General features: G+C 72.0%; 108 protein-coding genes and 3 pseudogenes (2 of these 111 cut by a window edge). 45 read left to right on the top strand and 66 right to left on the bottom strand.

From position 1 onward, the window contains the following. From A6035_RS03595 to A6035_RS03560, 8 genes are all read left to right on the top strand, one after another. On the top strand, positions 1-403 hold the 3' portion of the coding sequence (locus A6035_RS03595; RefSeq protein WP_108846650.1) for a mycofactocin-coupled SDR family oxidoreductase. 449 nt of this gene lie to the left of the window's left edge; 403 of the gene's 852 nt are visible here — the last part of the coding sequence; its start codon lies off the left edge, out of view; its stop codon occupies positions 401-403. Positions 404-499: 96 nt separating this feature from the next. Continuing rightward, a complete protein-coding gene (locus A6035_RS03590; protein WP_108846649.1) occupies positions 500-2,137 on the top strand; it encodes a FadD3 family acyl-CoA ligase in 1,638 nt (545 codons plus the stop codon). Then, positions 2,134-2,931 carry an SDR family NAD(P)-dependent oxidoreductase gene (locus A6035_RS03585; RefSeq protein ID WP_108846648.1) on the top strand — a complete coding sequence of 266 codons (798 nt, stop codon included), beginning with the start codon at positions 2,134-2,136 and terminating at the stop codon, positions 2,929-2,931. The genes A6035_RS03590 and A6035_RS03585 overlap by 4 nt, the downstream gene beginning before the upstream one ends. Positions 2,932-3,033: 102 nt before the next feature. Beyond that, positions 3,034-3,984 carry an enoyl-CoA hydratase gene (locus A6035_RS03580; protein ID WP_108846647.1) on the top strand — a complete coding sequence of 317 codons (951 nt, stop codon included), beginning with the start codon at positions 3,034-3,036 and terminating at the stop codon, positions 3,982-3,984. Positions 3,985-3,988: 4 nt separating this feature from the next. Then, on the top strand, positions 3,989-5,158 hold the full coding sequence (locus tag A6035_RS03575; protein ID WP_108846646.1) for an acyl-CoA dehydrogenase family protein: 1,170 nt from the start codon (positions 3,989-3,991) through the stop codon (positions 5,156-5,158). Positions 5,159-5,177: 19 nt separating this feature from the next. Beyond that, positions 5,178-6,203 carry an acyl-CoA dehydrogenase family protein gene (locus tag A6035_RS03570; protein ID WP_108846645.1) on the top strand — a complete coding sequence of 342 codons (1,026 nt, stop codon included), beginning with the start codon at positions 5,178-5,180 and terminating at the stop codon, positions 6,201-6,203. Next, the gene (locus A6035_RS03565) at positions 6,200-7,366 is read left to right on the top strand and encodes an acyl-CoA dehydrogenase family protein (protein WP_108846644.1); all 1,167 of its coding nucleotides are present in this window, start codon (positions 6,200-6,202) and stop codon (positions 7,364-7,366) included. The genes A6035_RS03570 and A6035_RS03565 overlap by 4 nt, the downstream gene beginning before the upstream one ends. A 23-nt stretch (positions 7,367-7,389) precedes the next feature. After that, positions 7,390-8,211: an inositol monophosphatase family protein gene (locus A6035_RS03560; protein WP_108846643.1), complete on the top strand. Its 822-nt coding sequence runs from the start codon at positions 7,390-7,392 to the stop codon at positions 8,209-8,211. Between the two features lie 94 nt (positions 8,212-8,305). Here the strand turns inward: A6035_RS03560 and A6035_RS03555 are convergent, their stop codons facing one another. The 5 genes from A6035_RS03555 to hsaA all read right to left on the bottom strand — a co-directional run bounded on the left by A6035_RS03555 (position 8,306) and on the right by hsaA (position 13,467). After that, positions 8,306-9,487 (bottom strand): sulfotransferase family protein, encoded by a 1,182-nt coding sequence (locus A6035_RS03555; RefSeq protein WP_108846642.1) that lies wholly within the window; start codon positions 9,485-9,487, stop codon positions 8,306-8,308. A 13-nt stretch (positions 9,488-9,500) separates the two neighbouring features. After that, positions 9,501-10,685: a hypothetical protein gene (locus A6035_RS03550; protein ID WP_108846641.1), complete on the bottom strand. Its 1,185-nt coding sequence runs from the start codon at positions 10,683-10,685 to the stop codon at positions 9,501-9,503. After that, positions 10,682-11,266, bottom strand: coding sequence for a 3-hydroxy-9,10-secoandrosta-1,3,5(10)-triene-9,17-dione monooxygenase reductase subunit (gene hsaB, locus A6035_RS03545; protein WP_108846640.1), 585 nt, complete (start codon positions 11,264-11,266; stop codon positions 10,682-10,684). Before hsaB ends, A6035_RS03550 begins: the two co-directional genes overlap by 4 nt. A gap of 89 nt (positions 11,267-11,355) precedes the next feature. Beyond that, entirely contained in the window at positions 11,356-12,258 is a 903-nt protein-coding gene (gene hsaC / locus A6035_RS03540; RefSeq protein ID WP_108846639.1) for an iron-dependent extradiol dioxygenase HsaC, read from the bottom strand. 33 nt (positions 12,259-12,291) lie between these two features. After that, a complete protein-coding gene (hsaA, locus tag A6035_RS03535; protein WP_108846638.1) occupies positions 12,292-13,467 on the bottom strand; it encodes a 3-hydroxy-9,10-secoandrosta-1,3,5(10)-triene-9,17-dione monooxygenase oxygenase subunit in 1,176 nt (391 codons plus the stop codon). A 188-nt stretch (positions 13,468-13,655) separates the two neighbouring features. On the opposite strand from hsaA, the gene A6035_RS03530 reads away from it, so the two are divergent. The 4 genes from A6035_RS03530 to A6035_RS03515 all read left to right on the top strand — a co-directional run bounded on the left by A6035_RS03530 (position 13,656) and on the right by A6035_RS03515 (position 16,992). After that, positions 13,656-14,879 carry a 3-ketosteroid-9-alpha-monooxygenase, oxygenase component gene (locus tag A6035_RS03530; protein ID WP_108846637.1) on the top strand — a complete coding sequence of 408 codons (1,224 nt, stop codon included), beginning with the start codon at positions 13,656-13,658 and terminating at the stop codon, positions 14,877-14,879. Then, entirely contained in the window at positions 14,879-15,274 is a 396-nt protein-coding gene (locus A6035_RS03525) for a hypothetical protein (protein WP_108846636.1), read from the top strand. Before A6035_RS03530 ends, A6035_RS03525 begins: the two co-directional genes overlap by 1 nt. 118 nt (positions 15,275-15,392) lie before the next feature. Next, positions 15,393-16,454, top strand: a complete 1,062-nt coding sequence (locus A6035_RS03520) for a ferredoxin--NADP reductase (RefSeq protein ID WP_108846635.1) — start codon at positions 15,393-15,395, stop codon at positions 16,452-16,454. 22 nt (positions 16,455-16,476) lie between these two features. Beyond that, positions 16,477-16,992 carry a flavodoxin domain-containing protein gene (locus A6035_RS03515; RefSeq protein WP_108846634.1) on the top strand — a complete coding sequence of 172 codons (516 nt, stop codon included), beginning with the start codon at positions 16,477-16,479 and terminating at the stop codon, positions 16,990-16,992. Between the two features lie 70 nt (positions 16,993-17,062). On the opposite strand, the gene dmpG is transcribed toward A6035_RS03515, so the two are convergent. From dmpG to A6035_RS03500, 3 genes are all read right to left on the bottom strand, one after another. Next, positions 17,063-18,127, bottom strand: a complete 1,065-nt coding sequence (gene dmpG / locus A6035_RS03510; RefSeq protein WP_108846633.1) for a 4-hydroxy-2-oxovalerate aldolase — start codon at positions 18,125-18,127, stop codon at positions 17,063-17,065. A gap of 5 nt (positions 18,128-18,132) precedes the next feature. Beyond that, complete coding sequence (locus tag A6035_RS03505; RefSeq protein WP_108846632.1) at positions 18,133-19,050, bottom strand: acetaldehyde dehydrogenase (acetylating); 918 nt, start codon at positions 19,048-19,050, stop codon at positions 18,133-18,135. Between the two features lie 83 nt (positions 19,051-19,133). Then, the gene (locus A6035_RS03500; RefSeq protein WP_235026816.1) at positions 19,134-20,435 is read right to left on the bottom strand and encodes an HNH endonuclease signature motif containing protein; all 1,302 of its coding nucleotides are present in this window, start codon (positions 20,433-20,435) and stop codon (positions 19,134-19,136) included. 121 nt (positions 20,436-20,556) lie between these two features. On the opposite strand from A6035_RS03500, the gene A6035_RS03495 reads away from it, so the two are divergent. Continuing rightward, positions 20,557-21,318, top strand: a complete 762-nt coding sequence (locus tag A6035_RS03495) for an IclR family transcriptional regulator (RefSeq protein ID WP_108846630.1) — start codon at positions 20,557-20,559, stop codon at positions 21,316-21,318. Here the strand turns inward: A6035_RS03495 and A6035_RS03490 are convergent. Beyond that, a complete protein-coding gene (locus A6035_RS03490) occupies positions 21,315-22,100 on the bottom strand; it encodes a 2-keto-4-pentenoate hydratase (RefSeq protein WP_200836456.1) in 786 nt (261 codons plus the stop codon). The two genes, A6035_RS03495 and A6035_RS03490, sit on opposite strands and share 4 nt — an antisense overlap. A gap of 60 nt (positions 22,101-22,160) precedes the next feature. On the opposite strand from A6035_RS03490, the gene kstD reads away from it, so the two are divergent. Then, positions 22,161-23,867 (top strand): 3-oxosteroid 1-dehydrogenase, encoded by a 1,707-nt coding sequence (kstD, locus tag A6035_RS03485; protein ID WP_235026817.1) that lies wholly within the window; start codon positions 22,161-22,163, stop codon positions 23,865-23,867. A 1-nt stretch (position 23,868) separates the two neighbouring features. After that, positions 23,869-24,729 (top strand): MaoC/PaaZ C-terminal domain-containing protein, encoded by an 861-nt coding sequence (locus A6035_RS03480; RefSeq protein ID WP_108846627.1) that lies wholly within the window; start codon positions 23,869-23,871, stop codon positions 24,727-24,729. A 133-nt stretch (positions 24,730-24,862) separates the two neighbouring features. On the opposite strand, the gene A6035_RS03475 is transcribed toward A6035_RS03480, so the two are convergent. From A6035_RS03475 to A6035_RS03465, 3 genes are read right to left on the bottom strand one after another with little or no spacing between them, the layout of a single operon-like run. Next, on the bottom strand, positions 24,863-25,906 hold the full coding sequence (locus tag A6035_RS03475) for an LLM class F420-dependent oxidoreductase (RefSeq protein WP_108846626.1): 1,044 nt from the start codon (positions 25,904-25,906) through the stop codon (positions 24,863-24,865). A 10-nt stretch (positions 25,907-25,916) separates the two neighbouring features. After that, positions 25,917-26,261 carry a hypothetical protein gene (locus A6035_RS03470; RefSeq protein ID WP_108846625.1) on the bottom strand — a complete coding sequence of 115 codons (345 nt, stop codon included), beginning with the start codon at positions 26,259-26,261 and terminating at the stop codon, positions 25,917-25,919. After that, positions 26,258-26,515: a hypothetical protein gene (locus A6035_RS03465; protein ID WP_108846624.1), complete on the bottom strand. Its 258-nt coding sequence runs from the start codon at positions 26,513-26,515 to the stop codon at positions 26,258-26,260. The genes A6035_RS03470 and A6035_RS03465 overlap by 4 nt, the downstream gene beginning before the upstream one ends. A gap of 34 nt (positions 26,516-26,549) precedes the next feature. Here A6035_RS03465 and treS point away from each other — a divergent pair, with 34 nt between their 5' ends. Both treS and A6035_RS03455 read left to right on the top strand, forming a co-directional pair. After that, on the top strand, positions 26,550-28,361 hold the full coding sequence (gene treS / locus A6035_RS03460) for a maltose alpha-D-glucosyltransferase (protein ID WP_200836457.1): 1,812 nt from the start codon (positions 26,550-26,552) through the stop codon (positions 28,359-28,361). Continuing rightward, entirely contained in the window at positions 28,358-29,737 is a 1,380-nt protein-coding gene (locus A6035_RS03455) for a maltokinase N-terminal cap-like domain-containing protein (protein ID WP_108846623.1), read from the top strand. The genes treS and A6035_RS03455 overlap by 4 nt, the downstream gene beginning before the upstream one ends. A 120-nt stretch (positions 29,738-29,857) precedes the next feature. On the opposite strand, the gene A6035_RS03450 is transcribed toward A6035_RS03455, so the two are convergent. Continuing rightward, positions 29,858-31,510: an AMP-binding protein gene (locus A6035_RS03450; RefSeq protein ID WP_108846622.1), complete on the bottom strand. Its 1,653-nt coding sequence runs from the start codon at positions 31,508-31,510 to the stop codon at positions 29,858-29,860. 186 nt (positions 31,511-31,696) lie between these two features. Here A6035_RS03450 and A6035_RS03445 point away from each other — a divergent pair, with 186 nt between their 5' ends. Beyond that, positions 31,697-32,776: an alpha/beta hydrolase gene (locus A6035_RS03445; protein WP_108846621.1), complete on the top strand. Its 1,080-nt coding sequence runs from the start codon at positions 31,697-31,699 to the stop codon at positions 32,774-32,776. Positions 32,777-32,796: 20 nt separating this feature from the next. Here the strand turns inward: A6035_RS03445 and A6035_RS03440 are convergent. From A6035_RS03440 to A6035_RS03415, 8 genes and pseudogenes are all read right to left on the bottom strand, one after another. After that, positions 32,797-33,451, bottom strand: a pseudogene (locus A6035_RS03440) (oxygenase MpaB family protein). Positions 33,452-33,499: 48 nt separating this feature from the next. Beyond that, the gene (locus A6035_RS19130) at positions 33,500-33,622 is read right to left on the bottom strand and encodes a hypothetical protein (protein WP_268817644.1); all 123 of its coding nucleotides are present in this window, start codon (positions 33,620-33,622) and stop codon (positions 33,500-33,502) included. A gap of 54 nt (positions 33,623-33,676) precedes the next feature. After that, the gene (locus A6035_RS03435) at positions 33,677-34,849 is read right to left on the bottom strand and encodes a lipid-transfer protein (protein ID WP_108846620.1); all 1,173 of its coding nucleotides are present in this window, start codon (positions 34,847-34,849) and stop codon (positions 33,677-33,679) included. Further along, positions 34,846-35,277: a MaoC family dehydratase gene (locus A6035_RS03430; RefSeq protein ID WP_108846619.1), complete on the bottom strand. Its 432-nt coding sequence runs from the start codon at positions 35,275-35,277 to the stop codon at positions 34,846-34,848. Before A6035_RS03430 ends, A6035_RS03435 begins: the two co-directional genes overlap by 4 nt. Positions 35,278-35,309: 32 nt before the next feature. Next, positions 35,310-36,398 carry a bifunctional MaoC family dehydratase N-terminal/OB-fold nucleic acid binding domain-containing protein gene (locus tag A6035_RS03425; RefSeq protein ID WP_108846618.1) on the bottom strand — a complete coding sequence of 363 codons (1,089 nt, stop codon included), beginning with the start codon at positions 36,396-36,398 and terminating at the stop codon, positions 35,310-35,312. A gap of 59 nt (positions 36,399-36,457) precedes the next feature. Beyond that, positions 36,458-37,672 carry an acyl-CoA dehydrogenase family protein gene (locus A6035_RS19320; protein ID WP_327511651.1) on the bottom strand — a complete coding sequence of 405 codons (1,215 nt, stop codon included), beginning with the start codon at positions 37,670-37,672 and terminating at the stop codon, positions 36,458-36,460. Between the two features lie 93 nt (positions 37,673-37,765). After that, positions 37,766-38,761, bottom strand: a pseudogene (locus tag A6035_RS19315) (acyl-CoA dehydrogenase family protein); the annotation flags it as partial. Positions 38,762-38,862: 101 nt separating this feature from the next. Further along, positions 38,863-41,034, bottom strand: a complete 2,172-nt coding sequence (locus tag A6035_RS03415; protein ID WP_108846616.1) for an acyl-CoA dehydrogenase family protein — start codon at positions 41,032-41,034, stop codon at positions 38,863-38,865. Positions 41,035-41,249: 215 nt separating this feature from the next. Between A6035_RS03415 and kstR the strand changes: the two genes are divergently transcribed. After that, the gene (kstR, locus tag A6035_RS03410) at positions 41,250-41,969 is read left to right on the top strand and encodes a cholesterol catabolism transcriptional regulator KstR (protein WP_108846615.1); all 720 of its coding nucleotides are present in this window, start codon (positions 41,250-41,252) and stop codon (positions 41,967-41,969) included. A gap of 414 nt (positions 41,970-42,383) precedes the next feature. Here the strand turns inward: kstR and A6035_RS03405 are convergent, their stop codons facing one another. Next, the gene (locus A6035_RS03405) at positions 42,384-43,673 is read right to left on the bottom strand and encodes a Glu/Leu/Phe/Val dehydrogenase (protein ID WP_208635573.1); all 1,290 of its coding nucleotides are present in this window, start codon (positions 43,671-43,673) and stop codon (positions 42,384-42,386) included. A 154-nt stretch (positions 43,674-43,827) separates the two neighbouring features. Between A6035_RS03405 and A6035_RS03400 the strand changes: the two genes are divergently transcribed. Further along, positions 43,828-44,748 (top strand): LysR family transcriptional regulator, encoded by a 921-nt coding sequence (locus A6035_RS03400; protein ID WP_108846614.1) that lies wholly within the window; start codon positions 43,828-43,830, stop codon positions 44,746-44,748. Positions 44,749-44,795: 47 nt separating this feature from the next. Here the strand turns inward: A6035_RS03400 and thpD are convergent, their stop codons facing one another. Further along, a complete protein-coding gene (gene thpD, locus A6035_RS03395) occupies positions 44,796-45,659 on the bottom strand; it encodes an ectoine hydroxylase (protein ID WP_108846613.1) in 864 nt (287 codons plus the stop codon). A gap of 108 nt (positions 45,660-45,767) precedes the next feature. Next, complete coding sequence (locus A6035_RS03390; protein ID WP_108846612.1) at positions 45,768-46,766, bottom strand: D-2-hydroxyacid dehydrogenase; 999 nt, start codon at positions 46,764-46,766, stop codon at positions 45,768-45,770. An 85-nt stretch (positions 46,767-46,851) separates the two neighbouring features. Here A6035_RS03390 and A6035_RS03385 point away from each other — a divergent pair, with 85 nt between their 5' ends. The 3 genes from A6035_RS03385 to A6035_RS03375 are packed head-to-tail and all read left to right on the top strand — an operon-like array spanning position 46,852 to position 52,702. Beyond that, complete coding sequence (locus tag A6035_RS03385; RefSeq protein WP_108846611.1) at positions 46,852-48,141, top strand: aspartate aminotransferase family protein; 1,290 nt, start codon at positions 46,852-46,854, stop codon at positions 48,139-48,141. Continuing rightward, positions 48,123-51,242 (top strand): FAD-binding and (Fe-S)-binding domain-containing protein, encoded by a 3,120-nt coding sequence (locus tag A6035_RS03380; protein WP_425267517.1) that lies wholly within the window; start codon positions 48,123-48,125, stop codon positions 51,240-51,242. Before A6035_RS03385 ends, A6035_RS03380 begins: the two co-directional genes overlap by 19 nt. Further along, positions 51,239-52,702 (top strand): NAD-dependent succinate-semialdehyde dehydrogenase, encoded by a 1,464-nt coding sequence (locus tag A6035_RS03375; protein WP_108846610.1) that lies wholly within the window; start codon positions 51,239-51,241, stop codon positions 52,700-52,702. Before A6035_RS03380 ends, A6035_RS03375 begins: the two co-directional genes overlap by 4 nt. A 98-nt stretch (positions 52,703-52,800) precedes the next feature. Here A6035_RS03375 and A6035_RS03370 read toward each other — a convergent pair whose 3' ends face one another. Beyond that, positions 52,801-53,076 carry a WhiB family transcriptional regulator gene (locus tag A6035_RS03370; RefSeq protein WP_108846609.1) on the bottom strand — a complete coding sequence of 92 codons (276 nt, stop codon included), beginning with the start codon at positions 53,074-53,076 and terminating at the stop codon, positions 52,801-52,803. 95 nt (positions 53,077-53,171) lie between these two features. Between A6035_RS03370 and A6035_RS03365 the strand changes: the two genes are divergently transcribed. After that, positions 53,172-53,789 carry a response regulator transcription factor gene (locus A6035_RS03365; RefSeq protein WP_167400699.1) on the top strand — a complete coding sequence of 206 codons (618 nt, stop codon included), beginning with the start codon at positions 53,172-53,174 and terminating at the stop codon, positions 53,787-53,789. 60 nt (positions 53,790-53,849) lie between these two features. On the opposite strand, the gene A6035_RS03360 is transcribed toward A6035_RS03365, so the two are convergent. The 6 genes from A6035_RS03360 to ehuB all read right to left on the bottom strand — a co-directional run bounded on the left by A6035_RS03360 (position 53,850) and on the right by ehuB (position 59,213). Continuing rightward, positions 53,850-54,587 (bottom strand): GntR family transcriptional regulator, encoded by a 738-nt coding sequence (locus A6035_RS03360; protein ID WP_108846607.1) that lies wholly within the window; start codon positions 54,585-54,587, stop codon positions 53,850-53,852. Next, entirely contained in the window at positions 54,584-56,056 is a 1,473-nt protein-coding gene (locus A6035_RS03355) for an amidase (protein WP_108846606.1), read from the bottom strand. The genes A6035_RS03360 and A6035_RS03355 overlap by 4 nt, the downstream gene beginning before the upstream one ends. 85 nt (positions 56,057-56,141) lie before the next feature. Then, the gene (gene ehuA / locus A6035_RS03350) at positions 56,142-56,903 is read right to left on the bottom strand and encodes an ectoine/hydroxyectoine ABC transporter ATP-binding protein EhuA (RefSeq protein ID WP_108846605.1); all 762 of its coding nucleotides are present in this window, start codon (positions 56,901-56,903) and stop codon (positions 56,142-56,144) included. Positions 56,904-56,985: 82 nt separating this feature from the next. Beyond that, complete coding sequence (ehuD, locus tag A6035_RS03345) at positions 56,986-57,630, bottom strand: ectoine/hydroxyectoine ABC transporter permease subunit EhuD (RefSeq protein ID WP_007628425.1); 645 nt, start codon at positions 57,628-57,630, stop codon at positions 56,986-56,988. Continuing rightward, positions 57,627-58,358 carry an ectoine/hydroxyectoine ABC transporter permease subunit EhuC gene (gene ehuC / locus A6035_RS03340; RefSeq protein ID WP_108846604.1) on the bottom strand — a complete coding sequence of 244 codons (732 nt, stop codon included), beginning with the start codon at positions 58,356-58,358 and terminating at the stop codon, positions 57,627-57,629. Before ehuC ends, ehuD begins: the two co-directional genes overlap by 4 nt. 6 nt (positions 58,359-58,364) lie before the next feature. Continuing rightward, the gene (gene ehuB, locus A6035_RS03335) at positions 58,365-59,213 is read right to left on the bottom strand and encodes an ectoine/hydroxyectoine ABC transporter substrate-binding protein EhuB (RefSeq protein WP_108846603.1); all 849 of its coding nucleotides are present in this window, start codon (positions 59,211-59,213) and stop codon (positions 58,365-58,367) included. 228 nt (positions 59,214-59,441) lie between these two features. On the opposite strand from ehuB, the gene otsB reads away from it, so the two are divergent. The 6 genes and pseudogenes from otsB (at position 59,442) to A6035_RS03310 (ending at position 64,156) form a co-directional block, all read left to right on the top strand. Continuing rightward, a complete protein-coding gene (otsB, locus tag A6035_RS03330) occupies positions 59,442-60,200 on the top strand; it encodes a trehalose-phosphatase (protein ID WP_108846602.1) in 759 nt (252 codons plus the stop codon). Positions 60,201-60,355: 155 nt separating this feature from the next. Next, complete coding sequence (locus A6035_RS03325) at positions 60,356-61,438, top strand: metal ABC transporter solute-binding protein, Zn/Mn family (RefSeq protein WP_244192528.1); 1,083 nt, start codon at positions 60,356-60,358, stop codon at positions 61,436-61,438. Between the two features lie 145 nt (positions 61,439-61,583). Then, positions 61,584-62,345 (top strand): annotated as a pseudogene (locus A6035_RS03320) (metal ABC transporter ATP-binding protein); the annotation flags it as partial. Next, on the top strand, positions 62,345-63,193 hold the full coding sequence (locus A6035_RS03315) for a metal ABC transporter permease (protein WP_108846600.1): 849 nt from the start codon (positions 62,345-62,347) through the stop codon (positions 63,191-63,193). The pseudogene A6035_RS03320 and the gene A6035_RS03315, both read left to right, overlap by 1 nt. Before the next feature lie 24 nt (positions 63,194-63,217). Then, positions 63,218-63,427: a hypothetical protein gene (locus A6035_RS18595; RefSeq protein WP_235026734.1), complete on the top strand. Its 210-nt coding sequence runs from the start codon at positions 63,218-63,220 to the stop codon at positions 63,425-63,427. Next, positions 63,428-64,156, top strand: coding sequence for an aminoglycoside phosphotransferase family protein (locus A6035_RS03310; protein WP_341867171.1), 729 nt, complete (start codon positions 63,428-63,430; stop codon positions 64,154-64,156). A 507-nt stretch (positions 64,157-64,663) separates the two neighbouring features. On the opposite strand, the gene rlmB is transcribed toward A6035_RS03310, so the two are convergent. From rlmB to A6035_RS03285, 5 genes are all read right to left on the bottom strand, one after another. Next, a complete protein-coding gene (gene rlmB, locus A6035_RS03305; protein ID WP_108846599.1) occupies positions 64,664-65,632 on the bottom strand; it encodes a 23S rRNA (guanosine(2251)-2'-O)-methyltransferase RlmB in 969 nt (322 codons plus the stop codon). Position 65,633: 1 nt separating this feature from the next. Continuing rightward, positions 65,634-67,082, bottom strand: a complete 1,449-nt coding sequence (cysS, locus tag A6035_RS03300) for a cysteine--tRNA ligase (protein WP_108846598.1) — start codon at positions 67,080-67,082, stop codon at positions 65,634-65,636. A gap of 126 nt (positions 67,083-67,208) precedes the next feature. Then, complete coding sequence (gene ispF, locus A6035_RS03295) at positions 67,209-67,691, bottom strand: 2-C-methyl-D-erythritol 2,4-cyclodiphosphate synthase (protein ID WP_108846597.1); 483 nt, start codon at positions 67,689-67,691, stop codon at positions 67,209-67,211. Continuing rightward, on the bottom strand, positions 67,688-68,521 hold the full coding sequence (ispD, locus tag A6035_RS03290) for a 2-C-methyl-D-erythritol 4-phosphate cytidylyltransferase (protein WP_244192526.1): 834 nt from the start codon (positions 68,519-68,521) through the stop codon (positions 67,688-67,690). Before ispD ends, ispF begins: the two co-directional genes overlap by 4 nt. Positions 68,522-68,543: 22 nt before the next feature. After that, complete coding sequence (locus A6035_RS03285; protein ID WP_061916532.1) at positions 68,544-69,038, bottom strand: CarD family transcriptional regulator; 495 nt, start codon at positions 69,036-69,038, stop codon at positions 68,544-68,546. A 196-nt stretch (positions 69,039-69,234) separates the two neighbouring features. On the opposite strand from A6035_RS03285, the gene A6035_RS03280 reads away from it, so the two are divergent. Together A6035_RS03280 and disA are read left to right on the top strand one after the other, a co-directional pair. After that, the gene (locus A6035_RS03280; protein WP_108846595.1) at positions 69,235-69,804 is read left to right on the top strand and encodes a hypothetical protein; all 570 of its coding nucleotides are present in this window, start codon (positions 69,235-69,237) and stop codon (positions 69,802-69,804) included. Between the two features lie 52 nt (positions 69,805-69,856). Then, complete coding sequence (gene disA, locus A6035_RS03275; RefSeq protein ID WP_108846594.1) at positions 69,857-70,915, top strand: DNA integrity scanning diadenylate cyclase DisA; 1,059 nt, start codon at positions 69,857-69,859, stop codon at positions 70,913-70,915. A 79-nt stretch (positions 70,916-70,994) separates the two neighbouring features. Here disA and A6035_RS03270 read toward each other — a convergent pair whose 3' ends face one another. Both A6035_RS03270 and A6035_RS03265 read right to left on the bottom strand, forming a co-directional pair. After that, on the bottom strand, positions 70,995-71,654 hold the full coding sequence (locus A6035_RS03270; RefSeq protein ID WP_108846593.1) for a hypothetical protein: 660 nt from the start codon (positions 71,652-71,654) through the stop codon (positions 70,995-70,997). An 84-nt stretch (positions 71,655-71,738) separates the two neighbouring features. After that, positions 71,739-72,392, bottom strand: a complete 654-nt coding sequence (locus A6035_RS03265; RefSeq protein WP_108846592.1) for a carbonic anhydrase — start codon at positions 72,390-72,392, stop codon at positions 71,739-71,741. Positions 72,393-72,430: 38 nt separating this feature from the next. On the opposite strand from A6035_RS03265, the gene A6035_RS03260 reads away from it, so the two are divergent. The 3 genes from A6035_RS03260 to A6035_RS03250 are packed head-to-tail and all read left to right on the top strand — an operon-like array spanning position 72,431 to position 74,074. Further along, on the top strand, positions 72,431-73,300 hold the full coding sequence (locus A6035_RS03260; RefSeq protein ID WP_108846591.1) for an HhH-GPD family protein: 870 nt from the start codon (positions 72,431-72,433) through the stop codon (positions 73,298-73,300). A gap of 24 nt (positions 73,301-73,324) precedes the next feature. Further along, complete coding sequence (locus tag A6035_RS03255; protein WP_108846590.1) at positions 73,325-73,639, top strand: antibiotic biosynthesis monooxygenase family protein; 315 nt, start codon at positions 73,325-73,327, stop codon at positions 73,637-73,639. A gap of 42 nt (positions 73,640-73,681) precedes the next feature. Further along, a complete protein-coding gene (locus A6035_RS03250; RefSeq protein WP_108846589.1) occupies positions 73,682-74,074 on the top strand; it encodes a DedA family protein in 393 nt (130 codons plus the stop codon). A 21-nt stretch (positions 74,075-74,095) separates the two neighbouring features. Here A6035_RS03250 and A6035_RS03245 read toward each other — a convergent pair whose 3' ends face one another. Together A6035_RS03245 and A6035_RS03240 are read right to left on the bottom strand one after the other, a co-directional pair. Continuing rightward, positions 74,096-74,611 carry a hypothetical protein gene (locus A6035_RS03245; RefSeq protein WP_162533982.1) on the bottom strand — a complete coding sequence of 172 codons (516 nt, stop codon included), beginning with the start codon at positions 74,609-74,611 and terminating at the stop codon, positions 74,096-74,098. Between the two features lie 301 nt (positions 74,612-74,912). After that, positions 74,913-77,567, bottom strand: a complete 2,655-nt coding sequence (locus A6035_RS03240) for an ATP-dependent Clp protease ATP-binding subunit (RefSeq protein ID WP_108846587.1) — start codon at positions 77,565-77,567, stop codon at positions 74,913-74,915. Between the two features lie 337 nt (positions 77,568-77,904). On the opposite strand from A6035_RS03240, the gene hrpB reads away from it, so the two are divergent. Genes hrpB through A6035_RS18185 form a run of 3 tightly spaced genes read left to right on the top strand, consistent with a single transcriptional unit; the run spans position 77,905 to position 81,556 of the window. Further along, a complete protein-coding gene (gene hrpB / locus A6035_RS03235; protein WP_108846586.1) occupies positions 77,905-80,460 on the top strand; it encodes an ATP-dependent helicase HrpB in 2,556 nt (851 codons plus the stop codon). A 44-nt stretch (positions 80,461-80,504) separates the two neighbouring features. Further along, entirely contained in the window at positions 80,505-81,110 is a 606-nt protein-coding gene (locus A6035_RS03230) for a hypothetical protein (protein ID WP_244192525.1), read from the top strand. Then, on the top strand, positions 81,107-81,556 hold the full coding sequence (locus tag A6035_RS18185; RefSeq protein WP_162533981.1) for a hypothetical protein: 450 nt from the start codon (positions 81,107-81,109) through the stop codon (positions 81,554-81,556). The genes A6035_RS03230 and A6035_RS18185 overlap by 4 nt, the downstream gene beginning before the upstream one ends. A 32-nt stretch (positions 81,557-81,588) precedes the next feature. Here the strand turns inward: A6035_RS18185 and lysS are convergent, their stop codons facing one another. From lysS to A6035_RS03215, 3 genes are read right to left on the bottom strand one after another with little or no spacing between them, the layout of a single operon-like run. Further along, complete coding sequence (lysS, locus tag A6035_RS03225; RefSeq protein ID WP_108846584.1) at positions 81,589-83,223, bottom strand: lysine--tRNA ligase; 1,635 nt, start codon at positions 83,221-83,223, stop codon at positions 81,589-81,591. Between the two features lie 21 nt (positions 83,224-83,244). Next, entirely contained in the window at positions 83,245-84,204 is a 960-nt protein-coding gene (gene glsA / locus A6035_RS03220; protein ID WP_108846583.1) for a glutaminase A, read from the bottom strand. Positions 84,205-84,243: 39 nt separating this feature from the next. Further along, positions 84,244-84,678, bottom strand: a complete 435-nt coding sequence (locus tag A6035_RS03215; protein ID WP_108846582.1) for a rhodanese-like domain-containing protein — start codon at positions 84,676-84,678, stop codon at positions 84,244-84,246. Positions 84,679-84,916: 238 nt separating this feature from the next. On the opposite strand from A6035_RS03215, the gene ygiD reads away from it, so the two are divergent. Next, positions 84,917-85,708, top strand: a complete 792-nt coding sequence (gene ygiD, locus A6035_RS03210; protein WP_108846581.1) for a 4,5-DOPA-extradiol-dioxygenase — start codon at positions 84,917-84,919, stop codon at positions 85,706-85,708. 26 nt (positions 85,709-85,734) lie between these two features. On the opposite strand, the gene A6035_RS03205 is transcribed toward ygiD, so the two are convergent. The 12 genes from A6035_RS03205 to ftsH form a co-directional block, all read right to left on the bottom strand. Continuing rightward, on the bottom strand, positions 85,735-86,397 hold the full coding sequence (locus A6035_RS03205) for a TMEM175 family protein (protein WP_108846580.1): 663 nt from the start codon (positions 86,395-86,397) through the stop codon (positions 85,735-85,737). 56 nt (positions 86,398-86,453) lie between these two features. Continuing rightward, complete coding sequence (locus A6035_RS03200) at positions 86,454-87,224, bottom strand: type III pantothenate kinase (protein WP_108846579.1); 771 nt, start codon at positions 87,222-87,224, stop codon at positions 86,454-86,456. 16 nt (positions 87,225-87,240) lie between these two features. Continuing rightward, the gene (gene panD, locus A6035_RS03195; RefSeq protein WP_108846578.1) at positions 87,241-87,666 is read right to left on the bottom strand and encodes an aspartate 1-decarboxylase; all 426 of its coding nucleotides are present in this window, start codon (positions 87,664-87,666) and stop codon (positions 87,241-87,243) included. Further along, complete coding sequence (gene panC / locus A6035_RS03190) at positions 87,667-88,653, bottom strand: pantoate--beta-alanine ligase (RefSeq protein ID WP_108846577.1); 987 nt, start codon at positions 88,651-88,653, stop codon at positions 87,667-87,669. After that, positions 88,650-89,603: a Rossmann-like and DUF2520 domain-containing protein gene (locus A6035_RS03185; RefSeq protein WP_108846576.1), complete on the bottom strand. Its 954-nt coding sequence runs from the start codon at positions 89,601-89,603 to the stop codon at positions 88,650-88,652. The genes panC and A6035_RS03185 overlap by 4 nt, the downstream gene beginning before the upstream one ends. Positions 89,604-89,749: 146 nt before the next feature. Then, positions 89,750-90,898: a DUF6779 domain-containing protein gene (locus A6035_RS03180; RefSeq protein ID WP_108846575.1), complete on the bottom strand. Its 1,149-nt coding sequence runs from the start codon at positions 90,896-90,898 to the stop codon at positions 89,750-89,752. Positions 90,899-91,020: 122 nt separating this feature from the next. Beyond that, the gene (locus tag A6035_RS03175; RefSeq protein WP_108846574.1) at positions 91,021-91,497 is read right to left on the bottom strand and encodes a DUF3180 domain-containing protein; all 477 of its coding nucleotides are present in this window, start codon (positions 91,495-91,497) and stop codon (positions 91,021-91,023) included. Further along, on the bottom strand, positions 91,494-92,024 hold the full coding sequence (gene folK / locus A6035_RS03170) for a 2-amino-4-hydroxy-6-hydroxymethyldihydropteridine diphosphokinase (RefSeq protein WP_167400698.1): 531 nt from the start codon (positions 92,022-92,024) through the stop codon (positions 91,494-91,496). The genes A6035_RS03175 and folK overlap by 4 nt, the downstream gene beginning before the upstream one ends. After that, positions 92,021-92,416: a dihydroneopterin aldolase gene (folB, locus tag A6035_RS03165; RefSeq protein WP_108849051.1), complete on the bottom strand. Its 396-nt coding sequence runs from the start codon at positions 92,414-92,416 to the stop codon at positions 92,021-92,023. The genes folK and folB overlap by 4 nt, the downstream gene beginning before the upstream one ends. After that, on the bottom strand, positions 92,416-93,279 hold the full coding sequence (gene folP / locus A6035_RS03160; protein WP_482764226.1) for a dihydropteroate synthase: 864 nt from the start codon (positions 93,277-93,279) through the stop codon (positions 92,416-92,418). The genes folB and folP overlap by 1 nt, the downstream gene beginning before the upstream one ends. Next, complete coding sequence (gene folE / locus A6035_RS03155) at positions 93,276-93,899, bottom strand: GTP cyclohydrolase I FolE (RefSeq protein WP_108846572.1); 624 nt, start codon at positions 93,897-93,899, stop codon at positions 93,276-93,278. The genes folP and folE overlap by 4 nt, the downstream gene beginning before the upstream one ends. A 33-nt stretch (positions 93,900-93,932) precedes the next feature. Then, positions 93,933-96,407: an ATP-dependent zinc metalloprotease FtsH gene (gene ftsH / locus A6035_RS03150; RefSeq protein ID WP_108846571.1), complete on the bottom strand. Its 2,475-nt coding sequence runs from the start codon at positions 96,405-96,407 to the stop codon at positions 93,933-93,935. Positions 96,408-96,559: 152 nt separating this feature from the next. Between ftsH and A6035_RS03145 the strand changes: the two genes are divergently transcribed. Beyond that, positions 96,560-97,921: an amidase gene (locus A6035_RS03145; protein WP_244192524.1), complete on the top strand. Its 1,362-nt coding sequence runs from the start codon at positions 96,560-96,562 to the stop codon at positions 97,919-97,921. An 18-nt stretch (positions 97,922-97,939) separates the two neighbouring features. Here the strand turns inward: A6035_RS03145 and A6035_RS03140 are convergent, their stop codons facing one another. Both A6035_RS03140 and A6035_RS03135 read right to left on the bottom strand, forming a co-directional pair. After that, positions 97,940-98,176: a DUF1059 domain-containing protein gene (locus A6035_RS03140; RefSeq protein ID WP_108849050.1), complete on the bottom strand. Its 237-nt coding sequence runs from the start codon at positions 98,174-98,176 to the stop codon at positions 97,940-97,942. A gap of 114 nt (positions 98,177-98,290) precedes the next feature. Then, on the bottom strand, positions 98,291-99,187 hold the full coding sequence (locus A6035_RS03135; RefSeq protein WP_108846569.1) for a sigma-70 family RNA polymerase sigma factor: 897 nt from the start codon (positions 99,185-99,187) through the stop codon (positions 98,291-98,293). A 205-nt stretch (positions 99,188-99,392) separates the two neighbouring features. Here A6035_RS03135 and A6035_RS18180 point away from each other — a divergent pair, with 205 nt between their 5' ends. Both A6035_RS18180 and A6035_RS03130 read left to right on the top strand, forming a co-directional pair. After that, positions 99,393-99,557 carry a hypothetical protein gene (locus A6035_RS18180; protein WP_159149477.1) on the top strand — a complete coding sequence of 55 codons (165 nt, stop codon included), beginning with the start codon at positions 99,393-99,395 and terminating at the stop codon, positions 99,555-99,557. 151 nt (positions 99,558-99,708) lie between these two features. Then, positions 99,709-99,891, top strand: a complete 183-nt coding sequence (locus tag A6035_RS03130; protein WP_108846568.1) for a hypothetical protein — start codon at positions 99,709-99,711, stop codon at positions 99,889-99,891. A gap of 303 nt (positions 99,892-100,194) precedes the next feature. Here A6035_RS03130 and A6035_RS03125 read toward each other — a convergent pair whose 3' ends face one another. The 4 genes from A6035_RS03125 to dacB form a co-directional block, all read right to left on the bottom strand. After that, a complete protein-coding gene (locus A6035_RS03125; RefSeq protein ID WP_108846567.1) occupies positions 100,195-101,730 on the bottom strand; it encodes an acyl-CoA synthetase in 1,536 nt (511 codons plus the stop codon). Positions 101,731-101,818: 88 nt separating this feature from the next. Next, positions 101,819-102,376: a hypoxanthine phosphoribosyltransferase gene (gene hpt, locus A6035_RS03120; protein WP_108846566.1), complete on the bottom strand. Its 558-nt coding sequence runs from the start codon at positions 102,374-102,376 to the stop codon at positions 101,819-101,821. Beyond that, entirely contained in the window at positions 102,377-103,381 is a 1,005-nt protein-coding gene (gene tilS, locus A6035_RS03115) for a tRNA lysidine(34) synthetase TilS (RefSeq protein WP_108846565.1), read from the bottom strand. 4 nt (positions 103,382-103,385) lie between these two features. Further along, complete coding sequence (dacB, locus tag A6035_RS03110; RefSeq protein ID WP_244192523.1) at positions 103,386-104,780, bottom strand: D-alanyl-D-alanine carboxypeptidase/D-alanyl-D-alanine endopeptidase; 1,395 nt, start codon at positions 104,778-104,780, stop codon at positions 103,386-103,388. 183 nt (positions 104,781-104,963) lie between these two features. Between dacB and A6035_RS03105 the strand changes: the two genes are divergently transcribed. Next, the gene (locus A6035_RS03105; RefSeq protein ID WP_108846564.1) at positions 104,964-105,476 is read left to right on the top strand and encodes an inorganic diphosphatase; all 513 of its coding nucleotides are present in this window, start codon (positions 104,964-104,966) and stop codon (positions 105,474-105,476) included. 188 nt (positions 105,477-105,664) lie between these two features. Here the strand turns inward: A6035_RS03105 and A6035_RS03100 are convergent, their stop codons facing one another. From A6035_RS03100 to A6035_RS03090, 3 genes are all read right to left on the bottom strand, one after another. Further along, the gene (locus tag A6035_RS03100) at positions 105,665-106,540 is read right to left on the bottom strand and encodes a crotonase/enoyl-CoA hydratase family protein (protein WP_108846563.1); all 876 of its coding nucleotides are present in this window, start codon (positions 106,538-106,540) and stop codon (positions 105,665-105,667) included. 58 nt (positions 106,541-106,598) lie between these two features. Further along, complete coding sequence (locus A6035_RS03095) at positions 106,599-106,805, bottom strand: PspC domain-containing protein (RefSeq protein ID WP_108846562.1); 207 nt, start codon at positions 106,803-106,805, stop codon at positions 106,599-106,601. Positions 106,806-106,998: 193 nt separating this feature from the next. Continuing rightward, positions 106,999-107,853 (bottom strand): SDR family oxidoreductase, encoded by an 855-nt coding sequence (locus tag A6035_RS03090; protein WP_108846561.1) that lies wholly within the window; start codon positions 107,851-107,853, stop codon positions 106,999-107,001. A gap of 68 nt (positions 107,854-107,921) precedes the next feature. Here A6035_RS03090 and A6035_RS03085 point away from each other — a divergent pair, with 68 nt between their 5' ends. After that, the gene (locus tag A6035_RS03085; protein ID WP_244192522.1) at positions 107,922-111,773 is read left to right on the top strand and encodes a Pls/PosA family non-ribosomal peptide synthetase; all 3,852 of its coding nucleotides are present in this window, start codon (positions 107,922-107,924) and stop codon (positions 111,771-111,773) included. A gap of 33 nt (positions 111,774-111,806) precedes the next feature. On the opposite strand, the gene A6035_RS03080 is transcribed toward A6035_RS03085, so the two are convergent. Further along, entirely contained in the window at positions 111,807-112,181 is a 375-nt protein-coding gene (locus tag A6035_RS03080) for a winged helix-turn-helix domain-containing protein (protein ID WP_244192521.1), read from the bottom strand. A gap of 11 nt (positions 112,182-112,192) precedes the next feature. Continuing rightward, positions 112,193-112,642: a hypothetical protein gene (locus tag A6035_RS03075; protein ID WP_108846558.1), complete on the bottom strand. Its 450-nt coding sequence runs from the start codon at positions 112,640-112,642 to the stop codon at positions 112,193-112,195. 161 nt (positions 112,643-112,803) lie between these two features. On the opposite strand from A6035_RS03075, the gene A6035_RS03070 reads away from it, so the two are divergent. Continuing rightward, positions 112,804-112,984 carry the 5' end (the start) of a M1 family metallopeptidase gene (locus tag A6035_RS03070; protein ID WP_412523625.1) on the top strand. 1,214 nt of this gene lie beyond the right edge of the window, so 181 of the gene's 1,395 nt are visible here — the first part of the coding sequence; the start codon lies at positions 112,804-112,806; its stop codon lies beyond the right edge, outside the window.

The following is a 112,984-nucleotide window of genomic DNA, read 5'->3' as shown; positions in this document are numbered from 1 at the left end:
CGGGGGCTCGATCATCGTCGTCAGCTCGTCCGCGGGACTCAAGGCCACGCCCGGCAACGGGCACTACTCGGCCTCCAAGGCGGGGCTGGTGGCACTGACGAACGCCCTCGCTCTCGAGGTGGGCGAGTACGGCATCCGCGTGAACTCGATCCACCCCTACTCGGTCGACACCCCGATGATCGACCCCGAGGCGATGGGCGAGCTCTTCGGCCGGTTCCCCTCGTTCCTCCACAGCTTCTCGCCCATGCCGCTGAAGAACGCACGAAGAGACGGCGCGAGCACCCTCTCCGACTTCATGCCGCCCGAGGAGGTCTCCGAGGTGGTCTCGTATCTCGCCGGCGACGGTTCGCGGTCGGTCTCCGGCGTCCAACTCACCGTCGACCGCGGGGCCCTGAAGTACTAGCGACCGGCCCTCACGGCCCGCGCCGAGCGCCCTCACCAAGCACTTGCTTGGTAGGGTTGCCCGCGCCACACCCGCAGCCCCACCGAGGAGTCCGCGATGACCACCACCGTCGAGACCACGCCAGTCGAGACCTCTCCTGTCGAGAGCACTCCCGCCGCTCTGCGCCGGGCCGCCCAGACGTGGCCGGAGCGGGAGGCGATCGCCGACGTCCAGCCCGGCCAGGACACCCGGTGGACGTGGTCGCAGCTTCTCTACGAGGTGCGCCGGTTCGCCGCGGGGCTCGTCGCGCGTGGGGTCGAGCCGGGCGACCGGGTCGTCATCTGGGCGCCGAACACGCGGCACTGGGTGGTCGCGGCGCTGGGCGTCCAGTTCGCGGGCGCGACGATGGTGCCGGCCAACACCCGCTACATCGGTAGCGAGACCCTCGAGATCGTCCAGCGCACCAACGCGGTCGCGGCCGTCGTCGCGGGGACGTTCCTCGGCTCCGAGCGGATCGCCGACCTCGTCGACGCAGCCGGAGGCACCGGGGCCGCCGAGGGTCCGCTCGCCGGCGCCACCACCCTGCGGACGATCGTGCGCGTCCCCCTCGACGGCGGGGACACGGTCGCCGCGGGCGCCGGCGCCGCCGGGGGCGTCGACGTCCTCGACTTCGACGCCCTCCGCGCCCTCGCCACCGACGACCTGCTCGCCCGGGCCGACGCACGCGCGGACGCGGTGACGGGCGACGACGTCGCCGACATCCTGTTCACCTCCGGCACCACCGGCAAGAGCAAGGGCGTCGTGGCCCTGCACCGTCAGACCGTCGCGGGCTCGCGCGCGTGGGGCTCCAACAACGGGCTGACGGACCGGGACGGCTACCTCATCGTCAACCCGTTCTTCCACAGCTTCGGCTACAAGGCGGGCTTCCTGGCGTGTGTCCTGTTCGGCGTGACGATCGTCCCGCTCTCGGTCTACTCGACCACGGAGACCATGCGGCTGATCCACGACGAACGGGTCACGATCCTCACCGGCGCGCCGACGATCTTTCAGACGCTGCTCGACGATCCCACCCGCGGCGACTACGACCTGTCCTCGCTGCGCGTGGCGGTGACCGGCGCGTCGGTCGTGCCGGTTGTGCTCATCGAGCGCATGCAGTCCGACCTGGGCCTGGAGACGGTCATCACGGCGTACGGGCAGACCGAGACGATGGGCTTCATCACCACCACCCGGACCGGCGACGACGATGTCACGGTCTCCACCACGTGCGGCCGCCCCTACCCCGGCATGGAGATCCGCATCGGCGAGCACGGCGAAATCCTCACCCGCGGCGAGATGGTCATGCAGGGCTACCTCGACGACCCGGAGAACACCGCCAAGACGATTGACCCGGACGGGTGGCTGCACACCGGCGACGTGGGCGAGATCGACGCCGACGGCAACCTGCGCATCACCGACCGGCTCAAGGACATGTACATCAACGGCGGCTTCAACGTCTATCCGGCGGAGATCGAGCAGACCCTCGCCCGCCTGGACGGCGTGGTGGAGTCGGCCGTGATCGGCGTGCCGGACGACCGGATGGGCGAGGTCGGCAAGGCGTTCATCGTCCGCCGCGAGGGCTCGACCCTCACCGAACAGGACGTGCTGGACTTCTGTAGAGAGCACCTGGCCAACTTCAAGCGGCCGCGGACGGTCGAGTTCGTCGAGTCCCTGCCGCGCAACGCCTCGGGCAAGGTCCTCAAGACCGAGCTGCGATGAGCGCCCCGGTGGGCCGGCGCGGCGCCGTGGTGGTCACCGGCGCGTCGGGCGGGATCGGCGCGGCCGTCGCCCGCCGCCTGGCCGCCGAGTTCCCTGACCCGCCGGTGGTGCTCGGGTACCGCTCGACCGAACCGGCCGACCTGGCCGCCGAGCTGGCGGACGGGTCGCCGCGGGCCGTGGAGTGCGTCCGCATCGCCCCCGGTGGCGGGACGAGCGACGACCGTGACGACGACGACGAGGTCGCCGCCGCCATCGACGGGATCGCCTCCCGGCATGGCGGGATCCGCGTGCTCGCCCACTGCGCCGGTCCGCACGTGCCCATGGTGCATCTGTCCCGGATCGCGCCGGCCGAGTTCCGCCGGCAGCTCGACGAGGACGCCGGGGCGTTCTTCGCCCTCGCGCGACCCGCGCTTCCGCACCTGCGCGCGGTGGCGGGCAACGTCGTCGTCGTCACCACCGCCGCCACCACCCGCTACCCGGTGCGCGACGGCATGTCGGCGGCCCCCAAGGGCGCGGTCGAGCAGCTCGTGCGCGGGCTCGCCGCCGAGGAGGGGCGCTTCGGGGTGCGCGTGAACTGCGTGGGCCCGGGGATGCTCACCGACGGCATGGCGTCCCGGCTCATCGCCTCGGGCGACCTCGACGACCGTGCGCTGGAGGTCACACGCTCCAACATCCCGCTGCGCCGGTTCGGCACGGCCGACGACATCGCCGAGGCGGTGGCGTTCCTGGCCTCGGACCGCGCGGGGTTCATCTCGGGCCAGAAGCTCGACGTGGACGGTGGATACGGCGTCTGAACGACGGCGGATACGGCGTCCGAGCGACGGCGGCCGCGGCGTGCGACGCCGGTCCGGTACAGTACCAACCAAGCACTTGCTAGGTGAGGAGAGTTGCAGGTCATGACCGATGCACCCATCCCTCCGGTCCTCGGGGTCGACGACCTCGGGCCGGACACGCAGCCGGTGGCCTACGAGGTCTCCGACGGCACCGCGTACGTCACGCTCAACCGCCCCGACTTCCGCAACGCGCAGAACTCGGTGATGACGTACTCGCTGGACAACGCGTTCATCAAGGCCGTCGACGACGACGCCGTCAAGGTGATCGTCCTGCGCGCGGCCGGCAAGCACTTCTCGGCCGGCCACGACATAGGCACGCCCGAGCGCGACCACCACGTCGAGTACACCAACCGCGCCGCGATCTGGTGGGACCACACCACCCGCGGCGGCGGCGACCGGCGCCTGGCGCGTGAGACCGAGGTCTACGTGCAGATGTGCCGCCGCTGGCGGGAGATACCCAAGCCGATGATCGCCCAGGTGCACGGCGCCTGCATCGCCGGCGGGCTCATGCTCGCGTGGGTCTGCGACTTCATCGTGGCCGCCGACGACGCCTTCTTCTCCGACCCCGTCGTGAAGATGGGCATCCCCGGCGTCGAGTACTTCGCCCACGCCTTCGTGCTGGGCCCGCGCCGCGCGAAGGAGATCCTCTACACCGGTCGCAGGTTCGGCGCGGCCGAGGCGCTCGAGTGGGGGATGCTCAACCACGTCGTACCCCGCGACGAGCTGCAGGCCAAGGTCGACTCGATCGCCGAGGAGATCAAGGCCATGCCCACGTTCGGGCTGACGCTGGCCAAGAAGGTCATCAATGGATGCGAGGACCAGATGGGGCTGCAGACCTCGCTGGACACGGCGTTCGGGTGGCACATGTTCGCCCACTCCGCCAACGCCGAGCCCGACGACACGGACTCGTTCTCCGCCTCGCTGGGCGGGATGGACGCCCGCTCCATGCGCGACAGCGCCAACACCGGTTCGACGGGCGGCCCCGCGCCGTCCGGCGAGAAGAAGGAAGGCTGACACCGTGGATCTGGATCTGGACGCATCGACGCAGGAGTTCCGCCTCGAGGTCCGGCAGTGGCTGGCCGAGAACGTGCCGTCCGAGCCGCTGCCGCACATGGACACCCGCGAGGGCTTCGAGGCGCACCGCGAGTGGGAACGGAAGATGGCCGACGCACGCATGTCGGTCGTGTCGTGGCCCGAGGAGTTCGGCGGGCGCGACTGCGGCCTGGTCAACTGGGTGGTCTTCGAGGAGGAGTACTTCCGCGCCGGCGCGCCGCTGCGGGTGAGCCAGAACGGCATCTTCCTGCTGGCCCCGACCTTGTTCGACCACGCCTCCCTCGAGCAGCTCGCGCACATCATGCCGCGTATGGCCCGCGCCGACGACATCTGGGCGCAGGCGTGGTCCGAGCCCGAGGCCGGCTCCGACCTGGCGTCGCTGCGCTCCACCGCGAAGAAGGTCGACGGTGGCTGGATCCTCAACGGGCAGAAGGTGTGGTCGACCCGCGCCTCGTTCGCCGACAAGGGCTTCGGCCTGTTCCGCACCGACCCGGACGAGCCCCGCCACAAGGGCCTGACCTACTTCATGTTCGACCTCCGGGCCGAGGGCGTCACCGTGCGCCCGATCGACCAGCTGGACGGACTGCCCGGGTTCGCCGAGCTGTTCCTCGAGGACGTCTTCGTGCCCGACGACCCGGCGAACCCCGCCGAGTCGGGCGTGATCGGCGAGGTCAACCAGGGCTGGAAGGTGGCCATGTCCACCGCCAACAACGAGCGCGGCCTGTCCCTGCGCTCCCCCGGCCGCTTCCTCGCCACCACGGACCGCCTGCTCGAGCTGTGGGACTCCCGCGAGGGCGACCTCGACGACCGCACCCGCGGCGCCCTGGCCGACCGCGTGGCGGACGCGTGGATCGGCTCCCGCGCCTACGAGCTGAGCACGTGGAACACCGTCACCAAACTCACGGGCGGCGCCAACCTCGGCTTCGAGTCCTCGATCAACAAGGTCTTCTGGTCGAACTGGGACATCGCGACCCACGAGACCGCCCTGGACGTCCTGGACACGGCCGGCGAGCTCGCCGGCGAGCAGTGGATGGACGGCTACCTGTTCGCCCTCGCCGGCCCCATCTACGCGGGCACCAACGAGGTCCAGAAGAACATCATCGCCGAGCGACTCCTCGGCCTCCCGCGCGGCTGAGAAGGCGGTTTCACACATCATGCAGTTCGCACTCGATCCCGAGATCATCGACTTCGCCGGCAGCATCGACTCCCTGCTGGCCAAGTCCGACATGCCCGCGGTGATCCGCGCGTGGGCCGCCGGTGACACCGCCCCCGGCACCGCCGCGTGGGGACGCGTCGCCGAGACGGGCGCCGCCGCCCTGCTCGTCGACGAGGCCTCCGGCGGCGCCGGCGCCACCGCGGTGGAGGCCGTGGCCGCGCTCGAGGTCCTGGGCCGCCACGCGGTGCCGGGTCCCGTCGTGGAGACCGTGATGGTGGCGCCGCGCATCGCCGCCGCGCTCGGTGGCGACTCCGACGCCGGAGACGTCGCCGGCGAGATCGCCGGCGGCGCGCTGGCGTCCGTCGCCGCGCCCGGTGTGTCGCCGTTCGCGCCGGACCCCCACGTCACGCGGTACCTGTGGGCGGTGTCCGACGACGAGGTGTTCGCGGCCGAGGCCGGCGAGACCCGTCGCTCGGTCGACCGGGCCCGCACGGTGACCGCGCCGACCGCCGGGGCCCGCGCCGCGGCGGTGAGCACGACGGACCTGATCAACCACGGGGCCCTCGGCACCGCAGCTCAGCTCCAGGGGCTCGGCCAGGCGATGCTCACGATGAGCGTCGACTACGCCAAGCAGCGTAAGCAGTACGGCAAACTCATCGGCGAGTACCAGGCGCTCAAGCACCAGCTCGCCGAGGTCGCGATCGCGCTCGAGATGGCCCGCCCGCTCCTGTGGGCCGGCGCCCTGGCGATCGCCGAGAACCCCGGCGACCCCGACGCCGCGGTCCGCGACGTCTCCGCCGCCCGCGTGGCCGTGGCCGACGCCGCCTACCTGTCCGCCCGCACCGCGCTGCAGATCCACGGCGCGATCGGCTACACGCTCGAGCACGACCTCGGCCTGTGGCTGACCAAGACCCGCGCCCTGCAGACGGCGTGGGGCACCCAGAGCTACCACCGCGGCCGGGTCCTGGACTCGCTGCGCGTCGGCTCCGCGGCCTCCGCCGACGCCGCGGGGGCGGCCCGATGAGCGCCCCCGCCGCGCCGGCGACCGCCTCCCCCGGCGTCGACACCGAGGAACAGGCCGCGCTGCGGCAGTCGGTGGCCGCGCTGCTGGAGAAGAAGTCCGACTCCGCGGCGGTGCGCGCGGCGTTCGCCTCCGCCGACGGCTACGACCCCGCCCTGTGGTCGACGCTCGTGGATGAGATCGGCGCCGCCGCGCTGTCGGTGCCCGAGGACTACGACGGGGCCGGGGCGACCTGGGTCGAGACGCACCTGGTGTGCGAGGAGCTGGGCCGCCGCCTCACGCCGTCGCCGATGCTCGGCTCCGCGGTCCTCGCCGCCCAGGCCGTCCAGGCCTCCGGCGACGAGGCCGCGTGCGCCCGCCTGCTGCCCGGCATCGCCGCCGGCGAGCTCGCCGCCCTGTGCTGGGCCGACCGCGACGGCTGGGCGACCCCGGGCGTCCGCGCGGACGGTGGCCCCGACGTGTCGAGTGCGACGCTGTCCGGCACCGCCCACCACGTGCTCGGCGCCGACACCGCCGCCACGCTGCTGGTCGTGGCGGTCACCGGCGACACGGTGGGCCTGTTCGAGCTGCCTGCCGACGCCGACGGGGTCACCATCACCCGCGTGCCGGTGATGGACCCCACCCGCACGCTGAGCCGCGTGGAGTTCGACGGCGCCCGCGCGACCGCGATCGCCACCCGGCCGAGCTTCCTGTCGCGCCTGCGCGCGGCGGCCTGGGCGGCGACCTCCGCCGAGCAGGTCGGCGCCGCGCGCGCCGTCCTGGACGCGACCGTGCAGTACACGCAGGAGCGCAAGCAGTTCGGCCGGGTCATCGGCTCGTTCCAGGCGCTCAAGCACCGGATGGCCGACATGTACGTCAAGGTCGAGACCGCCAGGTCGCTGTCCTATTCCGCCGCCGCACTGGTGGCCGAGGCCCAGTCCCTCGGGGACGGGCCCGAGGCCGACGAGGCCGCCTACGCCGCGGAGATCGAGGCGGCCGCCGCCAAGGTCTACTGCTCGGAGGCACTGCAGTGGATCTCCGGGGAGTCGATCCAGCTCCACGGCGGCGTCGGCATCACGTGGGAGTACGACGCGCACCTGTACTTCAAGCGGGCGCACGGCACGGCGCAGCTGCTCGGGCAGCCCCACGAGCTCCTCTCCGCGCTCGAGGTGGCGGCGGGCCTGTAGGCGGGGCCTCTAGAATCGGCCGCATGACCCCCTTCCCCGCGCATGGACGGACCAATGACCAGCGGTCGGCCGAGGACCTCGCGGCCCAGGCCGGACGCCTGCTCACCGACCTCCGGGTCTCCCGGGTGGCGCCCGAGGATCTGGGCGAGTTCGCCGAGGGCGAGGCCCGGTCGGTCATCCTCGACCGCCTCGCGGTGGCGCGGCCCGACGACCTCGTGTTCGGCGAGTGGGACCCCGATTCCCGCGCGCGGCTGGAGGCCGACCGGGTGTGGTTCGTCGACCCCCTCGACGGGGTGCGCTCCTACGTGACCGAGGGGCGTCCCGACTGGGCCGTCCACGTCGCGCTGTGGGAGTCCGGTCCCGAGGGCGTCGGCGGGATCACCGCCTGCGCGATCGCCATGCCCGCCTACGGTCGGGTCCTCACCGGACGCGGCGCCACCACGTACCAGCCGATGTCGATCATCCGCGGCCCGCGGCCCGGGCCTCTCGTGCCGCCCCGTGAGGACGACCGTCTGCGAATCGCCGTCTCCGAGGCCGAGCCGCCCGCGTTCGCCGAGGACCTCGCGGCGAAGCTCGGCGCGTCCCTGGTGCACCTCGGGTCCGGCGGCGGCAAGACCGCCACCGTGCTCGAGGGCGAGTGCGACGCGTACATCCACACCAGCGGTCACCACCAGTGGGACTCCGCCGCGACCGTCGGCGTGGTGCAGCAGCGCGGCCTGCACGCCAGCGCCCTGGACGGCAGCGAGCTGGTCTACAACGTCGAGGAGATCGAGTATCCCGATCTTCTCGTCTGCACCCGCGAGGTCGCGGACCGCGTCATCGAGGCGGTCGCCGAGTACCTCTGACCCCCCACTGAGATCCGCTACTCACCCTCGACATCCGCCACCCCTGTGGGCATAGCGGATCCGGGATCGGAGTAGCGGATTCCGGAGGCGCCGGTCAGGCGTCGAGGCCCCGGTAGCCGGCGAAGCGCTCGGCGATCCGCTCCTCGCTGAGCCCGTAATCGGCGAGAGTGTAGCGGTGCGCGGGCGCCCGGTCCCCGGAGAGGCTGCGCTCGTTCTCCGCGACCACGGCCGCGCGGACCTCGTCTGACAGCTCCGTGCCCGCGGCGGCATACACGCGCTCGACCACGCCAGCGGGATCGTCCAGCAGCTCGTGGTGGTCGACGTCGACGAACGTCGCCCGCGACGCCGGGTCCGCCTCGTGACGGGCGCGCGCGGCGTCGAATGTCTCGACCCCCCGCGCCCACAGGTCCAGCTGCGAGGAGCCGATGTACTCCGGGGTGAACCGCGTGGACCAGTCGGCGGCCGTGCGGTGCGCGAGCGAGCACATCGACGCCATCGACTTCCGCGGGTCGCGGTGTGTCTGCACCACCACCGCGTCGGGGTACACCTCGAGCAGCGCGTCGAGCGCGAACAGGTGGCTGGGGTTCTTGAGCACCCAGCGCCGGTCGGGATCGCCTCCGCCGATGAGCTGCAGGTTGCGCTTGTGCTGGCGGTACGCGGGCACCCAGTCAACGCCGGCGAGCCACCGCGAGTAGCCGTCGAGCCGCGTGAGGCACTCGTAGGACACCGAGGTCAGCGACTGGCGCAGCAGTTGCCAGCACTCCTCGAGGTCGTCTGCGGAGATGTAGTGCACACCGCCGTAGTCGGGGTTCTCGGCCATGAAGCCGGAGTACAGGTCGCGCAGGCCGACGTAGGCGGGGTCGTCCTCCCACGTCTCGCGCGGGGGCCGGGGCTGCGGGACCTCGGTCAACCACAGTTCGAGCCCCTGGTTGGCCGGGTCGGCGCCCAGGAGCCGGTGCAGCGCCGTGGTGCCGGTGCGGGGCAACCCGGTGACGACGACGGGCCGCTCGATCGCCACCTCCGCCCGCGCGGGGTCGGACGCGAGGGCAGACGTCGACAGGAGCCTCGCGGTCAGCGCGCCCTTGAGCACCGAGCGCCAGTACTTGCTCCCGGCGGGGGTCAGTCCCGCGTCGGTGTGCAGGGAGTCGAGCAGGACGCCCAGTGCCTCGCGGTGGCGGTCCTCGCCGTCGCCGAAGTCCTCGAGCCCCACGGTGCGCGAGGCGCTGGCGTGGAGATCGTCGACGGTCCCGACGTGGACCCGGTCTTCATCGCTCACGGCAATCCCCTTCTCACGACAATCCGCGCCGGGCGAAGGCGTCCTGGCGCGCGGCGATCCGTTCCCGCCACTGCTCTCCGGTCACGCGCAGCTCGTCGTGGCACGGGACCTCGTCGGGCACCCGGTCGAACGGCACGACCTTCACCGTCGGGCCGAGTTCCGGGCCGATGGGCCCGTCGGTCCGCTGCCACCGGAACTGCATGATGCCCTCGCGGCGGCCGAGGGTCTCGACCCAGTTGGCCAGGCCCGGGTCGCGCTCGGACACCACCAGGTGGATGAGCCCGTCGGAGGTGACGTGCGCCTGGTCGGCGGTGAGACTCGTCTGGTGGTGCACGTACTCCAGCGACGCGTACCACATGCTGCCCAGCTGGAAGCCCTGGTAGGGCACGCCGGCGACGGGCACCGAGATCACGATGGCCTCGTCCGGGCCGAGCTCGAAGATCCCCGCCGACGAGAACTGGGTCGTGAGCCCGCCCGGGGTCTGCCTGGGCACGTTGAGCGTGTTGTGCGGCTGCTCGCCGAAGAACCAGCCGGGGAACGCCAGCCACGTCCGCAGTCGCCCGACGAGCGCCTCGGCGAGCTTGGCGTAGAACTTCTCCTGCCCCGCGAGCGTCACCGGCTCCGGCGCGGTGCCCACCGTGTCGAGTCTGCGGATGATCGCCGACCCGGCCTCCTCCCGGCTCCAGTCGGAGAACACCTCGCGGACGGCGATCATCGACGAACCGGGGTGCAGCACCACGTAGCCGGGGTCGCCCTCGTCGTCGTCGTACCTCGCCGGTCCCAGGCGGAAGCGATACCGTCCCCGCTCGTCGATATCCACGCGACGGTCGTCGAACGCCGCGTGCGACGCGGCGCGCTCGTCCGCCGAGTACGTCCCCGCCATGACCTGAAACGATAGATCCGCCGTGGTCCCGCGGCGGCCCTCGATGACGTACTCCGCGCCGTCGGCGAGGTTGGCGTAGAAGTACAGCGTGTCCGGGTTGTCCAGGCCCATCTTGGTGTACGGGCCCGTCGCCTCGAACAGCTGCGGGTGCGTGCGTCCGCGGTGCTGGCCCGTCTCGATCGCGCCGCGGATCGTCCCGAGCAGATACTCGAGCCCCTCGGCCACGTCCTCGTCGGTGCGCACGTGCGGCGCCGACCGGATGATCTCCTCCGCCTCCGCCAGCGCCTTCGCCAGCGGCCCCGTCGCCCCGCTCACAGCCAGGTGTAGCTGTCGGCGGAGGTGATGAAGTTGGCCAACTCCTCCTGCTCGGGCGTCGGATCCACCACGTCCTCCTCGATGCTGAGGTAGGCGCCGCGGTAGAACAGCAGCGGGCGGATGTCCCGCTTGGTCGGGCCGAGGTTGTCGACCCGACCCAGCACGATCCAGTGGTCCCCGCCGTCGAGGACCTGGTCGATCTCGCAGTCCAGCCACGCCATCACGCCGTCGATCACCGGCGAGCCCAGCGGGCTGGGCGACCAGTCGATCTCGGCGAACTTGTCGTCCCCGCGGCGGCCGAACGTCGAGGAGACGTCCTCCTGCTCCTCGGAGAGGATGTTCACCGCGAACCGGCCCGCCTTCTCTATGCCCTCCCACGAACCCGACGTCTTCATGGGGCAGAACAACACGAGGGGCGGTTCCAGCGACAACGCCGAGAACGACTGGCAGGCGAAGCCCACCGGCTTGTCGTCCTCGACCGCGGTGATGACGGTGATGCCCGTGCAGAACTGGCCCAGCGCGTCGCGCAGTTCACGGCTGCTGAAGGGCTGCCCCTCCGGGCGTTCGTCGGTGCTGCTCATGGGGGTCGGTCCTTCCTGGACTGAAGATCGTCGGGAATGGGCGCGGCGGCGGCCGGGCCCCGCGGGGGTACGGGGCCCAGCCTAGGTGGCTACTTGAGGCCGACGGAGAAGTCGTGACCCCACAGGCTCACGGCCGTGGACTCGCGGGCGACCCACTTCTCGTCGTCCTCCACCTGCTGGCCCTCGCAGCCGTACTCGCAGTCGAAGCCGCCGGGCGTCTTCATGTAGAAGCTCAGCATCTTGTCGTTGACGTGCCGACCGAGCGAGGCCGACAGCCGGACCTTCTTGCGCATGGCCCGGTCGAGCGCCAGCCCGACGTCGTCCGCCGTGCCGACCTCCACCATGAGGTGAATGATCCCGGTCGGGTTGGGGAACGGCGTGAACGCGAGCGAGTGGTGCCGCGGGTTGCACCCGAGGAACCGGAGCCACGCCGGCTCACCGTCGGCCGGCCGGCCCACGATCTCCGGCGGCAGACTCATCGAGTCGCGCAGCCAGAAGCCCAGCACGTCGCGGTAGAACTCGAGCGCGGCGGCCTCGTCCGGCGTGGACAGCACGATGTGGCCCGCGCCCTGGTCGCCGGTCACGAACTCGTGGCCGTACGGCGTCGGGATGCGGCGGTGCTGCAGCGCGACGGTGTGGTAGATCTCCAGCGTGAACCCGGCCGGGTCCTGGCAGGTGATCAGCCCGCGCACCTTGCGGTCACGCCTGACCTCGGCCGGCGCCTCCTCCCACGGCACCCCGGCCGCGTCGAGGCGCCGCTTGACGTCCTCGAACTCGCCCTCGTTGGCGCATTCCCAGCCCACCGATGAGAGCTTGTCCTCCTCGCCGGGGACGATGATCCACCGGTGGGGATGGTCGTCCATGCGGAAGTAGAGGGCGTCGGGGTCCTCCCCCGAGCCCACGACGAAGCCCAGCACCTTGGTGCCGTACTCCCGCCAGGCGTCCATGTCCGTGGCGAAGACCCGTACGTACCCGAAATTGCTGATCGCCATAATTACCAGTCCTTTCGATCCGCCGACGACGGATCAGACCATGGAGTCGGTGATCTTCTCGCCGAACTCGTTCTGTCCATACATGATGTACGCCTTCGTCGCCTCGTTGGCGGCGTGGACCCTACCCGCGTTGGCGTCGCGCCAGAACCGCTGGATCGGCGAGCTCACCTCGAGCGCGCGGGCACCGGAGTTCTGGAACAGCAGCCCGATCGCGTCGATCGAGCGCTGCGTGGCGCGGACCTGGTCGCGGCGGGCGCGCGTGCGGATGTCCATGCCCGGGAAGTCCCCGGCCTTGATGAGGTCCTGCTCCTCGCGCACGTTGCGCATGAGCTGGAGCCACGCGGCGTCGATGTCGCCGGCGGCCTCGGCCAGGCGGACCTTGGCGAACGGGTCGTCCTTGACCTTGGTCCCGAACGCGGCGCGGACGCGGTCCTGCTGGTGCGAGCGGTGCACGTCGTAGCAGCCGAACGCCATGCCGACGATGGGCGTGGAGATGGTGGTGGGGTGGATGGTGCCCCACGGCATCTTGTAGATCGGGTTGGTGTTGACCTCGAGCCCCGGCGCCTTGGTGGCGGCCATGAGACCGAAGGACAGGACGCGGTGCTCGGGGATCAGCGCGTCCTTGACCACGATGTCGTTGGACCCGGTGCCCTTGAGGCCGACGACGTGCCACACGTCGACGATCTCGTACTGCGACTTCTCGACCAGGAAAGTGCAGAAGTCCACCATCTTGTCGTTCTCGTCGAGGACCGGACCGCCCACGAAAACCCAGTCGGCGTGGTCGCTACCCGAGGACCACGACCACTTGCCGTTGAGCACCAGCCCGTCGGCGGTCTTCTTGGCCGCGCCCATCGGGGCGTACGACGACGAGATCCGCACCGTCGGGTCCTCGCCCCAGACGTCCTCCTGCGCCTGCTGCGGGAACAGGGCCAGGTGCCAGTTGTGGATGCCGAGGATGCTCGCGCACCAACCGGTGGACGGGCACGCGGTCGCGATCGTCATGGCGGCGGTGTAGAAGGTCTCCATGTCCGCCTCGTACCCGCCCCACTGGGCCGGCTGGCAGAGCTTGAAGAAGCCGGCCTCGTCGAGCTCCGCGATGTTCTGCGGGTGGACCTTGCGCAGGTCCTCGGTCTCCTGGGCGCGCTCGGCGAAACCGGGCAGCAGGGCCTTGATGCGGTCGATGACCTCGTGGGAGGCGTACTCGCTCATGTGTACCTCTCTGGCAGTGCGTGGGGTGATGCGGTCTAGACTAGAACACGTTACAGTTTTGCACCAGGCGGTCCCTCTCGGGCGGAACACCCTGGCACGCCGTGCCAGCACGAACGCTCCCTGGTTGTGGCCTGCCACCTCATTCTATAACCTGTTCTCATACGGCTCGCGCCCTCAGGAGGATCATCATGACCGCACCCGGTTCGGCCCCCGGAGCCGTCCGCGAAATCGACACCGGCGAGGTCCGGGATCGGTACGCGCGCGGATGGCACTGCATCGGCACCGTCAAGGAGTTCACCGACGGCAAGCCCCACTCCATCCAGGCCTTCGGCACCAAACTCGTGGTGTGGGCGAACGACGAGGGCGAGATCAACGTCCTCGACGCCTACTGCCGCCACCTGGGCGGGGACCTGTCCGACGGCTCCATCAAGGACGGCAACATCGCCTGCCCGTTCCACGACTGGCGCTGGGGCGGCGACGGCAAGTGCAAGGGCATCCCGTACGCCAAGCGCGTGCCCCTGCGTGCCAAGACCCGCTCCTGGACCACCAACGTCCAGTCCGGCCAGGTCTTCGTGTGGCACGACCACGAGGGCAAGCCGCCGCAGCCGGAGGACGCCATCCCGGCGATCGCCGAGTACGAGACCGGCGAGTGGACAGACTGGCAGTGGAACCGCCTCGTGATCGAGGGCTCCAACTGCATGGAGATCGTCGACAACGTGGTCGACATGGCGCACTTCTACTACATCCACTTCGCCTTCCCGACGTACTTCAAGAACGTCTTCGAGGGCCAGAAGGCGACGCAGTACCTCAACACGAAGGGCCGTCCCGACCACGATCCGTCCGGCGGCAAGTACGGCGACACGCTGCTCGAGTCCGAGGCCTCCTACTTCGGCCCGGCGTACATGATCAACCCGCTCAAGCAGATGTACGGCGGCTTCGAGACCGAGGCCATCCTCATCAACTGCCACTACCCGATCGACCAGAATTCGTTCGTGCTGATGTACGGACTGTCGGTCAAGAAGCCTCAGGGCTTCGACGACGCCACCTCCGAGAAGATGGCCGCGAAGATCGCCACCTTCTTCGGCGAGGGCTTCCTCCAGGACGTCCGTATCTGGCAGCGCAAGTCCCAGATCGCCAACCCGCTCCTCTGCGAGGAGGACGGTCCCGTCTACCAGCTCCGCCGCTGGTACGAGCAGTTCTACGTGGACCGCGACAAGGTGACGCCGGAGATGACCGAGCGCTTCGAGTTCGAGGTCGACACCACCGCCGCCAACCAGTACTGGGAGAAGGAGGTCGCCGAGAACATGCGCAAGCAGGAGGCCGGTGAGGCCGAGATCTCCGACGAGCAGACCCAGTACACCGGCATGGCAGAGGTCGCCGGCGAGGCCAACGCCACCCGGTCGCAGCACTGATGTTCAAGAAGAACGACTCGCGGCGCGCGCCGACCTGGGACGACACCGACCCGGCGCGCGCCGCGCGACTCCACTCGTACACCGACCTCGACCGCGAGACCTACACACGGGCGGGCTTCCAGCCCGTCGAGTGTCGTAGCTGCGGAACGTGCGTCTCGGTTCGCAAGAACAGCGAGAAGCACACGTCCATCCAGTGGACCGAGGGCAGCGACCGCATGTGCCCCGTGCTCACCGACTGGCGCGCGGGTGGCGAACGGCCGGAGGGCGAGGACACCTGCCCCCGGATGCTGGCGAGCATCCGCTACGCCTACGCGGAGGGTCTGCTGACCATCTCCGAGGGCGTGGACCCGGCCGACGACGAACACATGGTCAACCCGCTGTTCGTCCCCGAGTAAGACCGCGACGGCAGGCGACTTCCACTGAGTGAGAAACACTCGGTGGAGGTCGCCGCCGTCTGCGACAGTGCCCTGCGACCCCCGTCCCCCGCGTATCAAAGCGATAGGCTCCGCATCCATGACCGACACCCCACAGCTCGGCTCCTTCGTCCGCGAACTCACGATCGCGGACGTGATCGAGGAGACCGCCGACGCCAAGTCGATCGTCTTCGACGTCCCCGCAGGCGGCGAGGACGACTTCAGGTACACCCCGGGGCAGTTCCTCACCCTGCGGATCCCGAGCGACCGGACGGGCTCCGTCGCACGCTGCTACTCCCTGTCGAGCTCTCCCACCGAGGACGCCCGGCTCAAGGTGACCGTCAAGCGCACGATCGACGGCTACGGCTCCAACTGGCTGTGCGACAACGCCGAGGCCGGCATGAGCATGCACGTACTCGCACCGTCCGGCATCTTCACCCCCAAGAACCTTGACCAGGACTTCATCCTCCTGGCCGCCGGATCCGGCATCACCCCGGTGATGTCGATCCTCAAGTCCGCGCTCGCGCAGGGCACCGGCCACATCGTCATGGTGTACGCCAACCGTGACGAGAAGTCGGTCATCTTCAAGGACGAGCTGCAGGACCTGCAGCGCAACAATCCCGACCGCCTCACGGTCGTCCACTGGCTCGAGTCCGTCTCCGGCATCCCCACCGCCGAGATGATCGGCAACCTCCTCCAGCCGGTCGCCACCAAGCGCCACTCCTACATCTGTGGCCCCGCGCCGTTCATGGAGACCGTGAAGAACGGCCTGCGCCGCTCCGGCGCCGACATGCACCTCATCCACACCGAAGTGTTCTCCTCCATCGAGGGCGACCCGTTCGCGGAGATCGTCATCGACGACTCCCCCGGTGAGGACGGGGCCGGCCCCGCCACCGCGATCGTCGAGCTCGACGACGAGGTCCACGAGGTGTCCTGGCCGCGCCAGACCCCGCTCCTCGACGTCCTGCTCTCCAAGGGCATCAAGGCGCCGTTCTCCTGCCGCAAGGGCGAGTGCTCGGCATGCGCCTGCATCCTGAAGTCCGGCGAGGTCGAAATGATCCACAACGGGATCCTCGACCCCGAGGAGGTCGAGGAGGGCTACGTCCTGAGCTGCCAGCTCCTGCCCAAGACCGACCGCGTCGAGGTCTCCTACTCCGAGTGATCAGGTGACACACTCGTAAGGCGTGACCCACCCCGTCGTCGCCTTCACCTCCCGGTACGGCTCCACCCGGCGCTACGCCACCGCACTCGGCGAACGGCTCGGCACCACCGCAGTCGAGCTCGCCGACCTCGGCACCGCCCCCGACGCCGACCCGGTGATCGTGCTCGCACCTCTCTACGCGACACGGATCCTCGGGCGGCGCCGGATCATCCGGGCCGTCCGCTCATCCTCCGGGCGGGCGGCCCTCGTCGTCGTCGGCCTCTCCCCCGCCGACGACCCCGCCCGCGGTGACCTCACCGCCCGGCTAGTCGCCGCGACCGGCCGCCCGGTCGCCACCTTCCACCTCCGGGGCGACCTCGAGCCCGCGGGCCTCGGGTGGTCCGACCGCGCCCTCCTCGCCGTACTGCGCCGCCGGCTCCGCGCGGCGCCGGACGAGCCCATGTCCCGCTTGCTCCTCCCCGGCGGGCGCGTCGGCCTCACCGACCCGGCCGGTCTCGACCCGATCGTCGCCTGGGCGCTCGATACACCCGGCCCCTGATGCACCGCAGCCGCGCGCCCGGGACTCCCCGGACGCGCGGCTGCGGTGCGCGCCTCACCCGTTCACGGCGTCAGGCGTCGGCGAGCTCCTTCTGGATCTCCAGCGCGATGTCGATCAGCTGGTCCTCCTGGCCGCCGACCAGGCGCCGCTCACCGGCACGGATGAGGATCTCGGACGCGGGCACGTCGTACCGCTGCGCGTGGCCCTCGGCGTGCTTGAGGAACGACGAGTAGCAGCCCGCGTAGCCGAGCATCATGGCCTGGCGGTCGACGATGCACTCGTTGGGCATGAGCGGGCGGACGACGTCCTCGGCCGCGTCGGCGATCTTGAAGAAGTCGATGCCGGTGCGGATGTCGAGCTTGTCGCAGCAGCCGACGAGCGCCTCGACGGGCGTATTGCCCGCGCCCGCGCCGAAGCGGCGGGTCGAGCCGTCGATCTGCTGGGCGCCCGCGCGGATGGCCATGATCGAGTTGCCCACGCCGATGTCGAGGTTCTCGTGGCCGTGGAAGCCCACCTGGGCGTCGCCGCCGAGCTCCGCGACGAGCGCGGAGACGCGGTCGGAGACCTGGTCCATGACCAGCGCGCCGGCCGAGTCTACGATGTAGACGCACTGGCAGCCGGCGTCGGCCATGATGCGCGCCTGCTTGGCGAGCACCTCTGGCGGCTGGGTGTGGCTCATCATGAGGAAGCCGACGGTTTCGAGCCCGAGCTCGCGGGCGTAGCCGAAGTGCTGAATCGAGACGTCGGCCTCGGTGCAGTGGGTGGCGACGCGGCAGATCGAGCCGCCGTTGTCGCGCGCCTTGAGGATGTCGTCCTTGATGCCCAGGCCGGGAAGCGTGAGGAACGCGATCTTGGCCTGCTTGGCGGTCCCGGCCGCGGCCTTGATGAGCTCCTGGTCGTAGGACTTGGCGAAGCCGTAGTTGAACGACGCGCCGCCGAGCCCGTCGCCGTGGGTGACCTCGATGACCGGCACGCCGGCATCGTCGAGCGCGGCGACGACGTTGCGGACGTCCTCGACCGAGAACTGGTGGCGCTTGTGGTGCGAGCCGTCGCGGAGCGAGGAGTCGGTGATGCGGATGTCGAGCTCGTCACTGTAGGCGCGGGCCTGGGCGTTGAGGGGGTTGGTCTTGTCCATGTCTGTCACACTCCGAGCTTGCTCTTGGCGATCTCCTCGCCGACCTTTGCGGCGGCGGCGGTCATGATGTCGAGGTTGCCCGCGTACGGCGGCAGGAAGTCTCCGGCGCCCTCGACCTCGGCGAAGATCGCCACGCGGGCCATGCCGCCGGTGATCTCGGTGGGCGGGTCGAACTGCGGCTCCTGGAGCAGCCGGTAGCCCGGAACGTACTCCTGGATCTCCTTCTCCCGCTTTCGGATGGCGGTGGTGATGAGGTCGTGGTCCGCGTCCTCGGGGATCGAGCAGAAGATCGTGTCGCGCATGATCATGGGCGGCTCGGCCGGGTTGAGGATGATGATCGCCTTGCCCTGCTCAGCGCCGCCGACCTTCTCGATGGCCATCTTGGTGGTCTGCGTGAACTCGTCGATGTTCGCGCGGGTGCCGGGGCCGGCGGACTCGCTGGACACCGAGGCGACGATCTCCGCGTAGTCGACCGGGACGACCGAGGAGACGGCGTGGACCATCGGGATGGTGGCCTGGCCGCCGCAGGTGACCATGTTGGTGTTGGGGGCGTCGAGGTGCTCCCGGAGGTTGGCGGGCGGGATGACCATGGGGCCGACGGCCGCGGGCGTCAGGTCGATGGCGACGATGCCGGCGGCCTCGTACTTGGGCGCATACTCCTTGTGCACGTACGCGCTGGTGGCCTCGAAGAGGAGGTCGGGCTTCTCGCCGCCGGCCTCGATGGAGGCGAGCAGTTCGTCGGCGCCGCCGGCCATGCAGGTGAGGCCGTGTTCGGCGGCGCGCTTCATACCCTCGGATTCGGAGTCGATGCCGATCATCCACTTGGGCTCGATGTACTCACTGCGCTCGAGCTTGTACATGAGGTCGGTGCCGATGTTGCCGGACCCCACGATCGCTGCTGTGAGCTTGGTCTTCTCTGTCATGAGAGCAGTGTCGCGCGCGGAAAACGCACGCCACAAACAGCTGTGCCACTCAACGGCACAACTGCATGAGCCGACGGTGTCCGCTAGGCGGGTCGCCCGCGCGACCGGTCCGTACCGGGCGGATTCATGATGTACCCGTCCGCGGAGATCAGCCGGTCGGCGTAGTCCTCCCACGCCCTTTCCCGGATTCCGTCGCGGGCACGGGCCAACGGCCCCCGTGGTCTGGTGCGGTGCCGGTGGCCGGTCTCTGTGAGGATGATCAGCTCACCGAGCGGGCCGGGCCGGTAGGCGTTGGTCCCGAAGGTCTTCTCGCGGTGGTGCTTGCGGCAGAGGCACACGAGGTTCCACTCGAGGGTCGGGCCACCGAGTTCCGGGTCACGCTTGTTGAACGCGATGACATGATCCACGTCGCAGTCCCTCGCCGGTACCGAGCACCCCGGGTGCCGACACGTGCCGTCGCGGAGGCGGATCCGTTCCGCCATGGCCGGGCTGATCAGGTATCGCAGGGCGTGGTCCGGCGAGTCGACGGCGCCGGGCGCGGGATCGATCAGCTCGAAGCGCACGCTCGCGTCGTCGCCCTCCAGGAGCTGCTGGCAGAGCCAGTTGTAGCTGCTGTACGCACCGTGGACGAACTCGACCCGGTTGGGGAGCCCCTGCGCGACCGCGGCGACGCCGTCCTCCGACGCGGCGCGGGCCTCGGCCTCGGCCTCGATGCGCCCGCGCAACAATTCGGCCTCCGCCAGGGGCAGTTTCGCCAAGAGGTCGGCCATACCGTTGCGGCCGGTCCGGAACCGCACCATACGGGAAGCGGCGGCCTCGGCCTCCGCCTCCTCCGCCCCGGCGGGATCGAACCGAGCGACGAGCTCGTCGATCCGCGAGTCAACCTCGGCGCGGCTCGGCCGGTCCCCGCCCTCCGGGTCTCCGGCGAGCCCGGCCATCAACTCGCCCTCCACGTCAGAGACGATCGAGTCCGGCACTGCGGCCAACTTGCAGGCGATATCGATGGCCAGTTGCTCGGGCACCAACCCCCGGTCGACCGAGGACCTCAGGCGAGACAGCCGGGAGTAAATCTGCACTCCGGCCGTGACCAGCCGCTCGGTGTGCCAGCACGTGAGCTGACACGCCGCCGCCAGATGGTCCCGGGCCCGGGACTCCGGAGCCAGCCGCGCATAGGCCGGCCGAGACGGAGCCTCGCGGCGCTCCGCGTCGGTTGCCTCCGCCTCCGCCGCGCGGGAGAACTGCTGGACGAGCATGTTCGCGGCCTCCAACCGCGTGGCCCCGGCCCGGTTCTGTGCCAGTGTCGCCGCCCGCGCCGCGCTGACCGCCTTCATGTCGGCAGCGCCGAGCGGATCGGAGACGGCGAACAACGGCTTCGCTTCCGACATCTCCATCACCCCCGCGCCGCCCCAGTAGAACCTACATACGACCCCGGTAGATCCGCATGAATAGCGCAAGTGTTCGATCTAGCCGCCCAGGGATGTCCGACCCGCGCGCTACACTCACCGCATGACCGAGCCGCCCACCTCCCCCGTCGATCGCGCCTTCGAGATACTGCGCGTGACGGCGGCGGCCACGGGGATGACGCTGAGTGAGATCGCGCGGGAGACGGGGCTGGCCAAGTCCACGGCGCTGCGATTGCTCACCGCTCTAGAGCGCAACGACGCGGTGACGCGGATCGGCCAGCACTACCGGCTCGGGCCGCTGGTCCACGAACTGGACCCGATTCCCGTCTCGCCCGCGTACGAGCGGATTCGGCGGGTCCTCACGCCGTTCCTCGCGCACCTCTTCGAGGCCACGCGCGCGACCGTCCACCTGGCCACCCTGCACGGGGACGAGGTGGTCTATCTCAACAAGCTGCACGGGCCACGGCCGATCCCGTCGCCGTCACGGATCGGGGGCGGGCTGCCCGCGTACTGCACGGGTGTGGGCAAGGCGATGCTGGCGTTCGACGAGGACGCCGCCGGCCGCGTCGCCCAGGGGCCTATGGTCGCGTGGACCGAGACCACACTGACCTCGCCCGACGCTCTGGCGGTTGAGCTCGGCGAGATCCGCCGGAAGAAGCGCGCGGTGGACCGCGCCGAGCTCACGCCCGGGCTGTACTGCGTGGCGGCGCCGGTGTTCGACGGCGACGAGGAGGGCGCCGGCGGCACGCGGGCTGTCGCGGCCCTGTCCGCGAGCGCGGCGGACGAGAGTGCTCTGGCCCGGCTCGAACCGCTGGTCACCCGCGTCGCCGCAGCAGCCGGACGCGCCCTGGGCTCGGATCGTTAGCGGAACGCCATCGTCACGTCGCCCAGGCCGGCGAACTCCGCGCGGAAGGTGTCACCCGGCGTCGCGTCCATCGCGCGGATGGCGGTACCCGGGAGGATGACGTCGCCCTTGCGCAGGCGAACGCCGAACTTGGCGACCGTCGAGGCCAGCCAGCCCACCGAGTTCAGAGGGTTGCCCAGCACCGCGTCGGAGCGGCCCGAGGCGAGGAACTCACCGTTCTTGTAGAGGGTCGCATCGATCGCGGCCACGTCGATGTCCGCCAGACGCACGCGCTGCTGGCCGATGACGTAACCGCACGACGAGGCGTTGTCCGCGATCGTGTCCGGCAGCTTGATCTTCCAGTCCCGGATCCGGGAATCGATGAGCTCGATCGACGGGACGACCCACTCGATCGCCGCCGCGGCCTCCTCCTGCGAGCACCCCTCCGGCGGGATGTCGGCACCCAGGACGAAACCGACCTCCACCTCGACGCGCGGGAAACAGAAGCGCGCCGCCTCGATCGGCGTGCCCTCCGGGTACTCCATGGTGTCGAGCAGATGGCCGTAGTCGGGCTCGTCGACCCCCATCATCTCCTGCATGGCCTTGGACGCCAGGCCCACCTTGTGGCCGGTGACGACGGCTCCGGCATCGAGCTTGCGGCGGATGTTGACGAGCTGGATTTCGAACGCGTCGTCCGCGTTCATGTCAGGATGGGCGTCGGTCAGCGGGGCGATCGGCGAGACGTCGGTCTCGGCGCCCCAGAGTCGCTGGGCAAGAGTGGCGCGGGTCTCCTCAGTGAGCATGACGGGCATGCTACCTGGGGCGTCTGGCGCGACGGCGATCAGTTCTATAACGTGTTCTACATGGCAGACCAGGAATTCGACGTCGTCGTCGTAGGCAGCGGTGGAGCAGGCATGACGGCCGCCCTCGCGGCAGCAAAAAAGGGCCTCAGCGTGGTCCTCGTGGAGAAGGCCCCGCACTACGGAGGCTCCACCGCCCGCTCCGGCGGCGGCGTGTGGATCCCCAACAACTCGGTGCTCCAGCGCGACGGTGTCCTCGACACCCCCGAGGCCGCGCGGACCTACCTCCGATCGATCGTCGGTGACGTCGTCCCGGCCGAGCGGATCGACACCTACGTCGACCGCGGGCCCGAGGTCCTCGACTTCGTCCTCGCCAACTCCCCGCTCCAGCTTGAGTGGGTCAAGGACTACTCCGACTACTACCCCGAGGCTCCCGGCGGTCGTCTCGGAGGCCGGTCCGTCGAGCCGAAGCCGTTCGACCTGCGGCAGCTCGGTTCCGAGGCCGACAAGCTCGAGCCCGGTTACGCCAAGGCCCCGGCGAACATGGTGGTCATGCAGTCCGACTACCGGTGGCTCAACCTGCTGCAGCGGCCGACCACCAAGGGCATCCGCCGCTCGATCAAGGTGTCGCTGCGGATGTTCCTCGCGAAGGCCCGTGGGCAGAACTCGGTGGGCATGGGCCGCGCGCTCATCGCCGGCCTGCGCAAGGGCCTGCTCGACGCGGGCGTGCCGGTGTGGCTCGAGACGCCCATGACCGGCCTGGTCACCGAGGGCTCCGGCAACGAGGAGCGGGTCGTCGGCATCACCGCCACGCGTAACGGCGAGGAGGTCACCCTGCGGGCGCGCCTCGGCGTGGTGGTGGGCTCCGGCGGATTCGAGCACAACCAGGACATGCGGGACAAGTACCAGCGTCAGCCCATCCCCACCGACTGGACCGTGGGCGCGGCCGCCAACACCGGCGAGGGCATCGAGGCCATGGAGAAGGTCGGCGCCGAGCTGTCCTTCATGGAGGACGCATGGTGGGGCCCCACCATCATGCTCCCGCGCGGGCCCTGGTTCGCGCTGGCCGAGCGGTCCCTGCCCTGCTCGTTCATGGTCAACCCGCGCGGTGAGCGCTTCATGAACGAGTCGCTGCCCTACGTCGAGGCCGGCCACAAGATGTACGGCGGCGAGTACGGCCAGGGCGAGGGGCCGGCCGAGAACCTGCCGGCCTGGATCATCTTCGACCAGGAGTACAAGAACCGGTACCTGTTCGCCGGTCTGCAGGCCAAGCAGCCGCTGCCCAAGAAGTGGCTGGCGACCGAGAACTTCCACAAGGCCGACACCCTCGCCGAGCTCGCCGACCTCATCGGCGTGCCGGCCGACGCCCTCGAGCGCACCGCGGAGCGGTTCAACGGCTTCGCCGCAAAGGGCAGGGACGAGGACTTCCAGCGCGGAGAGTCGGGCTACGACCACTACTACGGCGACCCCACCAACAAGCCCAACCCGAGCCTCGGCCCGGTCCGCAAGGCCCCGTTCTACGCGGTGAAGATGGTGCCGGGCGACCTCGGCACCAAGGGCGGCGCGAACACCGACGTCCACGGCCGCGTGCTGCGCGAGGACGGGTCCGTGATCGAGGGCCTCTACGCCGCGGGCAACGCGTCCTCGCCGGTCATGGGCCACACCTACGCCGGACCGGGCGCCACCATCGGACCCGCCATGGTCTTCGGCTACCTCGCCGTGGAGCACATGCTCGCCTCCACCCCCACGACCCAGAAGACAGGAGTCTGACGTGCCGATCGATCTCGACATCGCCCTCGGGGCGCAGCTGCCCTCCCAGGAGTTCTCCTGGACCGCCTCCGACGTGGCGCTCTACGCGCTGTCCGTCGGCGCGGCCGCCGACCCCATGGACACCACCGGGCTCGAGTACGTCCACGACGTCGAGCCGAAGGTCCTCCCGTCGTTCGCCACGGTCGCCGCGACGATGAACGTCACCGAGGCGCCGAAGGTGTCCTTCCCCGGAGTGGAGATCAATCTGGCGAAGGTCGTCCACGGCAGCCAGTCCGTCACGCTGCACCGCCCCATCCCGGCCTCCGGCACCGCCGTGACCACGACGAAGATCGCCGAGATCCAGGACAAGGGCTCGGCCGCGGTGATCATCCAGGAGTCCGAGACGGTCTCCGCCCAGGGCGAGAAACTGTGGACCTCGCGGTCCGGCATCTTCGCGAAGGGTGAGGGCAACTTCGGCGGCGAGCGCGGTACCTCGGAGAAGGTGGAGTACCCCGAGCGGGACGCCGACCACACCATCGAGGTGGCCACGCTCCCCCAGCAGGCGCTGTTGTACCGCCTGTGCGGCGATCGCAATCCGCTGCACTCCGACCCCGCGTTCGCCGAGGCCGCCGGCTTCCAGCGTCCGATCCTGCACGGCCTGTGCTCCTACGGGCTGGTCCTGCGTGCGGTGGTCGACGAGGTGCTCGGCGGCGACGTCTCCCGCGTCAGCGGGTACGGCGTCACCTTCGGCGGCATCTTCTTCCCCGGCGAGACCATGCGCATCCGCGTGTGGGAGGAGGGCTCGCGACTGCTCGTGGCGGCCACCGTCACGGAGCGCGACGACGCGCCCGTCCTCAAGAACGTGGTGGTCGAGCTCGCCTGACCGGCGGCACCCACGCCTGAAGAACGCCCCGACGAACACCCCGCGGTCGATCACCGCGGGGTGTCGTCGTATCCGCGCCCGGCGCGGCCGCCCTGTGTGCCCGCCCGGCGCGGCCGCACGCGCCGGCCGCTGCTCAGCACATCTCGCGGAACTGCTCCACCAGGCGCAGGCGGCCGGGCGCATCGAGGGCCATGGGGACCACGGTGAGAGTGGTGGCGCCGGCCTCGCGGAACGCCTCGACCCGCTCGGCGACGTATCCGGCGGACCCGATGAGGGACACCGAGCGCACCAGCTCGTCCGGCACGGCCGCGGCGGCCTCCTCCTTTTTGCCGTCCAGGTAGAGATCCTGGATGCGGGCGGCCTCGTCCTCGTAGCCGTAGCGGCACGCGAGCTCGTTGTAGAAGTTCTTGCCGCGCGCACCCATGCCACCGATGTAGAGGGCGAGGTGCGGGCGCACGAGGTCCAGGTAGAAGGGAACCTCGGACTCGTCGCAGATCGCCAGGGCGGGGCCGGCGTAGACGTCGAGATCACCGAGCGACGGATCGCGCTTCGCCCTGCCCGCGGCCAGCGCGTCACCCCACGCCAGATGCGCCTTCTCAGGATGGAAGAACAGCGGCTGCCACCCATCCGCGACCTCGGCGGCCAGCTCGACGTTCTTCGGCCCCAGCGCGGCGAGGATGATGGGGATGGTCGAACGCACCGGGTGGTTGATGAGCTTGAGCGGCTTGCCCAGCCCGGTGCCCTGGTCGGCGGGCAGCGGGATCTGGTACTTCTTGCCGTCGTGGACGACCTTCTCGCGGCGCCACACCTTCCGGCAGATCTCGATGATCTCGCGCGTGCGGGCGAGCGGCGCGTCGTACTTCACGCCGTGGAAGCCCTCCACGACCTGCGGGCCGGAGGCGCCCAAGCCCAGGGTGAATCGGCCGTCGGAGACGAAGTCCAGCCCGGCGGCGGTCATGGCGGTGAGCGTGGGCGTACGGGTGTAGATCTGCAGGATGCCCGACGCCAGCTCCATCGTGGAGGTCTTGGCCGCGAGGTAGCCGAGCTGGCTCACGGCGTCGAACGAGTACGCCTCCGGGACGAACGCGATGTCCAGTCCCGCCCTCTCGAGGTCGGCGGCCTCCGCGGCCGTCTCGGCGAACCCGCCGCTGTAGTTCAGAGCCATCCCGATGCGCATGCGCGTCACGTTACCGGGGTGTGGGCACGCCTCTGATCACCGCGTCGACCTCCCCGCCGATGCGCACGAACACCCCGACCCGGCGGCGCAGGGGCGTGTCCGCGCGTTCGTAGCCCACGAGGCGGTACCCGGCGTCCGCGGCGACGGCGAGGACGGTGGCCTCGGGCAGGTCGACGTCGGAGGTGGGGACGACGACGAGATCGCCACCGCGCAGCATCCGGGCCAGTCGCAACCGGCGCGTGCGGTCGTCCCCCCGGCGCCGCGACCACCGGCGGATGGCCACCACCACGGCGGCGATCCCCCACGCGAGCAACGGGAGCAGCGCCAGGATCGTGAGCACCCAGCCGGGGCTCATCGTGTGAACCGCATCGGTTCGAGCCACGGGCCCCGCTGGACGAGCGCCCGCGTGCCCCCGTCGGGTTCCCAGCCCCTGGACCGGGCCGCCGCGTAGACGACGGACCTCGGCAATCGCAGCTCCCACGGGCGGAGGACGACCTCGTCGTCGTCGCCGTCCAACCGCACGGCGAGCGCACGGGCGCGCCGGCCGTGCCGGCCCCGGAAGGACCGCACCACGCCGCGGACCCGCTCGGTCGGGTCGATTTTCCGCATGCACCGGATCGTACGGGGCCGTAGGCTCGCCCACATGGCACCCAAGCCGCGCCTGCAGTCCGAGTCCCATCCCGTCGAGTCACGCGTCGCCGACCCACGGCCGGCCGACCCCGAGCTCACCGACGACGGCCACGTCGTGGAGCCCAGTGCCGCTGACTACCGGCACGCGTCCGAGCTGGAGATCGACCGCGACTGGTACAAGACCGCGGTGTTCTACGAGGTCCTCGTCCGGGCGTTCTACGACTCCGACGGCAACGGCACCGGCGACCTGCGCGGCCTCACCGAGAAGCTCGACTACCTGCAGTGGCTCGGCGTGGACTGCCTCTGGCTCCCGCCGTTCTACGACTCCCCCCTGCGCGACGGCGGCTACGACATCCGCGACTTCCGCACCGTGCTGCCCGAGTTCGGCACCGTCGAGGACTTCGTCGAGTTCCTCGACCAGGCCCACAGCCGCGGCATCCGGGTCATCACCGACCTCGTCATGAACCACACCTCCGACACCCACGCCTGGTTCCAGGAGTCCCGCTCCGACCCGGAGGGCCCGTACGGCGACTTCTACGTGTGGTCCGACGACGACACGCGGTACCCCGAGGCCCGCATCATCTTCGTCGACACCGAGTCCTCCAACTGGACCTACGACCCCGTGCGCGGGCAGTTCTACTGGCACCGCTTCTTCTCCCACCAGCCGGACCTCAACTACGACAATCCCGAGGTCCAGGACGCGATGATCGACGTCCTGCGCTTCTGGCTGGATCTGGGCATCGACGGCTTCCGCCTGGACGCCGTGCCGTACCTGTTCGAGCGCGACGGCACCAACTGCGAGAACCTACCCGAGACGCACGACTTCCTGCGCAGGTGCCGTGCCGTGGTCGAGGAGGAGTTCCCGGGGCGCGTGCTGCTCGCCGAGGCCAACCAGTGGCCCGACGACGTGGTGGACTACTACGGCGAGCCCGAGGTGGGCGACGAGTGCCACATGGCGTTCCACTTCCCGCTCATGCCGCGGATCTTCATGGCCGTGCGGCGGCAGTCCCGCTTCCCCGTCACCGAGATCCTCGCCCACACCCCCGACATCCCGTCCTCGGCGCAGTGGGCGATCTTCCTGCGCAACCACGACGAGCTCACGCTCGAGATGGTCACCGACGAGGAACGCGACTACATGTACGCGGAGTACGCCAAGGACCCGCGGATGAAGGCCAACATCGGCATCCGCCGGCGCCTGGCCCCGCTGCTCGACGGCGACACCAACCAGCTCGAGCTGTTCACCGCGCTGCTGCTCAGCCTGCCCGGTTCGCCGATGCTGTACTACGGCGACGAGATCGGGATGGGCGACAACATCTGGCTCGGCGACCGCGACGCCGTCCGCACGCCCATGCAATGGAGCCCCGACCGTAACGCCGGCTTCTCCCGCTGCGACCCGGGACGCCTCTACCTGCCGGTCATCATGGACCCGCAGTACGGCTACCAGGGCGTCAACGTGGAGGCGCAGATGAACTCCACCGCGAGCCTGCTGCACTGGACCCGGCGGATGATCCACGTCCGCAAGGAGCACCGCGCGTTCGGCCTGGGTGAGTTCATCGACCTCGGCGGCTCCAACCCGTCGATCCTGTCCTACCTGCGCACGCTGGAGGGCGCCGACGACGAGCCCGACGTCATCCTCTGCGTCAACAACCTGTCCCGGTTCCCGCAGGCCGTGCGGCTGGACCTGGCCGAGTTCGCGGGCCGCCAGCCCCACGAGCTCACCGGCGGGGTGCCGTTCCCCGAGATCGACGCCGACCCCTACCAGCTCACGCTGCCCGGGTACGGCTTCTACTGGCTCGAACTGCGCAGCCCGGAGGAGGGACCGTGAGTATCGCCCCCGTCGACGACGCCACCCTGGCCCGACTGCTCACGGACTGGCTGCCCGAACAGCGCTGGTTCGCCGGCAAGGGACTCGAGCTCAGCGGCGTGCGGGTCACCCGACGCGCGATGATGCTGGACGACCCGGAGGTCCTGGTCGAGCACCTGCTCGTGGACCTCGAGGTGGACGGTCGACCCCAGCGCTACCAGGTGCCCATCGCCACCGCGCCGGAGCTGCCGGGCGACCGGCGCGCGTTCCCGCTGACCCCCGAGGGCGCCTCCCCCGTCGTCTACGACGGGCTGCGTGACCCGCGCGGCACCGAGTCGCTGCTGCGACACCTGGGCGAGCAGGCCGAGGTCGGGGGCCTGCGGTTCCGCCTCGTCGCCGACGCGCCCGTCCCCGAACCCACGTGGGGGCGGCTGCTCGAGGGCGAGCAGTCCAACTCCTCCCTGGTGTTCGGGGACGACCTCATGGTCAAGCTGTTCCGCCTCGTCCAGCCGGGCGTCAACCCGGACGTGGAGCTCCACGCCGCGCTGGCCGACCGGGACTGCCCGGCCGTGGCGGCGCTGCGGGGCTGGGTGGAACTGGACGACGGCGAGGTTGGCGACCTCGGGGGCGGGCCCACGACCCTGGCCATGGCTCAGGAGTTCATGGCGGGCGCGGCCGACGGGTGGGCGATGGCCACGGCGAGCGTCCGCGATCTCTTCGCCGAGGCCGACCTGTTGGCCGAGGAGGTGGGCACCGATTTCGCCGACGAGGCCTCCCGGCTCGGCGCGGCCGTGGCTCAGGTGCACGAGGACCTCGCGGCCGCGACCGGGGTGACCACGCGCGACGGGACCGACCTGGTGGCGTCGATGCGGGCGCGGCTGGACGCGGCGGTCGCCGAGGTGCCGGCGCTGGCGGAGTACGCGGACGCCGCACGCGCGGTGTTCGACGAGGTCGCCGGCTCCGGGCCGGTGCCCGTCCACCGCATCCACGGCGACCTGCACCTCGGGCAGACCCTGCGGGCGCCGGACCGCTGGATCGTCATCGACTTCGAGGGCGAGCCGTCCGCGCCCCTCGCCGAGCGCCGGGTGCCGGACTCGCCCGCGCGCGATGTGGCGGGCATCCTGCGCAGTCTCGACTACGCGGCCCAGCACACGCTCGTCGGCGTGGAGGACCGGCAGCTGCGTTTCCGGGCCCGCGAGTGGCGTGACCGCAACGTCGACGCCTTCTGCTCGGGGTACGCCGAGGTCAGCGACTCCGATCCCCGCGACACCGGGGCTCTGCTGCGGGCGTACACGCTGGACAAGGCCTTGTACGAGGTGGTCTACGAGTCACGGAACCGGCCTGGGTGGGTCCCGGTGCCGATGGGCGCGGTGGAGCGGATCCTCTCCGCCGGCTGACCGGCTCCCCACTCCCCGCGATGCACGCCTCGCGACGCACGCCTCGCGACGCACGCCGGCCGGGTCCGCTGGTGCGGACCCGGCCGGGACGGTCAGTGCTGGTGCGTCACCGCTCGTGCGCTACTTCGTGGAGATCTGCTCCTTGGCCCACTTGTAGTCGGCCTTGCCCGCGGGCGAGCGGCGGATCTCGGGGACGTCGACGATCACCTTGGGCACCTTGTAGTTGGCCAGGGACTCACGCAGGAACGCGGAGAGTTCCTCCGGCTCGGCCGACTTGCCCTCGCGGAACGACACGACCGCGGCGACCTTCTGGCCGAAGCGCGGGTCGGGGGCGCCGGCGACCAGCGCATCGTGCACGGCAGGGTGGGCCTTGAGCGCCTGCTCGACCTCCTCGGGGAAGACCTTCTCGCCACCGGTGTTGATGCAGCCCGAGCCGCGGCCCAGGAACACGATGGAACCGTCCTCGCGGATCTGGCCCATGTCGCCGAGCACCGCGACCCGCTGACCGTCGACCACGGGGAAGGTCTTGGCGGTCTTCTCCGGGTCGTTCCAGTAGCCGAGCGGGACGTGACCGCGGCGCACGATGTAGCCGATCACGTCGGATCCGGGGGCGATCGGCTTGTTGGACTCGTCGATCAGACCGAGGCGCGGGCTCGGCGCCAGGATCATCTCGCCGTCCTCGTTGAGGTTCAGCTCGCCGTCGTTACCGGTCTCCGAGGCACCGAAGTTGTCGCGGATGATGACGTTCGGGAACTCCTCGTGCAGCCGGTCACGCGAGGTCTTGGACCAGATGCCACCGCCGGAGGCGACCATGAACATCGAGCTGAAGTCCTTGCTCTTCCTGGCCTCCAGCAGGGCGTCGGTGATCGGCACGGCCATGCCGTCGCCGACGAACATCAGCATCTGCGCCTTGTACTCCGCGGTGGCGTCCACGATGACCTCCGCGTCGAAGTCGCGGAACAGCACCAGGTGACCACCCATGTTGACGAAGGTCAGCAGCGTGAACAGTCCGGCGCCGTGCATGAGCGGAGCCGAGATGACGATGCGGAAGCCGCCCTCGGGCGACACGTTGTCCGCGACCTCCTGCGGGCTGTGCCGCTTGTCGCCATAGGGGTTACCGCCGGACAGGCACGCGTAGTAGTAGTCCGACATCTTCCACTGGACGCCCTTGGGGAACCCGGTCGTGCCGCCGGTGTAGACGATCCAGTGGTCGTCACCGCGGGCCGGCTCGAACCCGCGCTCCGCCGATTGCTCCGGCAGCTCGGCGTCGACGTCGACCATGGTGAGACCGGCGGCCGCACACGCGTCCGCGAGGACCTGCGGCGCCCCGCCGACGGCGAGAACCGTGCGAGTGCTGGTCAGCTGCGGCACGGCGGCGGCCATCGTCTCGGCGAACTCGGCGTCGACCATCACGGCGACCGACTGCGAGTCGTTGAACAGGTAGACGAGCTCGGCCGGGGTGTAACGGTAGTTGACGTTGATCCCGGCCACGCGGATCTTCATGGACGCCACGATGGCGGCCATGTGCTCGGCGCTGTTCTTCATGTAGAGCGCGACGTGACTGAGCGGCTCCGCGCCGTGGGCCTTGAGGAGGTGGCCCATCCGGTTGGCGAGCTCGTCGATCTGCCGGTACGTGTAGTCGACACCGTCCATGGTGAGCAGCAGGTTGTCCGGGATCTTGTCGACAACGGCCTCGAACACGGCGGCTTCGTTCATGTCCGGGTTGGTTCCGGCGAGGGGATCGGTGGACTGATCGGCAACTGCGTCGGTCATCGGGGCAGGTCCTTAAAGGCGGCGGGTGTGTGTCTGCTCTCACATTGTGGCCTGAACTTGTTCTCATGTCCAGACCGGGGTCTGAGCAGCGATAATCGGCCATAACTGTAACGAGTTCCACCAAGATGCATACCTTAGGGCATGGTTACGGGTGACCGCGCTCGGTCGAGCGTCTACATTGCGCTCATGAGCGGATCACGGCCCCGACATCCCGGCCCGCCGTACGACGGTGGCCTCCGACTGCCACGCTCGACCGGGTCCGGTGAGGTCCCCCAGGACGGCCGCCGATCGTCCGACCGCGAGGCCGACCGACCGTCCCGACGAGGGCCCGTCCTCCAGGGCCCGGCCGAACAGGGGACGCTGCGCTCGCGGGGCCTCGCCGAGGCGTTGCGCCTGTTCGTGCGCCCCGCCCTGGACCGGATGCCCGCCACCGACGCCTCGCTCGGGCGGCTGCGGACCCTCACCTCGGGAGCGGGCCGTGCCGCCGCGCTGGAGAGCACCAACGACTGGTCGTCGGACGGGCCGGTGCCCGGCCTGTGGGTGGGCCGCAAGAGATTCTTCGACTCCGACAAGGTGATCTACCACGTCCACGGCGGCGGCTTCACGTTCGGATCCCCGTGGTCACACAAGGCGCTCGCGTCCCGGATCGCCAGCGAGACCGGCGTCCCGGTCTTCCTGCCGGACTACCGGCTCGCGCCCGAGCATCCGCACCCGGCGGCCACCGAGGACACCATCGCCGGCTGGGAGTGGCTGATCGAGATGGGGTTCCCCGCCGAGGACATCGTGGTCGCCGGCGACTCCGCGGGCGGCAACCTGGCCCTGCAGTTGGTGGCCTACCTCGAGCGGACGCGGGCGCCGATGCCGGCGGGCGTCGTGCTGCTCTCCCCCTGGATCGATCTGGACTTCACGGACATGACGGAGCGGGACCGGACACGGAAGGACCCGTTCCTCGCCCTGGGGCTCGCCGAACTGTGCCGACGCCAGTACGCGCCCGGCGTGGACCCGGACGATCCGGCCATCTCGCCGATCAACTACGAGCCGTCGCCGGACTGGCCGCCGTTCCTCATCCAGGCCGGCGGCCAGGAGATCTTCCGGGGCGGGATCGAGCGGATGGCGGAGAACTTCGCCGAACACGGCGTGCGCCACGAGTTCCAGCTGTGGCCGGACCAGTTCCACGTGTTCCAGGTGTTCCACCCGCTCGTCCCGGAGGCGCGGGTCGCGGTCCGCGACATCGGGTCGTTCGTCCGCGGATGCCTGCGCCGCTGAGCCGGCGGCGCGGGCGCGCGTCAGGCGTGCGCGGACACGGCCTTCCGGCGCGACGCGCGCAGCAGCAGATCCTTGGGCAGTTCGCGGGCCCGTCGGGGCGTCCTGCGGTACAGAAGCGCCCCCACGGCCATGAGCGTGCTGAACCGGCGCTCGTCGACCGGACTCCAGGCGAAGCCGTAGGCGTCCCGCAGCTGCGTGGGCAGCAGCCCGATGGTGATGAAGCGCATGAGACGGAAGACCGGGCGGACCGGCAGGGGGTGCCCGGACGGGGTCGAGCAGCCTGGCCCCGTACTCGCGCACCCGCTCGTCGATCTCGATCCCGTCCAGGGTGCGCGCCACGTAGGCGTCGTAGGCCGCCCGGTCGGCCGGCCAGTCCTCCGGTGGGACCTGCAGCGAGGTGCCGTAGGTCTGGAACTCGCGGTAGAGCCGCTCGGCGGCCTCGTCGTCGAGCGGACCGAACATGCGCTGCCACATGTCCCGGCCGCCGTAGTACATGCACCCGGCCACCCAGAGCTGCAGCCCGGGGTCGAAGGCCGAGTACTCGACCTCCGCCCCGGGCGCCGACCGCACCGGCCGGTGGGCGCGGTTGACCATGCGGATCACCGCCTCCCGCTCGGCCGGGGTGCCGAACGCCACGAGATAGATGTAGGCGGTCGTGTTGCGGAACCGCCCGATCGGATCCCGTAGCGCCCGGCTGTGATCGGCGACGCCGTGCCCGACCGGCTACAGGGCGATCTCCATGAGGAAACGCCTCGGCGCCCCGGCCAGGAACGCGGCGTCGCCCACGACGTCGTGGAGCGTCGGGCCGCGGACGGCACCGGCGGCGGAGCGGCTGGCGGTGGTCATCCCCTCACCCTAGCGCCGATCACATATATGTGATGTGACTCCCGGTTAACCGGCTCAGACGGTGAGGACCAACCCGGAGGTGGGCACGCCGGTGCCCGCGGTGACGACGAGCTTCTCGGCGCCGGGGACCTGGTTGACCGAGTCACCGCGGAGCTGACGCACGCCCTCGGCGATGCCGTTCATGCCGTGGATGTAGGCCTCGCCGAGCTGGCCGCCGTGGGTGTTGAGCGGCAGCCTGCCGCCCACCTCGAGGGCGCCGGATTCGCGGACGAAGTCCTTGGCCTCGCCGCGCCCGCAGAAGCCGAGCTCCTCGAGCTGCATGAGCACGTATGGGGTGAAGTGGTCGTACAGCACCGCCATGTCCATGTCCTCGGGCCGCAGGCCGGACTGGTTCCACAGCTGGTCGCCGACGATCCCCATCTCGGGCAGCCCGGCGAGCTCGGGGCGGTAGTACGAGGTCATGATGTACTGGTCCGGCCCGGAGCCCGAGGCCGCGGCCGCGATCGAGACGGGCGTGTGCGGCAGGTCGCGGGCCCGCTCGGGCGTGGTCACCACGATCGCCTGCCCGCCGTCCGACTCCTGGCAGCAGTCCAGCAGGTGCAGCGGCTCGGCGATGTAGCGCGAGGTCTGGTGCTCCTCCAGCGTGATGGGTTTGCCGTGGAAGAACGCCGCCGGGTTGACCGCGGCGTGCTTGCGGTCCACCACCGCGACCCGGCCGAAGTCCTCGCTCGTGGCGCCGTACTCGTGCATGTACCGCTGCGCGACCATCGCGACGAACCCCGCCGGGGTGGACAGGCCGTGCGGGTAGGAGAACGCGTTGTCCGTGCCCGAGGAGTTCACCTGGTGCACGAGAGCCGAGTTGACCTGGCCGAACCGCATCCCCGAGCGCTCGTTGAACGCGCGGTAGCAGACCACGACCTCCGCGACGCCGGTCGCCACGGCCATCGCCGCCTGCTGGACCGTCGCACACGCCGCGCCGCCGCCGTAGTGGATGCGCGAGAAGAAGTTGAGGCTGCCGATCCCGGCGGCGCGGGCCACCGCGACCTCGGTGTTGGTGTCCATCGTGAACGACACCAGGCCGTCGACGTCCGACGGCTGCAGTCCGGCGTCGGCGACCGCCGCGCGGACGGCCTCGGCGGCCAGCCGCAGCTCGGACCGGCCGGAGTCCTTGGAGAAATCGGTCGCGCCGATCCCGACGATCGAAGCCTTGTCCGCGAGGGAGCTCACTGCGGGTCTCCGTTCATGTAGAGGGTGGCCGTGGAGGTGACGTGTGCGCCCATCGAGTCCGTGCCGACGATCTTCAGCGTGACCAGCCCGTCGTCGTCGATACCCGTGACCTCACCCGTGAGTGTCAGGGAGTCGTACGCGTACCAGGGCACGCCGAGGCGCAGCTTGATCGACGTGATGCGGGCCCGCTGGCCCGCCCAGTCGGTCACGTACCGCTGCACGAGACCGGTGTCGGTGAGGATGTTGACGAAGATGTCCTTCGACCCCTTGGCGTGGGCGAGGTCGCGGTCGTGGTGGACGTCCTGGAAGTCCCGGGTCGCCAGGGCGGAGGCCACGATGAACGTGGGCGTGCCCTCGATGGTCAGCTCGGGCAGCCGGTCCCCCACCGCCACGGCGGGCGGCTCGGCGGGGCAGATCACGTCGGTCACTGCACTGTTCTCGCTCACTTCGCGGCTCTCGCTCACTTCGCGGCCCCTTCCCGGACCTCGGGCATCTGACGGTCGACGGTCGGCGCACCGGCCGGTCGCCAGGCGTACAGCGTCCACGGATCGGTGCCGAAGGCCGCGTCCTCGGACTCGTCGCCCGGCATGTCGAGGAACTCCACCTCGACCTCCATGCCGATGCGGACCTCGGCCGGGTCGACGTCGCGCAGCTCGCCGAGCATGCGCACGCCCTCCTCCAGCTCCACCAGCGCGATGACGAACGGGAACTTCGTGCGGCCCGGCACGCGCGGGGCGTGGTGGGTGACGAAGCTGTACACGGTGCCGCGGCCGGAGGACACGACGTAGTCGGTCTGCTCGGACTTGTCCTTCCACAGCGCCGGCACGGGCGGGTGCTGCAGCGAGCCGTCCTCGCGCTTCTGGATGCGCAGCTCGTGGGCGGCGACCCCGTCCCAGAAGAACTGCGTGTCGTGCGAGACCGACGGGCGCAGGACCTTGCCCACCACCAGGTCGTCGGTGGCCGAGCCGGAGCTCGCGACGATCCGGTCCTCCGACGCGGCGGGGGCGGCGGCCTTGGCCGGCGGGCGGAACTTGAGGATCCGGAAGTCCATCTCGGCCACGACCTCGTCGCCGACCCGCCAGTAGTTGCGGGTGGTGAAGAACCAGCCCTCGCCCAGGCCCGTGGTCTTGGGGCCCACCACGTCGACGAGGACGGACTGGATGGTCACCTCCTCGCCCGGGCGGGTGTACCGGTGGTACGTCGAGTCGCAGTTGGTCGCGACGACCGAGGTGAAGCCCTCGGCGTCGAGGATGTCGGTCATGCGGCCCAGCGGGTCGTCGGCCTCGCGGGTCTTGCCGAGCCCGCGCATGGTCCACACCTGAGCCATCGCGGGCGGCGCGACGAGCCCGCCGTGGCCGGCCGCGACGGCCGCCTCCTCGGACTCGTAGATCGGGTTGGTGTCGCCGATCGCCTCGGTCCAGTTGCGGATCATCGGCAGGTTGATGGGGTCACGGCCCGGGCGGCGCGCGCTGCCGCCGGAGGCCTTGACCTCGTCGGCCGCGGCGAGGATGCGCGAGGCGCGGTCGTCGGTCACGGTGTCGTCACTCATGGGTGCCTTCTCGTCGGGGTGGGATACGCAGAGGGGCTGCGCTGTCGGGACGGGCGGGGTCAGCGGGCCGTGCGGGGCATGCCGAGGCCGCCCATGCAGACCAGCTCGCGCATGACCTCGTTGACGCCGCCGCCGAAGGTGATCACGACGTTGCGCTTGTTCATCATGTCGAACCAGCGCTGCAGCGCCGCCGTGTCGGGATCGGTGGGGTCGCCGAAGCGGCCGAGCAGCTCTTCGACAATCCGGCCGACGTGCTGGATCTTCTCCGTGGAGAACACCTTCGACGCGGCGGAGTCGCCCATCGACGGGTTGTCGCCCGTCGAGGAGACCTGCCAGTTGAGCAACTCGTTGAGCCGGACGATCGCGAAGATCTCCGCGAGACCGCGCCGCACCTCGGGCCGGTCCAGGTGACGGACGCCGTCGGCGCCGGTGCGGCGGGCCCAGGCGGCGAGCTCGTCGTAGTACCCGCCCGGCCGACCGGACGGCGCGAGCATGACGCGTTCGTGGTTGAGCTGCGTGGTGAGCATCTTCCAGCCGCCGTCGACCTCGCCCACGACCATGTCCGCCGGGACGCGCACGTCGGAGTAGTAGGTGGCGTTGACGTGATGCGCACCGTCGCAGGTGATGATCGGCGTGAACGAGAAGCCGGGATCGGTGGTGTCCACGATGAAGATCGTCAGCCCGCGGTGGCGGGAGTCCGGGGTGCCGGTGCGGGCGGCGAGCCAGACGTAGTCGGCGTGGTGGCCGCCGGTCGTCCACATCTTCTGCCCGTTGATGATCCAGTCGCCGGTCGCCTCGTCCTGGCGCGCCGTGGTGCGCAGCGCGGCGAGGTCGGTGCCGGCGTCGGGCTCGGAGTACCCGATCGCGAAGTGGACGGTCCCGTCGAGGATCCCCGGCAGGAACTCTTCCTTCTGCTTCTCGGTGCCGTACTTCTGCAGGGTCGGGCCGACGGTCTGCAGCGTCACCGAGGGCAGCGGCACGTCGGCGCGGGTGGCCTCGTTGGTGAAGATCTGCTGCTCGATGTGGCCGAAGCCCTTGCCGCCGTACTCGGTGGGCCAGCCCACGCCCAACCAGCCGTCGCGGCCCATCCGCTTGATGATCTCCGCGTAGGTGTCGCCGTGGCGGGTGGTCGCGATGTCGGCGGCCTCCTCCGGCGAGATGAGGGTGGAGAAGTACTCGCGCAGCTCGGCCTGCAGCGCGCGCTGCTCGGCGGTGAGGTCGATGAACGCGCCCTCGGCATCGGCGGCGTCCGCGTCGCCGGAGGCGGGGGCCACCTGCTCCACCGGGTCGGCGGCGATCGCCGCGCCCAGCGCGTCGAGGTGCAGCTGCGCGCCGCCGACGAAACGGGCGAGGTCCTTGACCGCCGACGAGTACTTGAACATCGGGTACGTGACATCCACGCCCACGCCGCCGTGCAGGTGGTGCAGGAGCTGCACTGCGCGCGGCCCCTCGGCCGCCAGCCAGTACGCGCCGATCGTGGGATCGGTCTCGTAGCGGTCACCGGGCCCGGCCAGCCCCTCGGAGATCCGCCACGCCACCGACTGCGCGATCACGTGCAGCGTCTGCGAGACGATGTAGACGTCCGCCAGCTCCTGCTGCACCGCCTGGAACGAGCCGAGCGGCTTACCGAACTGCACCCGCTCCTTGAGGTAGCCGGCCGTCATGTCCAGCGCGCCGGCCACGAGACCGTCACCGTGGGCGATACAGGCGGCCAGGACGAGACGCCGGAACTCCTCGAGGACCGACCCCGCCCCCGAGCCGCGGAGCACGTCGTCGTCGTCGACCTCGGTGGCCTCGAACCGCATCGCGTACTCGGGCACCCCCAGGGAGCCGAGGGTGGGGGTCAGGGTGACCCCCGGGGCGCCGGGGGCGACGACGACGAGGGCGACACCCTCGGGCGTGGACGCCGGCACGAGGATCGCGCGGGCCTGAGCCGCGTAACGGACGCTGGTGACGGTGCCGGTGAGGGTCCCGCCATCCAGGCGCACGGTCGGCTCGAGCGGCAGGGGGTTGCCGGGCTCGGCGACGGCCGCGGTGAGGATGCGGCCGTCCTCGATGCCGGAGAGCAACCGCTTCTGCTGGTCCGCGGTGCCGAGGGTGACGATCGGCAGCACGCCCAGGCCCAGGGTCTCCAGGGCGGGGATCACCACGCCGGCGCGGCCGACCTCCTCGAGCACGACGGCGATGTCGGCGGGCGTGAGGTCGTCGCCGCCGAGCGCGGAGGGCAGGCCCAGCGAGAGCAGCCCGGAGGTGGCGAACGCCGACCAGAGGCGCTCGTCGTAGCCGGCGTCGTCGACACTGCGGCTGGGCAGCGCGGTGAGCAGTTCCTCGGCCGGGGCGGCCGTCGACAGCGCGCCGGCCACCGCCTCGGCGACAGCGGCCTGGGTCTCGGTACGCGTGAAGTCCACGATCAGTCCTGTTCGGGTACGGGGGCGAAAAGGGGCGGGAGGGCGACGGACGGGGGTCAGTCGCGGGGCAGGCCGAGGATGCGCTCGCCGACCACGTTGAGCAGCACCTGCTCGGTGCCGCCCGCGATCGACAGGCAGCGGACCATGAGGAACTTGCGGCCCTGCTCGGTGAACTCGACGCCGCCGGTGCCGGTGAGCGTGAGGCCGAACTCGGCGATGTCCTGGCGGTGGCGCACGCCGACGATCTTGCGGACGCTCGACTCGGCGCCCGGCCCGGAGCCGGCGAGGCTGCGCAGCGCGGTGCGCAGGTCCAGCAGGTTGCCCACGACGCCGTCGGCGACGTGCTTGCCGAACTCGTCCAGCACCAGCGCGTCTTCGGCGACCCCGGCCGCGTTGATGAGGCCGATGATCTCCTCGGCGGCGTCACCGAGGGAGGAGCCGCCGCCCATGGCCACGCGCTCGTTGGCCAGCGTCGTGCGGGCGATCTTCCAGCCGTCGTTCACCGTGCCGATCTGGAACTCGTCGGGCACGAACAGGTCCTCGAGGTAAACCTCGTTGAACAGGGCCTCGCCGGTGATCTCGCGCAGCGGCCGGGTCCGGATGCCCTCCGAGCGCATGTCCACCAGGAAGTAGGTGATGCCCTTGTGCTTGGGGGCGTCCTTGTCCGTGCGGGCCAGGCACATCGCCCAGTCGGCCTCGCGGGCCAGCGACGTCCACACCTTCTGGCCGTTGAGCTTCCAGCCGCCGTCGACCTTCTCGGCGGTGGTGCGCAGGGCGGCGAGGTCGGAGCCGGCGCCGGGCTCGGAGAACAGCTGGCACCACCTGATCTTCCCGGCCATGGTGTCACGCACCAGCTTCTCGGCGTGCTCGGGGGCGGCCTGCAGGATGGTCGGCACCGCCCAGCCGCCGATCGTGATGTCGTGGCGGGTGACGCCGGCGGCCTCGAGCTCCTCGTCGATGAGCAGCTGCTCGGCCGGGCCCGCGCCCAGGCCCCACGGCTCGGGCAGGTGCGGCATGAACAGGCCGGTGTCGGCCAGCGCCTGCTTGCGCTCGTCGCCCTCCACGGCGGCGACCTTCGCCACCAGGGCGCGGAGCTCCTCGCGCTTGGCGTCCAGCCCGTCGATCTCGGACAGGTCGATGTCGAGGTGACGGCGCTTGCCGGCGAGGGTGAGCTCGGCCAGGCTGCGCCGCCAGCGGGCGGAGCCGCCGATGATCTGGCGCAGCGCGCTCGCGCGCCGCATGTAGAAGTGGGCCTCGTGCTCGAAGGTGAAGCCGATGCCGCCGAGGATCTGGATGCAGTCCTGGGAGTTGCGCACGGCGTTGTCGAAGGCCAGCGCCCCGGCGACCGCGGCGGCGACGGGCAGCTCGGAGTCGGAGGCGGTGAGGTCCTCCGCCGCGACGGCGGCGTCCCACGCCAGCGCCCGGACCTGCTCGGTGCGGCAGAGCATGTCGGCAGCGAGGTGCTTGATGGACTGGAACGAGCCGATGGTGCGGCCGAACTGCTCGCGGATCTTGGCGTAGTCCACGGCCGTGGCGAGCGTGTAGTCGGCGACGCCCGCCGCCTCCGCCGCGGCCAGCGTGACGAACAGCTGGTGGACGTGCTCGGTGGTGACACCCTCGAGGATCCGGTCGGCCGGGATCGTCACGCCCTCCAGGCGCACGCGGCCGATCGAGGCCGAGATGTCGTAAGGCGTCGACGGGGTGACGGTGACGCCCGCGGTGCCCGCCTCGAGCAGCGCCCAGCGGGTGGCGCCGGCGACCTCGACGGGCAGGAGCAGCCCTCCGTCGGGGGTGCCGCCGTAGGCGATGCCGGGGTCGCCCGTGACCTCGCCCGAGCCGTCGAGCGTCGCGGTGCCGATGCCCAGGCACACGCCCACCGGGAGGCCGCCCTCGGCGAGGGTCTCCCCCAGCGCCTGCGCCACGGGCCCGCCCGCGCGGGAGACCAACACCCCGGCCACGGCGGTGGACAGGACCGGCCCAGGCGCCATGTGGGCGGCGGCGGTCTCGAGCATGCAGGCCAGGTCGACGATCTCGGCGCCGGCGCCGCCGTGCTCCTCGGCGATCGCGACACCGAACAGCCCCAGCTCGGCGAGTCGGGGCCACACCGCCTTCCAGGCTTCCGGATCCTCCTCCTGGGCGCGTACCGTAGCCACGGGATCGGCGGACTTCGCCCAGGCCTTGATCGAACTCTGGATCTCGGTCTGGTCCGGTGTGGTGGCGATACTCACTGCAGGCTCCTCGACTCGGGCGGGGGACGCGTACCCGGCGCGGGGCTCGAGGACCCGCGCGTACACACCCATAATAGAACGTGTTCTAGGTAGCGTGTTCTAGAATGCACCAGCAGGGTCCGATCGGTACACCCGGGTCCCCGCCCGGTACGCCAACCCGAGACCGCCAGCCCGATCAGCAGTCCCGATCCGACCAGCGCAGAAGGTTCGTTGCCATGACCAAGAGCTCGACCGACACCGGCTCCGCCGCCGCGTCCGACGCCGCCCCGAGAGCCGACGAGCCCAGCACGTCGTCGCAACGTGAGCGCCGCCGCCGGATCCTCGACGCCACGCTGGCCCTGGCCGCCAAGGGCGGGTACGAGGCCGTGCAGATGCGCGCCGTGGCCGAGAAGGCCGAGGTCGCCGTGGGCACCCTCTACCGGTACTTCCCGTCGAAGGTGCACCTGCTCGTCTCGGCGCTCGCCCGCGAGTTCCGCCGGCTCGACCAGCGCACCGAGCGTTCGGCCCCGCCCGGTGACACTGCGCAGGAGCGGATGAAGGTCGTGGTGGACATGATCACCAAGTCGATGCAGCGCGACCCCAATCTCACCGAGGCCATGACGCGGGCCTTCATGTTCGCCGACGCCTCCGTGGCCAACGAGGTCGAGGAGGTCGGCTTCCTCATGGATCGCATCATCGCCCGCGCACTGGCGCAGGGTGAGCCGGACGAGCTCCAGCTCTCGATCGCGCGCGTGATCTCGGACGTGTGGATGTCCAACCTGGTCTCGTGGCTCACCCGGCGGTCGTCGGCTGCGGATGTCGCCACCCGGCTGGCGCTGACGATCGACCTGCTTCTGGGCACCGACGACTCCCCCCGCCGCGCGCGTCTGCACACGGCGATCGGAAACGGGAACGGCAACGAGGCCGGCGAGGCTGACGACGCCGCCGCAGGATAAGGCCGCCGGGGCCGCCGACACCGCCGCCGGATAAGGCCGCGCAGTCTGACAGTGCGCGCGGCGGGGGCTCGGACGCGTTCCCACGCAGCCGCTCCTGACGAAGGCGTCTCGCTCCTGCGCGTGCCCACGCAGCCGCTCCCGCTCTTGGCGTCTCGCTCCTGCGGCTGTACGCCTGAACTGCAGCCGCTCCTGACGATGGCGTCTCGCTCCTGCGCCTGTACGCCTGAGCTGCAGCCGCTCCTGACGATGGCGTCTCGCCCACCCTTCGGGGCGAGCGAGACGCCATGGCGACGTGCGGCTGTGCGGGCTGCGGCAGGCGCGGGTGCCGGGCGCCTGGCTGTGCGGGCTGTGGCGGGTGGGGGCGGCGGCGGGTGCGGGGCCCGAGCGCCTCGGGAGCGGGGGCCCGGCCCGCGGTCAGGGCACGACGACCGGCGGCACCGTCCGGATCTTTCCGGAGACGTCGGCCGCCCACCGCAGCGGGCCGTTGCTCGGGTCCCAGCCGGTGAGCAGGTCCGCGACCTTCGCCGTCATCTCGCGTCCGAGACGCAGGAACGACGTCTCGGACCGGTCATCGACCTCGCCGAGGATGAGCCACCACGCCCAGGCGACGGCACCGGCGTTGGCCACGAAGTCCGGCAGCACCGCGATGCCGCGGGTCGTGAGGTCGAGTTCCGCGTCGGCGGTGGTGGCGGCGTTAGCGGCCTCCACGACGATCGGCGCCGTGACCTGCGCGCAGTTCTCGGCGGTGATCGCGTACGAGACGGCGGCGGGCACCAGCACGTCGACGTCCATGCCGAGAATGCTGTCGCGGTCCAGACGCTGCACCCGGGCGGGGACGGCGGCGCGGTCGATCTCGCCGAAGCGGTCGCGGGTCGCCAGCAGCGCGGGGACGTCGAGGCCGGCGGGGTCGTAGAGGGTTCCGGCGGCGTCGGCGAGCGCGACCACCCGCACCCCGGCCTCGTGCAGGTACCAGGCGGCGCCACCGCCCATGGTGCCGACGCCCTGGATCGCGACCGACGTGCGCTCGATGTCCCAGCCGCGCACGTGGGCCGCCGCGAGGCAGGCCTGCGCGACCCCGTAGCCACCGATCACGTCGCCCAGGAGCCCGCCCGGGACCTCGGCGGTGAGCCCGCGGAAGATCCGATCGGCCGTGGCCGCGGGGTCGGAGGACCGCTCGATCGCCGCGTGGTACGACTGCCGCATGCCGAGGCGGCCGAAGACCTCGTCGATGAGGTGCTGCGGCACGCCCAGGTCCTCGGCGGTCACCCAGTGCCGGTCGAGGAACGGGCGCATGGCCTCGCAGAACCGGCCGAGCACCTCGACGGCCCGCGGGTCCTTGGGGTCGAAGTCGATGCCGCCCTTGGCGCCGCCGACGGGCAGGTCGAAGGCGGCGGTCTTGCGGGTCATGCCGCGGGCCAGGTCCTCGACCTCGCGCAGGGTGCATCCGGCGCGCATGCGGGTGCCGCCGGTGGCCAGACCGCCGACGAGCGTGTCCACGACGAGGTAGCCGCGGGCGCCAGTCTGGTCGTCCTCCCAGTGGAGGCGCAGGTAGGGCTCGCGGCGGGCGCCCGACGTCTCGGCCGGAGTCGCCGCCGGAATCGTGGCGGGAGCCGTGGCCGGTGCGGAAACGGTCTGTGCGGCGGGCACGGTCTGCCTGCCGGCTCCCGTGTGGCCGGTCGTGCCCGGGATCTCGATGGATGTCATGGTGCTCGCCTCCTCGGCGACCTCGTCCGTCGGCGGGTCCGGCGGGGGTGTCCCCAGCATGGGTTCGCACACTGGGCGGGTCCAGCGAGACTTCATGGACCCGACCGTTCACTTTTCCTGCACGGTCGGGGCGCGCGCTCCTACGCTCGGGGGCATGGAGCCGTCCCTGCACCGCCTGCGGTTGCTCCACGAACTGGAGCGACGGGGCACCGTCACGTCGGTCGCCGCGGGCCTGGGGTACACCGTCTCGGCCGTGTCGCAGCAGCTCTCGCTGCTCGAGCGCGAGGCGGGGACGCCGCTGTTCGAGAAGCGCGGACGCGGTCTCGCGCTGACGGAGGCGGGACTCGTGTTGGCGGAGCACGCGCGCACGATCCTGTCCGCGGTGGAGGACGCGGGCCACGCGATGGAATCGGCCCGCGCGGGCGTCGGAACGACGCTCACGGCCGGGGTGTGGGCCTCGGTGGCCACCACGCTGCTGCCCGCCGGGATCGCGATACTGTCCCGCGACCATCCGGGGATCGTCGTGCGCAGCCGCGAGCTGGCCCCGGAGGACACGACGGGCGCGGTCCGCGACGGCTCGCTGGACCTGTCGTTCGTGCTGGACTACTCGAGTTACGCCATGGCGGACGTGCCGGACCTCGTGCGGCTGCCGATCGCCCAGGAGACCCTGCACGCGGTGGTGCCGCGCGGGTCGATGCCGTCCGCACAGGTGTCGTTGTCCGACCTCGCGGGAGCGCCGTGGGTGATCGCGCACCCGCGCTCGCATTTCGGCCGGGCGGTGCGGATCGCGTGCCGGGACGCGGGCTTCGAGCCGGAGGTGCGACACGAGGCGGGCGAGCAGTCCACGGCGTTGGCCCTGGTCGCCGCCGGCCTCGGCGTCACACTCGCGTCCGATCTCGGTCTGAGCACGTTCCCGGCCGACGTGGACGTGCTGCCGCTGACGGACGGGCTCACCAGGACGGTTTCGATCACCCACCGTCGGCGCGACGCCCGGAGGCGCCCGCTCCAGGCGTTCGTCGCGGCGTTCACCGCCGCCGCCCGGGAGGTCGGCCTGGACCCCCCGGGCGGCGTGTGAGCTGGCCTCGGTGCCGACGCGCGAGTCTCAGCGCGACGCGCGAGACCTCAGGGCCGACGCGCGAGGAAGTCCGGGCGCGGCGGGGTGCCCGCGAACGGCTCGGTGAGCTCGTTCTCGACACTGTTGAAGACGATGAACACGTTGGCGCGCGGCAGCGGGGTGATGTTGCCCCCCGAGGCGTGCAGCGCGTTGCAGTCGAACATCGTCATGGAGCCCGCGCCGCCGGTGAGGACGTCGAGTCCGTACTCGCGGTACATCTCGGTGATGTGTTCCTCGGACGGCACGCCGACCTTCGGGGCGGTCGTCACGAGCGACTCCTTGTAGTAGTCGTCGGGCGTCTCGCCGGCGCACTGGACGTAGTACTTGTGCGTGCCCGGCATGATCATCAGCGGACCGTTGTAGGTCTCGTTGGGCGTGAGCGCCAGCGAGGCGCTGCAGGCGCGCGGCTTGGGCATGCCGTCCTCGGCGTGCCACGTCTCGAAGTCCGAGTGCCAGTAGAACGCGCCACCGGCGAAGCCCGGCTTGTAGTTGAGCCGGCTCTGGTGGACATACACGTCGGATCCGAGGATCTGGCGGGCCAGATCGATCGCGCCGGACTGCTCGACGGCCTCCCACACGACCTCACTGAGCTCGTGCACGTCGAAGATCGAGCGGACGGCCCGGCCGCCCTGCTCGCGGATGATCCGGGGGTCGTCCTTCATGGCGGGATCGTCCCCGAAGCGCTGCAGCTCCTCCCAGCAGGCGTCGATCCGCGCGGCGTCCAGAGCGCCCTCACGCTGGATGTATCCCTTCTCCTCGAACTCGAGTACCTCGGGATCCCGGCTGCTCCCCCAGATGACGGGGTCCCGGCGTTCGACGATCTCCGGACGCCCGGTCACGCGGGTCTGGTAGTCATCAACGGCAATGGTCACTACGACTCCTTTCTCTCCTCAGCCTGAAACCCCGGCTGACTCGGGAAAACGAGGGGTGCCGCCCTCGTGGGGCCGACCGTATCCGTGTCGACGACCTCGGACAACCCGTCAACCGCTGACGTATCCTCGACTCTTGTCCACGGAGGGGCCGGGCTCGCCGCCGGCGAGCCATGTGCGCAGGTGGTCGCGGAACTGTGCGGAGAGGGTGTCGCGCCAGCCCACGACGTCGCCGGACATGTGGGGACTGATGTGCGCGCCATCCAGCGTCCAGAGCGGGTCGCCCTCGGGGAGGGGTTCGACGACGAGGACGTCCAGGTGCGCGGAGAGCCTGCCCGCCGCGATCTCACGCGCGAGGGCGTCCTGATCGACGAGCTGTCCGCGGCCCACGTTCACCACGTGCGCGCCGTCGGGAAGGGCGGCCAGCTCCGCGGGCCCGAGCATCCCCCGGGTCGCCTCCGTCAGCGGCGCCACCATGACGAGGTGGTCCACGTCGCCGAGATGGTCGACCAGGCGAGCGGAGTCCAGGACGCGGCCGAAGTCCTCGTCGTCGTCCCGCGGTCGTCGCCCCGCCCCGGCCACGTCGAGTCCGACCGCCCGCAGGAGCCGCGCGGTGGCCCGTCCGATCCCGCCGGTGCCCACGACCAGGGCGCGCCGGCCCGCGACCCGGGTCGTCTCGCGGTGACGCCACACCCCCGCGCGCTGGAGCGCCTCGGTCTCGTGGAAGCGCTTGTCGTGGGCCATCACGCACGCCAGGACGTACTCGGCGATGGGGCCGTCGAAGACGCCGCGGGCGTTGGTGACCAGGACGTCGGAGTCGCGCAGCTCGTCGAAGAGCAGCTTGTCGACGCCGGCCGCGGCCACGTGGACCCAGCGCAGCGAGTCCGCGGCGTGCCAGGCCGCGGCCAGGGCGTCGGAGAAGATGTCCCACACCAGCAGGATCTCGGCCCCGGGGAGGGCGTCGGCGAGGGTCTCGGCCGTGCACTCGCGCACGTCGGCGAGGCCGCGGATCTCGTCGAGCGTGGTGGGCGGCTCGACGCCGTCCGCGGTGAGCACGACGACGGTCGGCCGGGAGCCGGGGGCGGGGCGTGGGTCGGTACGGGCGTCCATGCGGCCACGGTATCGCGACCGTCCGGCCGCGACGCGTGATCGTCGGATTGTTGACAATTGACCGGGGCGGCCACACACTGACCGCATGACCGCGCACCTGTCGCCCCTTCTCAAGCAGGCCACGCCCGTCGTGGTGGACCACGCCCTCGGCTCGTGGATCCACGGCACCGACGGACGCGACTACCTGGACTTCACCACCGGCATCGGCGTGACCAGCACCGGGCACTGCCACCCCGACGTCGTCGCCGCCGCGCAGGAGCAGTGCGGGAAGATCATCCACGCGCAGTACACGACCGTCATGCACCAGCCGCTGCTCGAGCTCACCGCCAAGCTCGGCGAGCACCTGCCGGCCGGCATCGACTCGGTCTTCTACGCCAACTCCGGCTCCGAGGCCGTCGAGGCCGCCGTGCGCCTGGCGCGCATGGCCACGGGCCGCCCGAACATCGTCACGGTGCAGGGTGGGTTCCACGGGCGCACGGTCGCCGCGGCCAGCCTCACCACGGCCGGCACCCGCTTCTCCGCCGGCTTCTCCCCGCTCATGGGCGGCGTGGTGATGACCCCGTTCCCCCACGCGCTGCGTCACGGCTGGACCACCGACGACGCCGTGGACTTCGCGCTGGCCGAGCTCGACTACCTCATGGCCACGCGCGTCGACGCCCGGGAGATCGCGTCGTTCCTCATCGAGCCCGTCCTCGGCGACGGCGGGTACATGGCCACTCCCCCGCGCTACCTGCAGGGATTGCGCGAGCGCGCCGACCGGATCGGCGCCCTGCTCGTGCTGGACGAGGTCCAGGCCGGCATCGGGCGCACCGGCCGGTTCTGGGGCCACCAGCACACCGACGGCCTGGTCCCGGACGTCATCATCACCGCCAAGGGCATCGCCTCGGGCTTCCCCATCTCCGCGATCGCGGCGCCCACCGAGCTCATGGCCAAGGCCTGGCCCGGCTCCCAGGGCGGCACCTACGGCGGCAACGCCGTGGCGGCCGCGGCCGGGGTCGCGACGCTCGGCGTGGTCGAGCGCGAGAACCTCGTGCAGCGCGCGGCAGACCGCGGAGCCCAGCTCCTCGACGGCCTGCGGCGTAGCCTGGCGGACGTGAGCGAGATCTGCGACATCCGCGGGACCGGGCTCATGCTGGGCGTCGAGTTCGGCGATCCCACCGCGCCCGCCGGCAGCGCCGGCGCGCTTGAGGCCGCGCGCCTGGCGACGGCCGTCCAGCAGGCGTGCGTGGACGAGGAGCTGCTCACCCTGACGTGCGGGCCGACCGGGTCGGTGGTGCGCCTCATCCCCGCGCTGGTGGTCACCTCCGAGGAGGTCGACGCCGGCGTCGAGCGCTTCGCCCGGGCCGTGCACCGGGTGTGCGACGGGGCGGCGTGACCGCCCGCGTCGAGGCGGCCGCGCCCGACCGGGCCGGTGGGTCCGGCCGGTCCACGGTGGCGGTCGGCGAGCTGGTCGACGCGCTCACCGCCGCGGGCCTGGCCCCCGAGGCCGATCGCCGCCGGGTCGCCGAGTACTCCTACGACGCCTCCAACTACCGGGTCGTGCCGTCCGCGGTGCTCTTCCCCCGCTCGGAGGCCGAGGTCGCCACGGCGCTGGCCGTGTGTCACCGCCTCGGCGTGCCCGCGACCGCCCGCGGCGGCGGCACCTCGATGGCCGGCAACTCCGTCGGCACCGGGCTGGTTCTGGACCTGTCGCGGCACCTGCACCGGGTGCTGGCCGTGGACGAGGCCGCGCGGACGGTCACCGCCGAGGCCGGCACCGTTCTCACCGCCCTGCGTGCCGCGGTCCACGACGCCACCGACTCGCGCCTGACCTTCGCCCCCGACCCCTCGAGCCAGTCGCGGGCCTGCCTGGGCGGGGCGATCGGCAACGACGCCTGCGGCAACCACTCGGTGCGTCACGGCCGGACCGCCGACCACGTGGAGTCGCTGCGCCTGGTCACCGCCGACGGCCTGCGCCTCACCGCCACCCGCCGGGGCGTCGAGGCCACCGACCCGGACGACGCGGCCGCCGCCGCGCGCGCCGAGCACCTCACCGTCGAGCTGCGCGACCTCGCCGCCGAGCACCTCGCCGCGATCCGCACCGAGCTCGGCCGCATCCCCCGCCAGGTCTCCGGCTACCACCTGCGTCACCTGTTGCCCGAGGAGGGCTTCGACGTGGCCCGCGCGCTGGTCGGTTCGGAGGGCACGTGCGCGATCGTCACCGCCGCGACCATGCGCGCCGTGCCCCGCGCCGCGCGCACCGGCCTGCTGGTGGTGGGCTACGCCGACGTCGTGGACGCCGCGCGGGACGTCCCGGCGATCCTGCGCCACCGCCCCACGGCCGTGGAGGGGATCGACGAGGTGATCGTGGCGACCATGCGGCAGCGCCGCGGCGCCGACGCCGTGGCCGACCTGCCTGAAGGGCGCGCGTGGCTGTTCGTGGAGCTCGACGACGACGGGAACGACGACGACGAGCACGACGGCGAGGCGGGCGGCGCCGGCGGTGGGCTCGAGGCCCGGATGGCGGGTCTGGCCGACGAGCTGGCCCGCAACGGCCACGCCCTCGAGGCGCTCGTCGTGACGGACCCGGTGACCCGCGCCGACCTGTGGCGGGTCCGCGAGGACGGCGCCGGGCTGAGCTCCCGGCTCACCGACCCCGCCACCGGCGCCACCATCGAGTCGTGGCCCGGCTGGGAGGACTCGGCCGTGCCGCCCGAGCGACTGGCCGACTACCTGGCCGAATTCCGCGAGCTGCTCGCCCGCCACGGGCTCACCGGCGTGATGTACGGCCACTTCGGCGCCGGCTGCATGCACATCCGGATCACGTTCGACCTGCGCTCGGAGGCCGGGCGGGCGGTCTTCCGCGCCTTCTGCACCGACGCCGCCCACCTCGCCGTGCGCCACGGCGGCTCCCTGTCCGGTGAGCACGGGGACGGCCGCGCCCGCTCGGAACTGCTGCCGCTGATGTACTCGCCGGAGATGCTGGGCGCGTTCGAGGAGTTCGCGCGCATCTGGGACCCCGCGGGCCTGCTCGCGCCCGGCGGGCTCACCGCCACCCGGCCGATCGACGCGGACCTCGCCCTGGCCGGCGTCAGCCCGGGGGTCGGCCGGCGCGACCTGGGACTGCTCACCTCCGCCGACGGCGCCCACCCGGTCCAGGCCTGCATCGGAGTGGGCCGGTGCCGCACCTCCGCCGGCGGCGTGATGTGCCCGTCCTACCGTGCGACCGGCGACGAGCGCGACTCCACCCGAGGCCGGGCCCGCGTCCTCCAGGAGGTCGTGCGCGGCACGATCGCCGTGGACGACCCTGCGGTCGAGGAGTCGCTCGAGCTGTGCCTGGCCTGCAAGGCGTGCTCCTCGGACTGCCCCACCGGCGTCGATATGGCCACCTTCAAGGCCGAGGCGCTGCACCGCCGCTACCGCCGCCGCGTGCGGCCGCGCGCCCACTACTCCCTCGGCCTGCTGCCGCTGTGGCTGCGCGCCACCGTCCGCGTGGCCGGACCGCTCAACGCCCTGCTCGCCACCCCGGTCGGGCGAGCCGCCGCGCGATTCGGCGGGATCACCGGCGAACGCGCGCTGCCGCGGTTCGCCTCCGCCCGCGCGCTGCGCGACGAGCTCGCCCGCGTCCCCGACAGCGTGTGGCACCTCCGCGACCGGCGCGGGAAGGGCCGACGGGGCTCTGGCGATCCGGCGGGCGCGCGGACGTCCGCCGAGGTCGTGCTGTTCCTCGACTCGTTCACCCGGGGACTGCGCCCGCACGTCGCCGGCGCCGCCGCCCGCGTGCTGGGCGGCTCGCACACCTCCGTCGCCTGCTCGGCCGGCCACTGCTGCGGCCTGACCCACGTCACCACCGGCCGACTGGACGCCGCCCGCCGCACGATGCGCGCGACCGCCCGCCACCTCGACGGCATCCGCGGGCCGGACGGGGCGGAGGTGCCCGTCGTGGTCGTCGAACCCTCCTGCGCGGCCACCCTGCGCGGCGACCTCCCCCACCTCCTCGCCGACACCCCCGACGCCGACGTGGCCCGGCGCGTCGCGGCGCGGATCCGCTCGTCGGCCGACCACCTCGGCCGCCTCGCCGCGGAGGGCCGGGCGCCCGCCTGGCCCGGCGGCACCGCACCCGACCGCGTCACCGTCCAGACCCACTGCCACGAGTACGCGACGTTCGGCAACCGCGTGCAACGCGCGACGCTCACCGCCCTGGGCGTGGGCTCGGTCCGCGAGGCCACCGGCTGCTGCGGCGTCGCCGGCGACTTCGGGTTCACGGCCGGCCACGAGGCCGTCACCGCCGCCGTCGCCGAACAGGCCCTCGCGCCCGCCCTGCGCGCCGACCCCGACGCGCCGGTCCTCACCGACGGGTTCTCGTGCGCCACCCAGACCGACCACCTCGGCCGTACCGGGCGGCATCTCTTCGAGCTCCTCGATCCCGCCAGACCCGAACCCACCAGCCCCGCTCCCGACGCCACCGTCCCGTCCACCACCAGGAGGCCCTCATGACCCGCTCCGTCACCGACATCATCGCCGGACTCGGCACCGGCGTGTACGTGGACGGGCAGTGGCGCGACGCCGCCTCCGGCGCCACGTTCGACGTGGTCAACCCGGCCACCGGGCAGACCATCGCCACCCTCGCCGACGGCGGCGCCGACGACGCCACCGCCGCGATCTCCGCCGCCGGGCGGGCGCAGGAGAGCTGGGCCGCCGTCCCCGCGCGCGAGCGCGCCGAGATCCTGCGCCGCGCCTACGAGCTGCTGGTGTACCGGGCCGACGAGATCGCCCTGCTCATGACGAGTGAGATGGGCAAGCCGCTGGCCGAGGCGCGCGGCGAGGTCACCTACGGCGCCGAGTTCTTCCGCTGGTTCTCCGAGGAGGCCTCCCGGATCCACGGGGACGCCCGCCGCTCCCCCGACGGCAAGACCAGGCTCATGGTGACGCAGGAGCCGGTGGGCCCGTCCATCCTCATCACCCCGTGGAACTTCCCGCTGGCCATGGCCACCCGCAAGATCGGCCCCGCCGTGGCCGCCGGCTGCACCATGGTGTTCAAGCCCGCCAACCTCACGCCGCTGACGTCCCTGTACGTGGTGGACGTGCTGCGCGAGGCCGGCCTGCCCGACGGCGTGCTCAACGTGGTGTGCACGACCGACGCCGGCGGCGTGGTGGAGCCGTGGATCGACTCCGGGATCGCCCGCAAGCTCTCCTTCACCGGCTCCACGCCCGTCGGCCGCAAGCTGCTGGAACAGTGCTCGCGCGGCGTGCTGCGCACGTCCATGGAGCTCGGCGGGAACGCGCCGTTCGTGGTGTGCGAGGACGCGGACATGGACACCGCGGTCGACGCCGCGATGGCCGCCAAGATGCGCAACATGGGCGAGGCGTGCACGTCTGCCAACCGCATCCTCGTCCACCGGTCGGTGCTCGACGAGTTCGGCCGCCGGCTGACCGAGCGGATGGCCGCCCTCACCGTGGGCGACGGCACCGCCGAGGGCACCGACGTGGGCCCGCTGGTCGAGGAGAAGGCCGTGGACAAGGTCGCCGAGCTGGTCGACGACGCCGTGAGCCGCGGCGCCGAGGTGCTGACCGGCGGCACCCGCGGCGAGGGCCCCGGCTTCTTCTACCCGCCCACCGTCCTCACCGGCGTCACCCCGGACGCCCGGTTGATGTCCACCGAGATCTTCGGCCCCGTCGCCGCGCTCGTGCCGTTCGACACCGACGACGAGGCCGTCGCGCTGGCCAACGACACCGAGTACGGGCTGGTCTCGTTCGTCATGACCGAGAACCTCGACCGCGCGCTGACCATGTCCGAGCGGCTCCAGGCCGGCATGGTCGGCATCAACGTCGGCGTCGTCTCCAACCCGGCCGCGCCGTTCGGCGGGATCAAGCAGTCCGGGCTGGGGCGCGAGGGCGGGACGACGGGGATCGAGGAGTTCCTCGAGACCAAGCTCGTCGCGATCCCCGTGTACTGACCGGCCGGCCTGGGGGGCGGGCCGGTGGGGCGGGACGGGCCGGTGGGGCGGGACGGGCCGGTGGGAAGCGTCAGGCCCGCCGGCCGGACCCGGGGCCGCTAGCCGGTGCGGACGCGGCCGGCCTGACGGTGGCGCTCGGCCTCGGTCATCCCGCCCCACACGCCGTACAGCTCGCGGTTGTACGTGGCGTGGCGGCGGCAGGCGTCGATGACGGGGCACTGCGCGCAGAGCTTCTTGGCCGCGGCCTCCTTGCGCCGCCGCGTCGACTTGGCCTCGTCCTCCCCGTTGTAGAACAGGTCCGGAATGTCCCGGCACCGACCGTGATCGGCCCAGGCCCACTGCTCGTCGGTCTTGGTCAACACGCTGTGCTGCATCTTTCCTCCCACCGTCCGTTCCAGCTTCCGTCAGATCGGAGGTGATTCGGCACACCCCCACGGGTGGGATGGGTCAACACTGCTAAAGTTTCTTCATGCCTGTGACGGTCACGGTCCTCAACGATTATCCGCTGGTCATCGCCGGTGTGGAGGCGCTGCTGGGCCCGTACGCGGACCGTGTGACGCTTCTGCCCGGACACGGCGACACACGCGTGCCCGAGCCCGTCGACGTGGTGCTGTTCGACACGTTCGGTTCCGGACCCGGATGGCAGGACCAGTGCGCCCAGCTGGCGCGTGAGCCGCATGTCGGCGCCGTGGTCGTGTACTCGTTCATCACCGACCCCCGCGCCGTGGACGAGGCGGTCGCGGCGGGCGCGCGCGGCTTCCTCGCCAAGTCGCTGGTCGGCGAGGAGCTCGTCGCGGGGATCGAACGCATCGCGGCCGGGGAGACCCTGACCGCGGCGGCCCGCGATGGGGACACCGGACCGTACGCCGTGTGGCCCACCGGGGACTCCGGGCTGTCCCCGCGCGAGGCCGAGATGCTCGCGCTCATCGCACAGGGACTGTCCAACGAGGACATCGCCTCGGCCTGCTACCTGTCGATCAACACCGTGAAGTCCTACATCCGGGACGCCTACCGCAAGATCTGCGTGACGACCCGGCCGCAGGCGGTCGCCTGGGCTCTGAAGAACGGGTTCGAACCCGTCCACTGACCCTGTGCGCCCCCGGCCCGGGCCCGCGGCCGCGTCAGACGGTTGCGCGCCCGGGCCAGGTCAGACCGCCGCGCCGGATCCGAGGACCCGGGCGAGCCCGTCCCTCATGTGGTCCACCAGCAGCGCGCGCGCCGGGCCCGGGTCCGCCGCGCGGACCGCGTCGGCGATCGCGCGGTGCTCGGCGAGCCTGGACGCGGCGTCCGAATACGTACCGCGCATGGCGCGCAGGCACATGCTCGTCTCGACCAGCACCGTCTCGTGCACGCGTGACAGCCGCGGGCTCCGCGCGGCCTCGACGAGGGCGTGGTGGAAGTCCAGATCCGCCGCGACCATGGCCGCGGATCGCGGCTCGTCGGCGAGGGCGGCCATGGCGTCGACGGCGGCGTCGAGAGCGTCGGCCGTGTCGGCCCCCAGACCGAGGTCGAGCACCCGGTCGAGGGCGGCCGTCTCGACCGTCGTGCGCAGCAGGTACATGTCCTCGACGGCCTCGGGGGTCAGGTCGGCGACGAAGAGCCCGCGGTTGCGGTGGGAAACCAGGAGCCCCTCCTGCGTCAGTCGCTGCATCGCCTCGCGCAGCGGGCCGCGGCTCACGCCGAGGGAACGCGCCAACCCGGCCTCGCCGAGCTGGGTGCCCGGGGCGAACGTGCCGTCGGAGATCGCCCGCCGGAGCGTCCGCGCGATGAGCGAGGGCGTCGACTCGCGGACGACGGGGGCCAGGCTCGGGGCGTGATCAGGGGCGGACTCCGCAGCGGGCACCGCGGCCGGCCCGGCGCCGGGTTCCGGGACGGAAGTCGTCATCGGTCGCCGCCCCCCGAGCCGCCGGCGTGGACCCGCGGCGTGGGCATCACCCTGCCCAGCGCGGCCTCGAGGGCGGCGCCGACCCGGACGACGAGCCGGTCCTCGAAGCGGGCCCCCACCACCTGCAGGCCCACCGGGAGTCCGGCGTCGGTCGTCCCGCACGGGACGCTCAGCGCTGGCTGCTGGGTCATGTTGAACGGATAAGTGTAGGGCGTCCACGAGGTCCAGTCGGGGCTGTGCCAGCCCGGCGGCACGTCCGAACCCGCTTCGAAAGCCGGGATCGGGGTGGTGGGCGTGATGAGGATGTCGTACTGCTGGTGAAAATCGGCCATTCTCGCCCCCAGCGCCATGCGGACGGCGACCGCGTCGAGATAGTCGGCGGCGGAGTAGTCGTGGTACCGGCCCAGGGCCTCGCGCATCGACGGGTCCACGCGTTCGATCGCGTCCGGCCCGTGCGGCGCCAGGACCGCGGCGAGGCCCGCAAACCACAGGACGTGGAACGCGTCGACGGGATCGGTCACGCCCGGGTCGACGGTGTCGACGTGCGCGCCGAGGTCGGAGAGGACGCCGACCGCGCGGGTGACCTCGCGCTCGACGTCGGCATCGTTACGGCCGAAGCCCAGCGTCGGACTGTAGGCGACCCGTAGGCCCTCGAGCGGGCGGTCGCCGCGGGTCCCCTCGGTCGCCGCGGCCAGGTACCCGCCGGGACCGGGCGTGGTGGCGCGCGCGGGGACGGCGGACCAGTCCCGTGGGTCGGGGCGCAGCAGGGCGTCCATGAACACGGCGGTGTCGGACACGGTGCGGGTCATCGGCCCGGCGTGCGCGAGCGTGCCGAACGGGCTCGAGGGGAACATCGGGATGACCCCGTAGGTGGGTTTGAGCGCGACGATCCCGCAGAACGCTGCGGGGATCCGGACCGAGCCGCCGCCGTCGGTGCCCAGCGCGAGTTGCCCGAGCCCGGCGGCGACCGCCGACGCCGCCCCGCCGCTCGAGCCGCCCGGGGTCAGGGCCGGGTCGTGCGGGTTGCGAGTGATCCCGGTGAGCGTGTTGTCGGTGACGCCCTTCCAGGCGAACTCCGGGGTCGTGGTCTTGCCGATCACCACGCATCCGGCCTCGTGGACCGCGGAGGTCACCGGTGCGTCGTCTGGCCAGGACCCCGGATCGGCAGCACCCGGTTTGTCGGCCAGCAGGTGGGAGCCCCGCAGGGTCGGGACGCCCCGGGTGTAGAAGATGTCCTTGATCGACGTGGGCACCCCGTCGAGCGGACCGAGCGGCGCACCGCTCCTGTACCGCTCCTCGGAGCGCCGGGCCTCGGCGAGGGTCGCCTCGCGGTCGACATGGCAGAAGGCGTTGATCCCCCCGTCCACCCGCTCGATGGCGTCGAGCGCCTCCTCGGCCGACTCCACCGGGGAGTACGCGCCGTCCCGGAAGCACTCGGCGAGTTCCAGCGCCGTCAGGGTGAATGTCATGCGGGCACCTTCCGCCGAACCGTCTGATTGTCGACAATCGTACAGCGCGGCGGCCCTCGGTCAAGGTCCCGTTGACCCGCGGGTCTCAGCGGTCGAGGACGGCCTTGAGGAACGTGCGGGTCCGCTCCTGCTGCGGGTCGGTGAAGATCGCCTCCGGCGTCCCCTCCTCGACGATCTTGCCCTTGTCGAACACGAGCACGCGGTCGGCGACGTCGCGGGCGAAGCCCATTTCGTGGGTGACGATGAGCATCGTGATGTCGGTGGATTCGGCGATCATCCGCAGAACCCCGAGCACGTCCGCCACCAGCTCCGGGTCGAGCGCCGAGGTGACCTCGTCGAGCAGCAGGATGTCGGGGTCCATGGCGAGCGCGCGGGCGATGGCGACACGCTGCTGCTGGCCGCCCGAGAGAGTGGTGGGGTGGGCGTTCTCCTTGTCGGAGAGCCCCACGGTCGCCAGGAGTTCCCGCGCCCGCGCCTCCGCCTCCTCCTTGGAGCGCCCCAGGACGTGGATGGGAGCCTCGGTGATGTTCCTCAGCACCGTCATGTTGGGGAACAGGTTGAACTGCTGGAACACCATGCCGATCTTCGAGCGGACGGCACGCAGGTGCTTCTGGGAGGGTCTGACCAGCTTGCCGTCCCTGAGCTGGTGGGTCAGCGGCTCGCCCTCCACCCAGATCACACCGTCGTCCACCGACTCGATCGTCATCAGCAGCCGCAGGATCGTCGTCTTGCCCGATCCACTCGGGCCGATCAGCGCCACGCGCTCACCGCGTCGGACGGTGAAGTCGAGGTGGTCCAGGACGGTGTGGTCGCCGAACTTCTTGACCACCTTCTCGAACACCACCATCGGGGCGTCGTCGGCGCCCGCGGACCCCGGCCCGGCCGGGGCCGTGTGACCGGCGGGGGCGTCGCCGGCCGGGGTGGTGTCGTCAGTAGGCAAGGGACTTCTCCAGTCTCCGGATGAGAATCGATGTCGGGTAGCTCGCGAGGAGGAAGATCACGCCGGCGAGCGTGATCGGCTCGAGGTACTGGAAGTTCCGGGCACCGTACTGCTGCGCTGCCGTGACCATCTCCACCACGGTGATGGCGAACAGGAACGGGGTGTCCTTGAACAGCGAGATCGCGTAGTTGCCGAGCGCCGGGACGGTGTTACGGATCGCCTGCGGGAGCACGACCGCCCGCCACGTCCGCCCCGCGGGCAGGGACAGCGCCTGCGCCGCCTCCCACTGTCCGCGCGGCACGGCGTCGATGCCCGCGCGGTACACCTCCGCCATGTAGGTCGCGTAGTGCACGCCGATCACGCCGATGCCGATCTGCAGCGCGGTGAACTGCGGGAGCAGGAAGTAGGCGAACAGCAGCTGCACCACGAGCGGGGTGAGCCGGATGAACTCGGTCACCATCCGCAGGGGCACGGTGATCACCGCGGGCGCGGCCCGACGGAGCACCGCCACGACCAGCCCCAGCGCGGCGGCGATGAGGAATCCGACCACGGTGGCGAGCAGCGTGATCCTGAAGCCCTCGAGCAGGACGGGCACGGCCTCGGCGGCGCGTTCCCAACTCCAGTCGACACTCATCGTCCGACCCCCACTGCCTCGTCGACCCGTTCGGGTCGCAGACTCAGAACCTCACGCATCGACGGCCCGACCCCGAGTCGGGACTTCGCGCCGACCTCGAGCATGTTCATGAACAGGGTGAGGACGTAGGCGATGAGGAAGTACAGCACCAGTCCGACCCCGAAGGCGAAGACGGTGTCGCCGGTGACCCGCCGCAGCTCGCCGATGTGGAAGGTCAGGTCCTGGAGCAGGATGAAGCTGGCCAGTGCGCTTCCCTTGAGCAGCTGGATCAGCAGATTGTTGAGCGGCGGGATCATCTGCACCCACGCCTGCGGGAACACGACCCGGTACAGGCGCTGCCACGACGTGAAGTTCAGGGCCAGTGCGGCCTCCCACTGCGGGGCCGGCACGGCCGCCAGCGACCCGCGGACCACCTCGGCCGCGTAGGCGCCGTAGTTGAGCCCCAGCGCCAGGATCCCGCAGAACAGCGGGTCGAGTTCGTAGCCGAGCAGCGGCAGGACGAAGAACAGCCAGAACAGCTGCACCAGGAGGGAGGTCCCGCGGAAGAACTCGACGATCGTCCTCGACACCCCGCGGATGAGCATGAAGCGGGAGCCCGCCGCGACACCGAGCACGAGCGCCAGCGCGAACGCGAGGGCCGCGCCACCGAGAGTGAGGTAGATGGTGGTGACGATGCCTTCCTGGAAGCGTGGCCACGCCTCCAGGAAGGCATCGATATTACTGTCCACCGCCGGCTACTCGACCCCGGCGCACAGGTCGGCGGTCGTCAGTTCGGGATCGGGCATCTCTTCTTCCGTGAACCCGAACTCGCCCACGATGGAGAGGTACTTCTCCGGGTCGGACGTGATCTTCGCCAGTTCCTCGTTGTAGGCGTCCAGCAGTTCCTGGTCGTCGGTGCGGAACACCGTGCCGCCGGCGCCGACCTGCGGCACGCCGTTGATCTCGGCGACGAACGACTGGGTGACCTCGACGGGCGCGTCGGGGTTGTTGTTCTTCATCCAGTTGAGCGAGATCCCGGTCAGCGCGAAGACGTCGGCGCGTCCGGACGTCACCGCGTCCATCCCGTCCTGCGGGGTGGCGACCTGCATGGACTCGATGCCCAGCTCAGTCGCGTAGTCGGACTCGATCGCGCCCGTCATTGTCGCCAGCCGCGCCCCGCTGTCCGCCACCGACTGCATGTCGGTGAGGTTCATCGGGTTGCCCTCGGTGACCATGAGGGCGGTGGTGTAGTTGAACTCCGGCTCACTGAACGCGGCCTGCTCGCACCGCTCCGGCAGGATCGACATCCCCGCGCTGACCACGTCGAACCGGTTGGCCTGCAGGCCGGGGATGAGGGCGCCGAAGTCGGCGTTCACGCCCTCGACGGTCTCGATGCCGAGATTGCCGAAGATCTCGCGGTGCAGCGCCACGGTCGCGCCGGTCAGCTCCCCGTTCTCCATGAACGAGTACGGCGCCTCTCCGGCGAAGCCGACCGTGACGCTGCCGCGCTCCTGCAGCGTCTGCAGCAGGCTGGAGTCGTCGTCGGTGTCCGTCGAGGTACATCCCGTGAGCGCCAGCGCGGCCACCGCGACGGCGGCGACCATGCCCTTCGAACGACGGCGTAAAGATGTCTTCAGCGCTGATGGTGCCATGGTCTTCAACCTTCCGATCGCGGTCGGACACCAGGCTCACCCGTGTGCCCGATCCTCATGCGCTCTCCGGTACGTGGTCGCCACGCCCGACTGGTGGTTCCTATGGGTTTGCTTAACGTAGCACGCGTCACATCGCCGGTAGAGGGTTTTCACGTCGTCACCGCGCCTATCCTGAGCCACATGACGCCACCCGAGACGCTCGACGAGGCCCTCCGACGCGCTGCCGCGGCGCCCACCCTGGTGGTGGCGTGCGACTACGACGGCACGCTCGCGCCGTTCGTCGACGACCCCACCAGCGCCGTACCCGCGCCCGGTGCCGCGGACGCGCTGGCGCGCCTCGCGGACCTGCCCCGCACGACCGTGGCGCTGCTGTCGGGCCGCAACCGCGCCGCCCTGTGCGAGGTGAGCGGCGCGGGCGCCCCGGTGGTGCTGGTGGGGAGCCACGGGTCGGAGTGGGAGGGCGGGTTCGACTCACCCCTCGACGACGACGAGGTGGCGCTCCTCGAGCGGGTGCGCTCCGAGCTGGAGGACATCGTCTCCCGCACCCCCGGCGCCCACGTCGAGACCAAGCCCACCGCCGCCGTCCTGCACGTCCGGCCGGTGCCGGATCCCGCCGCGCGCGACCGTGCGCAGTCCGAGGCGATGGCCGGGCCGGCCGCCCTCGACGGGGTGTTCGTCACCGAGGGTAAGAACGTCGTGGAGATCGCCGTCCGCGAGGCGAGCAAGGGCGCGGCCATCGAGAAGATGGTCGAGCAGACCGGCGCCGAGGTCGCGCTGTTCATCGGCGACGACGTCACCGACGAGCGCGGCTTCACCCGCCTGCGCCCGCAGGACGTGGGCATCAAGGTCGGCGAGGGCGAGACCGCGGCCGCCCACCGCGTGGCCGACATCCCCGCGGTGGTCGAGCTGCTCGACACCCTCGCCGACCTGCGCAGCTGACCCCGCGGCGCGCGCGGCCGACCTCGCGGCGTGCGTCGACGCCGCCCCGCCCGCCCCGCGGTCCCGTACTCGTCGCACCCCCTGAGTCACACACCGGGGCGTTCGCGGTTCTACACTTAACGACAACGGTTCCCATTACTACGAGAGTGGTGCTCGTGTCGTCGACCCCCCGCCAGAAGCGCATCCTTCCGCACAGAGCGCTGGCCGCGCTCGCGGTGACCCTGCTCGGCGCGGGGTCGCTCGCCGCCTGCGGCACCGACGGTCAGGCCGCCACGGGCGAGGGCGACGGCCCCGAGGTGGTCGCCTCGACGACCGTGTACGCCGACATCGCCGAGCAGGTGGCCGGCGACAACGCCACGGTGGAGTCCGTCATCTCCGACCCGGCGGCCGATCCGCACTCCTACGAGGCCAGCCCGACGGACGCGGCGGCCGTCGCCACCGCCGACCTGGTGGTCTACAACGGGGCCGGCTACGACGGGTTCGTGGACCTCGCGCTCGAGAACGCCGACGACGTGCCGGTCGTGCGGGCCGTCGACGAGTTCACGCGCGTCACCGGTGGCGCCGTCGCCGACCACGACCACTCCGACCACGACCACTCCGGCCACGACCACGCTGACGAGGAGCACGGCGACGACCACGGTGGCGCGGGCCACGAGCACGGTGGCGCCGGCCAGGAGCACGGTGGCGCCGGCGAAAACGAGCACGTGTGGTTCAGCCTGCCCACCGTCGCGGCCGTCGCCGAGCGCGTCGCCGAGGAACTCGCCGCGATCGACGCCGAGAACGCCGAGGAATACCGCGCCAACGCCCGCGCCTTCGCCGACGCCCTCGCGCCACTCGAGGCCGAGCTCGAGGAGATCCACGACCGCGGCCACTTCCCGTACGCCCAGACCGAGCGGGTCGGCGCGCATCTGTTCGACGCCGCACACCTGACCGACCTGACGCCGCGCGGGTTCCTCGCCTCGGTCGAGAACGACACCGACCCGTCAGCCGCCGACCTCGCCGCCCTGCTCGATCTGCTCGCCGAGCGACGGGTCGCCTTCCTGGCCTTCAACACCCAGACCGAGACATCCGTGACCACGCGCGTCCGCGACGCCGCGGAGGAGGCGGACCTCGTCGTCGTCGACCTCACCGAGACCCTCCCCGAGGGCGCCGACTACCTGAGCTGGATGACCGGGATCGTCGACCGGGTGGCCGGCGCGCTCGACGACGCCGCCCCGCTGGCCGACGGTGGGCACTGATCGAGTGGAGACCGACCCGATGGGCACCGACCCCGCCGATCCCGCCGCCGCGCACGTGCGCGGCACCCCCGGGCCCGGTCCCGTCGTCTCCCTGCGCGGCGTCACCGTCTCGCGCGGCGGCCGCACCCTGATCCGCGACCTCGACCTCGAGGTGCAGCCCGGTGAGTTCGTGGCCGTCCTCGGGCCCAACGGCGCCGGCAAGACCACCCTGCTCAAGGTCCTGCTCGGCGAGCACCGCCCCGACGCCGGAAGCGTTCTGGTCGACGGCCGGCCGCCCGGCGACCGCGCCACCCACCTCGGCTACGTCCCGCAGCAACGCGCGTTCGACCCCGGCATAACCCTGCGTGGACGCGACCTCGTCGCCCTCGGGATCGACGGCACCCGCTGGGGGCCCGGCCGGCCGTCCCGGCGCGCCGACAAGCGCCGCATCGTCGCCGACTCCCTCGCCCGGCTCGAGGCCGCGACACTGTCCGACAAGCCGCTCGGGCGGATGTCCGGCGGCGAACAACAGCGGGTGCGCGTGGCCCAGGCCATCGCCGCCGACCCGTGCGTCATGCTCTGCGACGAACCGCTCCTCAGCCTCGACCACACCGGCCAGCGCACCGTCGCCTCCGTCCTCGACCACCGACGCCGCGAGCACGACACGGCGGTCGTGTTCGTCACCCACGAGATCAACCCGGTCCTGCCGATGGTCGACCGGATCGTCTACCTCGTCGACGGGCGGCACCGCATCGGCACTCCCGACGAGGTGTTCACCAGCGAGGTCATGTCCGAGCTGTACTCCTCCCCCGTCGAGGTGCTGCGCGTGCGCGGACAGATCATCGTGGTGGGCGACACCCAACACCTGTGCACCGAGCCCTGGACCACGGGACACCACCACGACCACACCGGGGACGGAGCGCACTGATGGACCGCCTGCTCGAGATCGGCGAGTCCATCGCCGACACCGAGACGACCGCCTACCTGCTGCAGCAGGACTTCGTGATCTTCGGCCTCGCCGCGATCGCGTTGCTCGGCCTGCTCTCCGGCGCGATCGGACCGTTCATCATCATGCGGCAGATGTCGTTCTCCGTCCACGGCGCCAGCGAGCTCGCCCTCACCGGCGCCGCCGCCGCGCTGCTCTTCGGACTCAACCTCGGCCTGGGGGCCGTCGTGGGGTCGGTGATCGCGGCGCTGATGTTCGGGATCATGGGCGCCCGGGCCTCCCAACGCGATTCCTCGATCGGCGTCGTGCTGGCGTTCGGCCTCGGACTCGCGGTGCTGTTCATCCACCTCTACCCCGGACGGTCCGGCACCAGTTTCTCCCTGCTCACCGGGCAGATCGTCGGCGTCTCCGAGCACGGCCTCGTGCAGATGGCGGTGGTCGCCGCGATCATCTGCGTCGCACTGATCGCGCTGTACCGACCGCTCGTGTTCTCCTCCGCCGACCCCGAGGTGGCCGCGGCTCGCGGTGTGCCCGTGCGGGCGATCAACATGATCTTCGCCGTGCTCGTGGGGCTCGCGGCGGCGCAGGCCGTGCAGGTGGTCGGCGCGCTGCTCGTGCTTTCCCTGCTCATCACCCCCGCCGCCGCGGCGGCCGCCGTCACCTCCAGCCCCGCGAGGGCCATCGGGCTGACGATCCTCTTCGCCGAGATCGCCGCCGTGGGCGGGATGCTGCTCTCGCTCGCCCCCGGCGTGCCGGTCTCGGTGTTCGTCACCACCGTCTCGTTCGTCATCTACCTGGCGTGTCGTGCGGTGGCGGCGGTCCGGCGCTGACCGCGCGGTACTAGCGTCTGAGCCGTGAACAGCGACCCCAGCGCTCATCCCTGCGCCGCCGAGCTCGCGGCCATCCGCGCCGACTACCCCACACTGAGCTGGGACCACGCCGAGCGGGTCGACGAGGGCTGGGACCACGTGGTGGTGATCTGCCACGGCTGCCGCGGGGACGGCGCCCTCGGACACCGCGACCTGGTCTTCCGTTTCCCCCACGACGAGCAGGCGCTCACATAGCTGCCCACCGAGATCGCGGTCCTGGAGCACCTCGCCGGGCATGTCGAGGCGGCACTCCCCCGCTACTCACACGTCCCGGCCCACGGGCGGTTCGCCGGCTATCCGCTGGTGCGCGGTCAGCGCCTCACGCCGGAACTGCTGCACAGCCTGCCCCATCCGGAGAAGACGGTCATCGCCGGCCAGCTGGGTGCACTCCTGTCCGCGCTGCACATCCAGGACGTCTCGGCGCCGCCACTCGACCGGGTCTCGCACTCCTACCAACCCGAGAACCTGGACTTCGTGCGCGGCATCGTGGCCCACGACCTGCCGTCGGTGTTCACCCCGGACGAGATGCGCACCGCCCACGAGATCTGCGACGAGGTCGGCGCGTTGCAGTCCACGTTGCTGCCCCGGGTGTTCCTGCACAACGACATCTACTCACGCCACCTGTACTGGGACCGCGACCCCGCCCCCGGGCGTCTGGGGCTCATCGACTTCACCGACATGTGCCTGGGCGACCCGGCCGTGGACTTCGCCGAACTGTACGAATACGGCCCACGCTTCGTCGAGGACGTCCTGGCCCGGTACGTCGGCCGGGTCGACGACACCTTCCTCGACCGGGCGTGGACGTACCAGCGGCTGGCCGCGCTCTACATGATCGCGGGCCACCTGTACTACGGGGTGGAGACGTGGGAGTACGCGCGAGCGGCGTTCGACCGCTGCCGTTCACCCCACCGCCCGAGGGCCTGATCGCAGAACGGAGCCTGCGCCCTCGCAGCCGCGCGTCGGCATGGCGTCTCGCTCTCGCCTCTGCCCGGCCCCGTGGGCAGCCGCTCCTCGCAATGGCGTCTCGCTCTCGCCTCTGCCCGGCCGGAGCCCACAGCCGCTCCCCGGCATGGCGTCTCGCTCCCGAATTTGCCCGGCCGGAGCCCACAGCCGCTCCCCGGCATGGCGTCTCGCCAGCTCCGATGCTCGAGCGAGACGCCATGCCGACGGGCCGCGTGACATCCGCGGACGCGAGACGCCATGCCGACGGGCGGGGTGACATGGACAGGCGCGGGAGCGCAGCCGCGGGCACGGAACGAACGCGCAGCCGCCAGCGCAGGCGGTCAGCCGCACACGCGGGATCGCAGCCGCGGGCGCGGAACGAGGGCGCGGGCGCCGTCGCGGGTCCCCGGCGACCGCGGCCCGGCGACCGCGGCCCGGCGACCGCGGCCCGGCGACCGCGGCCCGGCGAGCGCGGGCCCGGCGAGCCGGTCAGCCCTTGACGCGCCGCTGCCGCGCGAACTCCGAGAGCACCACGCCCGCGGCGACGGAGGCGTTGAGGCTCTCGACCTCCGAGGCGATCGGGATCGACAGGATGGAGTCACAGTTCTCGCGGACCAGGCGGGAGAGGCCCTTGCCCTCTGAGCCCACCACGATGACGGTGGGCCCGGTGCCGTCGTAGTCGTCCAGCGAGACGTCACCGCCGGCGTCGAGGCCGACGAGCTGCACCCCGGCCTTGGCCCAGTCGAGCAGCGTCCGGTTGAGATTGGTGGCCCGCGCGACGGGAAGTCGGGCGGCGGCACCGGCGGAGGCCCGCCACGCGACGGCCGTGATGGAGGCGCTGCGACGCTCGGGGATGAGCACCCCGTGCCCGCCGAACGCGGCGACCGATCGGATGACCGCTCCGAGGTTGCGCGTGTCCGTGATGTTGTCCAGGGCGACCAGCAGCGCGGGCTCGGAGGAGCCCATCGCCATGTCGAGCAGTTCGGCGGGGTCGGCGTACTGGTACGGCGGCACCTGGAGCCCGACCCCCTGGTGCATACCGTTCGACACCATGCGGTCGAGGTCGGTGCGCGGCACCTCGAGGATGGAGATGCCCTTGCCGGCGGCGAGGTGGACGGCCTCGGTCAACCGCTCGTCGGCGTCAGAGCCGACCGCGACGTACAGCGCGGTCGCGGGAACGCCGGCGCGGAGGCATTCCAGCACCGGGTTGCGACCCACCACGTACTCGGGACCGTCGGCCTGCTTCTGCGCCTGGCGTCGACGCTGCTGCGCGCCCTCTGCCTTGCGACTGGCGGCCTTGGCCCGGCGGTGGGCCGGGTGGTAGGTCCGATCCTCGGCCTTGGGCGTGGCGCCGCGCGCCTCCAGTCCCCGGCGTCGCTGGCCGCCCGACCCGACGACCTGGCCCTTCTTGGTGCCGGACTTGCGGATGGCTCCGCGCCGACTCGAGTTCCCTGCCATGTCAGTCCTTCCGGTGGGCGAGCGACCACTTCTGGCCGTCCGCGGTGTCGGCCACCTCGATACCCGCCGCGACCAGTCGGTCACGGATGGCGTCGGCGGTGGCGAAGTCCTTGTCGGCCCGTGCCTGAGCGCGGGCCTCGAGCTCCGCGCGGACGAGGAGATCGAGTGCGGTGAGGGCGGCGTCGTCGCCGCCCGCGGCGGAGGTCCACTGCGGGTCGAGCGGGTCGACCCCGAGTACCGCGGTCATCGCCCGGACGGACGAGGCCGCGGTGAGCGCCGCCTCCGTGTCGCCCGCCGACAACGCGGTGTTGCCGGCCCGGACCCGGCCGTGGATCTCCGCCAACGCGGCGGGCACCCCCAGATCGTCGTCCATCGCGGCGGCGAACGCCTCCGTCCAGTCACCGACGGTCACCTCCGCGCCGGGTGCCGCGTCCGGCGCCGTGCCCGACCTGACGGCCTCGTCCACCCGCTGCACGAACGCCTCGATCCGCCGGTACGCGGCGGCCGCCTCCTGCAGTGCTTCGGGAGAGTATTCCAGCATCGACCGGTAATGCGCACTTCCGAGGTAGTAGCGCAGTTCGACCGGCCGCACGGCGGTGAGGATGTTCGGCACGCTGAGCACGTTGCCGAGCGACTTGCTCATCTTCTCGCCGGCCATGGTCACCCAGCCGTTGTGCAGCCAGTAGCGGGCGAACCCGTCGCCGGCGGCGTGGGACTGGGCGGCCTCGTTCTCGTGGTGCGGGAACTGCAGGTCGAGCCCGCCGCCGTGGATGTCGAAGGTCCCGCCCAGGTACCAGGTGGCCATCGCCGAGCACTCGAGGTGCCAACCGGGCCGGCCGTCGCCCCAGGGGGTGGGCCAGCTGGGCTCGCCGGGCTTGGCGGCCTTCCACAGCGCGAAGTCACGGGGGTCGCGCTTCCCGCGCAGGTCGGCGGCCTCACCCTGGTCGACCTCGTCGAGCCGGTGACCGGACAGGTGCCCGTAGTCGCCCTCGGGTGCGGCCGACCACGCCGCGACGTCGAAGTAGACGCTGCCCTCGGCGGGGTAGGCGTAGCCGCGCTCGATGAGGCGTTCCATGTACTCGATCATCTGGGTCATGTGCCCGGTGGCGCGGGGTTCCGTGGACGGCGGCAGCACGCCGAGCGCGTCGTAGGCGCGGGTGAACTCGCGCTCATGGGTGGCGGCCCACTCCCACCAGGGGCGGCCGTTCTCGGCGGCCTTGGTGAGGATCTTGTCGTCGATGTCCGTGACGTTGCGCACGAACGCGACGTCGTAGCCGGTGGCGACCAGCCAGCGGCGCAGGACGTCGAACGCGACGCCGGAGCGGACGTGACCGATGTGGGGGACGGCCTGGGGGGTGGCTCCACAGAGGTAGACCGACGCGTGCCCTTCCCGGACGGGGGTGAACTCCCGGAGGGAGCGGGTGGCGGTGTCGTAGAGATGGAGCGTCACGGGGCCCGAGTCTACCGGTGGCGGGGCCCGGAGCCCGCCTCGTCGCGCGGGGTGTGGGCGGTGTCGCGCGGGGCCCGGGCGTTGGCGCGCGGGGGTGGGCGGCGTCCCGAGTGGGGTGTGGGGGCGTCAGGCCCGGTACACCAGGGCGGTGGCGACGGCGGAGACCCCCTCGCCGCGTCCGGTGAAGCCCATGCCGTCGGTGGTGGTGGCCGAGATGGAGACGGGCGCACCGATGATCTCGCCGAGCCGCTGTTCGGCCTCCACGCGCCGGGGGCCCATCTTGGGCCGGTTGCCCACCATCTGCACAGCGGCGTTGCCGATCGTCCATCCGTACCGCGCCAGCTCGTCGCACGCCTCGCGCAGCAGTCGTTCGCCGGAGACGTCATCGTATTCGGGCCGGCCGGTCCCGACGAGCGTGCCGAGGTCGCCGAGTCCGGCGGCGGACAGCAGGGCGTCGACCACGGAGTGGGCCACGACGTCGCCGTCGGAGTGGCCCTCGCAGCCGTGGTCGTCGGGGAAGTGCAGGCACGCCATCATGCAGGGCTTGCCCGGTTCGACGCGGTGGGCGTCGGTACCGATCCCGACTCGGGGGATGACGGGTCCGGTCACTTCTCCTCCTGGGGGCCGGCGGGGACGAGCGCGCCGGGGTCGAGCGCGCCTGTGTCGGGCGACCCGGGGTCGAGCTCGGCGAGGGCGCGGGAGTGGTCGTCGGCGGTGGTGATCTTGAACGCGAGCGGGTCGCCGGGGACCGTGGCGACGCGGCCGCCGGTCCGCTCGACGAGTCCGGCGTCGTCGGTGGCCACGTCCCCGGCGGCGTCGTACGCGGCGAGCAGGACGTCGGGCGCGAAGCCCTGGGGCGTCTGGACGGCGCGGAGGGCGGCGCGGTCGGGGGTGCCCACGACGTAGCCGTCGGCGTCGACCTGTTTGACGGTGTCGACGACCGGGAGAACGGGAACCACCGCGACCGCGCCGGTACGGACGGCCGCCACGACCCGTCGGATCGCGTCGGGGGGTGTGAGGCAGCGCGCCGCGTCGTGCACGAGCAGGACGTCGTAGACCGCCGCGCGGGGGTGGTGTCGGTGGGCGGTCAGCGCCGCGAGTCCGTTGCGCACCGAGTCGGTGCGCTCCGCGCCCCCGGTGGTGACGACGACGAGGTGGTCATCGTCCCGGAGGTGGGCCAGCTCCGACTCCGCCTGTGCGACGCGGTCCTCGGGCACCACGGCGACGACGTCGTCGACGGCACCGGAGGCCAGCAGGCCGGCGGCGGCCCGCTCGAGCATGGTGCGGCCGTGTAGCTCGACGAACGCCTTGGGCAGTCCCGCTCCCAGCCGGACGCCGGACCCGGCCGCGGGGACGACGGCGGCCACCCTGCCCGTGGGGGCGGGGTGGCCGTCGGTACCGGGCCCGGGTGCGTCCTCGGGCGTGCGCTGACGCGTCATGCCGTCTGGTGGGCGGCGGGTGTCACGCCGGTGCGGCGGAGCCCAGCACCTCGTCGAGGAGGGCGTCCGCACGCTCCTCGTCGGAGCGCTCGGCGAGCGCCAGCTCGCCGACGAGCACCTGGCGTGCCTTGGCGAGCATCCGCTTCTCGCCGGCGGACAGGCCGCGGTCGAGGTCGCGGCGCCAGAGGTCGCGGACGACCTCGGCCACCTTGTTGACGTCGCCGGAGGCGAGCTTCTCGCCGTTGGCCTTGTAGCGGCGGGACCAGTTGGTGGGCTCCTCCGCGTGCTCGGTGCGCAGGACCTCGAAGACCTTGTCGAGGCCCGCCTGGTCCACGACGTCGCGCACGCCCACGTACTCGGCGTTCTCGGCCGGTACCTTCACCGTGAGGTCGCCCTGTGAGACCTTGAGGACGAGGTATTCCTTCTCGGTGCCCTTGACCGTCCGCATCTCGATCGCCTGGATGGTGGCGGCGCCGTGATGCGGGTAGACGACGGTGTCGCCGACCTTGAACTCCATGAGTGGCTTTCCCCTTTCGACCGCTCCATCTTAGCACGGCACAGTCCAGGCGTTTTCCGTTTATGCAGGTCAGCAACGTGTGCGGCCGGGCGGCGCAATCCCCGGGGTGTGAGGGGGCGACTCTGGCGCGGGTCAGGACCGGCCGTGGACTACGATGAGACCGGCCTGAGAGACGACCATCCCCGAGGAGCCTGACGTGACTTCACCGAACATCGGCCTGCGCCGCACCGCGCTCGTAGTCCTGGCCGTGGGCGCCGCCCTCGGGGCGTCGGCCTGCAGCGCCGGCCAGGTCTCGCAGACGGCCAACCAGGTCGCCGCGGTCGACGGTGGGCGGGGCGAGGCGGGCGATCTGGCGGTCAACGACCTGCAGGTGGTCGTCCCCGAGAACGGCGGTGAGGCCCGCGTCGGCTTCGTCGCGTCGTTCAGCGGCTACGGCCTCGGGGAGTCGGTCTCCCTGGACAGCGTCGAGATCGACGGGACCCCCGTCCAGCTCGGTGAGACGCAGCCGCTCGAGCGCGGCTGCTCGATCGTCGTCGACGCCCGCGAGAACGCCGAGCCCTCGCCGGTCGAGGGCGTGTGCGTCGAGCAGACCACCGCGACCCTGCCGTCGGCGGACGACCTGAGCATCGGCACCTCGGTGCCCGCCACCGTCTCCTTCTCCAACGGCGACCGGATCGAGACCGAGGCCGCCGTCGTCGGCGAGCTCGTCGAGGCCGGCGAGTACGTGCGCCCGACGGAGTTCGTCGGCGAGTCCGAGGGGCACTGACACGTCCGCCCTCTCCGCCCGCTCGGCCGACGGTTCGCCGGTCGACCCCGAGATGCGCGCCGTGCTGCGCCGTCTCGCCCCGGGCACCGCGCTGCGTGACGCACTCGACCGGATCCGCCGCAGCGGCACCGGCGGCCTCGTGGTGCTCGGCGACGACCCGGTCGTCCAGGCCGTCTGCGACGGGGGCGTGGACCTCGACGTCGAGTTCACCCCGGCCCGCCTGCGGGAACTGAGCAAGATGGACGGCGCGGTCGTACTCTCCACCGACGGTTCCCGCATCACCCGCGCCAACGTCCATCTCGTACCGGACCCCTCGCTGCCCGCCGTCGAGACGGGCACCCGGCACCGCGCCGCGGAGCGGACGGCCGCGCACACCGGTGTGCCCACCGTCGCCGTCTCGGCGTCGATGACCACGGTCACCGTCTACGCCGACGGGCTGGCCCGCGTGCTCTCGGACCCGGTCGTGCTGCTCGCGCGCGCCGATCAGACGGTCGCGACCATGGAGCGCCACGGCGCCCACGCGGCTCGCGCCCGCGCCCGACTCGACCGGGCGGAGATGGGCGACTACGCCTCGGTCCGCGACGTGGTGGCCATGGCCCAGCGACTGCTCCGTCTCGAGCGCCTGGGCGCCGAGCTCGCCGAGCTCACCGTGGAGATGGGCGAGTACGGTCGGCAGACCACTCTCCAGCTGGAGGAGCTACTGTCCGACACCCCGGACGAACTGCGGGGCCTCGTGGCCGACCACCTGCGGGTGGAGCCCGTCGACGGTCACGTGCGCCCGGTCCCGACCGCCGAGCAGATCGAGGCCGGGCTGGAGCGGCTGGCCGCGCTCTCCGACGCCGACCTCCTCCTGCCCGCTCCCGTGGCCCGATGCCTGGGGTTGCCGGCCGAGCCCGAGGACCTTGACGAGCACGTCACGGCCCGCGGGTACCGCATGCTCGCGCACATCCCGCGCCTCCGGCCGGTACAGATCATGGCCCTGGTCGAGCGCTTCGGCTCGGTCCCCGCGCTGCTTTCGGCCGAGCAGTCGGACTTCGCGGACGTCGAGGGCGTCGGCGCACTGTGGGCGCGGCACGTCCGCCAGCGCCTCACGGGCCTGGGCGTCGTCTGATCGACACGGGCGACGCCGGTGCCCCACGCCGGTGCCCGGGCCCGCGCGGTGTCTGGGAGCTGCCCGCGCGGGGTTCGGCTCAGGACTCGGGGGCCTCGACGACGTTGAACGTGGCCGCCGGACTGAAGACGTTCCCGACCAGCGCGTACACCTGGTACGCACCGACCTCCACGGGAGTGCGGTCCGCCTCGGAACAGGCGCCCTCCGCCGAGCGCCGTCCGGTCCAGTCGATCTGACGCGGCTCGGGCTCGTCGGGACGCAACTCGACCTCGTCCTCGTCGCGCGGGGTCGTGCAGTCGATGCTCGACCACACCTTGGAGTTGTCGTCCAGGCGGTACACCTCGAACGACAGCGGCGCCTCCGCCAGGTCACGGTCACAGGTGGTGTCCGAGACGTTGACGATGTTCACGAAGAACCGCACGTCCTGCCCCACCGCCACGTTCGGCTCGGCGGGCCAGACGTCCAGGCGCAGGTCCTCGTCCGCGCACCGGCCCCGCGAGGCGCCTCCGTCGTCGTCGCGCGCCGAGGTCTCGGTGGTCGACGTCACCGAGGTGGCCACCGGCTCCGTGGAACCCGCGTCGCCGCCGGTGGCGGTCTCCTGGGTGTCCGTCCCGGTGTCCCGCGAGGCGAGGAAGAGCGCGAGCACCACGACCAGAACGGCGACGACCGCGACGACCACCGCGGCGACGCGGCGACGCACATAGACTTCACGCGGAAGGGGGCCCTGGGGTTCGTGCACGGGCCCAACTCTAGAGCCGAGCCCGCGCACCGTAGGACCTGCGGCGCGGCGTGTCCCCCAGACCGCGCCGCCGGTACGCGGCCGCTAGACCGCGACCATCTCCTCGCCCGGGCCGTGCGGGACGTCCTGCACGTCCCCGATGGCGCTGCGGAGGTACGCGTGACCGTCGGAGAGCTTGTAGGTGACACCGACGATCGCCAACCGGCCCTCGTCGACCCTGTCGCTGATGATCTTGGACCGCTGCTTGAGCAGTTCGCCCGTCTCCAGTACGTGGCGCGCCTCGAAGTCGTCGGTCGTGCTCAGTCCCTCGCGACGGCCGTTGAGGATCGACGGCGAGACCTTTTCGACCACGTCACGCAGGAAGCCGGGCGGGATCTCCCCGGTCTCCAGCGCGTCCGTGGTGGCCTTGACCGCGCCACAGCTGTCGTGGCCCAGCACGACGATGAGCGGGGTGTCGAGGACGTGCACGGCGTACTCGATGGACCCGAGGACGGCGGTGTCGATGATGTGGCCCGCCGTGCGGATGACGAAGAGGTCGCCGAGACCCTGGTCGAAGATGATCTCGGCCGCCACCCGCGAGTCGGAACACCCGAACAGCACCGCTTTGGGGTGCTGCGCGGCGACGAGCTTCTCCCGCCGCTCGGTATTCTGACTGGGATGACGCATCTGGCCCTCGACGAACCGGTGATTGCCGTCGCGCAGCGAGGCCCAGGCACTGATCGGGTTGGTATGAGGCATGGCTCATATTGTGCACGGCCACCCGCGGAGGTCGGACGTTGACCTCTGTCGACACGCCGGCTCTGCTGTCCTGGTTCGAGCGCGTCGGCCGCCCGCTGCCCTGGCGCGCGCAGGGCACCGGCGCGTGGGAGATCCTCCTCTGTGAGGTCATGAGCCAACAGACCCCCGTCGCCCGGGTCGAACCCGTCTGGCGCGCCTGGCTCGAACGCTGGCCGGGCCCCGCCGAACTCGCCGCCGCCGCCCCCGCCGACGTGATCCGCATGTGGGGCAAGCTCGGCTATCCCCGCCGCGCGCTCCGGCTCCGGGAATGCGCTCTCGTCGTCGTCGACACCCATGGCGGCCGGGTACCCCACGACGTCGACGAGCTCCTCGAGCTGCCCGGCGTCGGCGACTACACCGCGCGCGCCGTGGCCTGTTTCGCCTACGGACAGCGCGTGCCCGTGGTCGACACCAACGTGCGCCGCGTCGTGGCCCGCGCCGTGCGCGGCGAGGCCGAGGCCGGGCCCCCGTCCGCGCGGCGCGACCTCGCCGCCGTCGAGACCCTCCTACCCCCCGACCGCGAACAGGCGGTCGCGTTCTCGATCGCGATCATGGAACTCGGCGCGCTCGTGTGCACCGCCCGGTCCCCGCGGTGCGACGACTGCCCGCTGGCCTCCTCCTGCGCCTGGGTCGCCGCCGGCCGCCCCGACTGGGACGGCCCGCGCCGCCGGGTCCAGACCTTCGCCGGCACCGACCGCCAGGTGCGCGGCCTCCTGCTCGACGTGCTGCGCGACGGCGACGGCACCGCGCCCCGCGCCGCGCTGAACGCGGTGTGGCCCGACGCCGTCCAACGCGACCGCGCGCTGGACTCCCTGTTGGCCGACGGACTCATGGTGCGGGCCGGCGACCGATACTCACTGCCCGCGTAGCCGGCTGAGGGTAGGCTCACCTGCATGGCCGTCGTGAAGATCAATGCCCTCAACGTCCCGCCGCAGGCCGGTGCCGAGCTCGAGCGCCGCTTCTCCGAGCGCGCCCACACGGTGGAGAACTCCCCCGGCTTCCTCGGCTTCCAGCTGCTGCGTCCCACCGGCGGGGAGACCCGCTACTTCGTGATGACCATGTGGGAGGACGACGAGTCGTTCGCCGCCTGGCGCGACGGGGACGCCCGCGCCGCCCACGCCGGCCAGCACGGCAAGCCCGTCGCCGAGGGCGCCAACCTGCTGGAGTTCGACGTCGTGATGGACGTCAAGCCCTCCACCTCCGCCTGACCTCCGCCGGGCCTTCCGCACCGCGCGCCGCACACCCCTCGAATGGACCGGATCGCCGAGCAGCCCCTCGCCATCGCGTTCAGCACGCTGTTCGTGATCGTCATGCTGCGCGCCAACGCCACCTACTGGCTCGGCCGGGGCGCGCTGCGCGGTAGTCGGCTCAGCGAGCGATTCGCCCACCGCCTCGAGGGACCGACCATGCAGCGCGCCCAGCGGCTGTCCGCCCGCTACGGGGTGATCGCGGTGCCGCTGTCCTTCCTCACGGTGGGTGTGCAGACCGCCATCAACTTCAGCGCCGGCTTCACCGTGATGCCGCTGCGCAGGTACCTGCCCGCCGTCACCGTCGGGTGCGTGCTGTGGGCCCTGCTGTACTCCACCGTCGGCGTGGTCGGCTGGACGGCGATCGCCGCCCTCTGGGACCGCGCCACCGCCTGACCGGGCCCGGCGGCGATCCGATCACCCCGGGGTGACGGCCAGACGGGTCAACTCCACCGGCCCCGCGCACTCGGACTCTGTGGGCGGCACCTCGTCCGGCGACAGGCCGTCCCAGCCCACGATCAGTTCCGAGCGTTCCCGGGCCCCGATCGTCGTCGGCTCGCTGTCCGCCCACTCCGCCCGCGGGGCTCCCGTCGTGCGGAACGCCACGCTCACCGCGAGCGGCCGGTCGGAGAGGTTCCCGAGGTCGACCGAGAAGATGCAGTTGTAGATGGGCTCGTCGAAGAAGTCCATGACCCGGTAACGCAGCGGCGAGGTGCTGACCTCGACCTCGGTCCCGAGCCTCCGCCCATCCGCGGGTAGCAGGTCGGCCGCGGGGCGGACCTGCGGGAACGAGTCGGGCCGGCCGCCCGTGGGCGGGTCGACCGCCTCGGACGGCTCGGACGGTTCGGGCGGGGCGGTGCGGGCTGATGGCCGCTCGCCCGCCGACGACGCCCAGTACCGCGACGCCACCGACCAGCCATGCGGCCCCGCCACCCTGGCACCCGCCGCTCTGCTCGCGCGGCGGCCGCCACTCCCCCGGGTGCGGCGGTCGCCACGGGCCCGGGTCGTGGCCGTGGCCCGGCGGTGCCTGCCCGTAGCCGTGGCCCGGCGGCACCCGCTCGCCCCTGTGCTCCATCCGTCGCGCACCCCTGTCGTCCGGTCCGACTCAGGCGCCAAGCGTAGGGGACTCCACGTAGGCGCGGGGCGCCCCACGGCGGGCGAGCGGCCGCCGGCAGACGCAGGAAGGCCCCCGCCATGTGGCGGGGGCCTTCTCTACTTCAGGCGCCGGAGGCGATCAGGTAGTGGCGGGAGCCGCGCCACCGCCGCTGCCGGACGGGCCGCCGGTGGAGCCGCCACCGAAACCACCCGTGCTCGGCGGGAGCGAGTCGCCCGGGCCGGCCTCACCGGTGGGCGCCACGCTGGCGGAGATCTCCTCGCCCTCGCGGTCCTGCGGGGCATCCGGACGGGGAGTGCCCGTGAAGGTGAACTTGGCGTCCTCGGTGCGCTCGGACTCGCCGTCCCAGCCCTCGACGTCGACCTTCACCAGCTCGCCGGCCGCGACCTCGCCGAAGAGGATCTTCTCCGAGAGGGTGTCCTCGATCTCGCGCTGGATCGTGCGACGCAGCGGCCGCGCGCCCAGGACCGGGTCGAACCCGCGCTTGGCGAGCAGGCTCTTGGCCCGATCGGAGACCTCGATGTCCATGTCCTTGGTCTTCAGGGCGTCCCGGACGCGGCCGATCATGAGGTCGACCATCTGGACGATCTGCTCCTGCGTGAGCTGGTGGAACACCACGATCTCGTCGATGCGGTTGAGGAACTCCGGGCGGAAGTGCTTCTTCAGCTCGTCGTTGACCTTCTGCTTCATCCGCTCGTAGGCGTCCTCGGTGTTGTCGGAGGACTGGAAGCCCATGCCGACGGCCTTGGAGATGTCCTTGGTCCCGAGGTTCGAGGTGAAGATCAGCACGGTGTTCTTGAAGTCCACCATGCGTCCCTGACCGTCGGTGAGACGGCCGTCCTCCAGCACCTGGAGAAGGGTGTTGTAGATCTCGGAGTGCGCCTTCTCGATCTCGTCGAACAGGACCACCGAGAACGGCTTGCGCCGCACCTTCTCCGTGAGCTGTCCACCCTCCTCGTAGCCGACGTACCCGGGGGGCGCGCCGAAGAGCCGCGAGGCGGTGAAGCGGTCGTGGAACTCGCCCATGTCGATCTGGATGAGCGCGTCGTCCTCACCGAACAAGAAGTTCGCGAGCGCCTTGGAGAGCTCCGTCTTACCGACACCGGACGGGCCGGCGAAGATGAACGAGCCCGAGGGACGCTTGGGATCCTTGAGCCCGGCACGCGTACGGCGGATCGCCCGGGAGACGGCCTTGATGGCGTCCTCCTGGCCGATGATCCGCTTGTGCAGCTCGTCCTCCATGCGGAGCAGACGGGTGGTCTCCTCCTCGGTGAGCTTGAAGACGGGGATACCGGTCCAGTTGCCCAGGACCTCGGCGATCTGCTCCTCGTCGACCACGGCGGCCACGTCCATGTCACCGGCGCGCCACTGCTTCTCGCGCTCGGCACGCTCGGCGATGAGCTTCTTCTCCGTGTCCCGCAGGCCGGCGGCCTTCTCGAAGTCCTGCGCGTCGATCGCGGACTCCTTCTCGCGGCGGGTCTCGGCGATCTTCTCGTCGAACTCGCGCAGGTCCGGCGGAGCCGTCATCCGCTTGATGCGCATGCGGGCACCGGCCTCGTCGATGAGGTCGATCGCCTTGTCCGGCAGGAAGCGGTCGTTGATGTACCGATCCGCGAGCTGGGCGGCGGCGGCCAGCGCGGCGTCGGTGATCGTGACGCGGTGGTGCGCCTCGTAGCGGTCCCGGAGACCCTTGAGGATCTCGATGGACAGCTCCACGCCCGGCTCGGGCACCTGCACGGGCTGGAAGCGCCGCTCGAGGGCGGCGTCCTTCTCGATGTGCTTGCGGTACTCCTCGAGCGTGGTGGCACCGATGGTCTGCAGCTCGCCGCGGGCCAGCTTGGGCTTGAGGATCGACGCGGCGTCGATCGCGCCCTCCGCGGCACCCGCGCCGACGAGCGTGTGGATCTCGTCGATGAACAGGATGATGTCGCCGCGCTGGTTGATCTCCTTGAGCACCTTCTTCAGGCGCTCCTCGAAGTCACCGCGGTAGCGGGAACCGGCCACGAGCGAGCCGAGGTCCAGCGAGTACAGCTGCTTGTCCTTGAGCGTCTCGGGGACCTCGTTGTTGACGATGGCCTGCGCGAGGCCCTCGACGACCGCGGTCTTACCGACGCCGGGCTCACCGATGAGCACCGGGTTGTTCTTGGTGCGCCGGGAGAGCACCTGCATGATGCGCTCCACCTCCTTGGCGCGACCGACGACCGGGTCGAGCTTGCCCTCCATGGCGGCCTGGGTGAGGTTGCGGCCGAACTGGTCCAGGACCGTCGACGAGGACGGGGTGCCGGACTCGCGGCCACCGGTGCCCGCGGGCGTACCGGAGGCCTCGGCCTCCTTGCCCTGGTAGCCGGAGAGCAGCTGGATGACCTGCTGGCGGACCCGCGTGAGGTCGGCGCCGAGCTTGACCAGCACCTGGGCGGCCACGCCCTCGCCCTCGCGGATCAGCCCGAGCAGGATGTGCTCGGTGCCGATGTAGTTGTGGCCGAGCTGCAGCGCCTCCCGCAGGCTCAGCTCGAGCACCTTCTTGGCGCGCGGCGTGAACGGGATGTGCCCGCTGGGGGCCTGCTGGCCCTGGCCGATGATCTCCTCGACCTGACTACGCACCGCCTCAAGCGATATCCCCAGGGACTCGAGTGCCTTGGCGGCCACTCCCTCACCCTCGTGGATGAGACCCAGCAGGATGTGCTCGGTGCCGATGTAGTTGTGGTTGAGCATCCTGGCCTCTTCCTGGGCCAGGACGACGACGCGACGTGCGCGGTCGGTAAACCGTTCGAACATCGTGCTACCTCACATTCCTCGGTTTTTCACCACTGTAGTGGCCGGTTCTGACGCTCTGTACCGCAGGAGCAGCACGGGGTCTGTCACCAGGATTCAACGCGGCAGGTCGGGGAACCATTGCATATTCGTGTACGCCGTCAGCGAACGCCGGGAACGGGCCCCGTTTAGCATGGGTGACAGCGGAAAACGAAGACGGTGGGGGCGTGGTGCGTAGGCGCGGGTTCAGCATGGGACGGGATCTGCTGCCGCGGAACCACGTCCGCTCGGAGACGCGCGGCGTCCACCCGGACGCGCAGGACCGCGGTCCGCGGGCGGTCGACGAGCGTCCCGCGTCGGGGTGAGCACCTTCGACCTCGAGCGGATCGGCCGCGGGCTGCCGTTCGAGCAGGCCCTGCCCGCCCTGGCCGAGGCCCTCGCCGCGTCCGGCGCCGCCGTGGTCCAGGCGCCGCCCGGCACCGGCAAGACCACGCTCGTGCCGCCCGCGGTGGCCGGGGCGGACGGGGTGTCCGGGCGCGTGGTCGTCACCCAGCCCCGACGTGTGGCCGCCCGCTCGGCCGCGCGGCGCCTGGCGGCCCTGACGGGCACCGGCACCGGGGAGCTGGTCGGCTATTCGGTGCGCGGGGACTCGCGGGTCGGCCGGGACACGCGCGTGGAGTTCGTGACGCCGGGCGTGCTCGTGCGGAGGCTGATCGCCGACCCCGATCTACCCGGCGTGGGGGCGGTGGTGCTCGACGAGGTCCACGAGCGCGACGTGGAGTCCGACCTGGCGTTCGCGTTGCTGTGCGAGGTGCGCGAGCTCCGCGACGACCTGCCGGTGGTTGCGATGTCCGCGACGGTCGAGGCCGACCGGTTCGCGCGGCTGCTCGCCGGCGCGCCGGTCGTCGACGTCCCGGCCGTCGCGCACCCCCTGGAGGTCAGGTACGCGCCGCCGCCGGTCCCCCGCCTCGACGCGCGCGGGGTCACGGACGGGTTCCTCGATCACGTGGCGGCGGTGACGGCGGACGAGGTGCGGGCCTCCGGGGTCGACGCCCTGGTGTTCCTGCCGGGCGTGCGCGAGATCGAGCGGGTCGTGCGTGCGCTGGGCGCGCGACTCGACGGCGGGGCCGAGGTGCTGCCCCTGCACGGCGGCCTGGAGCCGGCCGCCCAGGATCGGGCGGTGTCCGGCCGCGCGAGCGGATCGCGAGCAGCGGACGACCCGCCCGGGGGGACGCGCCCGCGGATCGTGGTGTCGACCGATCTGGCGGAGTCCTCCCTCACCGTGCCGGGCGTGCGGCTGGTCGTGGACGCGTGCCTGAGCCGCGAGCCGCGTCGGGACACCGCGCGGGACATGACGGGCCTGGTGACGGTGTCGGCGTCGCGCGACTCGTGCGTGCAGCGCGCGGGTCGCGCCGCCCGCCTCGGCCCGGGGCTCGCGGTGCGCTGCCTGACCGAGCAGGAGTACGCGGTCCTGCCCGCCCACCGCACGGCGGCGATCGCGACGTCGGATCTGACGACGCTCGCGCTGGACGTGGCCTGTTGGGGCGCGCCCCGCGGCCAGGGTCTGGCGCTGCCCGATCCGCCGCCGGACGGGGAGATCGCCCGCGCCGAGAAGGTGTTGCGCGGACTCGGGGCGGTCGACGCCGACGGTCGCGCCACGGACCGCGGGCGCGCCCTCGCGCGGGTGCCCGCCGATCCCCGGCACGCCCGCGCGCTGCTCGACGGCGCGGAAATCGTCGGCGCGGGGGTGGCCGCCGAGGTGGTCGCGCTGCTGTCCTCCGGTCGCCGCTCCCCCGGGGGCGACCTGACGGCGGATCTCCGTGCGCTGCGCGCGCGGAGGGCGCCGGACGCGGCGACGTGGGAGCGCGAGGCCCGGCGGCTGGACCGGATGGTCCGCGGGCGCGCCGGCGGCGCGGGCACGGCCGGGATGACGGCGGACGACGCCGTCGGCACGATCGTCGCGCTCGCCCACCCGGACCGCGTCGCGCGTCGCCGTGGCGACCAGTACACGTTCGCCTCGGGGACCGGCGCGGTGCTGGCGCCGGGCTCGGCGCTGGCCGGCCACGACTGGCTCGCCGTCGCCGAGGTGGGACGTGCGGCCGGGCGCGCGGCCGGTGAGGCCGGCGCGGTGATCCGCTCCGCCGCCCCGCTGGACCGGGAGGGCGCGGAGCGTGCGGCCTCACACCTTCTCGACGACGACGAGACGGCCGTCTTCGACCGTGGTGCGGTCACGGGTCGACGCATCCGCCGACTCGGGGCGATCGAACTCTCCTCCACCCCGGTGCGGCCCTCCCCCGCGGCCGCCCGGGAGGCGGTGGCGGCGGCGATCAGGGCCGGCGGGTTCGCGGCACTGGGTCCCGATGACGACTCCGTCCGCCTGTGGTGCCGTCTCGGGCTGGCCCGCCGCGAGCTCGGCGCGCCGTGGCCGGAGGTGTCCGCGGACGGGCTCTCCGAGCGGCTGGACGACTGGCTCGCCCCCGAGATCGACGCCCTCGTCCACGGCTCCCGCCTGGCGGGACGGGACCTCGGCCCGGCCCTGCGGCGCCTGCTGCCGTGGCCCGAGGCCGGTCGGTTCGACGAGCTGGTGCCCGACCGACTGGAGGTGCCCTCCTCGTCGTCGTACCGCGTCGACTATCCCGCGGTCGGGGCCGACGACCCGCCGGTCCTCGCGGTGAAGCTGCAGGAGTGCTTCGGCTGGACCACCTCGCCCCGCATCTGCGACGGTCGGGTCCCGGTGACGGTCCACCTGCTCTCGCCCGCCGGACGGCCGCTCGCGGTGACGCGCGACCTCGGGTTCTTCTGGCGGGAGGCCTACCCCGCGGTCCGGGCCGAGATGCGCGGCCGCTACCCGCGGCACCCATGGCCGGAGGACCCGATGACGGCCGAGCCGACGCGGCGCACCAACCGGCGCCGCTGACCCCGCGCGAGGTGGCTATCCTGCGGTTTCCCACCTAGTATGTGATGAGCATCACACACGCGATCCACGCCGGAAGGGTGATCACAGTGACCGCGTACACGCCCCCCTCCCCACACCGCTCCCCGCTGCCGACCCGGGCCCCGTCCCGGACGAAGGTCGTGCCGCACGTGAGGAACCGCGTCGGCGCCCTCATCGCCGTCGCCGGCCTCGCCCTCGCGCTGGTCAGCCTCTACCTGCCGTGGCTGAGCACGGACGGCGGTGACCAGATCACCGCACTGGGCATCACGGAGATCATCGACGTGCGCAGCGTCGCCCCGGTGCTCTTCCTCGGCCTGGTCGTGCTGCTGCTCCTGGTGGGCGTCACCGCCGTGACGCGGCTCGGGGCGTTCGCCGCCGCGGGCGCCGTCGTCTCGCTGGTGGTACTGGCCGCCCACCTCGCCTTCGTGTGGACACTCATGTCCTCGACCGGCGGCGACGAACCGACCCTGTCCGGCCTCCCGACCGGCGCCTCCGTCACGTTCGGGCCGTGGGTCGCCGCACTCGGGTTCGTCCTGGTGGCCGCGGGATCGGCGTGGGCCGCACGCGCGGCCGCCTACGTCTTCCCCGACGTCGAAGCCCACACGGCGCACGGGGCGCACGAGGACGAATGAGCAGCCGCCGTACCGGCCGCGCCCCACTGGCGGTCCTCGCCGCCGCGTCGCTGATCGGTCCCGCTGCGGCGGGGGCGGCCACCGGCTCGCCATCGGGAACGCCCGCGGCGACCGGCGCGGTCCCCGCCCCTGACGCTCCGGCCGACGTCCGCCCGGCAACCGCCCACCCGGCCGCCGCCTCGGTGGCGGACGCGTCACCCCGGCCCGCCCCGGTCGACTCGCGGCTGGTGACGTCCGTGGCCCGGCAGGTCCTGGCGGACCAGGACCGCGACGCGGGCCTCACGGACGTCGATCTCATCGCCCGCGACGTCCTCTCCACCGGGCCCGTCGACGCCGGCGACGCCCACCGGCTCCCACCAGGGACGCCTGGACGAGCCCTCTCACGGTTGCGTGCACCTGGGCCGACACGCCGCCGCGCACTTCTTCGACGACCTGGAGGTCGGTGACGAGGTCGTCGCGTTCTGACCGGCGGGATCGGTCAATCCCGCGGCAGCGGCTTGACCATGGGGAACAGGATCGTCTCGCGGATGCCCAGCCCGGTCAGCGCCATGAGCAGCCGGTCGATCCCCATCCCCAGCCCGGTGGTCGGCGGCATGCCCTGCTCCATCGCGGCGAGGAAATCCTCGTCCAGCACCATCGCCTCGTCGTCCCCGGCCGCGGCCAGGCGGGCCTGGTCCTCGAAGCGCTGACGCTGGATGACCGGATCGACGAGCTCCGAGTAGCCCGTCGCCAGCTCGAATCCGCGGACGTAGAGGTCCCATTTCTCGGTCACGCCGCGGTCGGTGCGGTGGTCGCGAGTCAGTGGAGAGGTCTCGACGGGGAAGTCACGGACGAACACGGGCCCCTCGAGCTGGTCGGCACACAGGTGCTCCCACAGCTCCTCGACGAGCTTGCCGTGCAGCCACCCCTTGCCACCGGGGACCTCCAGCCCGACCTTCCCGGCCAGTCCCGTGAGCTCCTCCACGGTGGAGTCGACGGTGACGACGTCCTCGCCGTCGGCTCCCGCCAGCTCGGGGTGCGTGGCGCGCAGCGCCTCGTTGAGCGACGGGTACATGCGCATCTCGCGCCACTGACCGCCCAGGTCGTACTCGGTACCGTCGGCGAGCGTGACCGTGGTCGAGCCGAACACCGCGGTGGCGACCTCCTGGATGACCTCGCGGATCATCGTGGCGGACGTGTCGTAGTCGCCGTACGCCTGGTACGTCTCCAGCATCGCGAACTCCGGGCTGTGGGAGGAGTCCACGCCCTCGTTGCGGAAGTTGCGGTTGATCTCGAAGACGCGCTCGATCCCGCCCACCACGCAGCGCTTGAGGTACAGCTCGGGCGCGATGCGCAGGTACAGGTCGAGGTCCAGCGCGTTGGAGTGGGTGACGAACGGCCGGGCCGCGGCGCCGCCGTGCAGCGTCTGCAGCATCGGCGTCTCCACCTCGAGGAAGCCGCGCCTCTCCAGCGCGTCACGCAGCGCGCGCACGACCTTGATCCGCGTCAGCGCGTTGCGGCGCGCGGTGTCGCGCATGATGAGGTCGGTGTAGCGCTGGCGGACGCGCGTGTCCTCGCTCAGCTCCTTGTGCGCGACCGGCAGCGGGCGCAGGGACTTGGCGGCCAGCACCCACTCGTCGGCCATCACCGACAGCTCGCCGCGCTTGGACCGCACCACGCGGCCCGTCACCGAGACGTGGTCGCCGAGGTCGACGTCCTGCTTCCACGCGTCGAGCCGCTCCTGGCCCACGTTGGCCAGGGACAGCATGGCCTGCAGCTGCGGGGTCAGCGGCCCGGATTCACCCTCCGGCACCGGGGCGGACAGGTCCGCCGACGGGTCGATCCCGTCCTGGAGGCGGACGAAGCACAGCTTGCCGGTGTTGCGGATGAACAACACCCGGCCGGCCACCGACACCTCGACGTCGGTCTCCTCCCCCGGCTCCAGCGCGGCGAAGCGAGGGTTCGCGGCGATCTCGGCGAGCCCGTGGGTGCGGGGGACCTCGACGGGGTACGCCTGCTCCCCCGAGTCGAGGAGGCGCTGCCGCTTGTCGCGGCGGATACGCAGCTGCTCAGGGGTGTCGTCGGCGGGCGCACCGGTGGCGGCCCGGGGCGCGGCGGGAGTCGAGTCGGTCACGACTGACGAGGATAGTCGTCCCTACGCGGCGGGATCGAACCCGTAGCCACCCACCTCGTCCAACACGTGCAGGTGCAGTCGGTCCGAGAGCTCCTCGATCGCGGCCGCCGCCCGCACGCTGTTCCCGTGCCCGTCCAGCCGCGGCGAGAAGGCCGCCACCCCGAGCCGGCCGGGCACCACGGCGAACAGGCAGCCCGAGACGCCGCTCTTGGCGGGCAGGCCCACCTGGTAGACCCAGTCGCCGGCCGCGTCGTACATCCCGCAGGTGAACATCACACTGTTGGCGTAGCGCGCCGCCCGGTGCCCCACGATCTGCTCGTCGCTTCCCAGCGCCTGTCCCCGGTTCGCGAGCACCGCGGCCATGTGGGCCAGCTCGCGGCTGTCGACCCGGATCGCGCACTGGTGGCTGTACCCCGAGACCACCTCGTGAGGGTCCCGCGCCAGACTGCCCGCCTCCGCCAGCAGATGCGCCAGCGCCTGGTTCCGGTTGGCGCTCCGGGACTCGATCTCGACGATCTCCTCGTCCACCTCGACCTCCCGGCCCACCAGGCGGGTGAACAACCCCCTGATCTGTTCGAAACGGGACTCCTCGTCGTCGTCGGCGTCCCCCACCAACGCGTGCGCCGCCAGCGCGCCGGCGTTGACCAGGGCGTTGGGCGCGCGGCCCGTGCCCTCCTCGAGCGAGATCTCGTTGAACGCCTCGCCCGACGGTTCCACCCCGATCCGGTCGGCGACCTCGTCGACGCCCTTCTGGTCCAGCGCGAGCGCGTAGACGAACGGCTTGGAGGCGGACTGCAGGTCGAACAGGAGCTCGTCGTCACCGGCCGAGGTGATCTGGCCGTCCATGTCGCAGACCGCCAGGGCGAGGGCGTCCGGACTCGGGTGCTCGTAGTCGCCGAGGTGCGGCACCAGCTCCCCGGAGGTGTCGTCGCGGACCTCGTCCAGGATCTCGGCGAGAAGGTCGGCGGAGATGTCCGTCATGCTGCGACCGTACCGGCGCGCGCCCCCGCGCGCCCCCGGTCAGTGCGCGGAGATGGCGGAGCGCTCGCGCAGCAGGTGCTCGGCGTCCGAGAGCAGGGCGAGTGCCCGGGCGGCGCGCAGCGCGCCGTGACCGCCGTCCACCGCGCGGACCCCGCGCACGCCGCGCGAGTGGAGCTCGAGGGCGAACAGTTCGGCGTCCAGGCCGTCGTCGCTGACGAGGACCACCTCGCGCCCCTCACCGACGGCCGCGAGGGGCGCGGCCGAGCGGGGATCGATCAGGTCCACGGCGGGTCGCGCCTCGACGGCGATCGCGCCGGCGAGAACGCCCTGACGCTCGCGCTGCGCGCGGGACCGGATGTCCACGACCAGCGCGCCCGCCCGCACGGCGGCGGGATACTCGGCGGCGGTGAGGACCGTGCCGCCGGTGGCGGTGGAACGGGTGGCGGTGGTGGCGGTGGGGACTCGTGAAGTCATCTGGTGCTCCCGGGAGGGGTGTCGGCGTGGGACTGGCTGAGGGGCTGCCGGCCGGGAACACCAGTGCTGAACCCGCACGGATGGCGCCGGACCGGCCGGGGGCATTCGTCGCGTGTTCATGACGCCAATAGTAGACAGACCGGTCTATCTGCCGCAAGGTCGGGAGCACGGAAGGATGGGGGCGCTGGCGCCGACAGACGTAGTTGATGCATCATGTACAGAGAACGAAGGAGTAGCGATGTCCCCCTCACCCGCCCGCCAGCCCGCCGTCTTCATCGGCCACGGCGTCCCCCTCAACGCCCTCGAGGTCAACGAGTGGACCCGCTACTGGGCCGCGCTCGGCGACTCGCTCCCCGAGCGCCCCCGGGCGGTGCTGGCCGTCTCGGCGCACTGGTACATCAACGCCACCGCCGTCACCGCGATGAGTTCACCGCGCACCATCCACGACTTCTTCGGCTTCCCCCGCGAGCTCAACGAGTTCGAATACCCCGCCGCCGGCGCACCCGAGCTCGCGGCCGAGGTGGCCGAGGTCGTCAAGCCGACCTGGGTGGGCGCCGACCTGGACTCGTGGGGCCTCGACCACGGGACATGGTCGGTGCTCGCACACGTCTTCCCCGACGCCGACGTGCCGGTCGCCCAGTTGTCGGTCGACGCCACCAAGCCGGCGAGCTACCACTTCGAGCTGGGCACGAAGCTGGCCGCGCTCCGCGACTCCGGCGTGCTGGTCCTGGCCAGCGGCAACGTCGTGCACAACCTCGGCGCGGTCGACCCGTCTCGCGGCAACGCCGGCACCGACTGGGCGCACCGCTTCGACGACCACGCCCAGGACCTGCTGACCTCGCGGCCCGAGGACGCCCTCGCGTTGCTCGAGCATCCGGACGCGCAGGCGTCCGTGCCGACCGCCGACCACTTCCTGCCCCTGCTGTACACGGCCGGGATGGCCGCCGGGACCGGCGAGACGCTCGACGCCTTCAGCAAGGGCTACGCGTGGGGCTCGGTGTCCATGACCAGCTACCGCTCCGCGGCCTGACGCCGCCGGAGGCCGACCGCGCCGGGTCAGTCGCGCACGCGCTCGGCGAGGTGCCCGGCCAGCGGTAGCAGCACGGCCAGGGACAACCACGACCACTGCGCGACGGCCGCCCCGAGGGTCAGGGCGATCACTGCCGAGACGAGGAACACGGCGGGCGCGACCGCCGCGGCGGCCAGCCGGGCCCCGTTCTCCCGCGCGGACGTGGGCCGCCGCTCGAGCCCGGCAGTCCGCCCGAGCTGGTAGACGGCCGCCTGCGCGACGGCGACGCCCGCGATGTTGAGCGCGTAGAGCACGGTCGGCAGGGCGAGATCCGACGTCTCGGGATGCGTGATCGCGTCGGTGGTGAACGGCACGAGAATCACCAGTCCGGCGGCGGCGAGGTTGGCGACCATCATGGCCCCGGTGATCCCGGTCAGCGCCTTGAACACGCGCACGTTGACACGCCACAGCCCGCAGATCACCACGAAGCTCAGCACCACACCGAAGAGCTGCTGTCCCAGGCCGGACTCCGCCAGAGAACCCACGTCGCGCCACGCCTCCGGCCCGGGCAGGTCGACGTTCGCGATGAGCAGCGTCACGGCGAAGCCGTAGATGGCGTCGAAGAAGGACAGCCCGCGGTCGAACTCCGACGACTCGCGGCGCAGGACCTCGTCGTCGTCCCCCTCCCGACCGGCGTGCGCACCCTCCACCGGCCCAGCATGCCCGACCGACGCACCGGCGCGGCCGGGTTCGCCGGACCGACGGGTCAGCAGTTGCGGTCGAACACCAGTCGCAGGCCCTCGAGCGCCAGCTCGGGCTCGACGTCGGTGATGGTCCGCGACTCCTCCGCGACGACGTCCGCGCGCAGCCCGGTGAGCACGACCGACGCGTCGGCCAGCTCGTCGACGTCGGTGCGCAGTCGGTCGACGAGGGCGTCGATCTGGCCGGCGAACCCGATCACGATCCCCGCCTGCAGCGCGGCGACGGTGTTCTTGCCTAGCGCGCCGCGTGGCCGCACGACCTCGATCTTGCGCAGGAGGGCCGTGCGGTCGGCGAGGGCGTCGACGGAGATGTCGATGCCCGGCGCGATCGCCCCGCCGAGCAGCTCGCCGCGCGCGGAGACCGCGTCGACGGTGGTCGCCGTGTCGACGTCGACGACGACGACGGGCCCGTCGAACAGGTGGTGGGCGGCCAGCGCGTTGACCACGCGGTCCGAGCCCACCTCCCGCGGATTGTCGACCTTGAGCGGCACCCCGGTCTTCACCCCGGGCGCGACGACGACGGCCGGCAGCTGCGACCAGTAGTCGGCGGCCATCCTCCGGAGCTCGCCCGTGACCGACGGGACCACCGACATCGCGGCGATGCCGGTGAGCTCCTGAGCGCAGTCCCCCAGTAGTCCGCGGATCGTCAGGGCGAGCTCGTCGGACGTCACCGCCGGGGAGGTGCGCATGCTCCAGGTGCGCTCGAGCGGGCCGCCGCCGGGGTGGAAGACGCCGAGTCGGATGTGGGTGTTACCGACGTCGACGGTGAGCAGCATGTCCGGTCCGTGCGGGCTAGACGGCGGCCGGCTCGGGCACGCGTGGGTTCTTCAGGCCCGACCCCTCGGGGACGTCCGCCGGGTCGGTGCCCTCGGTGAGCATGCGGTTCTCGCCATCGACGAACACGACACGCGGGGAGTAGGCGCGGGCCTCGGCGTCGTCCATCTGGGCGTAGGCGATGATGATGACCAGGTCGCCGGGGTGGACGAGGTGCGCGGCGGCGCCGTTGATGCTGATGACCCCCGAGCCACGCTCGCCGGTGATGGCGTAGGTGGTGAGACGGCTGCCGTTGTCGATGTCGACGATGTCGATCTGCTGTCCCTCGAGCAGGTCGGCGGCGTCCATGAGGTCGGCGTCGATCGTGCAGGAGCCGACGTAGTGCAGGTCGGCCTGGGTAACGGTGGCACGGTGGATCTTGGAGTGGAGCATGGTGCGCTGCATCTACAGGCCTTCCTTCAGGTCTTCGGCCATCTCGGCCTGCTGGGCGGCGACGGTGGCCTCGGCGGCGGCGAGGAAGCCGGTGCCGATGGCCACCCCGACGTTGTCGATGAGTCTGGTGGTCCCGATACGGGCGGCGACGAGGAGCCGGCCGGGGCCCTCCTCCGGCGGTTCGCCGAGGTCGGCTCCCCGCAGCTCGAGGTAGTCCACGGAGATCTGGGGACGCTCGCCCAGGACCGCGCGGGCGGCGTCGACGACGGACTGCCGTCCGCCCTTCGCCGCGAACGTCCCGGCGACCAGGGCGGCGTTGAGAACGGTGGCGAGTTCCCGCTCGTCGGCGGAGAGGTAGCGGTTGCGGGAGCTCATGGCCAGACCGTCGGACTCGCGGACGGTCGGCACCCCGACGACGCGGACGTCCATGTCGAGATCCGCCACCATCTGACGGATGAGCACGAGCTGCTGGTAGTCCTTCTCGCCGAAGAACGCCTGGTGCGGTCGGACGATGTTGAACAGCTTGTTCACCACGGTGAGCATCCCGGCGAAGTGGCCGGGGCGGGCCGCGCCGTCGAGGATCTCGCCCGTCGGGCCCGGCTGCAGCGTCGTCCGCGGGCCCTCGGGGTACATCGCGGCGGCGCTGGGCGCGAAGACCAGCTCGACGCCGGCGTCGGCGAGGCGGGCGACGTCCTCGTCCAGCGTCCGCGGGTAGGCGTCGAGGTCCTCGCCGGGGCCGAACTGCAGCGGGTTGACGAAGATCGACACGACCACGACCGAGCCGGGGGTCCGCCGGGCGGCCTCGACCAGCGCGAGGTGGCCCTCGTGGAGCGCACCCATGGTGGGCACGAACGTGACCTGCCTGCCGACCTTGCGCAGCGACTCGGTGACCGCGCTCAAGGTGGACGGGTCGTGGTGGACGGTCAGCTCGCCGCGGTTGTAGCCGGTGGCGGGACGGCCGGGCACCGCGGTGCGCACCGCATACGTCGTGGAGGTCATCGAAGCTGCTCCGTGAGGTCGGGGGCCAACAGGTCGGTCACGTCGGGGCCGGCGCCCACGCGGTCGGCTGTGCGCAGGGCGAGTGCCCGGTACCCGGTGGCGATGCCGCCGTCGACGTCCTCGAGGGCGTCGAGGTGGCGGGAGACGGTGACGGCGTCCCCACGCATCACGGGCCCCGTCAACGCGGCGTCGCCGGAGGCCAGGACGTTGTCGAGGGCCGCCCGCAGCAGCGGCTCCAGCGTCCGGCGGGCGAGCGCCTCCGCGTCCGCGCCGAGCATGCCGTCGGGATCGCCCTCGACCGCCCCGCCGGGCAAGACGGAGAACGAGGCCGCGAGCGCCTCGGCCGCGTCGTTGACGAGGGTGACCAGGTGGTTCGCGCCGTGGGCGAGGGCCGCGTGATACAGCGCGCGGTGGGACTCGGCGACCGTGACGGGCAGGCCGCCGGTCTCCATGACCAGCATCTGGCCCACCACGAGGCCGACCTCGTCCGGCGAGGTCAGCGCCCACGAGCAGCCCTCCATGCGGTCGACGTCGGCCGAACCGCCGGTGAAGGTCATGGCCGGGTGGGCCGCCACGACCACCGCGCCGGCGTCGGCAGCCGGGCGCAGGACCTCGGCGCCGACCGCGCCCGCGACGTGGACGACGATGTGGCCGGGCCTGAACGCGTCCGCCTCGGCGAGGTCGGCCACGACGCCGGGGAGTGCGGCGTCCGGCACGGCGAGGATGAGGAGTTCGCCGGCCGCCGCGACCGCGGCGGGATCGGCGATGCGGGCTTCGGGGAGGCGGCGCGCGGCGAGGTCGCGCGAGCGCTCGGAGCGCGCGACCAGCGCGGACACGACGTGGCCGCGGCGCTCGAGGGCGGCTCCGACGGCGGTGCCCACCCGGCCGGCGGACACGAGGCCTATGGACAGGCGGGCAGGGGGTGTTCCGGTGACGCCGTGGTCGGACATCTCAGGGGTGCTCCAGTGCTCGATCCGTTCCAGGCCCGCTCACTGTCGGCAGGTCCCGGACATCTCGCAGGGAAGAGTAGTCCTGTGGACGGGCCGAAGCAGTATCGAGTGGCGCACCTCACAGAACCGGAGGAGCCGCTCGCGCGTCAGTCCTCCGCGCGGCGCCGGCGATGGCTCGGCTTGGGCGCGTCGCCCTCCCCCAGACGTGCCATGAGTTCGGCCACCGACAAGCCGCGGCCCTCGCCGTGGCGGCTCGACGGCGCCGACTCGGAGGCGGGCTGGGACGCGGGCCCGGGAGCCGACGCCGGCGCGGGCTCCGACGTGCGCCGCGGCTCGGACGTCGATTCGGCCTTCGCAGCGGACTCGCGCTTCGGCTCTGTCTGCGGAGCAGGCTTCGACCCGGTCTTCGGCGCGGCCGCCGGGCCGCTCGAGCTCGGGTCACGGGACGGCTGCCCGGCCACGGGGCGCACGGCGGGGCGACGCGACTCACCGGTCGGCGAGTCCGCGGCGGCCCCACGTCCGGCGACCGGGGAGAGCCGCTCGGTGCGCTCGGTGCTCGGGGTGGCATCCGGCCCGACCCCGGCCACCGACGGCTCTGTCGGGGACGGCTCGGTCGGCGACGAGGGACTCCCCGGCTGCGTCGACCGCGTGAACGGCGCGGACTGGCCGGGCCGGTCGGAGGTCGTCTTCTCCCCGGACGATTCCGTGTCAGCGGAGGTCCTCGCGCCGACCCGCGGCGGCGTCATCCCGGGGGTACGACGGCGGGGCGCGACCCGCTCCGACGGGACGGACGGCAGGGACGATCGCGCGCCGAGCTGCCCGGCGGCGCCCGGGCCGCCCACGGCGAAGCGGTCCTCGGGGAGGCTGACCCCCAGCGCCGACAGCTGCTCGCGCAGCGCGGCGATCTCCTGACGCAGCGCGAGCACCGAGTCCTCGGTCTCGGCGCGGACGCTGGCGCGCAGCTCCTTCTCCACCACCAGTTCGTGCTCCCGGCGGGCCGAGATCTCACGCTCGAGCTGGAGCTCGTAGACGGTGTGCAGGTCCCGGACCCGGGCGGCCTCGGCCGCGGCCTGCCTGCGGTAGCGCGCCACGAGGAACGCCCCGATGAACGCCGCCCACAGGGCGGACAGTGTCCCGATCCGCATCCACACCGGGTTGTCGGAGAAGACCATGACGACTGTGGCGATGAGCGCCAGGACCAGCAGCACCCCCAGAGCGATGCTCGCCAGTCCGCGATCGTCGCCGCGCGCGGGGCGAGCTGACCGGGGCTTGTCCATCGCGCCGTCGGAACTCATGCCCCGCATGATACTCAGAGAATCACGGGTCACACAGGTAACCAGCGCGTGTCCGCTCCAACGGGGCCGACGAGAGTCGGGTCGCCAGGCGGGATCTCACCCGCCGGTCCCGCACGGCCGGCTCAGGCGGGTTCGCCCAGTCCGCCGTTCTCGTCGTCGTCGGGCGGGGTCTCACACGCCGACTCCAGGAACAGGCCGGCCCCCACCAGGACCGCCCCGGACACCAGGACGGCGAGGGACGCGGGCAGCTCCGCCGACGCGGCCGCCAGCTCACCCAGGCGCGGGAGGAAGAACAGGGCCAGCCCCGCCCCGAACCCACCGGCGACCGCCCCGAGCACCGCCGAGGCCTGCCCCAGCGCCGCGCAACGGGCGATGGTGAGCGGGTGCATCTGACTACGGTCCTGCCCGACACCGCCGTCCGAGATCGCCGCGCGGATGCGGATGGCCAACAGGACGTCGACCGCCGCGACCACCAGCAGCGTCACCCAGCCGAAGCCGATCGGCGGCATGGATCCCAGGAACGCGTCGACGAGGACGTAGGCGGCCACCGCCGCGACGAGCGCCACCAACGCGAGGGTCGACTTGGCCACCCGCGTCATGACGGCGACACCCGGCCCTGAGGAGCGAGGGCCCCGGGAAGCCGACGCACCGCGGAGACGTCCGCCGGGTCGAGCGCCGCGAGGTGGTCGGTGACGGGCACGCCGGCCAGGCGGGCGTCGGGATCGATCTCCAGCCACGGCACGAGCACGAAGGCGCGCTCGGCCGCACGCGGATGGGGAAGGATGAGGGCCGGATCGTCGGAGACCACGGTCTCGCCGTCGACGTCGGCGGTCACCACGTCCACGTCGAGGGTCCTCGGCCCCCACCGCACCTCGCGGGTGCGGCCGGCCGCGCGCTCGCGGGAGAAACCCCACTCGAGGACGTCGGCCGGAGTGCCGGAATGCTCCACGACGAGAGCGGCGTTGAGGAAGTCGTCCTGCTCGACGCCGCCCCACGGCGGGGTGGCGTAGACCGAGGACGCCGCGCGCAGGATCCCGTCGGTGGCCGCGGCGTCCACGACGCCCCGCAGGAGCCCGAGGGCATCGCCCTGGTTCCCGCCAATCGACAGCACCGCCCGGCAGCTCACCGCTCGCCCCGCTCGCGACGGTTCCCGCCGCCGCGCGAGCGCCGTGCCACGACGGCGACGTCGGCGAACTCGGCCGGGATGGGGGCCTGCGGCTTGTGCAGCGTCACCTCCACCGCGTGGGCGTCGGGGGCCATCTCCATGATGCCGTCGGCGATCCGCGAGGCCACCGTCTCGATGAGGTCGCAGGACGGCCCGGCGACGACGTCGCGCGCGAACAGCGCGAGCGCGCCGTAGTCGACCGTGTCGGCCAGGTCGTCGGAGGCGGCCGCGGCGGTGAAGTCGGTCCACAGGACGAGATCCACGAGGAAGTCCTGGCCGTCCCGCTTCTCGTGGTCGAAGACCCCGTGCGTGCCCCGCACCCTCAGTCCGCGGAGTTCGATGCGGTCGGCCATCAGCGCGCTCCCGCGCGTCCGGCCGCCCACGCCGCGGCGACCCGCACCGCGTCCGCGCTGGGGGCGACGTCGTGGACGCGCACGGCCCACGCACCGGCGGCGGCCGAGAGCGTGGTGATCGCCGCCGTGGCCGGGTCCCGGCCCGACACCGCGCGGGGCCGCCCGTCGGGCTCCGGCAGGAGGGAGCCGAGGAAGCGCTTGCGGGAGGCGGCCACCAGGACCGGGAACCCCAGATCGACGAGCCGGTCGAGCCCGTGCAGCAGCGCCCAGTTGTCCTGCCCGTTCTTCGCGAAGCCGAGGCCCGGGTCGAGGACGATGTCCGCGGCGTCGATCCCCGCCGCGAGGGCGGCGTCGGCCCGGCGGGCCAGGTGGTCGCGCACCGCGCCCACGACGTCATCGCCGTAGTCGGCACGGCCACCTGCACCGGCCCGGTACTCGTCCGGGGACACCCAGTGCATGAGGATGACCGACCTCCGGTGCTCGGCGACGACCCGGAGCATGTCGGGGTCGGCGAGCCCGCCGGAGACGTCGTTGATGATCGCCGCGCCCTCCTCCATCGCGCGGGCGGCGACCCGGGAACGCATGGTGTCCACCGAGACCGGCGCGAAGCCGCAGACCTCGCGGACGAGCGGCACGACGCGCTGTTCCTCGTCGGACTCCTCGACCCGCAGCGCGCCGGGCCGGGTGGACTCGCCGCCGATGTCGATGAGGTCCGCGCCCTCGGAGACCATTCGCCGGGCGTGCGAGACCGCGTCGTCGAACACGAGATGCCGTCCACCGTCGGAGAAGGAGTCCGCCGTGACGTTGAGGACCCCCATCACCGCGCAGTGCTCCGGGCGGGGCAGCCGACCGGGCGCGCTCACGTCCCGCGCAGGAGGCCGAGCGCCTCCGCCCTCGTGGAGGCGTTGGACCGCATGATGCCGCGGACGGCCGACGTCGTGGTGACCGCACCCGCCTTGCGGATCCCGCGCATGGACATGCAGAGGTGCTCGCACTCGATCACCACGAGCACGCCGGAGGGGTCGAGCTTGTCGACCAGCGCGTCGGCGACCTGACTGGTGAGGCGCTCCTGCACCTGGGGGCGCTTGGCGTAGAGGTCGACGAGGCGGGCGAGCTTGCTCAGGCCCGTCACCGCGCCCGACTGCCCGGGGATGTAGCCGATGTGGGCGACCCCGTGGAACGGCACGAGGTGGTGCTCGCACGTCGAATAGATGGGGATGTCACGCACCAGCACGAGCTCGCGGTGATCCTCGTCGAAGGTGCGGGACAGCACCTCGGAGGGGTCCGTGTACAGGCCGGCGAACACCTCGCGGTAGGCCCTCGCCACCCGGGCGGGCGTGTCCTGCAGGCCCTCGCGGTCCGGGTCCTCGCCGACGGCGATCAGCAGGTCACGGACAGCGGCCTCCGCGCGGGCGGCGTCGAAGACCTCCCCCGTGTGCCTCGAGCGCGCATCGGCGGGGGGTATGTGGTCAGGGGTCGTCATCAATCCTCTTCTCGCACGAAGCGGCCGCGGCGGTCAGTCCTCACGTTCCCACGGCGGTTGCCAGTCGGGGTCCTTGTCCTCACGGCGGTGCGAACCACCGCTCGGGACGTCGGAGTCGGTGTCGCGGGGGACGTCGTCCGTGTCGCCGTCTCCCGCCCGGGACCAGGCTCGGTTGGAGGGCTCGGCGGAGTGCTCGCGGCGGTCGCCGCCCTCGGGGCCGCCCCACCCGTCGGTGGGTCGACCGTTCACGGGCGCGGCGGGCAGACGAGTGGTCTCCGCCCCGCTCGGCCCACGGTCACCGTGGTGGGCGGGCTGGCGCGGGGGCCAGCCCGGCGCCGACCAGCCCGGGGGCGGCGGCGTCCCGTAGGCGGGGATGCCGGACGATCCCTGACCGCGGTCGGGAGCTCCCGGACCGCCGGGCACACCGGCGGGGGCGCCGACGCCGTTGCGCTCGTCGCCCGGCCGGTCGTGGGCCCGCGAGTCGCCGTCCGACTCGCGGTCGCCCGCCTCGCGACCGGTCGGCAGGATCGGCATCGCGAACGGGTCGGTCACCGGCGGGGGCCACGGCTCGCCGCGCTCCTTGGCCAGTTCGCCCGGGGTCTTGATGGGCGGCCGCGTCGACGGGATGCGGCCACCGAAGTCGTCGAACTCGGTGATCCGCGGGCGCTTGACCACGTCCGCGAAGAGCCTCTCGAGATCGTCCTGGCGCAGGGTCTCCTTCTCGAGCAGTTCGCCCGCGACCGCGTCGAGGATGTCGCGGTTGGCCTCGAGCACCTGCCACGCCTCGGTGTGCGCGGCGTCGATGATCCGGCGGACCTCGTCGTCGATGATCTTGGCGACCTCGGGCGAGTACTCCCCCGCCGCGGAGCCGCCGCGGCCGAGGAACGGGTCCCCGCCCTCGCCGCCGTACTTCACGGCGCCGAGCTTGGCGCTCATGCCGTACTCGGCGACCATCGTGCGGGCGATGCGGGTGGCCTGCTCGATGTCCGAACTGGCCCCCGACGTGGGCTCACCGAAGATGTACTCCTCGGCGGCGCGGCCACCCATCGCCATGACGATCCTCGCGATCATGTCAGCGCGCGTCATCAACGACTTGTCGTCCTCGGGGACCACGAGGGCGTGACCGCCGGTGCGGCCGCGGGCGAGGATGGTGACCTTGTGGACGGGTTCGAGGTCCTCCATCGCCCACGCGGCCAGGGCGTGGCCCGACTCGTGGTAGGCGGTGACCTTCTTCTCGTGCTCGCTGATCACCCGGTGCTTCCGGCGCGGGCCGCCCACCACGCGGTCGGTGGCCTCCTCGAGGACCTCGATGTCGATCTCGTCGCGGCCCAGACGCGCCGCCAGCAGCGCGCCCTCGTTGAGCACATTGGCCAGGTCCGCGCCCGACATGCCGATGGTGCGCCGGGCCAGCGACGTCATGTCGACGTCCGCCGCCAGCGGCTTGCCGATCGAGTGGACGGCGAGGATCGCCTCACGGCCCTTGAGGTCCGGATTGGTCACCGGGACCTGACGGTCGAACCGGCCCGGGCGCAGCAGCGCCGGGTCCAGGACGTCGGGCCGGTTGGTCGCGGCGATGAGGATGACGGTCGAGCGGTCGTCGAACCCGTCCATCTCCACGAGGAGCTGGTTGAGGGTCTGCTCGCGCTCGTCGTGGCCACCGCCGGTGCCCGACCCGCGGTGCCGGCCGACGGCGTCGATCTCGTCGACGAACACGATGCAGGGCGCGTTCTGCTTGGCCTTCTCGAACAGGTCACGCACACGCGAGGCACCGACACCGACGAACATCTCGACGAAGTCCGAACCGGAGATGGAGTAGAACGGCACCCCGGCCTCGCCCGCGACGGCGCGCGCGAGCAGGGTCTTACCGGTGCCGGGCGGGCCGTACAGCAGGACACCGCGCGGGATCTTGGCGCCGAGGCGCTCGTACCGCGCCGGGTTCTGCAGGAAGTCCTTGATCTCGTTGAGCTCCTCGACCGCCTCGTCCTCGCCCGCGACGTCCGCGAACATGGTCTGGGGCATGTCCTTGGTGAACTCGACGGCGCGCGACTTGCCCACACCGAACAGTCCGCCCTTGCCGCCCTGCATCCGGGACATGAAGAAGAACAGCAGCCCGAATAGGATGAGCATGGGCAGCAGGAACGACAGCATCTGCGACAGGAAGCCCTGCTGGGTGACCGCGGTGTCGTACTTCTCCGGCTCCGCGGCGGCCACCCGGTCGAAGATCTGATCCGCGGCCCGCTCCGGGTACTTGGCGAGGAGCTGATCGGTCTCCTCCGCACCCTCCTCGGGCGTGATCGGGTTCTCGAGCGTGAGCCGCAGCTGCTGCTCCCGGTCCTCGATCAGCGCTTCCCTGACGTTGCCCGCGTCGACCTGCGCCAACGCCACCGAGGTGTCGACCTCGGCGAAACCGCGGTCGTCGTTCGCGAAGAACGAGAACCCGACGATCGCCAGGATGATCACGCCCGCGATCGCGACGTTGCGGAAGACGGTGTTGCTCTTGCGTTCCATTCGGCCCTCGTGTGGAAGGACGGCCCAGCCGGTCGGAGGGCCCGGTCGTGCACCCGACGTCGTCGGTATCGCCCCAGGCTACCCGCCGGCACCGACACCCCACCCCGATGATCGCCACGGGCGCACACCCCCGCCGTCGTACGATCGGGGCCGTGACCACCGATCCCTCGTCCGCGACCGCGACCGCGGAGGCCGTGCGCACCGGCGTCACCGGCGCGCTGGAGACCCTCGACGCCGCCTTCGACCGGGTGGACGATCTGAACCCGTCACTACGCGCCTTCACCACCCTGCTGCGGGCGGACGGCCGGGCGGCCGGCGCCGCCGTCGACGCCAGGACACGGGAGGCCCGCGCACGACTCCCACTGGCGGGGGTCCCGCTCGCGATCAAGAGCACGGTCACCCTCGACAACCCCGTGGTGGCTCCCCTGCTGGCGGCCGGCGCCGTCCCGGTGGGTGTGACCGCCGCCCCGCAACTGTGCACGTGGGGGATGACCGATTCCGACGCCCACGGCATCACCCGCAACCCCCGGGACACCGCGCTGTCGGCCGGAGGGTCCTCGGGCGGCTCGGCCGCGGCCGTGGCCTCCGGCATGGTGCCGCTCGCGGTGGGTGACGACGGGATGGGCTCGCTGCGCATCCCCGCCGCGGCCTGCGGGATCGTCACCATCAAGCCCGGGCCCGGTGTCGTGCCCACGCGTCTGTCCGGGGACAACTGGGGCGGCCTGGCCGAATCCGGTCCGCTGGCCCGGACCGTCGGGGACGTCGCGCTCGCCCTGTCGGTCATGGCGGGCCGCCCGGAGCTCGCCAGCATCGGCCCCGTGCCCGGCGGGACCCGCGTCGGCCTGTCCGTCGCCAGCCCGATACGGCTGGGCCGTGATCTCGTGCGCGTTCACGCACCCTGGGTTCGCGCGGCGCGGGAGGCCGTTTCACTGCTGCGCGCCGAGGACCTCGTCGTCGTCGACACCTCCCTGCCGTCCCCACGCGACCCCGTCCTCTACCTGGCGCGGTGGACCTCCGCCGTGGCGCGCGCCGCCGAGGAGGAGAACCTCCCCCTCTCGGCTATGGAGCGTCGCACCCGGCACCACGCCCTGCTCGGTCGGACCGTCTTCCGGCGCGGCGGCGCCGGCGACGGTGACACCCGCTGGAACCGCGGCGTCCGGGCGCTCCGCGCGGACGTCGAGCGCGCCATGGACAGCGCCGGGGTCGACGTGTGGCTGACCCCGGCACTGGCCGACGTCCCGCCCGAGGCGACCGACTGGCACCGGCGATCCTGGGGGCGCTCCCTGTGGGCCTCCATGCGGTTCTCGCCCTTCACTCCGCTGGCGAACGTCCTGGGCTGGCCGGCGGTCTCCGTACCGTGCGGCAGCACCACCACCCAGGCGGGACGGCCCCTGCCCACCTCGGTCCAGCTGGTAGGGCGACCCGGCTCAGAGGCGACGCTGCTCGCCCTCGCGGCCGTGATCGAGCGGGCGACCGTCAGCGAACGGACCCCGGGCGAGGCCGGCGCTTCCTGACGCTCGGTCTCCTGACACTCAGTCCTCCGGCAGGTCGGCGAAGCGCTTCTTCACGTCGCGGTACCACCCGAGCGACTGCCTGGGCCGACGCCACCTGCCCTTCATGTCCTCCCGCGCCGGCACGTGCGCCTCGTCGCCGGCCCGGACGCGCTCCTTGAGGTGGGCGTCCTGGGCGCTGATCACGTCGTCCGCCGTCTCGCCGTGGTGCGCCAGGTCGCAGGGCCCGCCCAGGTCCTTGCAGGTCATGGTCTTCATGCGGAATTCGTCCTCTCGGGTCGTGGCGGTCGCCGATCGCACCGCCTCACCTCGTTGACGAGCGGCGCGCCCCGGATGTGACCGCGGCGCTCACCCCGTCTCGCCGCCGGGCGCTCACCTCCGGTCGCCGCCCCGACGCCGGCGCAACCCGGCGAGCACGTCGGGGTCCGCGCGGAAGGCGATCCGGCGGACCAGGCCGTCGGTGACCAGGAAGTCGAACGCCACCCGGGCCTCGCCGCGGTCGAACCACGCCGCGCCCGGTCTGTCGTGGACGAAGACGGGCAGCGCCGCGGCGGCCGCGCCGTTGAAGAACTCCGCCACGGCGTCGCGGCCGTCGATGCGCGACGGGGTACCCACGCGCACGGCGACAGGGTCGCCGGTGACGACGACGTCCGGCGCGAGGAGCTCGAGGAGGCGGGTGAACTCGCCGTGTCGGGCTGCGGCGAGGAAGGCGTCGACGACGAGCCAGTCCGCCTGCTCGCCGGTGTCGCCCGCCCCGGTGATCTTCGCGCGGGCCCTCGACGCCACTTTGCGCGCCGTGGCCGGGAGGCAGTCGAGGATGTCGGCGACCGTGGCGAAGTCGACCGAGAACAGGTCGTGCAGGACGAAGGCCACCCGCTCCGACGGGGTGAGGCGGTCGAGGACGACATGCAGCGCCGCACCCATCGAGTCCGCGAGCACCGCCTCCTCGGAGGGGTCCGGGTCGACGGAGGCGCGGTCGGTGGAGGCCCGGTCGATGGAGGCGCGGTCGATGGAGGCGCGGTCGGGGTGTTCTGGGTTGCCGGGTTCGAGCGGCCGCGGCACCGCCGCCTTGAGCCGGTCGAGGCACAATCGCGTGACGACGGTCGTGAGCCAGGCGGGCAGTGAGTCGATGGTCGCATCGTCCGCGCGGGCGAGGCGCAGCCAGGCCTGCTGGACGATGTCCTCGGCCTCCGCATGGTCCCCCAGCAGGCGCCCGGCGATCCGGACGAGTCGGGGCCGCTCGCGCTCGAAGCTCGTCACCACGTCCACGCCCGTCCCCCTCTCACCCCACGCACGCTCCCACCATAAAGAAAAACCGTCAAAGCGCCGGCCCGGTCGGCGACCTCCGGGGATGATGAAACCGGCTACGGAGGCGACGCCGATCGCCCGGTGCCATCAGCCGGATCGCGCCGGCGCCGCCCACCACAGACCGGCCGCCCCCTGACGGGGAGCCGTCGACAGTAAAGGACGAACAATGGGAAGTCTCGCCACCCTCGCCGCCGGATCCGCCGAGTTCGCACTCGACTCGGGCTCCACTCTCGCCGACATGGGGACGAGACTGCCGTCGCTGGCGCTGTCCTTCCTCGCCGCACTGCTCGACGGAATCGCCGTCGACCTGGTGGCCAGCGTCGCCGACTGACGCGCAGAACCGGGGCTTGACTAGACCAGATAAAAAGAGCACCATCTTCGGCGGGGGGTTTATGTGAGTTATCTCACAAATGGTTTCGTCAAGCCGGACGGGGCGTCCGGCTGCCAGCCCCTCCTTCTCCTCCTCTAGGAAGGACTCCGTTATGGGCAGTCTCAGTGAATTCGCACAAGGCTCAGCCGCTTTCGGGCTGAACTCTGGCTCCACCATCGCAGATTTCGCCACCAATCTCCCCGCCCTCTTCCTCATGATCCTGGATTCGGTTGGATTCGGCGCGTCGGCCGACCTGACCGCCAGCGTCGGCGACGGCGGCGGTCCGCTGGGCTGAGGGGAAGCAGCCCAGCGGGAACATTCCAACACGCAGGAAGCCGCCGACCGGGAGGTCGGCGGCTTCTCTCTTCTGTCTGCGAAGTGGGCGGACCGGGACGCGGGGTCGCCTCACGGCGAGGGGCGCAACGCGGCTCCAGCCGAACGGAACTCCGCGAGGGCTGTGTGATTGAGCCCGGGGGACACTGCCGCATCCCGATCCGCCCAGTAGAACCACGAAGGCGGCGGATCTGTTCCCGCACACCGTCCGAGAGTTCCGCCACACTCCCCGGCGGCAGCGTCGACCGGCGCCGCCGGGGCCGGCTCAGACGTACTGCTGCACGATGCGGTGCTTGACCAGCTTCCCGGTGGGCGTGCGGGGCAGCTCGTCGACGAGGTCGAGACCGCGGGGGATCTTGAAGTCGGAGATCCTCCCCCGCAGGGAGTCGAGGATCTCGCGGGCGAGCCCCGGGTCGTCAGCGCGGTCCGCGGCGGGCACGACCACGGCGTGGACCCGCTCCCCCATCTCCTCATCCGGCAGTCCGATCACGGCGACGTCCTCGACGGCCGGATGCAGGACGAGGGCGTTCTCGATCTCCTGCGGGTAGATGTTCACGCCACCGGAGATGATGGTGAACGCCTTGCGGTCCGTGAGGTACAGGAAGCGGTCCTCGTCGAGGTATCCGACGTCGCCGAAGGTCGCCCAGGTGGGATGGTCGGGGTGGCGCACGGACGCCGTCTTCTCCGGATCACCGTGATAGGCGAAGCCGCCCTCGTCGTTCTGCCAGTAGATGGTGCCGATCTCGCCGGCCGGCAGCTCGTTGCCCTCGTCGTCGCAGATGTGGGCGATGCCCTTGAGTCCGTCACGCCCCACCGATCCGGGGCGCTCGAGTGCCTCCTGCGAGCTGATGAACGTGATGCCCATGCCCTCGGTCGCCGAGTAGTACTCGTGGATCACCGGCCCCCACCACTCGATCATGCGGCGCTTGACCTCGGGCGGGCACGGCGCGGCGGCGTGGATGGCGTGGGTCAGGCTCGACAGGTCGTACTTCGCGCGGGTCTCATCCGGCAGCTTGAGCATGCGCACGAACATCGTCGGCACCCACTGCGAGTGCGTCACCTTGTAGGCCTCGATGAGTCGCAGCGCCTCCTCCGCGTCGAAGCGGTCCATGAGCACCACGGTTCCGCCGACGGAGTTGACCACGCCGCAGAAGCGCAGCGGCGCAGCGTGGTACAGCGGCGCCGGGCACAGGTAGACGCTGTCGGCGTCGAAGCCGTAGAGGAAGCTGAAGACCGGCGTGTAGTGGTCGGCCACCTCGTCGATCTGCCCCTCAGGCGGGTCCACGCGGACGCCCTTGGGCCGGCCGGTGGTGCCCGACGAGTAGAGGAAGTCGTGGCCGCGCGGCTGATCCGCCGGAGGCTCGGTCGACTTGCCCTCGAGCAGCGACCGGTAGTCGTCGAACCCCTCGAGCGCGCCGCCGAACACCACACGGTGCTCGACGCCCGGGTGGGCCTCCGGGCTGAGGTCGACGTGGTCGGCGACCGGCGCGGAGACGAACAGGGCGCGGGCACCGCAGTCGCCGATGATGTACGACGACTCGTCCGGGGTCAGGTGATGGTTGATCGCGGCGATGTACAGGCCGGTCCGCAGGGCCGCCCAGTAGATCTCGAGCATCTCGAGCGTGTTGTCCGAGACCACGGCGATCGTCTCTCCGGGGCGCAGCCCCCAGTCGTCGACCAGGAGGTGCGCGAGCTGGGCCGAGCGGGCCTCGAGCTCGGCGTACGTGATCTGCTCACCCGTCGCGGGACGGATCACGGCGGGCTTGTCCGGGGTGATGACGGCGAAGGTTCCTGGATACATGTCCAGAGCGTAACCCCGTCATGTGACCTGCGTCACGGAATCGTTATCGCACTCCGCGGGTCCCCGGCGGCCGCATCTCCGCCGCAGGTCAGGAGTACATGCGCGGGTGCAGCTTGCCGATGTACGGCAGATCGCGGTAGCGCTCGGCGAAGTCGAGGCCGTAGCCCACCACGAACTCGTTGGGGATGTCGAAGCCGATCTCGAGGATGTCGAGATCCGCCTTGACCGCGTCGGGCTTGCGCAGCAGCGTGACGATCTCCAGCGAGCGCGGGTTACGGGTGCGTAGGTTGCGCATGAGCCACGACAGGGTGAGGCCGGAGTCGATGATGTCCTCGACGATGATGACGTCGCGGTCGGCGATGTCGCGGTCGAGATCCTTGAGGATCCGCACGACGCCCGAGGAGCTGGTGGACGAGCCGTAGGAGCTCACGGCCATGAACTCCATCTCGGACGGGATGGGCAGGGCCCGCGCGAAGTCGGAGACGAAGATCGCGGCGCCCTTGAGGACGGCGATCAGCACGATCTCCTTCTCGACGTCCGCGTAGCGCTCGCCGACGGTGGCGGCCATCTCGGCGATCCGCTCCCGGATCGCGTCTTCATCGAGGAGTACGGACTCGATCTCGTCCGCGTACTTGTCCGTGGTCATCTACGTCCCCACTCCACTCGCCCGCTCGTTCTCCAACACCACCTTTCCATGTCGGCGCCGGGCGACCAACCTGGCCGTCGGGCCCACCCCGCACGCCCCGGCAGGTCCGGTGCCACCGACCGCGACGCCGCCCTGTCCGCGCCAGTCCGTGACGAGCGCGGCCACCGCCGTCAGGTGTGCGTACGTCGGAGAAGTGACCCCCCGGGACAGCAGCCAGCGGCGCAGGACCCGGGTGAGCACGGCGGTCGGCAACCGCTCCAGTCGGCTCACGTCCAGTGCGCCGTCGTCGCCGACGGGAACGGCCTCGGCGAGGCGGTCGAGCTCGTCGTCGTCGACCCTCGCCAGTTCCGCGGTGCGCGCCAGTCCCTCGGCGACCCCACCCCCCAGGACGTCCTCGAGGAGCGGCAGTACCTCGCGGCGCACGCGCACGCGCGTGTACGTCGGGTCGGTGTTGTGCGGGTCGTCCCACCAGGTCAGGCCGAGGTCGCGGCAGGCGGCGCGGGTGTCGTCGGCGCGCACGCCGAGGAGGGGGCGGCCCCACGGCGCGTCCCACGCGGCCATCCCGCGCAACGACCGCGCGCCGGAGCCGCGCCCCAGGGCGAGCAGGACGGTCTCGGCCTGGTCGTCGATGGTGTGGGCGAGCAGCACGGGTCGGTCGCGGCGCGCGGCGTCGAGCGCGGTGTACCGCGCGGTGCGGGCGGCGGCCTCGGGGCCGGAACCGTCGGAGTCGACGACGACGACGAGGACCTCCGCGGCCGCCCCGAGCCCGCGAGCCGCGGCGGCCGCGCGACGGGCGACCTCGTCGGACCCGGGCTGCAGGCCGTGGTCCACCACGAGGGCCGTCACGTCGGCGAACTCGGCGACGGCCGCGGCGATCAGGGCCAGCGAGTCGGCGCCCCCGGACAGGCCCACGCACACCTCGTCGCCGACCTCGGGGTGGGCGCGCCGGAACGCCCGCACCGCGGCGCGCACCGTCCACGCGGCGCCGGTCCAGTCGCCGGCCACGGCCCTACCTGCACCCGCAGTCGCGCAACGCCGCCGCGATCCGGTCCAGCACCGGGCGGGCGACGGCGGGCTCGGTGCCCGAGGACAACAGGGCGAAGCTCATCGAGCGGCCGTCGGCGCTGGTCACGCTGCCGGCGAGGGCGCTCGTGCCGGCCAGCGTGCCGGTCTTCGCGCGCACCCACCCCGCGCCCGAGGCGGACGGGCCGCTGAAACGGTCGAGCAGGGTGCCCGAGCCGGCGGCCACGGGCAGCGTGTCGAGCAGGTCGCGCATCTCGCGGGTCGCGTCGGGCGCGGCGGCGGTGCGCAGGACGTCGGTGAGGGCGGTCGCGGAGAGCCGGTTGCCCGGACTCATGCCGGAGCAGTCGTCCAGGCGGACCCCGGACATGTCGAGGCCGCGTTCGGAGAGCGTGTCCACGACCGCGGCGGTGCCGGCGGCGAAGTCGGCCGGGCTGTCCGGGTCGCGGGCCAGGGCGACCTCGCGGCAGATCGTCTCGGCCAACACGTTGTCGGAGTAGACGAGCATCGAGCGGACCCGCTCGGTGAGTTCGGCCGACGACACCCGCCCCAGCTCGTCGGTCGTGTCGACCCTCTCGGTGGCGACCTTCACGCGCTCGGGATCGACGCCCAGTTCGCGGGCGAGCGCCCGGCCGGCGGCGAGTGCGGGGTCGGTGGAGCGGGGCGAGTACTCGTCGGCGGGGTCGAGGCGGCCGGCGTCGAGCATCCACGCCTCGATCGGCGCGATGTTGCCCGCCGGAATCTCCACCGGGGACCAGCCCGGCCCCAGGTCGGGGCCGGTGTACGGGCCCGGATCCACCACGATGCGTGTGGGCCTGAGGTCGGAGGCGCGGACGATCTCGGCGGCCTCGGCGAGCGTGGCCGAACCGGGGAACAGTGGGCCGGGCTCGTCGCCGCGGGACATGGTCGGGTCGCCGTCCGGGACCACGACGAGCGTTCCGGCCTCGGCGCCGCGCGCCAGGACCGTGTCGACGCGGGCGTCGCCGGGCAGCCTGGTGAGCGCGGCGACCGCGGTGAGCAGCTTGGTGGTGGAGGCGGGGACCTTCGGGTCCCTCGGGCGGCGCTCCCACAGCACCTGTCCGGTGGCGTCGTCGACCACGCTGGCGGTGAGGTCGCCCACCGCCGGCGCGGCCGCGAGGGGGCCGAGGATCCGCTCGAGGGCGGCCGGGTCGGGCATCGGCGCCGAGCCGTCGGCCGGGAGCAGGCCGGGGTCGACCTCGTCCGCGGCGTCGGAGGTGGCCTCGCCGATGATCGCGCCGCGCTGGTCGACGTCGGTGACCAGGGCCGCCGCCACGAGCCCGGCGACGAGGACGGCGACGACGACGAGCACGACCCCCGCCCGCCACACGAGCCCCCGCCCGCGCCACACTCCCCGCTCGGTCACTCGACCCACTTCCCGGACGCCCGCGCGTCCACCGCACCTGTCCATGTCGCCTGCTGCCGCCCCACGCTAGCGGCCCGCGTGACGGCGCCCACCCCCGACGCCGGTGGCGCCTACTAGAATCACCCCGAATCGCCCGGGAGAGCCGTCTCGGGTTCCGGAGCATGACGATTTGTGAGGTAGCCCGTGACCGTCGAAGTGACCATCGAGATCCCCAAGGGTTCGCGGAACAAGTACGAGATCCACCACGAGACCGGCAAGATCTACCTCGACCGGTTCCTCTTCACCTCGATGGGCTACCCGGCCGACTACGGCTACATCGACAAGACCCTCGCCGACGACGGCGACCCCTGCGACGCCCTCGTGCTTCTCGACGAGTCCGTGTACCCGGGCGTGATCGTCAAGTCCCGCGTCGTGGGCGTCTACACGATGTCCGACGAGGCCGGCGGCGACGACAAGCTGCTGTGCGTGCCGGACCTGGACCCGCGCTGGGATCACATCCAGGACATCGGCGACGTCCCCGACTTCGAGCTCAAAGCCATCGAGCACTTCTTCCTCCACTACAAGGACCTCGAGCCGGGCAAGCACGTCACCCCGGGCGAGTGGCGGGACAAGGCGCACGGCGAGTCGCTCGTCGCCGCGGGCCTGGAGAACTTCTCCGAGCACCCCGAGGAGAAGGCCGAGCCCTTCCGCGGCTGATCCGCGGCGCGGGGCGGCAGCCCGCGGCACGGGGCGCAGTTCGCGTCCCGGCGCCGCCGCCGTCCGGGCCCGACCGACCTCATCGAGAAGACAGTTCCGCCCGTATCGCCCGAGTGGCGATGTGCGGAACTGTCTTCTCGTCGGCGGCAGGGTGGCGGACGCGCGGTACCGGGGCCGAACTCGACCGGTCAGCGGCCGGTGAACTTGGCCTCGCGCTTCTCCAGCGTCGCGCTGATCGCCTCCATCATGTCGGCGGAGGCCAGGAAACCCGCATTCCACGTGGCCACGTAGCGGTTGGACTCGTAGATCGGCCCCTCGATCGCCCGGTTGAGCACCTCGCGGGTGCCGCGCACCACCAGCGGCGGGTTGTCCGCGATCTCGGCGGCCGTGGCGTGTGCCGAGTCGAGGACCCCGGCGGCGTCGTCGGCGACGTGGGTGACCAGGCCGTACCGCAGCGCGGTCTCGGCGTCGATGTCGCGGCCGGTGAGCGCCAGCTCGCGGGTCAGGCCCGAGCCGATGATGTAGGGCAGCCGCGCGAGTGAGCCCATGTCGGCGACGATGCCGACCTTGACCTCGCGCACCGAGTACGTCGAGTCCGCGGAGCCGTGGCGGACGTCGCAGGCCGAGATGAGGTCGATGCCGCCGCCGATGCAGCGGCCCTGCACTGCCGCCACCGTCGGCGTCTTGGCGGACGCGACGGCGTCGACGGCCCGGCGCATGTCCTCCACGGAGTCGAGGATGCGCTCGTTGCGGGACGCGTCCGGGGCCTTGTCCTGCGGCAGGAACTCCATGAACTGCGGCATCATCGCCATCAGATCGAGGCCGTAGGTGAAGTTGCGGCCCTCGGCGGCGATGACAGCCGCGCGGACGTCGGGATCGGCGTCGAGCTCGGCCATGACCCGGGGCATATCCGCCCAGAAGTCCGGGCCCATGGCGTTGTTGCGGCCCGGTCCGGTCAGCGTCACCTGGGCGACGTGCGGGTGCCGGGTGGCCTTCTCGACGCGGACGGACGCGTACTCACCGGAGGCGGACGAGGCGGCGGCTGAGGTGTCTGCAGTGCTCATGCGCTCAGCCTGCCAGAGCGACCCCGGCGACGGGGCGGCCCCTCCGCCCGGTCCCCGGTCAGGCGCGGGCGTCGGGCATGACGAACCACAGGATCACGTAGACGAGCAACTGCGGGCCCGGGAGCAGCAGCGAGGCCACGAACAGGACGCGCACCAACGCCGGGTCCAGGCCGAAGTAGTCGGCCAGGCCACCGCACACGCCACCGATCCAGCGGTCCTCGGATCGGGTCAGGCGCTTTGGCTGAGAGGCGGGTTCGTAGGTCATGGTGATCTCCTCGTCGTCGTCCTGTCCGGACGACCGGGGACGTGTTCCCCGGTGACCTCCACACTCCCCCGCCGCGCCCCGCACCACATCGGGGAATCACCCGGATTCCGACCCTGATCCCGCGCCTCGGGGTGGCGCGGCGCGGTCGGGGTGGCGCGGCGCGCTCAACACGGACCCGGGCGCGCGGCTCGCGTCAGGTGTGGAACTCGCCGCAGTCCACGGTGAGGGTCTGCCCCGTGACGGCCGACGCGGCGTCGGAGAGCAGGAACAGGACCGGGTCGACGATCTCCGCCTCGTCGGGCAGGCGACGCAGGTCCATCTTCTCCGCCGTGTGCGCGTAGACGTCCTCGACCGTGCCGCCGTACTTGGTGGCCAGACTCTCGAAATACGCCTTGAGGGTGTCGCCGTAGATGTAGCCCGGCGCGACGGTGTTGACGCGGATGCCGCGCGGCCCGAGCTCGGTGGCCAGCGAATGCCCCAGCGCGACCAGAGCGGTCTTGGCGATCTTGTAGCCCGCATAGCGTTCGCGGGAGTGGTGGATGACGGCCGAGGCCATCATGACGACCGAACTCGTCGCGGGGCGGGCGGCGGCAGCGGAGCCGTCGCCCCGGGCCCCACCCGCCACGCCGGCCTCGAGGAGCGGGGTGAACTCCTGCGTCGTGCGCAGGGCGCCCAGGACGGACAGGTCGATCCCCGCGGAGATCTGAGCGTGGTCGGTCCGGGCCAGCGGCTTCATGCTGGGCACCGCGAACGCGCTGTACACCAGCCCGTGGACCGCGTCGGTGTGACCCTCGACGGTCTCGCGCAGGGCGCGCACCGAGTCGGGGTCGGTGGCGTCGACGGGCGCGGCGATCGCCGTACCACCCGCGCGGCGCACGTCATCGTCCCGGCGGACCGCGTCCGCGATCTCCTCCACCCGCGACGCCGTACGCGCCGCGACCACCACCGACGCGCCCTGCGCCGCGGCGCGCAGGGCCAGCGTGTGACCGAAGCCCGGGCCCGCTCCCACGATCACGACGGTCCTGTTCCGAAGATTGGGTGAAGTCATGCGCCTCACTTAACCAGCCCGGAGGCGACCGTGGCGGGGTGTTCACCTCGGGGCGATACCATCCGCAGGTGGTCACCATCGGAGAGCAGTATCTTCGCAGCTCACACGCCGCGAAGCCCCGGACCCTCCTCGACGTGTTCGGCTCGGTGGTCGAGCGCCACCCCGACGCGGCGTGCCTCGACGACGGCACCCGTGTCCTCACCTACGCCGAGGTCTGGAGGCAGATCCAGGTCTCCGCCGCGTGGATGCAGGACCAGGGCGTCGGCGCCGGTGACCGGGTCGGCATCCACATGCCCTCGGGTTCGGCCGAGCTGTACCTGGCGATCCTCAGCACGCTCGCCGCCGGCGCGGCCTACGTCCCCGTCGACGTGGACGACCCGGCCGAGCGGGCCGAGCTGGTGTTCGGCCAGGCGCGGGTCGCCGCCGTGTACACCGCCCACGGGATGCGTGTCACCGACCCCGGCCGGGCCGACGACCCCGCACGACACCGCCGGCCGACCGTCGACGACGACTGCTGGATTATCTTCACCTCCGGGACCACCGGCCTGCCCAAGGGCGTGGCCGTCACGCACCGCAGCGCCGCCGCGTTCGTCGACGCCGAGTCACGGGTCTTCCTCCGGGACTCCCCCCTCGGCCCGGGCGACCGCGTCCTCGCCGGCCTGTCCGTGGCCTTCGACGCCTCGTGCGAGGAGATGTGGCTGGCCTGGGCCCACGGTGCGTGCCTCGTGCCCGCGCCCCGCTCGATCGTCAAGTCCGGGCTCGACCTGGGGCCCTGGCTGCGCGAGCGGCGGATCACCGTGATCTCGACGGTGCCGACGCTGGCGTCGATGTGGACGGACTCCATGCTCACCGACGTCCGCCTGGTCATCCTCGGCGGCGAGGCGTGCCCCCCGGAACTGGCCGCGCGGCTCGCCGCCGACGGCCGCGAGGTATGGAACACCTACGGCCCCACCGAGGCCACCGTCGTGGCGTGCGCCGCCCCGCTGACCGGCGCCGGCGAGGTGTCGATCGGGCTCCCCCTCGACGGCTGGGACCTCGCGGTGGTCGATTCCGCCGGGCAGCCGGTGGGCTACGGCGAGTCCGGTGAACTGGTGATCGGTGGCGTCGGGTTGGCCCGCTACCTCGACCCCGCGAAGGACCTCGAGAAGTACGCCCCCATGCAGACCCTCGGCTGGGACCGCGCCTACCGCTCCGGCGACATGGTGCGGCTCGAGGCCGACGGCCTGTACTTCCACGGCCGTGTCGACGACCAGGTCAAGATCGGCGGACGCCGACTCGAGCTGGGCGAGGTCGACACCGCGGTGTCCGCGCTCCCCGGCGTCAGCGCGGGCGCGGCCGCGGTGCAGAAGACGGAGGCCGGGCAGCCGGTGCTCGTGGCGTACCTCGTCGCCGACGACCCGGACGGCTTCGACCTGGCGGCGGCCGCCGGGCTGCTGCGCGAGCAGCTGCCGGCGGGCGTCGTACCGCGGCTCGCGCTCGTCGAGGAGCTGCCCACCCGTACCTCCGGGAAGGTCGACCGCGCCGCCCTGCCCTGGCCGCTGGCCCAGACCTCGGCCGCGGAGTCCGAGCTCGACGGCACCGAGGCGTGGATCGCCGAGCTGTGGTCCCACGCCCTCGCCGCCGACGTCTCCGGCGTCGACGAGGACTTCTTCGCCCTCGGCGGCGGCTCGCTGGCCGCCGCCCACGTCGTGGCCCGCGTCCGCGAACGCTTCCCCGCCGTGACGGTGGGCGACATCTACGAGCGGTCCCGGCTGGGCGACTTCGCCGAGTACCTCGATGACCTCGAGCCGGAGGCCGAGGTGGCACCCCGCCACGTGGCACCGGTCGGCCTCGGCGCGCAGGTGGTCCAGGTCCTCTCGACGATCCCGCTGCTCGCCGTCACCGGTGTGCAATGGCTGACCTGGCTCGGCCTGGCCAACAACGTCGCGGCCGGGCTCGGCGTGGCGTGGGCGCGACCCGTGTCGTGGTGGGTACTGGGCGTGCTCGCGGTACTGCTCCTCCTCCCCGTCGGCCGGATGGTCGTCACCGCCGGCCTGTGCCGGCTCCTCACGGCCGGCATCCGTCCGGGGACGTACCCGCGCGCCGGGTCCGTGCACCTCCGCCTGTGGGCGGCCGAGCGGCTCGTGGAGTCCTCCGGCGCCGTCTCCCTGACCGGGGCCGGGTGGCTGACCACCTTCGCCCGGCTCCTGGGCGCGCGGATCGGACGCGACGTCGACATGCACACGCTGCCGCCGGTGACCGGCCTGCTCACCGTGGGCGACGGCGCCTCCGTCGAGCCCGAGGTCGACCTGGCCGGGCACTGGGTGGACGGTGACGTGGTGCACATCGGCACTATCGAGATCGGCGAGCAGGCCGTGGTCGGCGCGCGGTCCATGCTGCTACCCGGCGCGGTGATCGGCCGCGGTGCGCACGTCGAGATCGGCTCGGCCGTGGTGGGCACGGTCAAGGCCGGCAAGCGCTACGCGGGTTCGCCGGCGCTCAAGCGTGGCAAACGCGGGTCGAGTTGGCCCGCCGAGCCCGCGCCCCACCGCCGCGGCTGGAGCCTCGCGTATCAACTGTCCGCCCTGGTGCTGGGCGGGGTGCCGCTCCTGGCCCTGGCCGCGGGACTCGCGCTCGTGACGAGGGGCGCCGGCGACGCCGCGGGTGTCGGGGAGCTGGCGGCGCGCGCCGCGCTGTGGTCGGTCCCCGGTGCCCTGCTCGCATTTGCCCTGTTCGCCGCGTTCACGCTGATGTCGATCCGCCTGCTCTCGATCCGCCTGACCCCGGGCTTCCACCCGGTCCACTCCCGCATCGCCTGGCAGGCGTGGTGCAGCGAGCGGATCATGGACGCCGCCCGCACCTGGCTCTATCCGCTGTACGCCTCCATGCTCACCCCGGTCTGGCTGCGTCTGCTGGGCGCGAGGATCGGCCGCGACGTCGAGGCGTCGACCGTCCTGCTCATCCCCTCGCTCACCACCGTCCGCGACGGCGCGTTCCTCGCCGACGACACCATGGTCGCCCCGTACGAACTGGGCTCGGGGTGGATGCGGCTCGAGCACGCCCAGATCGGCAAACGCGCGTTCCTCGGCAACTCCGGGATCGCCTCCGCAGGCCGCAAGGTGCCCGCCCGCGGCCTGGTCGCCGTCCTGTCGTCCGCCCCGCAGAAGGCCAAGAAGGGCACCTCGTGGCTGGGCTCGCCGCCGCAGAAACTGCCGCGCGCCCTCGCCGACGGCGACGACGACGGGCGCACCTACCGGCCGCCGCGCCGCCTGAAGATCGCGCGTGGGGCGTGGGAGACGCTGCGACTGGTCCCCGTGTGGCTGTCGTTCCTCCTGCTCGTCGGCGTGCTGGTGCTGTTGCAGGCCGCGCACCGGGAGTGGGGCTTCGGCGTGGCCGCCCTGCTCTCCGGCCCGGTCCTCGCCTACGCGGGCCTGGTCGCCCTGGTGGTGGCCGTACTCGCCAAGTGGGTGCTGGTGGGCCGGATCCGCGCCGGTGAGCAACCCCTGTGGTCGTCGTTCGTGTGGCGCAACGAGGTGGCGGACATGTTCGTCGAGCTGATGGCCGCGCCGTGGGTGGCGCGGCCCGCCTCCGGCACGCCCGTCCTCAACCTCATGCTGCGGCTGTTGGGTTCGCGCGTGGGCCGCGGCGTGTGGTGCGAGTCGTACTGGCTGCCCGAGGCCGACCTCATCTCCCTCGGTCGCGGCGCCACCGTCAACCGCGGCTGTGTGGTCCAGACGCACCTGTTCCACGACCGCATCATGCAGATCGACCGCGTCGATCTCGAGGAGGGCGCCACCCTGGGCAGCCACTGCGTCGCGCTGCCCGCGTCGTCGATCGGCGCGGGCTCCACCGTCGGACCGGCCTCGCTGGTCATGCGCGGCGACCGCATCCCCGCCGGCACGCGGTGGCAGGGCAACCCGATCTCACCCTGGCGGGGCTAGAGCGGGCGCCGGGCCGGGCGGGTCGGCGCGCGATCAGGCGCCGGCGATGGCGCGCAGCGCCGCGAGGTGGGACTCGTACGCCTTGCGCCCGTCCCGGCTCAGCGAGAGCCATGTTCGGGGCCGCTTGCCCACATAGCCCTTGCGGACCGTGACGTAACCGGCCTTCTCCAGCACGGCGACCTGCTTGGACAGCGTCGAGTCGGTCACCTCGACCGCATCGCGGATCGTGGCGAACTCCGCGTCGTCGACGCCGGCCAGCGCCGCCACGATCGAGAAGCGGACCGGGGCGTGGATGACCTCGTCGAGACGATGCCGGGCGTGACCCCCGGGCCGGACCTGCTCATCCCGGCGGGAGCCCGCCCCCGGGGCGGAGCCCCCCGATGCGCCGGCGGTGCTTGTCGTCGTCACCTTCCCGTCCTTCATCGCGCCGCACCTCGCCGGGCGATGATCGCGGCGGCCACCAGGCCGGGCAGCGCGACCAGGACGACGCCGAGCGCGTACCACCAGGCGGTGAGGCCGATCGTCGTGCGGAGGACGTTCAGGGCGGTGACGACGACGAGGATCATCACGCCCGATCCCGCCATGCCCCACGTGTACGTCCGCCCCGAGCCGCGGGGGCTGGCGCTGATCGCGCGCCGCTGCCAGTAAATCGCCACGAACAGCAGTGCCACGTACGGCAACAGTGCCCAGTTGGTGAACATGATCGCGATGGTGCCGACGCCCATGAGCACCGCGATCGCGGCGGCGAAGCCGGCGAAGATCCGGACGTCGTGGGCGGTGCTCACCGGCGGGCGGCCCTCCGCCTCGGCGAGCAGTCGGGCGGCCTCGGCGCGGTCGACCGGGTCGGTCGTGGGGTTCTCCGTGTTCATGACGACACCTTTCTCGGTGGACCCCGTTGGCGTTTCCTCCGAGGCGATGACTCAACTGTAGGCAACTACTTTCTCGATTGGCAAGTAGTTTCTCAAGATCGGTGATGAGGGGCGTCGGCCGGGGCAGGCGAGCCGGGAGGTCCTCTAGACTCGCGCAGGTCATGGAATTGAAGGCAGCCAGCAAGGACCTCGTCGCCAGGCTCGCGGGCCACCACGCCCCGGCGAGCGGCGATCCGGTCGACCCCTACCTGCCGACGGCCGGCAATCACGGCTACCGCGTCGCGCGCTACGAACTGGACCTCACCTACAAGATGAGCTCCAACAACCTCCGCGGCGAAGCCG

Origin of the sequence: Dietzia lutea (genome assembly GCF_003096075.1) — a bacterium.
In the GTDB taxonomy this organism is placed as follows: domain Bacteria; phylum Actinomycetota; class Actinomycetes; order Mycobacteriales; family Mycobacteriaceae; genus Dietzia; species Dietzia lutea.
This window is presented reverse-complemented; position numbering and strand designations above follow the sequence as displayed.

Bases quoted from the DNA above. Each gene is read 5' to 3' on its own strand.
- A6035_RS03230 (WP_244192525.1), top strand. From the start codon at position 80,505: ATGAGCATCACACACGCGATCCACGCCGGAAGGGTGATCACAGTGACC.
- A6035_RS03400 (WP_108846614.1), top strand. From the start codon at position 43,828: ATGGAGCCGTCCCTGCACCGCCTGCGGTTGCTCCACGAACTGGAGCGA.
- A6035_RS03590 (WP_108846649.1), top strand. From the start codon at position 500: ATGACCACCACCGTCGAGACCACGCCAGTCGAGACCTCTCCTGTCGAG.
- A6035_RS03530 (WP_108846637.1), top strand. From the start codon at position 13,656: ATGACCGCACCCGGTTCGGCCCCCGGAGCCGTCCGCGAAATCGACACC.
- hsaB (WP_108846640.1), bottom strand. From the start codon at position 11,266: ATGAGCAGCACCGACGAACGCCCGGAGGGGCAGCCCTTCAGCAGCCGT.
- A6035_RS03370 (WP_108846609.1), bottom strand. From the start codon at position 53,076: ATGCAGCACAGCGTGTTGACCAAGACCGACGAGCAGTGGGCCTGGGCC.
- A6035_RS03445 (WP_108846621.1), top strand. From the start codon at position 31,697: ATGAGCGGATCACGGCCCCGACATCCCGGCCCGCCGTACGACGGTGGC.
- ehuD (WP_007628425.1), bottom strand. From the start codon at position 57,630: ATGAGTGTCGACTGGAGTTGGGAACGCGCCGCCGAGGCCGTGCCCGTC.
- ehuA (WP_108846605.1), bottom strand. From the start codon at position 56,903: ATGGTGGTGTTCGAGAAGGTGGTCAAGAAGTTCGGCGACCACACCGTC.
- A6035_RS03355 (WP_108846606.1), bottom strand. From the start codon at position 56,056: ATGACATTCACCCTGACGGCGCTGGAACTCGCCGAGTGCTTCCGGGAC.
- A6035_RS03525 (WP_108846636.1), top strand. From the start codon at position 14,879: ATGTTCAAGAAGAACGACTCGCGGCGCGCGCCGACCTGGGACGACACC.
- A6035_RS03285 (WP_061916532.1), bottom strand. From the start codon at position 69,038: ATGGAGTTCAAGGTCGGCGACACCGTCGTCTACCCGCATCACGGCGCC.
- A6035_RS03465 (WP_108846624.1), bottom strand. From the start codon at position 26,515: ATGCGGAAAATCGACCCGACCGAGCGGGTCCGCGGCGTGGTGCGGTCC.
- A6035_RS03090 (WP_108846561.1), bottom strand. From the start codon at position 107,853: ATGACTTCACCCAATCTTCGGAACAGGACCGTCGTGATCGTGGGAGCG.
- A6035_RS03250 (WP_108846589.1), top strand. From the start codon at position 73,682: ATGGACCGGATCGCCGAGCAGCCCCTCGCCATCGCGTTCAGCACGCTG.
- A6035_RS03265 (WP_108846592.1), bottom strand. From the start codon at position 72,392: ATGCCTCATACCAACCCGATCAGTGCCTGGGCCTCGCTGCGCGACGGC.
- A6035_RS19130 (WP_268817644.1), bottom strand. From the start codon at position 33,622: ATGACCACCGCCAGCCGCTCCGCCGCCGGTGCCGTCCGCGGCCCGACG.
- treS (WP_200836457.1), top strand. From the start codon at position 26,550: ATGGCACCCAAGCCGCGCCTGCAGTCCGAGTCCCATCCCGTCGAGTCA.
- A6035_RS03365 (WP_167400699.1), top strand. From the start codon at position 53,172: ATGCCTGTGACGGTCACGGTCCTCAACGATTATCCGCTGGTCATCGCC.
- glsA (WP_108846583.1), bottom strand. From the start codon at position 84,204: ATGACGGACATCTCCGCCGACCTTCTCGCCGAGATCCTGGACGAGGTC.
- hsaA (WP_108846638.1), bottom strand. From the start codon at position 13,467: ATGAGCGAGTACGCCTCCCACGAGGTCATCGACCGCATCAAGGCCCTG.
- A6035_RS03140 (WP_108849050.1), bottom strand. From the start codon at position 98,176: ATGAAGACCATGACCTGCAAGGACCTGGGCGGGCCCTGCGACCTGGCG.
- otsB (WP_108846602.1), top strand. From the start codon at position 59,442: ATGACGCCACCCGAGACGCTCGACGAGGCCCTCCGACGCGCTGCCGCG.
- A6035_RS03075 (WP_108846558.1), bottom strand. From the start codon at position 112,642: ATGAACACGGAGAACCCCACGACCGACCCGGTCGACCGCGCCGAGGCC.
- kstR (WP_108846615.1), top strand. From the start codon at position 41,250: ATGACCAAGAGCTCGACCGACACCGGCTCCGCCGCCGCGTCCGACGCC.
- folE (WP_108846572.1), bottom strand. From the start codon at position 93,899: ATGACGACCCCTGACCACATACCCCCCGCCGATGCGCGCTCGAGGCAC.
- A6035_RS03495 (WP_108846630.1), top strand. From the start codon at position 20,557: ATGACCGAGCCGCCCACCTCCCCCGTCGATCGCGCCTTCGAGATACTG.
- ftsH (WP_108846571.1), bottom strand. From the start codon at position 96,407: ATGGAACGCAAGAGCAACACCGTCTTCCGCAACGTCGCGATCGCGGGC.
- panC (WP_108846577.1), bottom strand. From the start codon at position 88,653: ATGACCTCCACGACGTATGCGGTGCGCACCGCGGTGCCCGGCCGTCCC.
- A6035_RS18185 (WP_162533981.1), top strand. From the start codon at position 81,107: ATGAGCAGCCGCCGTACCGGCCGCGCCCCACTGGCGGTCCTCGCCGCC.
- A6035_RS03315 (WP_108846600.1), top strand. From the start codon at position 62,345: ATGGACCGCCTGCTCGAGATCGGCGAGTCCATCGCCGACACCGAGACG.
- A6035_RS03125 (WP_108846567.1), bottom strand. From the start codon at position 101,730: ATGTATCCAGGAACCTTCGCCGTCATCACCCCGGACAAGCCCGCCGTG.
- A6035_RS03180 (WP_108846575.1), bottom strand. From the start codon at position 90,898: ATGAGTTCCGACGGCGCGATGGACAAGCCCCGGTCAGCTCGCCCCGCG.
- A6035_RS18180 (WP_159149477.1), top strand. From the start codon at position 99,393: ATGGGAAGTCTCGCCACCCTCGCCGCCGGATCCGCCGAGTTCGCACTC.
- A6035_RS03175 (WP_108846574.1), bottom strand. From the start codon at position 91,497: ATGACGCGGGTGGCCAAGTCGACCCTCGCGTTGGTGGCGCTCGTCGCG.
- folB (WP_108849051.1), bottom strand. From the start codon at position 92,416: ATGGCCGACCGCATCGAACTCCGCGGACTGAGGGTGCGGGGCACGCAC.
- dmpG (WP_108846633.1), bottom strand. From the start codon at position 18,127: ATGGACAAGACCAACCCCCTCAACGCCCAGGCCCGCGCCTACAGTGAC.
- A6035_RS03185 (WP_108846576.1), bottom strand. From the start codon at position 89,603: ATGTCCGACCACGGCGTCACCGGAACACCCCCTGCCCGCCTGTCCATA.
- A6035_RS03570 (WP_108846645.1), top strand. From the start codon at position 5,178: ATGCAGTTCGCACTCGATCCCGAGATCATCGACTTCGCCGGCAGCATC.
- A6035_RS03240 (WP_108846587.1), bottom strand. From the start codon at position 77,567: ATGTTCGAACGGTTTACCGACCGCGCACGTCGCGTCGTCGTCCTGGCC.
- A6035_RS03565 (WP_108846644.1), top strand. From the start codon at position 6,200: ATGAGCGCCCCCGCCGCGCCGGCGACCGCCTCCCCCGGCGTCGACACC.
- A6035_RS03490 (WP_200836456.1), bottom strand. From the start codon at position 22,100: ATGCTCACTGAGGAGACCCGCGCCACTCTTGCCCAGCGACTCTGGGGC.
- A6035_RS03500 (WP_235026816.1), bottom strand. From the start codon at position 20,435: ATGTCGGAAGCGAAGCCGTTGTTCGCCGTCTCCGATCCGCTCGGCGCT.
- kstD (WP_235026817.1), top strand. From the start codon at position 22,161: ATGGCAGACCAGGAATTCGACGTCGTCGTCGTAGGCAGCGGTGGAGCA.
- A6035_RS03580 (WP_108846647.1), top strand. From the start codon at position 3,034: ATGACCGATGCACCCATCCCTCCGGTCCTCGGGGTCGACGACCTCGGG.
- ehuB (WP_108846603.1), bottom strand. From the start codon at position 59,213: ATGGTCGCCGCCGTCGCGGTGGCCGCGCTGGCGCTCACGGGATGTACC.
- A6035_RS03375 (WP_108846610.1), top strand. From the start codon at position 51,239: ATGACCCGCTCCGTCACCGACATCATCGCCGGACTCGGCACCGGCGTG.
- A6035_RS03450 (WP_108846622.1), bottom strand. From the start codon at position 31,510: ATGACCGACGCAGTTGCCGATCAGTCCACCGATCCCCTCGCCGGAACC.
- A6035_RS03385 (WP_108846611.1), top strand. From the start codon at position 46,852: ATGACCGCGCACCTGTCGCCCCTTCTCAAGCAGGCCACGCCCGTCGTG.
- rlmB (WP_108846599.1), bottom strand. From the start codon at position 65,632: ATGGCAGGGAACTCGAGTCGGCGCGGAGCCATCCGCAAGTCCGGCACC.
- A6035_RS03200 (WP_108846579.1), bottom strand. From the start codon at position 87,224: ATGCTGCTCACCGTCGACGTCGGTAACACCCACATCCGACTCGGCGTC.
- A6035_RS03425 (WP_108846618.1), bottom strand. From the start codon at position 36,398: ATGAGTGACGACACCGTGACCGACGACCGCGCCTCGCGCATCCTCGCC.
- A6035_RS03520 (WP_108846635.1), top strand. From the start codon at position 15,393: ATGACCGACACCCCACAGCTCGGCTCCTTCGTCCGCGAACTCACGATC.
- A6035_RS03130 (WP_108846568.1), top strand. From the start codon at position 99,709: ATGGGCAGTCTCAGTGAATTCGCACAAGGCTCAGCCGCTTTCGGGCTG.
- hpt (WP_108846566.1), bottom strand. From the start codon at position 102,376: ATGACCACGGACAAGTACGCGGACGAGATCGAGTCCGTACTCCTCGAT.
- ygiD (WP_108846581.1), top strand. From the start codon at position 84,917: ATGTCCCCCTCACCCGCCCGCCAGCCCGCCGTCTTCATCGGCCACGGC.
- A6035_RS03405 (WP_208635573.1), bottom strand. From the start codon at position 43,673: ATGACATCCATCGAGATCCCGGGCACGACCGGCCACACGGGAGCCGGC.
- hsaC (WP_108846639.1), bottom strand. From the start codon at position 12,258: ATGGCGATCAGCAATTTCGGGTACGTACGGGTCTTCGCCACGGACATG.
- disA (WP_108846594.1), top strand. From the start codon at position 69,857: ATGCGCGCCGTGCTGCGCCGTCTCGCCCCGGGCACCGCGCTGCGTGAC.
- A6035_RS03095 (WP_108846562.1), bottom strand. From the start codon at position 106,805: ATGACCTACGAACCCGCCTCTCAGCCAAAGCGCCTGACCCGATCCGAG.
- A6035_RS03505 (WP_108846632.1), bottom strand. From the start codon at position 19,050: ATGACAGAGAAGACCAAGCTCACAGCAGCGATCGTGGGGTCCGGCAAC.
- panD (WP_108846578.1), bottom strand. From the start codon at position 87,666: ATGCAGCGCACCATGCTCCACTCCAAGATCCACCGTGCCACCGTTACC.
- A6035_RS03100 (WP_108846563.1), bottom strand. From the start codon at position 106,540: ATGAGCACTGCAGACACCTCAGCCGCCGCCTCGTCCGCCTCCGGTGAG.
- A6035_RS03585 (WP_108846648.1), top strand. From the start codon at position 2,134: ATGAGCGCCCCGGTGGGCCGGCGCGGCGCCGTGGTGGTCACCGGCGCG.
- A6035_RS03475 (WP_108846626.1), bottom strand. From the start codon at position 25,906: ATGCGCATCGGGATGGCTCTGAACTACAGCGGCGGGTTCGCCGAGACG.
- A6035_RS03360 (WP_108846607.1), bottom strand. From the start codon at position 54,587: ATGACGACTTCCGTCCCGGAACCCGGCGCCGGGCCGGCCGCGGTGCCC.
- A6035_RS03215 (WP_108846582.1), bottom strand. From the start codon at position 84,678: ATGACTTCACGAGTCCCCACCGCCACCACCGCCACCCGTTCCACCGCC.
- A6035_RS03560 (WP_108846643.1), top strand. From the start codon at position 7,390: ATGACCCCCTTCCCCGCGCATGGACGGACCAATGACCAGCGGTCGGCC.
- A6035_RS03470 (WP_108846625.1), bottom strand. From the start codon at position 26,261: ATGAGCCCCGGCTGGGTGCTCACGATCCTGGCGCTGCTCCCGTTGCTC.
- A6035_RS03390 (WP_108846612.1), bottom strand. From the start codon at position 46,766: ATGGACGCCCGTACCGACCCACGCCCCGCCCCCGGCTCCCGGCCGACC.
- ispD (WP_244192526.1), bottom strand. From the start codon at position 68,521: ATGACGCGTCAGCGCACGCCCGAGGACGCACCCGGGCCCGGTACCGAC.
- A6035_RS03255 (WP_108846590.1), top strand. From the start codon at position 73,325: ATGGCCGTCGTGAAGATCAATGCCCTCAACGTCCCGCCGCAGGCCGGT.